Raw genomic sequence first — 114,288 nt, forward strand, 5'->3', positions numbered from 1 at the left:
CCACCTCGCCACGCCACCGGTGATCCCGCAGCCCACCCCCACCCAGCTCGATCTCCTCTATCTCCTCGGGGTGGATCCACGGCAGCTCCGGTGACGATCACAGACCTGCGGAAAACGGGGCTAGGCGTCGCCGAGCGTTGACCCGATCATGACGTGGTGATGGGACTCACCGGTCGATTGTGGAGGTATGGGGACGCATGAACTCGATGATTGTCTGCGGGTGGTGAACGAGGAGATCACCGCCCGGCTCGGCGCGGACGTCGATCGGGCGTGGCGGCTGAAGTTGCAGACCGCGCAGGAGGTCCTCGAAGACCTCATGAAAAACGGTTGAGTCTCCAGTAGGTGGAGGGTTGAGGCTGGATCCGTGAGCGAACGTACCGAGCTGTTCACCATTGGGCAGCTCGCTCGTAGCACCGGGCTGTCGGTGCGTACCATCCGGTTCTGGTCCGATCAAGGTGTGCTGCCCGAGACGCGGCGGTCGGCCGGGGGATACCGGCTGTACGACGTGGCCGCGGTGGCGCGGCTGGAGCTGGTGCGCACGCTTCGGGAGCTGGGGCTGGATCTGGGCACCGTGGTCCGAGTGGTGCGGCGGCAGGAGAGCGTGGCGGCGATCGCCGGCGCGCACGCCGACGCGCTGGACGCCGAGATCCGGGCCCTGCGGCTGAAGCGCGCGGTGCTGCGGTCGATCGCTCGACGAGGAAGCGACGCCGAGGAGATGAGACTGATGCACAAGATGGCCCGGTTGTCCGCGCGCGAGCGGCAGCACCTGATCGACGAATTCGTGGACCGCGCCTTCGCGGGGCTGGATCCGGCCGCGCCCGGGGCGCGGATCGCGGAGGCGATGCGCGCGATGCCGGCCGAATTGCCGGACGAGCCGACCGACGAGCAGGTGGACGCCTGGGTCGAGCTGGCCGAACTGGTCGGCGACGAGGGGTTCCAGCGGCGCGTGCGGGAGATGGCCGAGGCGGGCACGCGGCCGGGCGGGACCGCGCCGGCCGTCGACAGTGAGGCGGTCCTTGAGCACGCGGGGGCCGCGCTCGGCGCGGGGGTGGACCCGGCCTCGCCGCAGGCGCGGCAGGTGGTCGACCTGATCCTCGACCCCGGGCCGGCGGCCGCCGAGCGGCGGGCGCTGGCCGATCAGCTGGCGACCTTCACCGACGTGCGGGTGGAGCGGTACTGGCGGCTGATGGGCGTCCTCAACGGCCACCCGCCGTTCCCGCCGGCCGCGGCCGCGTACGAATGGCTGATCGCGGCCCTGCGGGCGGAACGCTGACCAATGCTCAGTGGAACTCCGGTGATCGGGTTCTGGTCCGCTTCAGCTCGTAGAAGCCGTCGGTGCCCGCCACCAGCAGGACGCCGTCCCAGAGGCGTCCGGCGGCCTCGCCGCGCGGGATGGGGGTGACGACCGGGCCGAAGAAGGCGATCAGCTCGCCGTCCGGGCCTGGGACGTGGATCACCGGAGTGCCGACCTCGTAGCCGACCGGTTCCATGCCGGTGTGGTGGCTGGCCCGCAGCTGCTCGTCGAAGGCGTCGCTGTCCGCGGCGTCGGCGAGATCCTCCGGGAGGCCGAGTTCGGCGAGCACGGCCGCGTACAGGTCGGGGCCGACGGGGATCTTGTCGTGGTGGATGCGGGTGCCGAAGGCGGTGTAGAGGTCGCGCAGGATGTCGCCGCCGTATTTCTGCTCGGCCGCGATGGCGATCCGGACCGGGCCCCAGGCGGTGGTCATGAACTCGCGGTAGCGCTCCGGGAGCTCGTCGCGGCCCTCGTTGAGGACCGCCAGGCTCATCACGTGGAACCGGATCCGCACGTCGCGGACCTGCTCGACCTCCAGCAGCCACCGGGAGGTGATCCACGCCCACGGGCAAACCGGGTCAAACCACATGTCCGCTGTCTTTTCTGGCATATTTCCTCCTGTTGGTGGTGAAATCGGGAGTGATGATCACTTTAATGGGGGTATTGGCTGAGTGTAAGGTCCAATATTGGGAGAAATGATTGGGCCAATGGAGGGGGCGGGCGTGGAGTTCGACGTCGGGCTCAACGGGCGCGGGGACCTGGCCGCGCGGATCTACCGCCAGTTGCTGGACGCGATCCTGGACGGGCGGCTGCGGCCGGGGGAGCGGCTGCCGCCCACCCGGGAGATGGCCACCCGGCTGGGCGTGTCCAGGAACACGGTGACCGTCGCGTACGACCGGCTCACCGCCGAGGGCTTCCTGGTCGGCAAGACCGGCGCGGGCACGTACGTCTGCCCGCGCCACCACATCCACCAGCGCCCCCGGGCCGCGCCCCCCGGCCGGGGCCTGCGGCCGCGGCCGCTGTGGGAGACGCTGGTGCGCGAGGCCGTACCCGTCTCCGCCGGGAAAATCCCCACCAGGTACGACTTCCGCTTCGGCATCCCCGATCCCGCCCTGTTCCCGCTGGAGACCTGGCGCCGGATGGTCGCCCGCGAACTGCGCCGGGCCAACGTCGGCGCCCCCGGATACGCCGACCCCGCCGGGCACCCGGGCCTGCGCGCCGCCATCGCCCGCTACGTGGGCGTCTCCCGGTCGGTACGCGCCGGCGCCGACGACGTCCTGATCACCCAGGGCGCCCAGCAGGCCTTGGACCTCATCGGCCGCGTCCTGATCGAGCCCGGCGACCTGGTCGCCATCGAGGAACCCGGCTACCGCGCCGCTCGCCTGCTCTTCCAGTCCCTCGGCGCCCGCGTCGCCGCCGTCCCCGTAGACGAGGAGGGCTTGGACGTCGCCGCCGTCCCCGACGGCGCCCGGCTGATCTACGTCACACCCTCCCACCAGTTCCCCCTCGGCACCCCCATGTCCGTCTCCCGCCGCGCCGCCCTCCTCACCTGGGCGGCCCGCCACGACGCCGTCATCGTCGAGGACGACTACGACAGCGAGTACCGCTTCGAGGGCCGCCCCCTGGAACCCCTGCAGAGCCTCGACGCCTGCGGCCGCGTCATCTACGTCGGCTCCTTCTCCAAGACCCTCCTCCCCACGCTCCGCCTCGGCTTCCTGATCGCCCCCGCCTCCCTCCAGCCCGCCCTCCGCACCGCCAGGCAACTCACCGACTGGCACGGCGACCCCACCACCCAGGGCGCCCTCGCCGCCTTCATCGACGAGGGCCTCCTCTCCCGCCACATTCGCAAAGCCACCCAGGAGTACGCCGCCCGCCGCGCCGCCATCATCGCCACCCTGCACACCCGCTTCCCCGGCGTCCTCACCCCGATCCCCTCAGCCGCCGGCCTCCACCTGTGCGCCCTCCCGGCCCCTGGCGCCACGGTGGACTTCGACACCGTCGTCTCCCGCGCCCGCGACTCCGGCCTGGCGATCAACAGCATCGCCCCCTTCTACGCCGGCCACCCCCAACCCGGCCTGATCCTCGGCTACGGCCTGATCCACCCCGACAACATCGACAAAGGCCTGGCCCTCCTCGCGGACAGTTTCCCCCCGTAACCCATCCCATTCCCGCTGGTACTAGCGGGCGGAAAGTGGCAGCCGGACGGCCGGCGGAAGCGGCATCGGGACGGGGTTTGCCCGGAATGATTGGATCATCAGCGCGGCGAGGCGGCGCGAGGCCGCCGCTTTCAGCTCGGGTGACTCGGCCCGGATGCCCTCGTTCGCCATCATCGCCAGGATGATGTCCTCCAGGACGAAATCCGGCCGCAGGTCGCCCGCCTCCTTCGCGCGCCGGATGAGCTGGAGCAGCAGGCGCAGCGTGCGGTCGCGGTCCGCGGTGAAGTAGTCGACCGCCGGGGGAAGCCGCGCGGTGAACGCGCGGGAGAAGCCCCGGTCGAGGGCGTGCACCGCCATGAGCTTTTCGATCACCAGGCGGAATCCGCGCCACGGGTCGGCCGCCGCCAGACCCTCCGCGACGATCGCCGAGCAGGTGGCCATCGGCTCGGCGAAGGCTTCGGTGAACAGTGCTTCCTTGGTCGGGAAGTGCCGGTAGACGGTCGCGGCGCCCACCTGCGCGCGCCGGGCGATCTCCCGGATCGGCACGTCGAGGCCCTCGGCGGCGAAGGCCGCGCGGGCGACCGCGAGGATGCGCGCGCGGTTGTCGCGGGCGTCCGAGCGCAGCTTTTGCGTCACTTCGGCCGTCACCACTCTCACTTTAGTCAACCGGACGGGGTGTTCCGTTACGGTGCGGCGCATGAGAGCAGTTCAATTCACTGAGTACGGCCCGCCCGGCGTGGTGCACGTCGCCGAGGTCGAGGAGCCACACGCCGGACCGGGGAAGATCCGCATCGCCGTACGGGCGTCCGGGTTCTCGGCGGGAGAGACGTACATCCGCTCCGGGACGCTGCGTGACGTGGTGCCCACGACGTTCCCGTACCGGACCGGGTTCGACGCCGCGGGCGTGGTGGACGAGGTCGGCGACGGCGTGACGGGCGTCGGCATCGGCGACGAGGTGTTCGGCATGACCACCACGGCCGCGCGCGGCGCCAACGCCGATTACGTGGTCCTGGCCGCCTGGGCGCCCAAACCGGCCGCGTGGAGCTGGGAGGAAGCCGGCGGCGCCGCCGGCAACGTCGAGACGGCCACCCGGGTCCTGGACCGGCTCGCGGTCGGCGCCGGGCACACCGTGCTGGTGCAGGGCGCGGCCGGCGGGGTGGGCACCATCGCCGTCCAGCTGGCGGTCGCCCGCGGCGCCACCGTCATCGGTACGGCCAGCGAGCACAACCACGACTTCCTGCGTTCCCTCGGCGCGGAGCCGGCGACGTACGGGCCGGGGCTCGTCGAACGGATCCGCGCGCTGGCACCGGCCGGAGTGGACGCGGTGTTCGACTGCGCCGGAGGGGCGCTGCCCGACCTCATCGCCATCGCCGGCGATCCGGCGCGCGTGGTGACAATCGCCGACTTCACCGCGGCGGCCCACGGCGTGCACATGTCGCACGGAGCACCGGCCGACGACACGGCCGCGGCCGTCGGAGCCGCCGCCGACCCGATGGCGCTGCACGGCCTCGGCATCGCGGTCGCGCTTGCCGAGCAGGGCCGGCTGCGGGTGCCGGTCGCGGCGGCGTTCCCGCTGGCCGAGGCCGCGGCCGCGCACGAGCTGAGCGAGAGCCGCCACGCCCGCGGAAAAATCGTGCTGGTGAGTTGATCGGGCGCCCGTGGCCGGTCGCGACGACCGGCCACGGCCCCGACGCCGTTCGACGGGCCGGGTCAGCCGAGCTTGAGCAGGAGTCCGGCGAGCTCGACCGGCATGGTGATCATGCAGTCGTGGCCGGTCGCCAATTCCCACACCTGTGCTGGGGTGCCGTTGGGCTGCATCGCGGGGACGGGTCGCCGGGCAATGCCCTCCGGCACGCCGACAACGCAGTGGATGTGCGTCCGCGGGATCGTGTTCACGGCGGGGTTGTCCAGCCGGACCGGTTGCTGGAGGCAGCGCACCGACTGATCCGACAGCATCGTGCGCAGCCAGGCGACGTCCGCCGGATCGGTGACTCCGAACAGACCCGAGGGCGCCGGCATCTCGGGTAGCGGCGGAACCCGCCAGTCGATGCCGGACTTCGCGGCGCGGTCGATCATGACCTGGGTCACGGGTTGGACATCGGCCGCGCTCTCGCCGTCCTCCGGGACCATCGCGTCGAGGTAGACCAAATGTGCGATCCGATCCGGGACCTGGTTGGCCGCGGACGAGATGACCAGCCCGGCGTAGCTGTGTCCCACGAGTACCACCTCGGTGAGGTCGTCCTCGGTGATCAGCCTGACGATGTCATCGACGTGCGTGTCAAGCCCTACCTCGCGGCTGAGCAGATGCGCCTTGTCGCCGTGGCCGGTCAGCGACGGCGCGACCACCCGATGTCCGGCCGACGCCAGCAACGGGACCACCCGCTCCCAGCACTGTCCGCTATGCCAGGCACCGTGTACCAGCAAATATGTTGACATGGTTCGCTCCTTGCTGTGCTTGTCCGCGTTGAGCCGCTGACCAGGCTGCCGTCCAGGTTTTGACCCGAGCCAGGGCCCCTGCGCTCCTGGGGGTGACGGGACCAGGCACGCGCGCGGTCGCGCGAAATACAGTGAAGAGATGAGCGGCGAACCGAACCTGCTGGGCGATTACGTGCGCGCCCGCCGTGAGCTCGTCACCCCTGAACAGGCCGGTATTCCCGCTTGGGGGGTACGGCGCGTGCCGGGCCTGCGCCGGGAAGAGGTCGCGATGCTCGCCGGCATCAGCGCCGACTACTACCTGCGCCTGGAACAGGGCCGCGACCGCAACCCCTCCGTGCAGGTCCTCGAGTCCCTCGCCCGCGTGCTGCAACTCGACGACGACGCGACGGCATACCTGCTCCGCCTTGGCGCCGACAAACCCCGGCGGCGCCGGCGCCGGCAGGAGACCGTCCCTCCGGGCGTCGCCAAGCTCGTCGCCACGCTCCCGCTACCCGCGTACGTCGAGGGCCGCTACTTCGACGTCCTCGCCGCCAACGCCCTGGCGACCGCTCTGTCACCGCGCCTCGCGGCGGGAGCCAACCGCCTGCGGGACGTGTTCCTCGACCCCGCCGAGCAGGCCCTCTACCCGGACTGGGAGAACGCCGCCATGGGCATGGTCGCCGGCTTCCGCGAGTCCGTCGGCACCGACACGGACGACCCCCGATTCATCGAGCTCGTCGGCGAGCTCTCCCTCGCCAGCTCCCGCTTCAGCCGGCTCTGGGCCCGCCACGACGTAGAGGCGTGCGAAGGCGCACCCAAGCACATCGACCACCCCCAGGTCGGCGGCCTGCAGCTGAACCGGGAGAGGCTGGGCATCGGCGGCACGGCGGGCCAGACGCTCGTCGTCTACCACCCGGACCCCGGCACCGACAGCGCCGACAAACTCGCACTCCTCGCCTCCGCCATAGGCACAACCGCCGGCGAACAGGCACGAGCGGATGCCTGAGCGGGCGGGTGCTGATCAGTAGAATGCGCGGGGTGACGACGGTTCCTGAGCGCATCATCGATGGCACGATCGCGGCTACCGGCGACCTGCCGCCGCTGCTGGATCGCCTGAAGAAAGCGTGGCTGGTCTCGTTCACCTCGCCGCACACCCGGGCCGCGTACGGCACCGACCTGGACCAGTGGTTCGCCTTCTGCGCCGCCCACGACCTCAACCCCCTCCAGGCGGCCCGCGTGCACGGGGACGCCTTCGCCCGCTGGCTCGACGCGGGGCCCGCCCCGACCGCCCCGCGCACCCTCGCCCGCAAACTCTCCGCGATCTCCAGCTGGTACGGCTACGCCACCGAGGAAGGCGTGCTCCCCGCCAACCCGTTCGCCAGAGTCCGCCGCCCCAAGGTCGAACGATTCCAATCAGAAACCGTCGGCCTCACCGAGGACGAGGCCCGCGCCATGGTCGCCGCCGCCGATGCCGTCCCGGGCCCGACCGGCCCGCGCACGGCCGCGTTCATCCGCCTCATGATCGAACTAGGGCCCCGCGTGTCGGAGGCCCTCGCCGCCACGATCGCCGACCTCGGCCACCAGCGCGGCCACCGCACCCTGCGCATCGTCGGCAAAGGCCAGAAAACCCGGGTGCGCAACCTGCCTCCCGCCACCGCGGCCGCCATCGACGCCTACCTGGAGTCCCGCGCCGCCGCCGCCGGGATCCCCGTCGCCCAGCTCACGGGTCCCCTGTTCGCGACCGCCTCCGGCCGGGCGCTCGACCGTACCGACGCCTACCGCCTGGTGATCCGGGTCGCCAAAGCCGCCGGTCTGGAGGCCAAGGTCACCCCGCACTCCCTCCGGCACACCTTCGCCACCGTGGCCAGCGACCGCGGCGCCTCGGTCAAGCAGCTCCAGCACGCGTTGGGCCACGCCAGCTCCGCCACCACCGACATCTACATCCACGCCCGCGACCAGCTGGAACGCGACCCCTCCCAGCTCGTCGCCGCCGTCATCGGCTGAAAGACAGGGGTCCACAACGGGGAGATTCCGGTGCGGGAGTGGACCTGTGCGTTGACAGGGAAACACGGTTGCATAGCGCGTGGGAGAACACCCGGCGCGGTGCTTAGGTGGACGGCCTGGGCATCGCGCCACACAACGCCCCCTGACCAGCGGACGATTGAACGAGGACCGCGCCCGCGTCCGTACGGAAATACAGGACAGATCGCCCCGATCGGCGGCGCTGGATCAGCCCGGCGTCCAGCAGGATCTTGAGGTGGCGGCCGACGGAGCCCAGCCCCTGGCCGGTCAGCGCGACCAGATGCGAGGTGCTCTTCGGCGTGTCCAGCAGCGTCAGGACGTGCGCCCGCCCCGCGCCGATCAGCCGCGCCAGGGCGTCCGGGGGCCGCGCCGGTTCGGGTTCGGCGAGCGGGCCCGAACACGGATAGACGACGCAGAACCGCCGCCCGCTGCCCCAGGACACCCACCCCCAGCGCGGCGTCACCGGAACGAACATCAGCCGGGCGTCCGTCACGTCTCGCGGCGGATAGTCGTGGGTGTTGATCTGCAGGCGGTTGTCGCCCAGCCAGCGCATGCCCGGACGCATGTCGTCCAGCGCCGCCGCCCACCCGCCCTGCCCGAGATGCCTGGTACGCGCGACGATATCGGCCTCAAGAATGCGCCGCCGCCTCGGCCAGTACGGCAGCACGGTCTCCGCCCACACCCATTCCAGCAGGTCGGCCGCGCGGTCGGCGAGATCGTCGCGCCGGAGCGCCGCCGGCAGGGGGCGGCGCAGGCACACCTCCAGGTCGGCGTGGACGACGTCGGGAGGCGTGCGCCGCACCCGGCCGATCTCGTCGAGGAAGGCGGGGTCGCCATCGCCCGGCGGGGTCGGGGTGAGGAAGTCGGCGATCCAGTTGCGTCCCTCGGCCGCCCGCAGCAGCAGCGCGGTGATCGGGTCGCCGGCCAGGCGGGCCTGGTAGGCGGGGGAGTGGGCGTCCAGCCACGCGCGGTCGCCCGGGTGCGTGGCCCTGCCCTTCTGCAGGGCGAACATGCACGAGGTGGTTTCGGCCGCCGCCGAGACCATGAACCGGCTACCCGCCATCGTGTCCGCGTTGACCTGCCACAACCCCATTGTTTCGCCTCCCCGCGAAACAATAACGCCCGCGCGCGGGCCCCCCGGAGACTTCCCGTCATGCGCACCTATGGGGATCTTTTCCGCGTCCCCGAATTCAAGGCCCTCTTCTCCGTCGTATCCCTGCAGATCGCCGCCTCCACCGTCAGCGGCCTGGCCCTCGGCGTGCTCGTCTACACCGCCACCAGTTCGCCGTTGCTGTCCGCCCTGAGCATGTTCGGCCCATCCTTCGCGCAGATGATCGGCGCGCTCGCCCTGCTGTCGGCGGCCGACCGCCTGCCGCCCCGCGCCGCCATGATCGCCCTCGCCCTCACCTTCGCCCTCGGCACGGCCGCCGTGGCCATCCCGGGCCTGCCCGTCTGGGCGATCTTCGCGATCATCTTCCTGCTCGGTCTGGCCGCCTCCATCGGCGGCGGCGTACGTTTCGGCCTCCTCAACGAGATCCTCCCCAAGGACGGCTACCTGCTCGGCCGCGCCACGATCAACATGTCCGTCGGCATCCAGCAGATCGTCGGATACGCCATCGGCGGCCTGCTCGTCACCTTCCTGGCCCCCGCCCTCACCCTCCTCACCGGCGCGTCCCTCTACCTGCTCGCCGCCGCCACCGCCCGCCTCGGCCTGACCGCCAGGCCGCCCCGCGCCACCGGCCGCCCCTCGATCCCCGAAACCTGGCGCACCAACCGAGTCCTCTGGTCGTCCGGATCGCACCGGTCCCTCTACCTCGCGTTGTGGGTCCCCAACGGCTTGATCGTCGGCTGCGAGTCCCTCTTCGTCGCCTTCGATCCCGCCCACGCGGGCGTGCTGTTCGCCTTCGCCGCCTTCGGCATGCTCCTCGGCGACATCGCCGCGGGCCGCTTCCTCCCACCTCACTGGCGCGTACGGCTAGGCGCCCCCCTCCGCCTCCTGCTCGCCATCCCCTACTTGATCTTCTTCCTGCACCCGTCCTTGCCCTTCGCCGTGGCCGCCGTCGCCCTCGCCTCCATCGGCTTCTCCGCCAGCCTGCTCCTCCAGGAACGCCTGCTGGCCCTCACCCCGGAGTCCATCTCCGGCCAGGCCCTCGGCCTGCAATCCTCCGGCCTGACCACCATGCAGGGCATCGGCGCCGCCCTGGCCGGGACGATCGCCCAGCTCACCACCCCGGCCACCGCGATGGGCGTCATGGCCTGCGCCTCCGTCATCGTCACCCTGCTCCTGGCCGCCGGCCTGCGCTCGGCCTACCGCGAGGTCGCGGTCACCCAACCCGGTTGAGCAGCTCACTCCGATTCCCGAACGCGTAGATCAGGAGATGCGGCATGCCGAATGTCCCCGGCTCCAGGCCGAGGGTCGGCCGCCAGGAGGGCTCGCGCACGATCGAGTGGCGGCTGCCCTCCATGGCCCGGTGGAACACCTCGGCGACGATCCGGCCGCCGACACCGGTGAGGCGCCCGCCGTTGATCTCCGCCTCCCGCAGGATGTAGAACCACAGCGGCGTGTTCGCGAGCAGCGCCTGCTGATCCTCTCCGGGGAGACCGGTGAGGTCGGCGCCGCCGGACCCGACCAGGATCTCCGCGTCGGTCAGCGCCTTCACGCCGAGGAGCGCGGCCGCCCGCTGGCCGCTCGCCAGATTGACCGTGGTCGCCCGCATGAGATTGCGGAAGGCGAGGTTGCGCTCCCGGGCGCTGACGCTCACGCCGGGGGTCGCGCCGAAGGTGGCCGGTGGGAGCCTGCGCAGGAAATCGACCACCAGCGTGTCGATGCGCTTGGCGAAGTTGAACTCGGTAGCGGAGCGGTGGAACGCGGCATCGGCGCCGGGCACCGTGGTCAGGTCGAACAGCCGGCAGTAGTCGGCGATCCAGTCCGAGGGAACCGAGACGTCGAAGGTCCGGTCGCCGCCCGTGCCGGAGAATTTGAAGAGCAGCTCCAGAGTCGCCTGGGCCCGATGTCTCGGAGTCGCCGGGTCGCTGTTGAAGACGCTGTTCCATTCGTACCGGTCGCGGACCATGCTGTGCCCGAAACGGAAAGCGGCCATGGAGAACTCGACCGGCATCGTGGGGGTGTCGCCGGGCTGGGCGGAGGTCTCGAAGAACCTCCGGCCGTAGGTGAAGACCTCGTCGACGATCGCGGGGTCGACGATCCTCGGCAGGTAGTCGTGCCGGATCAGCCATTGGTAGTGCTTCACCACCACTTCGCGCACCGTCTCGAAGAGCGTCACGCTGGGCGTGCCGGCCTCCGCGAGATCGGCCACCACTTTGTTGTGGAACCGGATGAAGGCCAGGTGGATCTGCGCCACCGCGAGGTTCTCGTCGTTGCGGTGGTCGGGGATGAGCGCGGTGCCCTGGCCCGCGACGGGAACCTCGCGCCGCGGCAGGTCGAAGCCATCCAGCGCGGGCATGTCGCCCCCGGCGATGTTCTTCCCCATGAGCAGCCGGACGCCGTCGGAGGCGTAGAGCCCGGCACTGTCCGGGTGCGCCGGGCCCAGCCCGTAGAGCGAGTCCAGGTCCAGCGCGGGCGAACGCCCCTGAAGGAGCTCGTCCACTGTGATCTTCGAGTTGAGAGACCCGGACGTGAGGTCCTTGGTGATTTCATGGTCGGTGTGCTGCCCCAGATAGGTGTAGCCCGCGGGGATGGCACTGTTGGGCTGGCTGTCGATCTCGGCCTGATCCTGTACGGTCATCGCGTCGGCCAGCCGCCCCAGCAGATCCTCGGACAGGGCGGGACCGGTTCCGTCCGCCCCGGAGAGATCGGGTGCCAGCAGGCGGGAGAAGCGGAACTGCCGTATCTCGTCTCTCGTCGAAGGGCGCACGCACGAGGGAGCTCCTCGCTTGCCGCGGTACACGCCCTCGTTCACCACGTAGTACTCGTCGCGTTGATGACGTTCCATTTCCCGGTTTCCCTACTTCCGTGAGGTGGAGCCGGAGAATTCATCGGAACCCGGCTCTTTCCGTGTCGAATCCGCTCGCACTAGACACAGAGCCGGGTGGTCCGCCATCTGATACACGCCCCGTGGCGACCGGGTTACGGCGTTACGGCGCGGTCGGCCCCGATGCAGACGAACGCGGCCGCCAGCGCACCGGCTTGGGCGTCCTCTCCCGCGATCTGCCGCTGGGTCTGCGCGAGCGCCGCCGCGACGGAATGCCCGGCGGCCAGCAGCTTGTGCAGAGCGATCATGAGGGTGGTGGTCTCGGCGTCGAGAACTGACAGGACCGGCGCCACGATCGCGCGCGTGCCGAGCGCGAGGAAGGTCGCGCTCAGCCCCAGCAGCTCATCCCCCGCGCGGACGACGAAACGCCCGCTGTCGCAGGCGGCCAGCACCAGCACCTGCGGCGGGCGGCGCAGGCGTTCCAGGTCGTAGATGGTCAGCGGGCCGTCCGCCAGGCGCAGGGAGGAGAACAAGGGGTTCGTCGCGTGCAGGCGGCCATGGGCCGCCAGATGGGCCAGCCCGGCGCCGTCCAGCGCGGCCAGCACCGCCTCCGTGCTCGCCGCCTCGCCCACCAGCGGCGGTACGGCGTGGATCGAGGCGACCGCCTCGACCTCGGCGCGGGCCCCCGGCAGGTCAGGTCCCGCGGCCGCGATCGTCGGCCCGTCCACCGGCCGCCCCCTGGTGCTGGCGTGCCACAGGGTCGCCGACGGCGACAGGGTGACCGTACGTCCGGCGCAGGAGGGCAGGATCGACCAGGGCATCGCCTGCAGCGGACCGCTCGGGATCAGCACCACGGGCCGGTCGCGGATCTCGGCCTCCAGCGGGCGCAGCAGGGCCGCGTCCAGCCGGGCGGCGGCGTGTTCCAGGAGCATCGCGGCGGCGGAGCGGCCGGCGGAGCTGGTGCGGTGCCGGGCCAGCCGCCGCAGCGCGAACGGCACCCGATCGATGGTCTCGCGGATCGGCGGCAAGGGCCCCAGCCGGTGCAGCCGGACCCGGCCGTCGGCCACGGTGACCGCGTACAGCAGGTCGTCGAGGTGAACGTACTCGACCAGCGCGGCGTCATCGAGGTCGGCCGACAGTTCGCCGGGCCGTACCGGACTGGCCCGCACCTGGGGAGATTCGCCGGCCTGCCGGCGGCTGTGGTCGCGGATCTCCCGTTCGAGCGCGAGCTGCCGCTTGGCCAGGCCACCAGGGCTTTGTCCGGCGGTACGTGCTTCACCGATCTCGGTGACGACGACCCTCAGCTGCGCCATGGCCTCGGCCAGGCCGGGATCATCCGGCGGCCGCGCGGGCCGCATGAGCAGGTGCCTGGCCCTGCCCTGCTCCGCCCAGGCCAGGACCTGGGCGGGGTCGCCGTCCTGCAGGGCCAGCCGGAGCCCGGCCTCCGCCACTTCCACCCGGAATCCGGAGGCGTGCGCGCGCAGGTCGGTGGCCCGCAGGGTCGCCCCGTGCTCGTCGTGCACGCGCAGCGCCGTGCGGATCGCGCTTCTGGCGCCACGCCGGTCGCCGCGGGCCAGCCGGAGCAGAGCCTCCGCGTGCCAGGCCCGGATCCGCAGCAGGGCCGGGCCGCGATGGCGCCGCCGGGCGGCCGGCTCCAGTTGCTCGCGGGCGCGCCCGGCCTGGCCCCGCTCCGCGGCGAGGCCGGCCGCCAGCATCCGCGCCTCCACGCCGGTGAGCGCCCAGCCCGAGCTTTCCAGCGCGTCCGCGCACCGCTCGATCTGCGCTACGGTCACGCCTTCGCCGCCGGTTCTGGCGATCGACGCCCGCACGGCCACGAAGCGGGCCATCGCCACCCAGTCCGGGCGGCGCTGCCGGGCGAAGTCGCGGGCCGCCCGGCGCGCCACCTCCGCCGAGGCGGCATGCTCGCCGCTCAGATAGGCCGTACGGGCCAGGACCAGGCGTGCCTCCGGCAGGCCGATGGCGCGCCGCCTGAGCTCGAACTCGGCGACCGCCTCCTGGGCGGCCTCGGCCGCCTCGGCGATCAGGCCGGCCGAGAGCAGCAGCTCGGCTCGGTCGACGAGAGTCCAGCACAGCTGGTGGGTGCCCAGGGCGCGGAACCGGCGCTCGGCGAAATCCAGCCGCAGCAGCGCGGTGGGGACATCCCCGCGCATCGCGCTGACCCAGCCACGATTCTGCTGCACGATGGCCATGGAGAGATCGAGGTTCAGCCGTTCGCAGTGCGCCTCGGCTTCGGCCAGATCCGTCTCCGCGGCCGCGAACTCGTGCCGGTAGCCATGGATGATCCCGCGGTTGGACAGCACCCGCTGCAGCCAGAGGCGGTCCCCGTCCCGCCGCAGGACCGGGACCGCGGTGCGGTAGCAGGCCAGCGCCTCCTCCGGCCGCTTGAGGAAGTTGAAGATCACGCCTCGCTGCGCCTCCGCGCGGGCCCGGCCGGATCCCCGCAGATCGCTCATCGCCCTGTCGATCTCCGTCATGGCCTGCTGGATGTGCCCGCGTACGCAGCAGACGAACGCCAGCCGTAACCGGGCCTCCGCCGCCAGCTCCGGCGCCCGCGCCCGAGCGGCCAGCTGAATCGCGGCTCTGAGGTGGCGGGTCGCGACGTCGAGGCTAGTGACGTGGAAGGCGGCGACGCCCATGGCCCGGGTCGCGACCGAGGCGAGCGCGAAGTCGCCGCCCGCCTTGGCCCGGCCGGCGACACCGGACGCCACGACCATCAGCCGCGCCGGATCATCCTCCGCCTGCCGCAGCATTTCGGCCGCCGTATCCAAAGCGCTGATGTCCATCCCAGCAGTTTGTCGCGGAGTCCCGCCGCTGTGATGTATCAGCCGGGCGACAAACACTCTCTATATCGGGAGACGCCGCACTCGCAAAGAAGGGACAGTCGCGTGGCAGCCGAGATATCCCGGATCGCACGTCGGGCGACCGAGTCGTTCCATGTCGATCAGATCGTGGTGGACCTGAAAGTGCAGGGTCTTGTGCGACAAGAGCTGCTCGGCCTGGGAATCACCCTCCCGGTCCAGGAACACAACGATGCGCTTGGGCTCACGAGGTTCGAACTGGACGGGCTTGACCAGGCCATGGCGAGCCTGCAGACCAGGGCGGACCTCAAAGAGAGAATGGAGAAGGCGGGGGGAAAGACGTACGCCGGAGTCGCGATCACTCCGCTGGACGAGCTGTTGTTCCACCTCCGCGAGGAATTCGCCGGAAAACATTTCGGCTGGTACCCGGCGATGGCGAAGAACCGGATGTGCGAAAGCATTGAGGCCGCGCCGTACCACGGTGGCAGCTTCGGCCACCCGAAAAGAGCTCCCGCGTTTAGACTGCCGCCTCAAACGCCGCAACGGGATCGCCGGATACGCATCGGCGTGTTCGATACCCGGCTGTTTCCCCACCCCGGCCTGGACGGTCGGTACGTCTCGGCACCGGATGTCCTCATCGAGCAAGAAGAGGGAAAGTTGCTGCCCTCGTTCGCCGGGCACTGCCTGCTGATCTGCTCGATCGCCGCCGAGCGGGCGCCGGAGGCGGAATTCGTCATCAAGCCGGTGCTCGACGAGCGAACCCTCCTCACCACGACGTGGGAGGTGGCCAAGGCCATGGTCGAGAGCTTGAAGGACGACCTCGACATCTTCGTCCTCGCCCTGGGCGGCACCTCGGCCGACGGGCAGGAACCCCTGGTGTTGCAGCGCGCCTGCGAACGTACCGCCGGCGTGGTGAAGGTGGCGGCTCTCGGCAACCACGCTGACCTGCCGGAATCAAGCCCGCGCAAGCCTCCCGCCGGGACACCCATGTGGCCGGCCGCCAGCTCCACCGTGATCGCGGTCGGCGCGGACGACGCCACTGGTGACGACGCCCCTGCTCACGAGGCCTTCTTCTCTCCCAGACTGGACCAGGCAGTCTGGGCCGATGTCATGGCGCCGGGAGTCGACAGACGTGGCCTGTTCCTGCCCGGCGACGTGCAACTGGTGACCGTGGACGACGCCCAGGGCCGGATGGTCGATGTGCCCAAGACCGAGAACTTCGGCGAAGGCGGCGAAGGCTACGCGACGTGGAGTGGAAGCTCTTTCGCCACCGCGTACGTGGCGGGCTACCTCGCGGGACAGGGCGGATCCGGGGGTTCCGCCGTCGCGGAGGAGGCGAACAAGCTGTTCTCCTCAGCGCGAGTGATATCCAGCCCGCAGGACGTCAGGGTGGTTCGACGATAACGAACTGACGGTGCCGAAAGGAGAGTCACGATGCCTGCCCACTCGCTGGTCGAAGCTCTCGTCGTCCGGGCCCGGGCCGGTGACCAGAACGCGTGGGACGAGCTGGTCAAGCGCTACTCGCCCATGGTGTGGTCGATCTGCCGGGGATACCTGGCCAGCCGCCAGGACATCGATGACGCGGCCCAGCGCGTGTGGATGCTCGCCGTCGAGCACCTGTCCAGGCTGCGCAAGGCGGATCGTTTCGGCTCGTGGCTCGCCACCACCACCAAACACGAATGCTTCCGCACTCTCAGGGCACGACGTGAACATCTGAACGTCGAGCTCCCCCCGGACATCACCATGTATCCCGATGACAAGTCCCTCAGCATCGACCAGGCGCTGGAAGCAGCGGAACGGGATGCGGCGTTACGCGCCGCCTTCGCACGGCTGTCCCCGGCGTGCCAGCGCATCATCTCGCTCCTCATCCAGGACGTCCCCTACACGGAGATCAGCGCGCGCCTCGGGATACCGATCGGGAGCATCGGCCCGACCCGAGCACGCTGCCTGGCCAAGTTGCGCGGCGATCCGGAGCTCGCCGCGCTGATGGATGCCGGGACACCGGCACCGGGCGGTGACCGACGTGGCTGAGCGATGGGACGACGACGAACTCCTCGGTCGCCTGGCCGCCGCGCTGAGAGCCGCCGACGCCGTCCCGCGTGACTTCGTCGAGGCCGCCAAGACCGCGTACGCCTGGCACGGCATCGACGCCGAACTCGCCGTTCTCGCCTACGACTCGGCCCAGCACGAGGAAGACCTCGCGCTGACCCGCGCCGACACCGCCCATCTCCATTTCCTCACCTTCCGGTCAGCCGAACTGACCATCGAGATCGAGGTCACGGAGCGGACGCTGGTCGGCCAGCTGGTGCCGCCACGGCCTGGGACGATCCGGATCTGGGCCGACTCCGGCTGGGGGCCCGAGATACCGGTGGACGAGGTGGGCGGGTTCACCATCACCAAACCGGTCGACCGATTCCGGCTGTGGTGCCGCTGCCCCGGCATCGCGGACGTGATAACGACCTGGGCGACGGTGTGACCTGATCGGACCGGTACCCGCGTGAGCCTTTCGCCCCGCCAGTGGCCTTCCATCGGGGTGTACGTGGGCCCGCCGGTCTGAGGCTTTCAGCCGGTCGGTACGGCCGTCCGGCCGGTCAGCATGATCGGCAACGCGGCCATGGCCGGGGCCAGGGCGAACAGGATGACGGCCAGGACCGGGTCGCCGTTGTTGTCGATCGCGGCGAAGGCCGCCGCCAGGGCGTACGCCACGACCGACGAGGCCAGCAGCGGCGGGGCGGCTTTCCAGCGAGTCCAGGTCGCCGCGAAGGCGAGCAGGAGCAGGAGCTGGGTGGCGAGCATGGCCAGCATGGAGCGGTAGGTGGCGTCGGGGGCGTCGTCGGTCAGGTTCTGGATGGACACCAGAAACCAGGGGGCGACTGTCACCAGTCCCAGCAAGGAACACCAACGACGAGGCATGGGCACCATCCAAGGCGGGGCGGATTCGCCACCATTGGGTGAGTATTACCTACCCAAGGCGGTAAATCGAGCGCCTGTCGGGACAGGGGTGGGAAAAATCCTATTTTGGGACTTTCCCAATGGCTCTCCGGCTAATGGTGGAAGCCGACTTGTGGGCGTTTGGGGGAGACGCCGGTCAGTTCCTTGATGCCGCGGCGGATGTCCTGCGCGAGCAGGGAGACGACGTCGCGGCTGATCCCGTGGCGGACGAGGACGCGTTGCACGACCGTTTCCTGGCGATCGGGGGGCAGCGGGTATGAGGGGACCTGCCAGCCTCTGATCCGTAGCTGGGTGGAAAGGTCGTAGAGGGAGAAGCCCGCGTCCTCGGTCGTGGTGTAGCAGACGGCGGGGAGGGCGCCGTCGCCGCCGTACAAAAGGGTGAAAGGGCCCATGCGCTCGATCCGTCCCGCGAGGTGGGCGGCGGTGTCCAGGCAGACGCGCTGGATCGCCGTGTAGCCTTCGCGGCCGAGGCGCAGGAAGTTGTAGTACTGGGCGACGATCTCCCCGGCGGGGCGGCTGAAGTTGAGGGCGAACGTCGGCATCTCGCCGCCCAGGTAGTCGACGCGGAAGACGAGTTGCTCCGGGAGCAGGTCGGCGGTGCGCCAGACCACCCAGCCGACGCCGAGCGGGGCGAGGCCGTACTTGTGGCCGGAGGAGTTGATCGAGGCCACGCGGGGGATGCGGAAGTCCCATTCCAGCTCGGGCTGGACGAAGGGCGCGATGAATCCGCCGCTGGCGGCGTCGACGTGGAGGGGGATGTCGAGGCCGGTGTCGGCCTGGATGGCGTCCAGTTCGGCGGCGAGGGCGGCGACCGGCTCGTAGTCGCAGGTGTAGGTGACGCCGAGAATGGCCACCACGCCGATGGTGTTCTCGTCGACGTGGTCGCGGAGCTGATTCGGCCGCAGGCCGGTCGCGCCGGGCTCCAGCGGGACCTGCCGGAGTTCGACGTCGAAATATCGGGCGAACTTCTCCCAGCAGACCTGGACCGGGCCGCACACCAGGTTGGGCCGCCCGGCGCCGCGCCAGCGCCATTTCAGGGCGAGCCCGGCCAGCATGGCGGCCTCGCTCGAGCCCGTCGTCGAGCAGCCGATCGTACGCGCGCCGCTCGGGCTGTTCCACAGGTTGGCCAGGATGTGCACGCACCGCGACTCGATCTCCGCGGTCTGCGGATACTCGTCCTTGTCGATCATGTTCTTGCCGAGGCAGTCGTCCATCAGGCGGTGGATTTCCGGTTCCGTCCAGGTCGTGCAGAAGGTGGCGAGATTCTGCGCGGAGTTGCCGTCGAGGGCGAGTTCATCCCGGATCAGGGCATAGACCGTGCGAGGGTCGCTGGGCTCTCGGGGAATGACGAATTTGGGCAAGGTTCGCCCGCCGAGATGTCCGGAATAGATGTCCTGGTACTCATTCTCGGCGAAATCGGTGGCGTGGAGCATCCTCAGGTCCTGCCCGTTTCGCCGGGCAGGACCGCTCGCATTAGCCGGGAAATATCCCTGTGCTGCCATATATTTGAAGCACAAGAATGTGTTAACTCTTTTGCAAGGCATTGTCATGTCGAAGGTGGCAATGTGGTCTCGGTCCTTGAGATGTCCCGGGCTGGGGATCTTGGCGAGCTCACCTCACGTATGCCAGGCTCCCGGTGTCTGCAAAATCTATTTGGGGGACCTGTGAGAGTTCTGGGCGGTCCATTGCGGGTGCCTGTCGTGCTGGCGTACGCGGCGTTCGTGCTGGTCGGGTTGAGCGCCGGCGCCAACGGGGTGGTGCTGGCGGCGCAGATCGGCGACTACGAGGTCGACAAGGCGACGATCGGGATCACCTTCTTCACCTTCTCGGCCGGGTTCATGCTCGCCGGGGCCACCTCGGGGGCGCTGATCCACCGGCTGGGGACGCGGTTCGCGCTGGCCGTGGGCGGGGGCGCGTTCCTGGCGGCGTCCCTCTACATGGCGATCCGGCCGTCTTTCGCGGGGCTCGTCGCGATTCAGGTGCTGGCGGGGTACGGCACGGGGTTGATGGAATCGGTGCTCAACGCGTATCTGACCAAGCTGCCGTCGGCCACGACGCTGCTCAACCATCTGCACGCGTTCTTCGGGGTGGGGGCGCTGCTGGGGCCGTTGCTGGCCGCCTGGCTGGTGGGATTCCTGCCGTGGACGGCGGTCGTGCTGGTGCTGGGGCTCATCACCGTGCCGCTGATCATCGGGTTCCTGGCCACGTACCCTCGCCGGGAAACCGCGGCCGGCGAGGAAGCCGGGACCGGCGAAGCGCGGCCACGATTGCTGCCCGCCGTGCTGCGCACCCCGGTCGTGCTGCTGGCGTCGGTGTTCCTGGCGGTGTACGTCGGGCTGGAGATCGGCGTCGGCAACTGGGGATTCACGTTCCTCATCGAGGAGCACGCGCAGCCGGAGCTGGCCGCCGGATACACCGTCAGCGGATACTGGCTCGGGCTGACGCTGGGCCGGTTCCTGATCAGCCCGATCGCGGTCAGGTTCGGGATCGGCGCCGGCGCGATGACCTTCGGCTGCCTGGCCGGGGTGGCCGTGTCCGCGCTGCTGATCTGGGTGGCGCCGGTGTTCGCCGTGGCCGGAGTCGGCTTCGTGCTGCTCGGGTTCTTCCTCGGGCCGATCTTCCCGACCGCCATGGCGGTGGTGCCCAACCTGACCTCGGACCGGCTGGTGCCCACCGCCATCGGCGTGATCAACGGCTTCTCGGTCGTCGGCGGCGCCGCGCTCCCGTGGCTGGCCGGGGCCGTCGCGCAGGGCGTCGGCGTGTGGACGCTGATGCCGTTCGCCGTCGTCCTCGCCCTGGTGCAGGTCGTGCTCTGGCGAATGATCGTCAGCCGCTGGCGCTGAGAAAATGGCTTGGGCGCGACCTGGGGCCGCCGGTACCTTCGGGGCATGCAAGCGGTAACTGAGCAGGAGATTCGTGGTTCGTTCGTCAACTGCTCCAAGGGTGAGGCCAAGCGCCTGGCCGTGCCGAGGGATCTTGCCGATCGGCCCTGGGAGGATCTGGACTTCCTGGGGTGGCTCGACCCCGCCGCGCCTGATCGCAGCTACCTCGTCACCGAATACGGGGACCAACTGATCGGCGTGGCGTTGCGGTTTCCCGGGCAGGCGCGGGCGTTCCTGCAGCGGTCCATGTGCTCGTTGTGCCAGACCACGCATCCCGGGAACGGGGTGTCGCTGATGACCGCCCGGAAGGCGGGTCTGGCCGGACGAGAGAACAATTCCGTTGGTTTGTATATGTGCACCGACATGGCCTGCTCGCTCTACGTGCGCGGAAAGAAGATCCCGGACGTGGGCGGGCGATTCGAGGAGTCGCTGACCGAGGCCGAGCTGATCGAGCGGACCCGGGGCCGGCTGACGGCGTTTCTGGGCAAGCTCTTCAGCTGATCGGGGCTCCGATCACGACGGTGGCGTCCAGGTCGTCGGAGCCGGTCACGCGGGGGAGCAGGCCGCCGCGGGCGACCGCTTCGGCGGTGCTGGCGGCCTGGCGGGCGCTGGTCTCGACCAGCAGGTGGCCGCCGGGGGCGAGCCATTGCGCGGCCTGGGCGGTCACCCGGCGGACGACGTCCAGGCCGTCCGCACCGCCGTCGAGGGCGATCATGGGCTCGTGCACGCGGGCTTCGGCGGGGAGCAGGCCGATCGCGCCGGTGGGGACATAAGGGGCACTGGCCACCAGGATGTCGACGCGTCCCCGCAAGTCCCGCGGGAGCGGGTCGTAGAGGTCGCCCTGGTAGACCGGGGTGTCGAGGTTGCGCCTTGCGCACCGTACCGCGATCGGGTCGATGTCGACCGCGTGCAGCTCGACCTGGCCGAGCGCGGCGACGAGGGCCGCGCCCACCGCGCCCGAGCCGCAGCACAGGTCCACGATCACGGCCCCGCCGCCGGCCAGGGCCAGCGCCTGCCCGACCAGGAATTCGGTACGGCGCCGCGGCACGAACACTCCGGGATCCACGGCGATCCGCAGACCACAGAATTCCGCCCAGCCGAGGACATGTTCCAGCGGGAGCCCCGCGACGCGCCGGTCGACCATACCCGCGAGATCATCCGGGGTTCTGGCGGTGGAGACGAGCAGTTCCGCCTCGTCCTCGGCGAACACGCAGCCTGCGGCGCGCAGCCGGATGACGATGGCGGGCAAGGTGAGAAGCGACATAGAAGCCTTCCGGGGATGCCGAAGGGCGCTCTCGATGTCACCTAGAAACGGCCACGAGAGGAGAGCACCCGGCCTGATCTGGCGGTAATGGGTCTCACCTCCTTCGTACGTAGGGCCAGACTACCTGACGCGCTGGCCTCGCGCGGGCTTCTGGCCTGCGCATCCGCTCGACCAGGACCACTCGCGCGACATTTTCCGCTCCGAGCGGCTCTGCCTCCGGGTGGTGATCGGGGTGTCTATTTCTAGTTGGAACAGCCGACGAGGAAGCGAGGAGCATGGAATGGACAGTCACCAGATCAAGCCCGGCATGATGAATCACGCCCTGATCATCCGGGGGCTTAACCTCAATCACGCCCTGATCATCCGCGGGCTGGCTGACTAGTTCCGAAACCCCTATGACCTGAGTGGTCCGCACACGTACCACATTCAGGATCTGAGTGGACCGGTCAAGCACCGGTCCACTCAGCTCGCCGCCTGGCGATCTCGCAAAAAGTGTTCTTCGACGCGGTGTGAGGGGAGTGGCGTTCGTGTCTGAGCCGACGCCGGACGAGATCGACCCAATCGAGTGTGCCCAGCTCCTGATCCTCGGCGGGCATTACCGGCAGGCCGAGGACGTGCTGCTCACGGCCAGGCGGGACGCGGTGGCCGACAGTGAGGAAGACGCCCGGTGCGCCAACGGGCTGGGCGTCGTCTACAAGTATCTGGGGCGGTATGACGACGCGCGCCGGGCGTACGAGCAGGCCCGGGCGGTGATCGAGCCGGCGGATCCGGCCGGGCCGATGATGGCCACGCTTCTGCACAATCTCGCCGGTCTGGCGCACAGCCGGGGGCAGTCGGCCGACGGCGAGGCGGACGCCCGGCGCGCGGTCGAGCTGCGAGTCGCCTTGGTCGGGGCCGACCACGAGGACGTCGCCGCCGACCTGGCCAATCTCGGCGTGCTGCTGGAGGCCCAGGGCAAGTTCGAGGAGGCGCGCGCCTGTTTCGAACGGGCGGTGGCGATCTTCGAGCGGGTGCGCGGGCGGGCGCATCCGGAGGTGGCGTTCAACCTGGGCAACCTGGCGGCCATCGCCGAGGCGCGCGGGCGTTACGAGGAGTCGCAGCTCCTGTACGACGAAGCGCTGGCCCTCCAGCGGGACCTGCTCGGATCAGGTCATCCCGAGACGATGCGGACGCTCAACAACCTGGCCTACCTGTATCGGGTGTCCGGGCGGCGTGCGGAGGCCGTCGCCGCCTACCGGACGGTCGTCGCGACGCTGGAACCGCAGGTGAGCGCCGATCATCCGGTCCTGCGCGCGGCGCGGGCGCAACTGGATCGGGAAGCCGTCTGATGACGCCGTTCCGGTTACGCTCCAGATTTCTGGTCCTGACCTCGTTGCATGGAGTACTAACCACGCGTGATGCTATGAAATGGCCCACGATGACGGGTATTTTTGCAGCAACCGAAATCTGGCCACGGCGCGATGCGCGCTGGTCGAGGCGGTTCCGGCCGTGGCGGCGGCGGTGGTGGGCCTGTGGGGGATCACCACCCCGTCGTTCTGGCGGGATGAATCGGTGGCACTTTAGGCCGAGATCGTGACGGTGATCGACGTGCCGTGCTGGGGGGAGAGGTCGCCGAAGGTGAGGGTGAGCTGCTGGCCGGGGGCGGCGCGGGTCACGAGAGGGTGGGATTGAAGGATCTTGGTGGTCGGGCGGTGCCAGGTCACGGTGAGTTCGGTGAGGTCGCGCCGGGGGTCCGACACGGACACGGTGGCGGTGCCGTCGGGGTTCTCTCTGGCGAGGACGGCGCAAGGGGCGGAGGCGGTCAGCGGGCCCGCGGTTCCTTCGTTCCAGAAGTTGGCGGCGGTGATCCCGAGGGAGGGGATCCGTACCGCTTGTTGCCGCGCCGTGTTCGCGAGGACGTCCACCCAGGCGGGGTCGGCGGCGCGGGCCTGCGTTTCTTCCGCACTCGCCCCCGGAAGAAGCGTGTAGAAATATCCCGCTGAGGTGGGATCCACTCCATGATCTAGCCAGAGTGTGGCATAGCTCCGGCTCACCAGCCCATGTGTGCGTTTCTCCTGGAGCGTACGAACTCCTCCCGGCACGACATATCCGCCATGCCCCTCCAAATACGCCCAGTTCTCGCCGCGAGTAAGCGACGTTTCCGTCCTGCGGTTATCCACGATGGTTTCGACGGGCACGCCGTCCTTGCCGGCAATCCCCGCCCCTAAGCAGACAATCGCATCATCAAGGAAGAACCACGACTTGAATGCCTCCATCGTGCTTTCCAGCCCATTCAAGTGCTGACCCACCGTCGCGTACAGACCGTCGGTCGCGCCCCCCACCCACCGCCCCGGCGGACAGGTATCCCCCCACCCGGCGCCCGCCCCATCCGGCAACCGCCGCGTGGAAACGGTCGTCCCCGGCAACCGGTACGGATCGACAGTCGGCCAGAACGAATCCGAATACTGATCCCCATGCCCGGCCGCCCACCAGTAGAGCATCCCCGACCCGGTGTGCCACCCCCGCAGGTTCTCCCCGTTCCCGTGCTCGTAATGCCCAACCCGATCCGACGCCATGCTGAGCCCCGCGCACCACCCCGGCCTGCGATGCACCGCCCGCGCGCTCATCGGCAACAGCCGATGTCCGACCGGCTCCTCCGCCGCGGGAATCGCGTCATCATCCAGAACCGCGGCAAGCCGCGCGTGAAATGCGAGATCATCCCGCTCCGCGGCCTCAAGCATGGGCTGGTGCGTGTTCCGCCGCGCCCACCCCTTGACCATGCCCTGCCACCGCGCCCGCACCCCCGGCCCCGCCGCCTCCCCCAGCAGCAGAATCGACCCCGCGATCTCCCGCCCCCGCTGATGATCCCCGTACGGCCTCCGGTTGATTCCCCGCCCCCGGACCAGATCCATGCAGAACCCGTCATGGATGAAGGGCGCGAACGACCGCTCCACCGCGTCGAAGACGCGCTCATCGGTGATCTCCCATGGGGACCCGCGCAACACGGCGAACATGGTGGCGATCCCGTTCAGCAACGTCGATCCGTACGCACCCTGGTAGGGAACAAACGTGTGCTGGATGAACGACCCATCCCGGTAGAAGCCATCACCCTCCTCCACCAGCGGAAAGACAGGCGACAACGCGGACACGGCCAGATCCGCCTTCTCCGGATCCGCCCGCAACATCGCCCGCAGCAACATCACCAAACACAGATCGACCCGATTGGCCCCCGTGCTGTTCCCGCGATAACTCCCCAGCCACCCCTCCGGGACAAAGTAATCCACCGCATCCCGAAGCCCCCCACTCTGCCGCTCACTCAAATACCCCCCGATCAGCACAGCCGCGTCGAGCAACCGCTTCGGCGCCCCAATCCGCCAATGCCACCAGTTCCCCACCGGCTCCGCCCCTACCGCGTACACCCGCCGCCGATAGTGATCGATCCCCGCCCCCACCGCCGCCCCCAACCCCGGATCCCCGGTCACCCCCGTCCCCGGCAGTACAAACGCCCGCGCCATCCCCAGCAACCGCTCCGGCGTCCCCACAAACGACGGAAACGGCAAATCCCCCCAAACCCCCAAATCTGACAACACCATCGCATCCCGAAACCGCCCCGCCTCCACCCCCAACTGCGCCAGCCTCGCCCGATACGGCTCCACCCCGGCATCGACCCAAGCCCCCGCGGTCACCTCCCGCCACCGCTGCCGCAACACCACAAACGACCTATCCGGTGTATGCGCGGGCTCGGCCGGAACCACCGCCCCCAGCACCCCCGCGGCGGCAACAACCCCACCCTGCAAGAACAACCGCCTGGAATACCCCTTCACGCCAGAATTATCGCCCTCGCCCCGAACCTTCCGGAACCAGAGACACATCTGGCGCCGCGTAGGAGCGAGACGCACTCGGCCGGGCGATCGAAGCGGCGATGTGCACATCCGCCGCCTCAAGCCGGAGGGACACGCAAACGATTGACCAGGGCCGTTGTCCGTCATCGATCTGGCTGACAAACAGCTCGACGACGGATTCGGTCACTGATGCTCCATAATGATCGATATGGCCTTACATATTTATCCCTTTATGGTGTGATTATGGCGCAGTGTTCCATATCTGTAATTTTGTCCTTCAGGGCAAGAAGAAGCTGCCAGCCGGACATAGCGATCTGGTGGGAGAATCTACGAAGATTTATGTGAATTGCGGATCAACAGGTACATAATGTGATCGTGGTAGGTGGCCTCGGAAGCTGACGAAAGGCATAGGGTCCACGGTGCTTCGCGATTTGGATCTGATCCAGCAGCGCATCGATCAGGTGACTCGCGATGGAGCGACCAGTCTGGACCTCTCCAACCTGGGCCTGCGTTCACTGCCGGAGAGCCTCGGCGACCTGAGCATCCTCACCAAGCTCGACTTGAGCGGCAACCAGTTCGTTGAACTGCCCGCCTGCATCGCCAACCTCACTGCCCTCACCGAGCTTGACCTCAGCAATAACCGGTTCTCTCAATTGCCGGATGGGATGGCCGGCCACCGCGACCTCGCCAAGCTGGATCTGAGCGACAACCGGCTGGCGGAGCCGCCCAGTTGGATCGCCGATCTTCCCGGTCTCACCGACCTTGATCTCGGCGACAATCGACTCGCGCGACTACCGGACTGGATGGCCAGGCTAACCAGCCTCAATGAGTTCGCCATCTACGGCAACCGTCTTGAGCAATTGCCGGACTGGATGGCGGATCTCACCAGCCTGACCAGCCTCGACCTGGACGACAACTGGCTCGACCAGTTACCGGATTGGATGGCGGGTTTCACTGGTCTGACCGCTCTCTACCTGGGCGGCAATCGATTCACCCAAGTGCCGGACTGGATAGCCGGCTTCACCGCATTGACCGAATTCAGCGTGCGCGGCAACCGGCTGACCGAGTTGCCGGACTGGATGGCCGGTCTCGATCAACTCACCAAGCTCAACATCGGTGAGAACCAACTACTCCGGCTACCCGAATGGATTGGGTCACTTACCCACCTCACTGCACTCGGTCTGCAGGATTGCCGCCTCTCTGAATTACCGGAGTGGATTGCCGGTCTCTCTGGCCTAATCGACCTTCGCCTCTGGAATAATCGACTTACCCGCCTACCACAATGGATGGCGAGGTTCACCGACCTGGCCGAACTTCATGTCGGATCTAACCGGATATCGGAGTTGCCCGACTGGATGGCCGGTCTCACGGGGCTCACGGAATTAGTCGTCTATGACAATGGGCTTACGCGCCTGCCGGAATGGATAGCGGACCTCACTAACCTGACCAGGCTCAACGTGAACAGCAACCGGCTGACAGAACTGCCGGAGCGGATGGCGGGGCTCACTGGCCTGACCAAGCTTCGCCTCAGAGACAATCGCCTGACGCGACTGCCGGATTGGATTGGTGGCTTCACCGATCTGATCGAGCTCGACATCGGGGATAATCAGTTTTCCGGATTGCCGGAATGGATTGGCTCACTGTCCAGCCTCACCGAACTCGGTCTTCAGGGTTGCCGCCTCACTGAGTTACCGGATTGGATTTCGAATATTACCGGTCTGGCCACACTCAATGTTGGAGATAACCGGCTGACGGCGTTGCCGGCATCGATGGCCAAGCTATCGAAGCTTTCTAAATTGCTCGTTCATAATAATCGGCTCACCACACTGCCGGAGTCGATGGCAGAGCTTACTGGCCTGACTGTATTCCATGTTGGTGGCAACCGGTTGACCGAGTTACCGGAGGCGATGGCCCGTCTTACCGGGCTAACAACATTAACCGTTTACGATAATCGACTCACGCGTCTCCCGGATTGGATTGGTGGCTTCACCGGCTTGGCCATGCTCAACATTGGCGGCAACCGGTTGACCGAATTGCCGGAGTGGATGGCGGGGCTAACCGGCTTGAGCAAGTTATATGCCTGGAGTGTTCAACTCAATCGGCTGCCGGAGTCGATGGTGAATCTCACGGGTCTGACCGAGCTCGGCCTTAGTTCGAACCAGCTTTCTGAGTTGCCGGAATGGATGGCGGGACTCACTGGTTTGACCACGCTCAACATTGGCGGCAACCGGTTGACCGAATTGCCCGAGTGGATAGCGAATCTCACGGCCCTGACTGAGCTCGGCCTTGATTCGAACCAGCTTTCTGAGTTGCCGGAATGGATGGCGGGACTCACTGGTTTGGCCGTGTTCAACGTGAGTGATAATCGACTCACGCGTCTCCCGGATTGGATTGGTGGCTTCACCGGTCTGACCATGCTCAACGTTGGCGGTAACAGGTTGACAGAATTGCCTGAATGGGTCGGCGGGCCACGCGATCTCGTCGCATTGGAGCTTGCCGACAATAAGCTCACTCAACTCCCAGAATGGGTCAGCCATCTCACCCAGCTCACCAAATTGAGCATTAGAAATAATCGATTTACGAAGTTGCAAGAATGGCCTAGTGGGCCGAAGGGTCTCGCTAATCTGGACCTAGGTGACAATCAGCTCACGGATTTGCCTGGCTGGATTGCGGGTCTCGGTGATCTGACGAGCCTTGATCTTGGCAATAATCAGTTGCGTGAGTTGCCGGGATGGATGGCCCAGCTGACCCATCTCACCGACCTCGACATTAGTAATAATCGAATATCTGAACTGCCCGAATGGATAACTGATCTAACTGACCTGACCTGTCTCAAAATCGGTGGCAATGTAGCTGGGCAGGCACCGGAATCGATAATCCAGCTTACTGGCTTGACTGAGCTTGACCTGAGTGACAGCCAGTTGACGGATTTGCCTGGTTGGATTGCGGGTTTCGGTGATCTGGCGAGCCTTGATCTTGGTAATAATCAGTTGCGTGAGTTGCCGGAATGGATGGGCCGGCTGACTAATCTCACCAATCTTGATCTTCGCGGAAATCAGTTGACGGATTTGCCTGACTGGTTCGCCGGCCTCACCGAACTCATCAGCCTGAGCCTCAGTCAGAATCAGCTCACAGAGATTCCTGATTGGATCAGTTCCTTTATTAATCTCAAACATCTCATGCTATCTGATTGTCGACTCGAAGCTCTCGTTTCAGGGATGTCAAACCTGACTGAACTCACATTCCTTGATCTAAGGGGAAATCAACTTACCACATTGCCCGACTGGATTGGCGAATTTACTGGACTCTATTATCTCTGGTTGAACAACAATCAGCTCACCGCACTTCCTGAAAGCATCGGTAGTCTCGCCTCGCTTACCGATCTCAACCTTGGCGGGAATTCGTTGACCGCATTGCCGGAGGGTATTGGGGATCTTGCCTCGCTCACTGATTTGAATCTGAAAAATAATCGGCTCACCCTGCTTCCCGAGCGAATTGGTGATCTGGATTCACTCACCGACCTCAGGCTCGGTGGTAATCAGCTGACTGTGCTACCGGAGAGCATGGGAAATCTCGCTTTACTTTCCAATCTCGACGTTAGTAACAATAAGCTCGCCATCATGCCCGACTGGATCGTGGGCTTGTCGATGCTAGAGCGGCTTTCGGCTCGCGGGAATCCATCCATCAGCCCTCCCCCCGAAATAACCTCAAGCGGAACAGATTCAGTTCTGGCCTTTCTTCGGGCGCGAAGAGAAGGTGCTTCCGAGCAATGGGCATCGAAGTTACTGATCGTCGGTGAAGGCGGCGTCGGAAAGACGTCTCTGATCAAGGCAATTGTCGGTGATCACCATGACCCGCAGGAGCCTACGACGCATGGGCTCCGGATAAGTCATGTCGCAATGGACCACCCTGGCCGCGACCATATTCACATGAGCCTGAGCGTCTGGGATTTCGGCGGGCAACAGATCTACCACGCGACTCACCAGTTCTTCCTGACCGACCGTTCTTTGTTCCTGCTGCTCTGGAACTCAAGACTCGGCTGGGAGCAGGGGAAGCTTCGTTACTGGCTGGATATCATCAAAGCGAGAGCACCCGAATCTCCCGTTCTTCTGATCGCCACCCATGCTGACGCTAACGAGAGACCGGTCGACCTGCCCTTGGCTACTTTGAAAGAAGAGTACCCCAGAATTGTCGGCAATCTCGTCGTCGACAATGCTACCCGTAGCGGGATAGCGGAGCTCCTGGCATGTGTGGCGGAACGGGCGTCCACTTTGCCGTTGATGGGGACGGAATGGCCGACCATGTGGCTGGCATGTGCCGATGGGTTGCGGGCGCTACCGGAAAAGCACATAACACCCAAGCGTATGTGGGATGTCATGGACGCGGCCGGAGTGACAGACCAGAACCAACAGAAATACATGGCCACCGCAATGCATCAGCTGGGCGATATTCTCTACTATCACGATGATCCGGAACTTGCTCAGACGGTGATTCTTAGGCCAGAATGGGTAAATGACTACATCAGCAAGGTCTTGGACAGCAATGAAGTGGCCAGCCGATATGGTCTGCTCACTCGCGCGCATGTCGATGGGCTTTGGTCGGATCTCGATCGCGGACTACGTGACCACTTTCTTGGCATGATGGACAAATATGACCTGTCCTATCGAATCGAGGAGACGAATAACGAAGAGATCAGTTTGGTGGTGGACTTGCTTCCGTGGGATCCGCCGGCGTACCAGGACCTGTGGAATGAACCCCTGACGTGGGCCGGCACGAAAGAAATCAAAGTCCTTTATCGCTTGAACACCATGCCGCCGGGGATCCCGACCTGGTTCATCGCGCGCTCGCATCGGTTCACGATGAACCAGCACTGGAGAGCGGGGGTTCTGCTCCAGCACACTGATGCCAAGCATCGGGCCCTGGTGCAGGCCGATCACCATCGCAACCTCATACATCTGTCGGTCAGGGGCCCCGCGCCCGCGGCCTTCTTCTCGATTCTCGACGACGGGCTGAACAGAACATTTCTGCGCTTCCCCGGGCTTGAGATCAATCGACAGGTTCCATGCGCTTGTCGTATGAGCCACGACTTGCCCTGCACCGAATTGTTCGACTACGACGACTTGCAGAATCGACTGCTGCGGAATCCGCCACGCCACGAGATCGAATGCCGCAAATCTGGTGAGATTCAGGATGTGCCATTGCTGCTCCTGGGGCTTGCCCCGTCGGAACGGGACGCGGCGCGGATCGGCCTTGAACGACTGACCAAAATGCTCACTGACCTGAGTGCGAAGCATGATGGACAAGCCGAGTATACGCAGCGCATGTTCCTCCGGCTGCAAAGGATTGTCCAGGCGCAGCAGGAGGTGTTGTGCCCGAGCGTCTTCTCGCTGACGCCGGTTCGCGAGAATCGAGTAGCAGGCGCCGCATACGAGTTGCGGCTCTACTGCGAAGAGCCCGGAGCGTGGCATCGCCTTCCGGATGATGCCGGGCGCTACCACGTCTCTGTGCCGCCCGAGTGGTTGCGCATGATGAGTCCTTATCTGAAATACCTGGTATGGGTTCTCAAACATTCGGCTCCTCTTGTCGGGCCGATGCTGGGCATGAGCATGGATCAGATGGATCAGCAGACCAAAGCCGAAGCGGATATGATGAAAGAACTCGTGGCTCAAATTCCTGATTCCAGCCCGCACAAGAATCCGCAAGATGGCTCTGACATGGGCGGCTCGGTTCCGGAATCGCATGCCACCGTAGAGGCGGATTTCCGCGAACTGCGGGCGTTGCTTCTCAAGCATGATCCCGACCAGGTGTGGGGAGGTCTGTCTCGCACCAGTACACCCGAGGGCCTCACGTTGTACCTTTGCCGCGAGCACAGCCTTATATACCAGAGGCCCTGATCAAAGGCCTTCTCGCGTGCGTTTCGGTGGCGGCATCGGCTGTGCGCGGTCCTTCGTGATCGTGGATCAGAGTGATCTTGATACGGCCAAGGAAGGCTGCCGCTGATGGCAGCGGTTGGCGAACCGATCGGGCGGGATCGACGTCTTAACGGTGTGAAGCGCTCTCTGGTGGCCGGGTTCACGTTGACGGTGGTCGCATTGTGTTCCGTGGCGGCGTCGGTGTTGGAATCGTCGACCACGCGGTCGGCGTGTCCGCAGGAGTACGGCGGGGGTGGGGCCGGGGGCTGGGTTCCGGCGGCGGCGGATATCGACGGAGTCGATGATGTGCTGGTGCCGGGTCAGCCGGTCTCCGCGACGATCTGCGCTTACCCGGGAACCAATACGAGAATGGGCCGAGAACGGCTGGCCGGATCCCGGGTCGTGACGGACGACGTGCTGGCGATGGCCCGGGACTTGTCATATCTCCCCACTACAGGGGATAGCTGGGACTGCACGCAAATGGGCGGCAGGATGATCAACTATCTCATCCGGTTTGACTATCCCGGTGGCGAGGCCCTATGGGTGGGCAGCGCTGAGGAAGTCAATTCCTGCGTGGCGACGACCAATGGCACCGTGAGTTCGCGATCGTACGTCGGAAAGGCCATCACCGCCGCGCATCGCACGGGGAATTGGAAGATTGAACCGCCGGAGCATCCTTGCCTGGGGGAAGGCGGGCGTCGAGGCCAAGATCAGTCGATGGTTCCCGAAGCGCCGGTCTCGGTGCTGATATGCAGGAACGCCCCGCGCCACAAAAGACACGCTCGCGCGCAGTATGGCCCGCAGGAGGCCCGCTCGCTGGCGGCGGCCTTGAATTCCGTGGATCACTGGTCAACCGGTGGCTCCTGTCACGGAGGCTCAGGCGACTCGTTCCGCCTCATGTTCGGCTACTCGGAAGGCCCGCGCGCGAGCGTCTACATCACGGAACGATGCGACCCGCCGGTCTCCAGCCCCGAACTCCAGGCAAACCTCGACGACTCCGTCCGTGACCTGCTGGTAGGGCTCGCGCCGACGAACTAGGAGGTGTTCCCCGCACGAGAGCGGACGGCATTCTCATCCTCGCGATGGGGATCAGTCTGGGCTGATGATGCGGAAGTTGGGGATTTCCGCGCCGGACACGACGGTTGCGTTCTCGGGAATCGTGACCCTGCAGAAGAAAATGCCGGTCAGACAGCTCCCGCACCAGAATTGGGGAACGCCCTTCTCCAGGTCCCCGGTGCTTTGGACGAACGCCAGGCGTAGTTCCCGGGCGCCGCAGTCGGGGCACTCCGCGATGTTCGTGGACGGTGGATCCTCGTATGACCGGTCGTATTCGGCGAGCCAGTCCGCGTACGCCATCAGAATTCGGTCCGGATGCGGTTCAGGGTGGTTCGCAGGGCTTCGAAGCCGTCGTCGCCGAGGAGGGTGGCGAGGCGGTGTTCGACGGCGTCGATGGCGGAGTAGCCGATCAGGAGGGCCTTGCCGCCGAGTTCGGTGAAGACGATGAGTTTGGCGCGGCGGTCGGCGGGGTCGGGGATGCGGCGCAGGCAGCCCATCTCCTCGAGCTGGTCGACGAGTTCGCCCATCGCCTGCGGGGTCATCTGCGCCTTCTCGGCGAGTCTGCTCAGCCGGATGCCCTCGTGTTCCATGTGGAAGAACACCGCCGAGTGGGCGGGGCGTAGGCGGTTGTCGAACCTCTTGCCGGCTTCGAAGACGACATCGGAGAGGCGGAGGTAGGCCTCGTACAGCTGGGCGACGACGTGCGGCGGATGGGTCTCGGCCAAAAGGGCTTCTCCAATTGCTAAGGAAGCATTATATTCAGGATACCTTACTAAGGAGCGAGTGATGGACCAGCGGGAGATCTGGGCGGCCATCGAGGCCGAGCGGCACAGCCTAGCCGACATGCTCGACGCGCTACCGAAAGGTGGCGACTGGGATCGGCCGTCGCTGTGCGAGGGATGGCGGATCCGGGACGTGGCCGCGCACCTCGCGGTCGCCACCCAGGCCGGCAACGCGGCGGTGCTGATCGAATTCATCAGGGCGCGCGGCAGTTTCAACAGGATGATCCGCGATTCCGCCATCCGGTACGCCGAACGGCCGATCGCCGGAATCATCGAGGAGATCCGCGAGTCGGCGTACTCGCGCCGCCTGGCGCCCACCACGAAACCGCTCGACCCGCTCTTCGACGCCCTGGTGCACGGCCAGGACATCGCCGTGCCCCTGAGCATCGAACGCCCCATGCCGCTTGAGCCGGCACGCGCCGCCGCAACCCACATCTGGGAGCGGGGCTTCCCCTTCTACCCGCAGCGCAAGTTCCGGGGGCTACGACTGGTCGCCACCGACGTCGATTGGACGGTCGGCGATGGAGTAGTGGTGGAGGGCCCCATCCAGGCCCTGCTGTTGCTGATCAGCGGCCGTCCCGCCGCGCTGCCGAGCCTGACCGGGATGGGTACGGCCATGCTCGGCTCGCGGCTGGGGTGAGCACGGCTCCGCCTAGTCCGCGTGCGAGCGGCCGTTGACGCGGACCTGGGCGGTGTGGGAGAGAAGCTGGTCGAGTTTGGCGTTCATGGCCGCCAGGTCCTCTTTGAGGGCTTCGATGTCCCGCTGGGCCCGGGTTTCCGCGGGGGAGGGCTCGGCGTCGTTCATGGCGTTGACCACGACGGCGATGAACAGGTTCAGGGCCACGAACGTGGAGATCAGGATGTAGGCGATGAAGAAGATCCACGCCCATGGCTTCTGCTCCATCACCTCCTGGGCGACATTTCCCCAGTCGTCGCCTGTCATGATCTGGAACAGGGTGAACAGGGAGCGGGGGAGTGCGTCGAATCGTTCGGGGACGATGTCGCCGAACAGCTTGGTGGCGATCACCGCCGCGATGTAGATCATGAGCACGAGCAGGCCGATGATGGAGGCCATGCCGGGCACCGCGGTCAGCAGCGCTCCGACCACACGCCGCATGCTCGGCACCGCCGAGACCAGGCGAAGGGCCCGCAGGATGCGCAGCGCCCGCAGCACCGAGGCGGGGCCTGACGCGGGAATCAGCGCGAGACCCACGATGATCGCGTCGAACCAGTTCCACGGATCGGACCAGAAGGCCCGTCCGTACGCGTAGAGGCGGGCGCCCAGTTCGGCGATGAAGACGCCCAGCGCGATCCGGTCGATGGCGTGCAGCACGCCCCCGGCCCGATCCATCAGATAGGTGCTGGTCTCGCACCCGATGGTGATCGCGTTGATCACGATGACGGCGATGATGGCCCGCTGCGCGAGCCGGTGTTCCAGGACCTGACGAACCCGCTGCCTAGTCGGCACGCAACCGCTCCCCGGGGGTGAAGGGACACCAATCTCTTGATCATCTTACGCGTTGTCCATCCGGCAGTGTGGACCATGACGATGACCAGCGCCATCTCACTTTAAGTGGATGTTTCCGTACTCAAAGTGAAACACTGTGAGAATGCCCGCGACGGCCGTGGCGCACCCGAGGATGACCGACCAGCCGACCCCAACGGAGTAGTGGTCAAGATGGCCCGCGCTCCACAGGTAGATGGGCGTCATGGCCGCGAAGTAGGTGACGGCCGTGGTGGCCGCGCCGATCGCCCAGACGCGGAACGGAATTCCGGCCCGCATGCCGGTTACGATCATGCTGGCCAGTCCGGCGGGCACCATGCCCAGGCTCAGGAGCAGAAAGAACACGTGGGACAGCAGGTCCGTCCGCGAACCCGAGAACAGCCAGATCCCCACCCACGTCAGCAACGAGGCCGCGCCGAAGTCGAGCCGCCGCGCCCCGCAGACGAGCGCTGCCATCCCCGCCGCCAGGGCCGCCAGAAGCGCCGTCGTCGAAACGGAGTCGTCGTATTTTCCCGGCACGGGCAGGGACACCGCCGCCGCGGCGTCGAAGCCGTGCTCCGTCCAGCTCAGCCGGTGCCAGGCGCCGGAGACGTCCCGCAGGGCGATCCCGTCCGCGCCGTTGGCGACGACCACCACGTGCCCGTCCGGACGCTGCTGGACCGCGATCGCCATGGACTCGGCCGCCTCGGCGTCCTCGGGGGAGTCGGGTGCGTAGGCGCGTCCCAGCCGGTCCTGGTCGCTGGGGGAGATCTCCCACGAGGTCACCCACCGGCCGTTCGTGGACTCCTCGACCTTGAGCCTGCCGGGCACGATCCGGTAGCAGCGGTCCGCGACGCAGGCCGACGTCTGGGGGTTGAGCGTCAGCGGTGTGGACTGGCCGTACCACGTTCTCCCGCCGTCGCCGGAGACGTAGCCCGCCTTGGGATACGCGTCGGACGAGCTGTAGCCGCGGATCGCGACCACGATCTTGTCGCCCGTCACCTCGACCGCATAGGCGCTGTACGGCCGGTAGCGCTCCGACTGGCTGGTCGCCGACACGGCCAGCACGGTGACGGGAATCACGACCACCGCCCTGGCCAGCCGCTCCGCCCCCGGGTCGGGATGGTTCCAGATCCACCAGGCGGCGTACAGGGCGGGCAGGGCGAACAGGTCGGTCGGATCGGCCAGGACCAGGGAGGGACCCCACGCGAGAGTCCACGCCTGGGAGGCGAGGTACGCGCCCATGGCGGTGGTCTTGACCAGCGTGAACGCCGCGCCGGTAACCAGAATGGACAACCACGGGCGGCGGATGAGCAGGTTGAGCAGCGCCGGAGCGGCGATCAACCCCACGAGGTCGCTGAGCTTCCCGGTCACCACGCCGGGCCACAGGCCCTTGAAAAGGTGATCGTTGAGCAGCAGGACCACTACGGCGGCGACGGTCAGCGGGTGACCGATCCAGGCCAGGGCCGATTTCCTCATGCCTGGATCGATGCGGCCGGGTTACGCGGAGTTCGCGCCGATCCGCATTCGTGATCAACCCGCTGCCGGGCGTACATCTGACCGCGCGTGCCCACTGATCGTTAACTGCCTCGACATTCCCGGGACAGGTGGCCTCGCTAGCGTGCCCGCGAGTTCTCCAGAAAAGGGATGTGTCATGGTGAAAAGCAGGTTGCTGGCCGGTGCGCTGGCTGTTCTCGCGGGAGGGGCGCTGGTGTCGGTTCTGGTGCCCGGCAACGCCACCGCGGACCGTTTCGGAGCCGAGCGGCACGGTGACGACAAGCCGCTCATCATCGGGCATCGCGGCGCTCCCGCTTTCCGGCCCGAGCACACGCTGCTGTCCTACGAGGCGGCCGCGAAGATGGGGGCCGACTACATCGAACCCGATCTGGTCTCCACGAAGGACCACATCCTGGTGGCCCGGCACGAGAACGAGATTTCCGGCACCACGGACGTGGAGAGCCATCCCGAGTTCGCGGCCCGCCGAGTCACCAAGACGATCGACGGCCTGCAGATCACCGGCTGGTTCACCGAGGACTTCACCCTGGCCGAGCTGCGCACCCTCAGGGCCGAGGAGCGCATCCCCGACCTGCGGCCGGACAACACCGCCTACAACGGGCTCGCGCAGATCCCGACCTTCGACGAGGTCATCCAGCTGGCCAAGCGGTACGGCGTGGGCGTCTACCCCGAGACCAAGCACCCCACGTACTTCGACTCGATCGGCCTGTCCCTGGAGGAGCCGCTGCTGGAGGTGCTCAACCGGCACGGCTGGCGGGACAAGCGCTCGCCGGTGTTCATCCAGTCCTTCGAGACCACCAACCTGAAGGAGCTGCGCGCCAAGACGCGGCTGCCCATCGTGCAGCTCATCAACGGCTCGGGCGCGCCCTACGACCTGGTGGCCGCCGGCGACCCGCGCACCTACGACAACCTGATCACCCCCGACGGCCTGCGCGACATCGCCAAGTACGCCGACGGCATCGGCCCCGCGACGACCAGGATCATCCCCGTCGACGCCACCGGCAAGCTGGGCCAGCCGACCAGCCTCATCCGCGACGCCCACCGCAAGGGCCTGAAGGTCCACCCGTTCACGATCCGCGACGAGAACTCGCAGCTCCCGCTGGACTACCGGCTCGGCAACCCGGCCAGCCCGGCGTTCCCGCGCGCGACCGGCGACGTGATGGGCTGGGTCGAGCGCCTCTTCGAGCTGGGCGTCGACGGCGTCTTCGCCGACGACCCGGGCCTCGCCCGCGCCACCCGCGACCGCCTCTTCGACCGGTCCTGAACGACGGCCGCCCGGGCGGAGGAGCTCCCCGCCCGGGCAGCTCATGCCGCCAGGAAGAAACGGGCGAGCACGGGCGCGAGGACCGCCGGGTCGGGCACGTGCCCTGGCACGTCGACGGTCGCGCGTTCGGCGCCTGGGACACACGCGGCCACCGCGTCGGCGGCCTCGACGAAGAACGGGGGCGCGTGCGCGCCGGTGGTCACCAGGACCGGCCGCGTGATGGCGGCCAGCCGCACGGCCGGTGGAGGGCCGTCGCCCAGGCAGGCGGCGTCGTAGCCGAGGGTGTGGGCCAGCTCCAGCAGGCCGGGCCACAGCGGTGAGGCCGCGGCCCCCGCGATGTCCTGCTCGGAGGAACCGGCCAGGCGCATGAACATCCGGAGCGCCTCATCGCGCCGGCCCTCGGCGAGCACGGCGGTCAGCCGCGTCACGTACTCCCGCCAGGCGGGGACCCCGTCCCCGATGATGTACGGAACCTCGTACAGCGCGATCGCGCCGATCGGCAGCCCGGCCGCCGCGGCATCGAGGGCGAGCGCGCCCCCGGACGACGCGCCGAACAGGTGCGCGGGACCACCGGCCGCCGCGATCAACGCGGCCAGATCCTCGATCTCACGCTCCGGCGCGTACGGCAGGGTGTCGCCGCTGCCGCCACGGCCACGGCGGCTGTAGTTGACGACGGTGAACTGACCGGCCAGCGCGGCGGCGAGCGGAGCGTTCTCCGCCCCGTCGTCCAGCCCGCCGCCCACCAGGATCACGACCGGCCCGCCGCCCACCGTGTCGTACGCGATCGAGGTCCCGTCCCGCGAAACCACTCGTCCCGTCATGTTTCCACCCTAGGGCGATGACGATCTTCTAGCGTGGGGCTGTGAATGAGTAGGAGGGTACTCATGTGCCGTACGAGCGGGAGATCGATCCTCTAGGGGACTCCTAGGAGGACGAAATGGCACGAAAAAGAAGCTTGGGTGTGCTGGCGGCCGCGGGCATCCTCATTCTCGGCGGCGGGGCCGCATATGCGGCGGTTCCGGCCGAGGAGTTCCACGGCTGCGTCGGCAAGCTGACCGGAAGCCTGCGGGTGATCGACCCTGCCAAGAACCAGCGCTGCCTCGCTTTAGAGACCCCGATCACCTGGAACCAGACCGGCCCGGCGGGTGTCCCGGGCGCGACAGGACCCGCGGGTCCCGCTGGGCCGCCCGGTCCGGCGGGCGACCCGGGTCCCGCCGGGCCGCAGGGTCCCGCCGGGATGGCGGGCGTGCCCATCGTCCGGAAGGGCGAGACCGTGCGGATCCCCCCGAGCGACGTGGGCAACACCGGAGACGTGGTCGCCCGCTGCGAACCCGGCGAGGTCGCGACCGGTGGGGGTTTCAACGGAGTCGTCGCCACGGAATGGGTCTTCAACATGTCGTCGCCCGCCATCGCCCACGAGGGCGGCCAGCGCGTCGCGTCCGACGGGGAACAGGCCGACGCGTGGTGGATCACCGCGAGACCGCTGGGAGACACCTCGTCCGAGATGCACGCCTACGTCATCTGCGTGAAGGTCAACTGAGTTCGGACGACCCCCGCTCCGGAGGGTAGCGGCTCACGAGTTCGGAGCCGATACGCGCCAGTTCGGCCTGGACGGAGCGGGGTTCGAGCACCTCGATCAGCGCGCCCCAGCCTGCCAGGTGGCGGGCGATGTCCAGCGGCGTCGGCGCGCCAAGGCGGACCTGGGCACGGCCATGGTCGAGCTCGCCGGTGGGGTGGCAGTGGCGGCCGAACTGGTTTCGCAGGACCCGCACGAACCTGGGCTCGATGAGGACGGTCGCCCAGGTGCGCGAACGGCGCTGCTCGACCTCGCCGACGACCTGTTGCCATGCGGTGGCGAGGGTGAAGTCGTCCGGGCGTTCGGCGGCTTCGCCGGTGAGTTCGGCCCCGATGACGCGGTCGACCCGGAAGGTCCGCTGACCCCGTGCTGTTCCGGCGAGCAGGTACCAGATGTCGTCCTTGTCGATCAGCCCCCAGGGGTCGATCAGCCGTTCGGTCTGCTGGCGGGCGTTGTTGGTATAAGTCAGGCGTACTTTCCGGCGGCGGATCACCGCGGTCTGGAGCAGGTCGACCATCTCGGGACGGCGGCGATCACGCCCGCCCCAGCGGGCGGGGTCGATCATCGTGGCGCCGGCGGCTGCTTCCGCGTCGGCCCTGAAGGTTTGCGGCAGCGCCCGGACGAGCTTGCGCAGCGCCGCCTTGGCCTCGGACGAGACGGCCGCGGCCGGTCCGACGAGGAGGAACAGCGCCTGCGCCTCAGCCGCCGACAAGCCGGTCAAGTCGGTACGGGCGCCGCCGACGAGTGACCAGCCACCGCCGCGTCCAGGCTGCGGATACACCGGGATGCCCGCCGCCGACAGCGCCTCCAGATCGCGGCGCGCGGTGGCGACGGACACCTCAAGCTCGTCGGCCAGCTCGGCGGCGGTAACCCGGCCACGGGTTTGCATGAGCAGGAGGACGGTCACGAGGCGGTCGGCGCGCATGACCCCACTTTCCCAAACAAAGTGCTCAATTGGTGAGCACTTTGGGCCGGAGGATGAGTGCTGTCACCGACCGAAAGAAAGGACCGCACCGATGTTGCGAGGACTCACCACCGTCACCTTCTACGCCGACGACCTCACGGCCGCCCACGCCTGGTACGCCGAGGTGCTCGGCATCGAACCGTACTTCGTCCGGCCGATCGAGGGCCCGCCCGCGTACATCGAGTTCCGCGTCGGCGACTACCAGCACGAACTCGGCATCGTCGACAGCCGGTTCGCCCCGCACCGCCGGTCGGGCGAAGCCGGGGGAGCGATGATCTACTGGCACGTGGACGACGTCCAGGCCGCCTTCGACCGGCTGCTGTCCCTGGGCGCGACGGCGCACGAGAAGACGATCGAACGCGGTCCCGGATTCGTCACCGCATCCGTGGTCGACCCATTCGGGAACATCCTCGGCGTGATGCACAACCAGCACTACCTGGAGATCCTCAGTCGGGAAGGGCGCCCCAGGGGATGATCACGGGCTGGGCTGGGATGTCGCCCTTCAGGAGGCGTTCCAGCAGGTCGGCCAGCTGGAGAGGGGTGACGCGGTCGGTGATGGCGCGCAGTTCGGCGAGGCTCCACCAGCGGAAGGAGTCGAACATCGTGCTCTCGAACTCTTCCATCCCGGACAGGTCCACGTCGAATTCGGGCACCCGCAGGAAGAAGAAGGAGTCCTCGGCGTGGTACAGGGTGCCGTCGTTGGCCACCCAATGGCCCGACGTGAAGGCCACGACCGGGCCCATCGCTTCGGGAGCGACGCGGTAACCGGTCTCCTCGCGTAACTCCCGGACGGCGGCCACGGCCAGATCCTCACCCGGATGGGCGCCGCCACCAGGTGTGAACCAGGCGTAATCCGGATTCTTCGTCGGTCCCAACGCGCGGAACAGCAGAATCCGATCGTTTCCATCCACGATCAGGATGCGGGCGGTTGGACGAGGGATCGCGTCAGCCACGAGGGCGAGGATATCGGGCCGCCCGCATGCCGGCACCCAGCGGATCGGGGGCTCTTCCCGCCGGGCGAGCTCGGCCGCGCTTCCCCGTCTGGCGGGATTCGACTCCTGACAGCACATCGATGTTCTCCCGGCGTTCTTCTCGGCGCGGCAAGATCGGGCGGCTGAATCACCGAGAGCAAGGAAGCACCATGCGCCCTCTGTCCCCGCCGTCGCTCGCCGGCCTGGCCCTGTCGCTGGTCGCGACGCTGGCCCCGGTAGCGACCGCGTCACCCGCCCAGGCCGACGGGGTGCCGACCGTCACCGCCAAGTTCGAGACCCCCGCGCTGTTCGACGACGGCGACGGCGGCAACGCCAACGGTGACGACCCGGCGATCTGGGTGCACCCGGCCAAGCCCGGCAAGAGCCTGGTCGTCGCCACCGCCAAGGAGGGCGGCCTCTACGTCTACGACCTGAAGGGCGCGCAGGTACAGCACATCGCCGCGCCGGCCGCCCCGGGCGAGGACGACGAGCCCGGCCGGTTCAACAACGTCGACCTGGTGTACGGCTTCGGCGGCCGCGACCTCGCCGTGGTCACCGACCGCGGCCGCGACCAGCTCAGGATCTACGCCGTCGACTCCGCCGCGCCCAACGCGCCGCTCACCGACGTGACCGACCCGAACGCGCCCTTCGTCTTCAACGACGACCAGGAGCAGGTGAACGAGGCCAAGACCGTCTACGGCCTGGCCACCTGGCAGGACAAGACCGGCGTGTACGCGCTGGTCAGCCGCCGCCACCAGACCAGCATCGGCCTGCTCCGGCTCACGCCCGCCCCCGGCGGCAAGGTCGGCTACCAGCTGATCCGCACCCTCACCCTGCCCTCCTCCTTCCGGCTTCCCGACGGCACCACCTGGACCCCCTGCCTGGAGCCCGGCGAACTGGCCCAGGTCGAGGGCATGGTCGTCGACGGCGGCCGGGACGTCCTCTACGCCGCCCAGGAGGACGTCGGCATCTGGCGCATGCCCGCCGACCTGTCCGGCCAGCCGGTCCTGTTCGACAAGGTCCGCGAGTACGGCGTGCCCGGCGTCTACGACCCCGAGACCGAGGAATGCGACCCGGGCCTGGACCGCGGCTTCGGCGGAAACCACCTCTCGGCCGACGCCGAAGGCCTCACGATCTACTACCGGAACGGCGGGGCGGGCTACCTGCTGGCGTCCAGCCAGGGCGACGACACCTTCGCCGTGTACCGGCGTGAGGGCGGCAACGCGTACATCGGGCAGTTCCAGGTCGGGCTGCGGCGGGTCGACGGCGCGCAGACCAGCGACGGCGCGATGGCCATGAACGTGCCGCTCGGCGACACGTTCGGCAATGGCCTGTTCGTCACGCACGACGGGATCAACACGCCCGAGGCGAAGGACGCCGACGGCGAGGTCCGCGAGAACACCAACTTCAAGTTCGTGAAGTGGGAGGACATCGCGCGCAAGGTCGGTCTGCGGGTGGAGACCCGCGGCTGGGATCCCCGTAGGCAGTAGAGCACTCCGCCCGGGCCGTCGCTCGCCGGCCCGGGCACGCGCTCAGGCTTTGCGTGCCACGCCGCCCCAGCACGCCACCTCGGGCGCCGTACCCCACGGGTTGGGCTCCGGACGCCACGCCGTCACCGGCACGACCCCCGGCTCCAGGAGTTCCAGGCCGTCGAAGAAGCGCGAGATCTTTTCGGGGCTGCGTGGTGTGTAGGGGATCGCGCCGCTGCCGCGGTTGTAGCCGCCCAGGGCCTGGACGTAGGCCGGATCGGTGTCGGTGCCGTCGTACAGGGCCAGGTAGCTGCCCGGGGGCAGGGCGGCGAGCAGGCGGTTCACGACGGTGCGCGCCTCGTCGTAGTCGGCGACCAGTCCCATGATGCCCATCAGCATGAGCGCCGTCGGCTGGCTGAAGTCCAGCGTCTCCGCCGCCTTGCCGAGGATGAAGTCCGGGTCGCGCACATCCGCCTGGATGTAGTCGGTGGCGCCCTCCGGCGCGCTGGTGAGCAGCGCCGCGGCGTGCACCAGCACGAGCGGGTCGTTGTCCACGTAGACGATCCGGGATTCCGGCGCGTTCCGCTGGGCGACCTCATGGGTGTTGTCGACCGTCGGCAGCCCCGTGCCGATATCCAGGAACTGCCGGATGCCCGCGTCCGCGGCCAGGTACTGGACGACGCGCACCAGCATGTACCGCGACTGGCGGGCGATGTCGACCATGCCGGGAAACACCTGCCGGATCCGGTCCCCCGCCTGGCGGTCGACCGGATAGTTGTCCTTCCCGCCCAGCATGTAGTTCCAGACCCGGGCCGAATGCGGCACCGTGGAGTCGATCTTCACCGCATCCGGTTCGCGGGGTTTGTCATCAGCCACGGAAATCTCCTACGTCGCCCGAAGTCAGCTGTGATCATATCGCTCCAAACCATGTCGAAATCGGCAGATCGGCTGCGACGTCTCCGGCAAAGAACAAAAGGAGAAGCAGATGCCGGAACTCAACTTCTGGGCGATCGCCGTCTCGGTGGCGGCCGGGTTCGTGATCAGCTCGATCTGGTACGCCCTGGTCCCGTCCCAGTCCACGGCCCCGCCGCCCCAGCCGTGGAAAATCCTCTTCGAACCGGTACGGACCCTGGTCCTCGCCCTGGTCCTCGCCGGCCTCTCAGCGAAGATCGGAATCGATTCCTGGAGCGGCGGCCTGCTGCTCGGTTTGGTCATCTGGACCGGATTCCCGCTCGTGCTGCTATCCGGGTCGGTGCTCTGGGAGGCCGTGCCCTGGCGGCCGGCGGCGGCCCACGCCGGTGACTGGCTGATAAAGCTCCTGGTCATCTGTGTGATCGTCGGCGTCTGGCACTGACCCGATCAGGTGGAGGGCCAGCAGCGTGCGCAGCTCGTGCAGGCGGTGGACGACATGTAATCTGGCCGCGAACCGGGTGTCGGGCATCGCCTTCCAGCACAATCTCCAACGCCACTACGACCTCCGCAAACGTGTCTACGGTCAGGTGAGAGAGGAGTTCGGGGTGGCGGCTCAGGCCGCCCAGCATGTGATCAAGAAGGTCGCCGACGCGTACACGACCTTGCGGGCCAACATCCGCGCCGGGAACCTCGGCGAGGCGGGCTCGAAACGGCGGTTGAAAGCCGAGAGCAAGCCGATCGGTTTCCGTCCGGAGGCGGCGCAGCCGTTCGACGACCGGTGCCTGTCGTGGCGGATCGACGCCCGGACCGTCTCGGTATGGACCCTGGCGGGGCGGTTGCGCGGGATCGCGTTCACCGGCTCGCCGCAACAGATGGCGATGCTGGCCAAACATCGCAAGGACGAAACCGATCTGGTGCGCCGGGACGGTTCCTGGTTCTGGAGGACCTCCAGGGCATCCGCGAGCGGGTACGGCTTCGCAAGCCCCAGCGGGTCACCCTGCACACCTGGAGCTTCCACCAGCTAGGCCGCTTCATCGGCAGGCACTGCACCCTCCTCGACGACCGCCCCGCGAAATCTAGAAGGGAACCCGCAAAAGAGCATTCTTGTCTTTTCGGCCGCCATCCGGATTTCGGATCCGCATGCAACCTCGAAACGCTCGCGAGCATCAGAGAGGGGACAGAGGGGGCGTACCCGAATGACCGGTGCTTCCGTGCCTGACGCCGAGTTCACCGACTATGTGTCGAACAAGGCGTTGTGGCTGAGGAAGGTCGCTTACCTGCTCTGCGGGGACTGGCATCACGCGGACGATCTGGTGCAGACGACGATCACCAGGCTCTACGTCAACTGGCCTCGTGTCCGTGCGGCCGCGAACATGGATGGATATGTCCGGACGGTCCTGGTCAACGTGTATCTGGCCGAGCGGCGGTCACCGTGGGGCAGATGGGTGCCCCTGTTCGACGGTGGCGAGGAGACGCCCGGCGCCGAGGACGATCTGGACAGCGGGCTCGACCTGCGCACGGCACTGGCGGCGCTGCCGCCGCGGCAGCGCGCCACCCTGGTGCTCCGCTACTACTGCGATCTGACGGTCCAGGAGACCGCCCGGACGCTCGGATGCTCGCAGGGCAACGTCAAAAGCCAGACCGCCCGCGGGATCGACCGCCTTCGCCGCCTGCTGAACGGATACGCCGATCCATTCCCCGAGGAGGGCCGGCCATGACGACGAACGATAACGGGCTGGGTGCCGAGTTGCGCAAGCTGGCGCGGTCGCCCGCGCCGCCGATGCGGGTGGACATCGCCCGGGCGCGGGAGGTGGGACGGCGGCGGTTGTGGCGGCGCAGGATCGGAGGGCTGCTCGGCGTGCTTGTGGTGTCCGGGACGCTGGCGGTCGGGTGGACGGTGGTGTCCGGCGGCGGGCCGGAACAGGTGACCGTCGCGACCGTATCCGAGGGCACCGACCCGCTGGTGGCGTATGCCTTGTTCGGGTGGTTGCCGGATACGGTGGCCGGAGTCAGCTACCTGGTGGGGGCACACGGTGACCAGGTCATGGCAGGCGGCCTCGGCGACTTCCCCGTGCGAATCTACCTCAGCATGTACGCCCCTGACGACGAACCGCCCGTCGAGAGCGGGCGTACGGCCCTGCCCGCCCAGCCGGTGAACGGCCGGCGCGCGTACTGGATCACTGAGAACCCGGCCGACCCGGTCAACGGGGGCGACGCCTACCTGCGCTGGCAGGTCCCGGATGGGCGGTGGGCCGAACTGCACGCGTACTACATGCCGGAAGCCGATCCACGGACCACCCTGCTGCGTATCGCGGCTGATGTGACCGTGGGGACGAGACCGGTGCCGCTGCCGCTTCACGTCAGTAGCGTGCCGGGCGACTTCGAGATCACCGAGGTGCACTTCTGGCGGCCGGCACCGCAGGGCGGCAGTGCCTGGGAGCTGATGATCATCTACGTCTCGGCGGACGGCGGACGGGTCACCCTCGTAGTCAGCCCCGAAGGCACCCGGACGGTGTCATCGCGCGGATCCTGTATGGCTGAGACCGGGCTGGAGCTGTGCGTCACAGTCGAGGGGAAGATGCCGGAGTCGCTCGCGGCGATCGGCGGTCCCGAGGTGTTGTTGCGGCGCGCCACCCTGCTGGGCATGGACGAGCGCGAGTGGACCACACGGGTGATCGGCTGAGTCAGGACTGCGGGCGGCGGCGGAGGAGCAGCCAGGTGGCGGCGCCCAGGGGGAGCAGGGCGAGTAGCCACCAGGGTGATGGTCCGGTCGTTTCGCGGGTGGGGGCGGCCGCTGGGCTGGGGGAGATCGTGGTGGTTTTCGGCGGTGTGGACGGGGTGCCCAGCGCGGAGATGAGCTCGCTTGCCGGGCGGGTGTCCATTCCCGGGCCGATGTTCGCCGGGACCAATGTGGCGTCCGGTGCGCCGAGGATTGGCCGGTTTCCTGCGCATAGATGTGTGTAAAGCGGCACATTTTCGATGGGCGGGACCCAATCGGTTGAGCCTGAGATCGCGAATACCAGGTACTGCTTGCCGACTTCGAAATCCGCCCCGCAGGTGGCCGACTGCGGGTGGGACCTGACCTGGAGCCGCTCTGTGGCCTCGCCCTTGTAGACCGCCCCGACGGAGAAGGTGAAGGTCACGGGCTGGTTGTCGAACGGATCCCCGGTGGACGTCCGCGTGCTGACCACGCCACGGAACACCGAGTCGGCTGAGTTCATCAGTTCCGTTGGGGGAGGGGCGGCGCACGAGCAGGCGAAAGCCGTACCAGGCGCGACGACGAGCACTCCCGTGAGCAGGGCGAACACGATCGCCAGGCGTCTCAGCATGCCCTTGAAACGAATCTCCGGGCGCCGCGGTTCAGGCGGCCCCCGAAAGTCGACGGTGCCGGTAAAGTGGTGGGCAACAGCGACGACGGAGCCGAGTAGCGCTTCGATCACCGGAGTTGGAGAGAGCCGCCGGCAGCTGCGAAGGCGGACTCCGGCCGGGGTGTGAAGACCCTCCTGAGCTGCGAGGAAGAACGGCCCGTCGGCCTAGTAGAGCCTCGCCGAATCGCCCACGTCACGGGTTTGGTCGAGGCCGCGCCGCGCGAGTCGGCGGTGTGGCGAAGGTGTGGTGGCACCGCGAGGATCCCGCTCGCCCACGCCTCTCAGGGGACGCGTTGCGAACCAGAGGAGGCCACACCATGCAACGCATCCTGTCCAGCCAGCTGTCCGCGCACACGGGCGAGTCCGTGCACGTCGCGGGCTGGATTCATCGTCGCCGGCTGTTGAAGTCGGTCGCCTTCCTGATCCTGCGCGACGCCGCGGGGCTGGCCCAGATCGTCGTGTCGGAGGAATCCGTACGCGCCCAGCTGGAGGCCCTGCCGGAGGAGACGGCGGTCGCCGTCACCGGCACGGTCACCGTCCAGCCGTCCGCGCCGGGCGGCGTCGAGATCACCGCGCCGGTGCTCGAGCCGCTGACCGACCCCGCCGAGCCGGTCCCGTTCGACCTCTACCGGCCCGACCTGCGCGCGAGCCTGCCCACGGTGCTCGACCACGCGCCGGTCGCGCTGCGCCACCCGAAGCTCGCCGCCGTGCACCGGATCGGCGCGGCCGCGGTCGGCGGTTTCCGCGCGGCGCTGGAGGCGATGTCCTTCGTCGAGATCCACACCCCGAAGATCGTGGGTACGGCGACCGAGAGCGGCGCCAACGTCTTCAAGCTCGACTACTTCGGCCGTCCGGCGTACCTGGCGCAGTCCCCCCAGCTGTACAAGCAGATCATGGTGGGCGTCTTCGAGCGGGTCTACGAGGTCGGTCCCGTCTTCCGGGCCGAGCCGAGCGACACCGCGCGCCACCTCGCGTCCTACACCTCCCTCGACGCCGAGATGGGGTTCATCGAGGACCACCGCGGCGTCATCGCCGCCTGCCACGCGACGGTCGCGGGCATGCTGGCCGGCATCCAGGCGAAGGCCGGGCCTTCGCTGGAGCTTCTGGATGTGGCCATGCCCGCGCTGACGGAGAAACCCGTGGTGGTGCACTTCGCCGACGCACTCGAAATGATCAGCAGGGCGACCGGCGAGGACGTGACCGCCGAGCCCGACCTCGCCCCGGCCCACGAGCGGTGGATCGGCGAATGGGCGTTGCGCGAGCACGGCTCGGACTTCGTGTTCGTCGAGGGCTACCCGACCGCGCACCGCGCCTTCTACACCCACCCGGACCCGGCGCGCCCCGGCTACTCCCGCGCCATCGACCTGATCTTCCGCGGCCTCGAACTGGTCAGCGGCGGCCAGCGCCTGCACCGCCACGCCGACTACGTGCGCACCCTGACCGAACGCGGCGAAACCGACCTGTCCCCATACGCCGGATACCTCGACGCGATGCGGTACGGCATGCCCCCGCACGGCGGCTTCGCCTTCGGCCTGGAACGCTTCCTGGCCCGCCTCCTCGACGTGCCGAACATACGCCAGGTCACCCTCTTCCCCCGCGACCTGCACCGGCTCGCTCCGTGATGTCCTATCTGGGCACCTGATCCGCCGCGCCGACCCGTTCGGCCAGGAAGTCCTCCCAGGTCCGGTGGCCCGCGGCCGGGCCGGAGGCCAGGATGGCGCCGGCCCGGACCGCGCGGGCTGCCTGGCCGGGCAGCGGGAGCGGCACGATGGGGCGGCGCCGGTGCGTGGCCCGCAGGTAGCCGCGGAGCAGGTCGGCCATGGGGTATACGCGCGGTCCGCCCAGGTCCGGCACCAGGCCGGCCGGCTTGCCGAGGGCGAGTTCGGTGAGCCTGGCCGCCACCTCGGCGGTGTCGACCGGCTGGAACCGGAAACCGGCCGGGGACGGGATCACGGGCAGCTTCGCCAGCTGCCGCGCCACCATCAGGATCAGGTCGTGGAACTGGGTGGCGCGCAGCGTCGTGAACGGCAGGCCGGAGTCGACCACGACCCGTTCGGCGGCCAGCTTGGAGCCGAAGTAGCCGAACATGGCGCGGTCGGTCCGCCCGGCCATCGGGACGCGGTCCGCGCCGACGACCGAGATGTAGAGCAGGTGTTCCGTCCCCGCGCGGGTCGCGGCTCGTACCAGATTGCGGGCCTTGGTCTCGTCGCCCTTGGAGCTGCCCGCGCAGTGCACGATGGTCGCGGACCCGGCCACCGCGGCTTCGATCCCCTCGCCGGTGGCCAGGTCGCCGGTGACGAACTCGATGCCGTCGGCGGTTTCGTGGTGGCCGCGGCTGAGCACGCGTACGTCGTGGCCGGTGTCCCGCAGCCGCGCGACGACCAGCCTCCCGAGCGTGCCGGTGCCGCCGGTGACCAGAATTGGTGCAGTCATAGCTCGACCTCATGTTTTGTCCGATGTCGGGTAACTGCTGATATGACACGCCGCGGCGGGAGAATGTGACCGATGGAGGAACTGGCCAAGCGGTTTGAGGAGCATCGGCCCCGGCTGCGGGCGCTGGCCTACCGGATGCTCGGGTCGCTCAGCGAGGCCGACGACGCCGTCCAGGAGGCCTGGCTGCGGCTCAGCCGGGCCGGGGCGGGCGACGTGGCGAACCTGGGCGGATGGCTGACGACGGTGACCGGCCGGGTGTGCCTGAACCTGCTGCGCGCCCGCGACACGCGCCGCGAGCAGCCGCTGGGCGTGCGCATGCCCGACCCGGTCGTGAGCCGCGTGGACGGAACCGACCCCGAGCACGCGGCGCTGGTGGCCGACGCGGTCGGGCTGGCGTTGCTGGTGGTCCTGGACACCCTGGCTCCCGCCGAGCGGCTGGCGTTCGTGCTGCACGACATGTTCACCGTGCCGTTCGCCGAGATCGCCGGCATCGTGGGGTGCTCCCCGGCGGCGGCGCGGCAGCTCGCCAGCCGCGGGCGCCGCCGGGTGCGGCGGGACGCGCCGGCGCCGGACGCCGATCTCGCCCGCCAGCGGGAAGCGGTCGACGCGTTCTTCGCCGCCTCCCGCGGCGGCGACTTCGCCGCGCTGGTCGCGGTGCTCGACCCGGACGTCGTGCTGCGCTCCGACGGCGGCCTCGCGCGACCGGCCGTGTCGGTGGTCATCCACGGCGGTCCGGACGTGGCCGGACAAGCGGTCACCTTCGGGCGGCTCGGCCCAGCCGTGCGGCCGGTGCTCGTCAACGCGGCCGCCGGCGTCATCGTGGTGCCGCGCGAGCGGCCGGTCTCGGTCATGGGCTTCGCCGTCAGGAACGGCCGGATCGCCGCCATCGACGTGCTCGCCGACCCCGCCCGCCTCCAGCGGCTCGACCCGGCCCTCTGGGCCGACTGAATCCCAAATCAGGCGGAGAAGGCCTCGCGGGCGAAGGTGGTGAAATCGCGGGCCGGGCGGCCCAGGAGGTCCTGGACGGTGGTCGTGGGGCGGGCGTTGCGGCCGTCGAGGATCTTGGTGAAGAGGGCGGTGAGCAGGACGGCCTCTTCCTTGGGCATGCCGTAGCCGATCAGCGTGGCGGAGTATTCCTCGGGGGAGACCGGGATGTAGCGGACCTCGCGGCCGGCGGCCTGGGAGATCTCGGCGGCGACGTCGGCGATGCTGAGCGGGCGAGGCCCGGTCAGGTCGTAGGCGCGCCCGTGGTGGCCGTCCTCGGTGAGGACCTTGACGACCACGTCGGCGATGTCCTCGGCGTCCAGGAACGGTTCGACCTGGTCACCGGCCGGCAGGGCGATCACGCCGGCCTGGACGGGCTCGGCCAGCGCGCCCTCGCTGAAGTTCTGGTTGAACCAGCTGCCCCGCACGACCGTCCATTCGGCCCCCGACTCGATCACGCCCTGCTCGGAGACGACGGCCTCCTCCTCGCCGCGCCCGGAGAGCAGCACCAGGCGGCGTACTCCTTCGGCGACGGCGGCATCGGCGACGCCGCGGATGGCCTCGGCGGCGCCGGGGAAAGCCAGATCGGGGTGGTAGGTGATGTAAAGGGCGTCGCTGCCACGCACCGCCGGGGCCCAGGTGGCGGGGGTGGCCCAGTCGAAGGGCACCGGGCTGGTCCTGGAGACGGAGCGGACGGGGATGGCGCGGGCGGTGAGTCGCTGGATCACTCTGCGGCCGGTCTTGCCGTTGCCGCCGATCACGGTGAGGTTTCTCATGCCTTCATTGAAGTGCTCAAAGCATGAGACAGAGAATGGTCAAAGCGCTCAGGCTCATGTTTAATCGTCTCCATGGATGCGCTTCATGGTCTGCTCGATGGTCCACGGGCTCGCGAGGCCTTCGTGCTGCGGGCGGTGATGCGGCCGCCGTGGGCGGTGCGGGTGCAGGACGAGGCCCCGCTGGCGCTGGTCGCCATCGTCCGCGGCGACGCGTGGGTGCTGCGCGACGGTTCCCGGCCCGTACGGCTCAGCGCGGGCGATGTCGTCATCACCCGGGGGCCGGAGCCGTACACGTTCGCCGACGATCCGGCCACGGAACCCCAGGTCGTGGTGCACCCCGGCAACCGCTGCGAGACCCCGGACGGCGCCGATCTCTCGCAGGCGATGGGGCTGGGCGTGCGGAGCTGGGGAAACGCCGTGGACGGCCCGTTCATGATGCTGATCGGCAGCTACGAGCCGCGTTCGGAGGTGAGCGGCCGGTTGCTGCGGGCGCTGCCGTCCATGCTGGTCGCCTCCGACGGCGACACCGCCCTGGTGCGCCTGCTGGAACGGGAGATCGTCAAGGACGGCCCCGGCCAGGAGGCGGTCCTCGACCGCCTGCTCGACCTGCTGCTCATCACGACCCTGCGCGGCTGGTTCGCCCGCTCCGACGCGCCCCTGTGGTTCCAGGCGATGAGCGATCCGGTGGTGGGCCGGGCCCTGCGCCTGCTGCACGCCGAACCGGCCCGCCCGTGGACGGTGGCCTCCCTGGCCGCCGCGGTGGGCGTCTCCCGCGCCGCGCTGGCCCGGTCGTTCACGCCGCTGGTGGGGCAGTCGCCCATGGCGTACCTGGCGGAATGGCGGTTGACCCTCGCCGCCGACCTGCTCAGGGAGGGTGAGGCCACGGTCGGCGCGGTGGCCGCGAAGGTCGGGTACGGCAGCGCGTTCGCGCTGAGCACCGCCTTCAAACGAGTCCGCGGAGTCAGCCCCCAGGAGCACCGGGTTCTCGCCCGTTGATTGTCGATGTCCCCGCAGTCCCGACCATTGCTTGAGGACTCGGGGGAACATTCCTGGCAGTCCCTTTGTTGTCGCTTTGTTGCGTTATGTCCGAATCTTGAGTTGGGGAGATGGCTCTCAGGCATCCTCCTGGGAAGACGAATACGATGCCCGACCTGCAATCGATCCGCACTCGGACGACCCTGGCCGCGATCATGCTGAGCCTGCTCGTCTTGACGCTGCTAGGAGTCACCACCTCCGTGGCGATCCGCAGCACCAGCGAGAATTATGTGCTTGACCGGGCTGAGGAAGTGGCCGGCCAATGGGCGGCGCTGGCGCGCGTCAGCCCGCTGCCCGACCCGATCCCGGCCTCGGGCAAGGTCGATCTCATTCAGGCGGTGGACGCGGACGGGCGGATTCTGGCCGCCAGCCCGGCGGCACGGGAGCGGCCCGCGCTGCCCCACGTACGGCCCTCGGCGGACGACCGCGTCGAGCGGCTCCGCGACGGGAGTGTGGCCCTGGTGGCGATCCGCACCACCCCGGAACCGGACGCCTCGGTCGTGTTCGCGGGCCTGGAACTGCCTGCCTACCTGCGCGGGTACCTTCTGGAGTACACCCTCGGCGCGGCCGGGCTCCTCCTGGTGGGCCTGATCGGCTGGACCTCCTGGACCAGGATGGGGCAGACGCTGCGACCGGTCGCGGCGGTCCGGACCCAGCTCGCGCGGATCACCGTCAGCGACCTGAGCCTGCGGGTTCCGGTGCCGGACGGCAACGACGAGATCGCGATGCTCGTCCGCACCGCCAACCAGACCCTGGACCGGCTGGACGAGGCGGTCACCCAGCAGCGGCGCTTCGCCTCCACGACCGCGCACGAGCTGCGCAATCCGATCGCCGCCCTGCGCGCCGAGCTGGAGGACACCCTGGCGCATCCCGACGAGGTGGACCAGCTCGGCACCGTGCGTTCGGCGCTGTCGGTGACCGACCGCCTGGAGGCCATCGTCGGCGACCTGCTGGTCCTGGCCCACCTGCAGGCCGACGACCCGGCCCCCCGCGACCGGCTCGACCTGGGCGCCTTGGTGACCCAGGAGGCGACCCACACCGAGGGCATGCCGGTCACCGTCCGGGCCGAACCCGGCGTCTGGGTCTGCGGGTCGCGGATCCAGCTCATCCGGGTGCTCGGCAACCTCGTCGCCAACGCCCGCCGCCACGCCGAGACCGGCGTCGAGGTGTTCGTGAGTTCGGCCGGCGACCAGGCCGTCGTGGCGGTGTGCGACGACGGCGCCGGGATCGCCCCCGCCGACCGCGACCGCGTCTTCGAGCGGTTCGTCCGCCTGGCCGACGGCCGCCGCCGCGACTCCAGCGGCAGCGGCCTCGGCCTGGCCATCTCCCGCGACATCGCCCACGGCCACGGCGGAACACTGGAAATCGAGGACTCCCCACGCGGCGCCCGATTCGTCCTGCGCCTCCCGCATTCAGACCGCCAGCCGGCCGACTCCGGAGCCCCGGGTGGAGCCTCGGCGCGTTCGGGCGCCTGAGTGATCAGACGGTGGCGATGACGGCGTAGCGCTCGTCGTCGATGCGTGTCGGCCCGGGGCGGGCTGGGCGAAGATCTGACAAAGGGTTCGGCAGGGCGGCCGGTGGGCGGGTTGGGGTGTCAGGGCCTCGGGTAGGCGTGCCGTCATGGAGATCACCCTGCAGGTGAACGGCGCACGGCGGTCGATTGACGTGGACCCGCGTGTCTCGTTGCTCGACCTGCTGCGCGAGCGGCTGGGGCTGACCGGCTCGAAGAAGGGCTGCGATCACGGCCAGTGCGGCGCCTGCACGGTGCTGATCGACGGGCGGCGGGTCCTGGCCTGTCTGGCCTTGGCGGTCGCTCAGGACGGCGCGGAGATCACTACCGTCGAAGGGCTGGCCAGCGGTGAGCGGTTGCATCCGCTGCAGGCGGCCTTCATCGAGCATGACGCCTTCCAGTGTGGGTACTGCACGCCGGGCCAGCTCTGCTCGGCCGTCGGGATGCTGGCCGAGGGCGGGCCGAGCGCCGTCACCGAGGAGCTCGCGGGGGAGCCGGAGCTGACGGCCGAGGAGATCCGGGAGCGGATGAGCGGCAACCTGTGCCGGTGCGGCGCCTATCCGAACATCGTGACCGCGATAGCGGAGGTGGGCGCGTGAAGGCGTTCGAGTACGCCAGGGCCGCCGACCCGGCCGACGCGGTGGCGAGATTCCGGCCGGGCGCGATGTATCTCGGCGGCGGCACGAACCTGGTGGACCTCATGCGGCTCGGCGTCGTAGAGCCGGGCGCGCTGGTGGACGTGAGCCGGTTGCCGCTCGGGGGTGTCGAGCCGGACGGTGACGGGCTGCGGATCGGCGCGGCCGTGCGCAACAGCGAACTGGCGGCGCATCCGCTGGTGCGCGAGCGCTATCCGGTGCTGGCGCGGGCGGTGCTGGCGGGGGCGTCCGGGCAGGTGCGCAACATGGCGACCGTCGCCGGCAACCTGCTGCAGCGCACGCGCTGCCCGTACTTCCAGGATGTCTCGAAGCCGTGCAACAAGAGGCGGCCGGGATCCGGCTGCCCGGCGATCGGCGGCGACCACGCCAACCTCGCCGTGCTCGGCCACTCCCGCGCGTGCGTGGCCACGCACCCGTCCGACATGGCCGTGGCCCTGGCCGCGCTGGACGCCCGCGTGCACATCACCGGGCCCGGCGGCGACCGGGTCCTGGCGATGCCGGGGCTGCACCGGCTGCCGCCCCGGTCGCCGGCGGCTCCATGGGCACCGATTCCTGGGGCACGGCCGTCACCATGGCCTGCCAGGACCTGCTACGCGACGGCAAGCAGGGCTTCGCCGACACCACCGAGATCGTCAACGCCGACGCAGAACTGGCCAGGCACGCCTTCGGGGCGCAGTTCGCCGAGGTGCGCGTGGACGCCGACACAGGCGAGGTGCGGGTGTCCCGGCTGCTCGGCGTGTTCGCCGCCGGGCGCATCGTGGACGCGACGCTGGCCAGATCCCAGTTCGTCGGCGGCATGATCATGGGGATCGGCATGGCGCTGATGGAGCAGAGCGTCGTCGACCTGGAGTTCGGCGGCTTCACCAACCACGACCTGGCCCAGTACCACCTGCCGGTCAACGCCGACATCGAGCGGATCGAGGCCGTCTGGATCGACGAGGCCGACGGCGAGCTGAACCCGATGGGCACCAAGGGCATCGGCGAGATCGGCATCGTCGGCACCGCCGCCGCGGTCGCCAACGCCGTCTACCACGCGACCGGCCGGCGCGTCCGCGACCTGCCCATCACCCCGGCGAAGCTGCTCTAATATCACGATATGGTAACGGCCGCTGCGTGGCGGCGGCCTCCGTCCTGACCTGCGCGCACACGCATCCGCACCCGCCTGGCCGCCGGCCTCATCTCCGGCGGCGTGGCCGGTCGTGGAACGTCACGGAACTCCATGGAACGCCGTACATCACGGAACCGAAGAGATGCTTCGGCCGGGGGCGTTGGAGGACGGTCACGTGCGTGCTGATGGGGGAGGAGCCGACTCGCGGCTCCTGGTGGATATCGCCAGGTCCGTGCTGGCCAGGGAGACGACCGAGGCGTGGCAGGTCGAGCCGGGCGACTTCTGGTGCATGCTGACCCCGCCGGCGGAGATCCGGCTGGAGCAGGGCTGGAAGCTGCACGTGTCGGCCACCCAGCTGTCGGCCCCGATCGTGCTCGCCCGCGCCGCCGAGGTCCTGGTCAGGGACGGCTGCATGTTCAAGTTCGCCCGGGGCCTGGACCAGCTCGCCGACCTGATCTCCAGCAACATCGACCGGGGCAGCGGCGGCAAGTTCATCACCGCCTACCCCGCCGGCGACGAGCAGTTCCGCCGCCTGGCGGCCGAGCTGGACCGGGTGACCGACGGACTGCCGGGACCGGTGATCCTGTCCGACCGGCGGCTGCGGCCCGGCAGCCTCGTGCACTACCGCTTCGGCGTCTTCAACGCCAAGCCGGTGCTCACCAACGACGGCACGTACGAGTCGGTGATCGTCGGCCCGGACGGCGAGCGGCGCAAGGACGAGCGGCAGGCCTGGTACAGCCCGCCGCCGTGGGCCGAGTCGCCGCTGCCGGAACCCGAGCCTGCGCCCGGCCCGCCGTCGGCGGTCATGATCGGCGACCGTTTCGTGGTGCGCGAGGCCATCAGGCACTCCTACCGGGGCGGCGTCTACCGGGCCGTCGACCAGACCACCGGCGCCGAGGTCATCCTCAAGCAGGCCCGGCCGCACGTGATGGGCCTGCTGACCGGAACCGACGCGCGGGACACGCTCCGCCACGAGGCGGACATGCTCGACCGGCTCGCCCCGCTGGGCGCCACGCCCGCCAAGGTGGCCCTGCTGACCTACCAGGACAACATGTTCCTGGCCCAGGAGCTCGTGCCGGGCGTCACGCTGCGCGGCTGGACGTCGGAGCGGGTGGGGGTGTGGCAGGGTGCGGGCGCGCCGCTGGAGGAGGCCCTGGACCTGGCCGCCCAGCTCGTGGAGATCATGGCGGGGGTGCACGCGCAGGGCCTGGTGCTGCGGGACTTCAACCCGAACAACCTGATGGTCACGCCGAAGGGCACGCTGCGCCTGATCGACCTGGAGCTCGCGGTTCCCGACGGGTCGCTGGTGGTCAAGGCGTACACGCCGGGGTTCGGCGCGCCGGAGCAGGAGGCCGCGCCCCGGCTCGGCCGCTCGCCCTCGCAGCGGTCGGACCTGTACGGCCTGGGCGCGACGCTCATCCATCTGATCACCGCGGTGGACCCGCTGCTCCCCGCCGACCAGCCCGCCGCCCGGCCCCAGCAGGACCGGGTCGCCGAGCTCGTCGGCCTGCTCGGCGCGGACATGCCGGCCCTGCGGCGGCTCGCCCCGCTGGTGCTGGGCCTGATGAAGGACGACCCCGACGAGCGGTGGAGCCTGGACCAGGCCCGCGACTTCCTGGCCGCGCCGCCCGCCCACTCCGGCGAGCCCACGCCGATGGTCGCGCCGGACCGGCTCATCACCGACGGGCTCGACCACATCCTGGGGACGATGGCCCTGGACTCCCACCGGCTCTGGCCCGCCGGGGACTTCGGCTCGAAGGCCGACCCGTGCAACGTGCAGCACGGCGCGGGCGGGGTCCTGCAGGTGCTCACCCAGAGCGCGCGCACCCTCGGCGGCGACCGGCTCCGCGACGGCGTCGCGGCCGTGGCCGGCTGGGTGCGGCAGCGGCTCTTCGACACCCCCATCGTGCTGCCGGGACTGTATTTCGGCCGCTCCGGCACGGCCTGGGCGCTGCACGAGGCCGCGCGTTTCCTCGGCGACGACGAGATGGCCGCCCAGGCGGCCGAGATGGCCAGGCGGGTCCCGGTCGAGTGGCCCAACCACGACGTCTGCCACGGCGCCTCCGGCGCGGGCATGCTCCAGGCGCACCTGTGGCTCGCCACCGGCGAACCCGAATGGCGGGACCGGTTCCTCACGGCCGCCGACAGCGTCCTGCACTCCGCGCGGGAGCGGGCCGACGGCCACACCGTCTGGCCGATCCCGGAGACGTTCGACTCCGACCTGGCCGGGCTCGTGCACTACGGCTTCGCCCACGGCGTGGCCGGCGCGGGCACGTTCCTGCTGTACGCCTCGCTGGCCACCGGCCGCGCCGACTACCGGGCGGCGGCCCTGCGCGCGGCCGAGACCCTGATCGCCGAGGCGGACGTCGAAGGCGGGGCCGCCTGGTGGCGCACCGGCGAGGAGAGCGGCGACGCCAGGACCCGGATGCGGCACTGGTGCAGCGGCTCCTCCGGCGTCGGCACGTTCCTGATCCGCCTGTGGGCGGTGACCGGGGAGCAGCGGTTCCTGGACCTGGCCGAGGCGGCCGGGGAAGCGGTGCGCCAGGGCGCCTGGCACAGCGGCATGAGCGCCTGCCACGGGCTGGCCGGTGACGGCGACTACCTGCTCGACCTGGCCGACTTCACCGGCCAGGAGCGTTACCGCGACTGGGCCGCCGGTCTCGCGACCGCCATGTACGCCAGGAACACCCTGCGCGACGGCCTCCTGGTGGTTCCGGACGAATCCGGCACCGAGATCACCCCCGGCTACAACACCGGCCTGGGCGGCGCGGTGGCGTTCCTGCTCCGGCTCCGCCACGGCGGGCCCCGGTGGTGGATGCTCGACGAGCTGCTGACCCGCACGCCGGTGGGAGCGCCCTGATGGCCGCCACCGCGCGCATCAGCTTCGCCTTCGCCGGGGACGCGAGCCACGCCGCCTGCCTGACCGGCGGGGACGACGGCCGGCTGAACGTGGAGTCGTGGCGCTTCACCCCGTCGGGGGCCGAGCGCCGGGTGCTCCCCACCAGCCAGGGCGAGAGCACCTGGACCCAGCTGCTCTGCCGCCCGGACGGCGGGGTCGTCCTGACCCGGCCGGGTCCGGGGTTCCACCGGCTGGTGCTGGCGACCCCGTCCGGCGAGCGGCCGCTGGCCACCATCCCCAGCCCGGCGGTACGGCTGGTCGCCAGTCCCGGCGAGCAGGAGCTGGCGCTGGCCTTCGCCCGCACCGGCGACGGAGACACGGCGATCTGGCGGGTGCTGGACGGGGACCTGGAGAAGGTGGCCGAGCTCCCCGGCGTCGTGACCGGCGGGCACCGGCTCGGCGCTCACCTGCTCGGCCTCACCCACCACCACGGGGACGCGCCCACGCCGATCGAGCTGGACCTCCGCTCCGGATCATTCCAGCCCATCGCCGGAACCTCCCCGGGCCAGCACCTGCTGCTCAGCGGGCGGCGCCTGCTCCTGGTGGGAACCGTGGACGGCCGATTACGGCTCGGCCACGCGCTCCCCGGCGAGCCGCCGGCGTTCCCCGGCGTCCTGGACACGATCGAGGGCCTGGTCGCGCCGATGGCCGTCTCGATCGAGGACTTCGCGCTCCGGGTGGATCGCGGCACCCGCTCGCACCTGGTCGTCTACACCCCCGGCGAGGAGCGGATCCGCCCCGTCGCCACGCCGCCCGGCATCATCCACAACGTCAGCGCCTGGGGCCCGGGCGGCCTGCGCTTCCCGTTCTCCGCGCCGGCCCAGCCCGGCGGGATCGCCACCGTCGACCCCGCGACCGGCTCCTGGGAGCTGGCCGCCGACGGCGAGGGCGACTGGGCCGACGCCGAGGTCCACGAGTTCGCCGGGCCAGCGGGCCCGATCGAGGCGGTCGTGTACGGCGACTGGCGGCGCGCCCGGCACCTGGTGATCTCCCTGCACGGCGGCCCGGAAGCGGCGGCCCAGCTGAACTTCGACCCGTTCCCGCAACGGCTGGCCGCGGCCGGGATCGCCGTCGTCGCCCCCAACTACCGGGGCAGCACCGGCTACGGCCAGGAGCACCAGCAGGCGCTGCAGGGCGCGTGGGGCGGGCCCGACCTCGACGACATCCGGCATCTCGGGCGTCTGCTGGCCGCCGAGGGCCGCACGCTGATGCTGCACGGCACCAGCTACGGCGCCTTCCTGGGCCTGCTGGCCGCCGCGGCCGACCCCTGGCTGTGGTCCCGCTGCGTCGCGGTCGCGCCGTTCGTGTCGGGGCCGAGCCTCTACCAGGAGGGTTCGCCCGCCGTACAGGCGCTGATCGAGCGGCTCGGCGGGCGCGAGGTCATCGACGACGCGCTCGGCCCCCGCGACCTGACCCTGCTCGCGCCTCGCATCACCGCCCGGCTGATGGTCGTCCACGGCCGGAACGACGAGGTGATCCCGGTCGGCCAGTCCCGGCTGCTGCGGGACTGCCTGCTGCGGGCGGGCCGCGAACTCGACTACGTGGAACCGCCGACCGGCGGCCACGATCCGACCTACGGCGAACAGGGACCCGAGCTGATCGACCGGCTCGTGCGGTTTCTCCTGGCGCCGTGAACTCCGCGCGGGCGACCCGCCCGCGGCGGCCGTACGGCAAAACGAAAGGAGGTGAAATTCGACATGGAATTCGACATCCGCGCTCTGGAACTCATGCCGGCCGAGGCCGAAGGGCTGCGTCCGTGCAGCACTCTTATTTCGTGCTTGTGGACCTGTTTCCCGAAGGTCAGCTGCACGAGCACGTGCACCAAGACCGTCTGGACCGAATAGAACGAGAATTCGGGGCTCGTTCTCTTCGAAAATTGAATGTGAAAGGGGGGTAAAAATATGTCTGTCGACATCGGTGCGCTTGAGCTTCTCCCGGTCGAGGCCGTGGAGCTCAGGATGTGCGGTTGGCTGATCACGTGTGGCATCACCTGCGGGGATGCGACGTGTGAAGTCACCTGCGACATCACCCGCCAGGTGCCATAGGGATCGATCTCGGCGCGGGGCGGGCCACCGGGCCCGCCCCGTGTCATCGCGATGACAGGGGAGTCCTCAATGACCGTTGACGTCAACGCGCTGGAACTCCTTCCGGCGGAGCAAAAAGGGCTGCGCAGGTGCGAGCTCAGCTGCGGCCTGGTTTCGTGCGTCCTCAAGACGTGCGTGGCCGCCACCAAAATAGAGGTTTAACGAGAATCCGTGGAGTGGACCCGCGCGGTCCACTCCATATTCACTGATCGAGAGGCCGGAATGTCCAGCGACAATGGTGTGCTCCGCTCCCGGGAGGTGGACACACCCGCCCGCCTGCTGCTCTTCTCGGTGCGGCGTGCGCCGGGGTGGACCGCCGCGCTGGTGCTGTCCAGCGTGGCGGGCACCGCGACGGTCCTGCTCCTGCCCGCCGCGCTGGCCGCGGCGGTCGACGCCGCCCTGGCCGGTTCCGGGCTCGCCCCCGCGCTGGTCTGGCTGGGCGTCCTGCTCGGTACGGCGCTGCTGACCGAGATGCTGGACACCTGGGCGAGCACCGCGGGGGCGACCGCCGTGGAGCTGTCGCTGCGCCGGGGACTGGTCCAGCGCGTGCTCAGGGCGGGCGTGCCCAGCCAGCGCAGGTTTCCCGCGGGCGACCTGAGCAGCCGGCTGGTGTCCGGGACCTCCGAGGCGTCCGGGCTGGTGGCGACCGTGCTCTCGATCGCCGACGCGGTGGTGGCCGCCGTCGGCGGCCTGGTGGCGCTGGTGCTGATCGACTGGACGCTGGCGCTGTCCTTCGTCGTGTCCGTGCCGGTGGCGGCCGTGATCATCCGGCGGTTCATGTCGGAGGCGACCGAGCTGCTGACGCGCTACCAGGAACTGCAGGGGTCGCTGTCGGCGCGGCTGGTGGAGGCGATGTCCGGCGCCCGGACGATCCGGGCGAGCGGGACGCTGGACCGCGAAGTGGAGCGGGTGCTGGAGCCGCTGCCCGAGCTGAGCGCGGCCGGTCTGGCGACCTGGGACGCCCAGCGGCGCACGGTGTGGAAGGTGATGCTGCTGGCTCCGCTCGTGGAGGTCACCGTGCTGGCCGTCGCCGGGGTGGGGGTGGCCGACGGGCGGATCACCGCCGGTTCCTGGATCGCGGTGGCCGGATATGTCGGGATCGCTTTGGGTTTGCTCAACGTGGTGGACACGTTGATGGGCTTCGCGCACGTACGCGCGGGAACGGCCCGGCTGGCGGAGGTGCTGGTTCTGCCGGACGGCCCGGGGGGAACCCTGCCGCTTCCGGACGGCCCCGGCGCGCTCGCCTTCCGCGGGGTGACCGTGCGCGCCGACGAGGACGTCGTGCTGGACGGGCTCGACCTGGACATTCCCGCGGGGCTCGCCGTCGCCATCGTCGGCAGGTCGGGAGCCGGGAAGTCCACGCTCGCGGCCCTCGCCGGCGGCCTCATCGCCCCCGACCAGGGCCAGGTCCTGCTGGACGGCGCGCCGGTCGCCGACCTGCGGCCCGACCAGCTGCGCCGCGCGGTCGCCTACGCCTTCGAGCGGCCCGCGCTGCTCGGCGAGACCGTGCACGACACGATCGCCTACGGCAGCGGGGACATCAGCCGCGAACTGGTCGAACTGGCGGCGGTCCTGGCCTCGGCCGATGGTTTCATCCGGCGGCTGCCCCAGGGGTACGACACCCCGCTGGACCAGGCGCCGCTGTCCGGTGGTGAAGTCCAGCGGCTCGGCCTGGCCAGGGCCGTGACCGGGGAACGCCGCGTGCTGATCCTCGACGACGCCACCTCCAGCCTGGACACCGCCACCGAAGCCGAGGTGAGCGCGACGCTGGCCGGGCTGCTCGCGGGCCGTACCAGAATCCTGGTCGCCCACCGCGCCGGCACCGCCGCGCGCGCCGACCTGGTCGTCTGGATCGAGCAGGGGCGGGTGCGGGCCGTCGGCCCGCACGACCGCCTCAACCAGGACCCGGACTACCGCGCGCTGTTCGCCACGACGGACGATCTGACCAGGGAACCGGCATGAAGACCGTGAGCAAGGCCGGGTGGCGGCTGCTCACCCGCGAGCTGGCCCAGCGGCGGCGGGCGCTGGCCTTCCTGGGCGCCTGGTCGGTGCTGGAGTCGCTGCCCGCGCTGTTCTCCGGCCTGGCCGTGGCCGCCGCGCTGGACCAGGGTTTCCTGGCCGGGCGCCCGGGGATCGGCCTGGCCTGGCTGGGCGCGCTCGGGCTGGCGATGGTGCTGCAGTCGCTGGCGACCCGCAACACCTTCCCGTGGCTGGCCCGCATCGTCGAGCCGATCCGCGACGCGCTCGTCCGCACCGTGGTCGAGGCGGCGTTACGCCGGGCCGTGGACGGCGAGGAGGGCGCCGACGGTTCCGTGGTGTCCCGCCTGGGGCGGCAGGCCGAAACCGTGCGCAACCTGGTCGCCGCGCTGCTGCGCACGCTCCGGCCGACGCTCGCGTCGATGGTCCTGGCCCTGGTGGGGCTCTTCGCCCTCGCGCCGATCGTGGCGGCCATCGTCACGCCGCTGGTCCTGCTGAGCCTCGGGCTGTTCGCCTGGCTGACCCGCGCGCTGGCCGCCCGCCAGCGGGAGATGATCCTCGCGGGCGAGCGGGTGACCCGGGTGGCCACCGACATCTTCGACGGCCTGCGCGACGTGGTGGCGGGCGGCGCCGTCGACACCGCCCGCGAGACGGCCGACCGAGCCCTGCGCACGGAGGCCCGCGCCCGCCTGGTCCTGGCCAGGACCTCCTCCCTGCGCACCCTGATCATGGCGCTGGGCGGGGGCGTGCCGGTGCTCCTGATCCTGCTGCTCTCGCCCTGGCTGCTGCGGCCCGGCCGGATGACCCCCGGCGAGCTCGTCGGCGCCACCACCTACCTGGTCAGCACCCTGGATCCCGCGCTGCGCTCCCTCACCGGGACCATCGCGTCCTGGGGCCGCCAGCTGGGTGTGCTCCTCCACCGGATCGCCGAAACGAGCGCGCCCTCCGACGTCACCGCGCCCCGCCGTGACATTCGCCCCGTCTCCTACGACCTGACCGTGACGGGCCTGACCTTCGCGTACGGCCCGAAGGCGGACCCGGTGATCGACGACCTGACCCTGCGCATCCCCGCCGGGCGCCACCTGGCCGTCGTCGGCCCCAGCGGAACCGGCAAATCCACCCTCGCCATGCTGCTCGCCGGCCTCGCGACCCCGCAGTCCGGGGAGGTACGGCTCGGCGGCGTGCCCGTCACGCACGTGCGCGTCGCCGAGATCGCCCTGATCCCGCAGGAGGCGTACGTCTTCTCCGGCTCCCTGCACGAGAACCTCACCTACCTGAGCCCGGACACCACGCGGCCCGAGCTCGACCGGGCCGTGGCCGCGCTCGGCATGGGGGAGCTGGTGAGACGCCTCGGCGGCTATTCGGCCCGGCTCGGCGTCGGCGGGCCGGCCCTGTCCGCCGGGGAACGCCAGCACATCTCGCTCGCCCGCGTCTACCTCTCGCCCGCCAAGGTGATCGTCCTGGACGAGGCGACCTGCCACCTTGACGCCGCCGCCGAAGCCCGGGCGGAGGAGGCCTTCGCCGCCACCGGCCGCACCCTGATCGTGATCGCGCACCGGATCAGCTCGGCCCGCCGCGCCGACCGCGTCCTGCTGCTGGACGGCACGTCCGCCCAGCTGGGCTCGCACGACAACCTCCTGATCAGGTCGGCCCGCTACACCGACCTGGTCGGGAACTGGGACCACCAGACCACACCCGTCTACCCGCACGTCTGGTGGTTCCCGATCGTCCCGTCGATCAGCCCGCGCGGCGCGTCCAGGTGACTTAGGCCGGGAGGTGCTCCTGGGCCCACCGGGAGATCTGGTCGAGGGCGGGCATGAGGGCCAGGCCGCTCATGGTCAGCGCGTACGACACCGTGACCGGGGGTCCCTCGTCCACGGTGCGGGTGATGAGACCCGCCTCGGCCAGTTCGGACAGGCGGTCGGAGAGCACCGAGTCGCTCACGCCGGCGATCGCGCGGGAGAGCTCCCGGAATCCGGCGGGGCCGCTGCGCAGGCTGCCGAGCACGATGCCGCTCCACCGCTTCCCGAGCAGGGTGAACGCACGCGTCAGGGCGGCATCGCCACGAACACACTCGCTGACCGCGGTGCTCGAAGGCAGCTTGGGCATGGGTCCATACTAGCCCACCCTCGGAGTCGCTAGCTTTTTGCTAGTTGCTAGTATCCTCATCGCCACATCTCAATTGCGAGTGAGGATGGATAGATGATCGACAACTCTGAGACCCGCCCGAGCGTCGTTGTGCTCGGTGGTGGATATGCCGGGTTCAAGCTCGCCAAGGCGCTGGACGACATCGCCGACGTGACGCTCGTCGACCCCTCCGACACGTTCATGCACAACGCCGCGTCCTGGCGCACCCTGGTCGAGCCGGACTGGCTGGACCGGATCTTCCTGCCCCTGGACCGGCTGCTGAAGCACGGGCGCTTCGTCCGCGACCAGGCCGTGGCCGTGGACGGGCGGCAGGTCACGCTCGCCTCGGGCGCGCGGCTCGAACCCGACTACCTGGTCCTGGCGACCGGCTCGTCCTACCCGTTCCCGGCCAAGAGCGACGTGCCGGACGCGGAGCGGACCCGGGCCAAGATCAGGGACGCGCACGAGGCCCTGCGCGGCGCCGAGCGTGTGCTCGTGGTCGGCGCGGGACCCGCCGGTCTCGAACTCGCCGGCGAGATCAAGGCGTTCTTCCCCGCCAAGCACGTCACCATCGCCGACGTCGCCCCCGACGTCATGCCGGGCCCGTTCGAGCAGGAGCTCCGCGACGAGCTGCGCGCCCAGCTCGACCAGCTGGGCATCGAGCTCAAGCTCGGCAGCCCGCTGAACGAGCTGCCGGCCGCGGCGCCCGCCACCCCCGCCTCGATCGCGATCACCACCCAGGCGGGCGACGAGCTCACCGCCGACATCTGGTTCCGCTGCTTCGGCGTCGTCCCGCGGACCGGCTACCTGACCGGCGCGCTGGCCGGGGCGCGGAACAGGCGCGGCTACGTCCGCGTCGACAAGTTCCTGCGGGCCGGCGGCCTGGACCGCGTGTACGCCATCGGCGACATCGCCGACGCCGACCGCGACACCGTGGGCTCGGCCAACGCGCAGGCCGACCTGGTGGCGGGCAACATCCGCAGCGAGATCACCGGAGCTGGGGAGCAGGCCGCCTACCAGCAGGTGCCGCCCATGGTCATCGTGCCGCTGGGCCCCGAGGGCGGCGCCGGTCAGCTCCCCGGCCAGGGCGTCTTCGGCGCCGAGACGGCCGCCGGCATCAAGGGCAGGGAGCTGTTCGTGGACGTGTACGCCGGGATGTTCGACGCCTGACCCTCGTTGAGGCGCGTCAGCACGGCGCGGAACCTGCCGACCAGTGCCTTCTCGGTGGTCTCTTGGGAGGTCGACCGGTGCGCGGCGGCCCAGTCGTCGCCGGTGGGGAACAGCGCCAGCCGCATGCCGCCCGCGTTCGCCTCCCGGACGACGTCGGCCAGCGCGCGCTGGTCGGCGTCGGCGCTCACCATCACCAGCGCCGTGATCTCGCCTCGCGCCACCGACGAGTAGATGCCGCTGAGCAGCGCGGAGAGGGTTCGCGAGATCGTTCCCGGCCCGTCGTGGGGGCCGAAGATGGTCACCGGCGGCAGTACGACGAGCGGGAAGTTGCGGGACAGCTCCGCGGCGATCGCGCACGCCATCGGGGTGTCACTGGCCTCCGCCTGGTGGCCGTCCTGACCGGCCCGGCCCACGGGTAAGACCGCGACGGTGGCGGTCCCGGCAGGCGCGTCGTATCGCGAGACGAGGCGATTCACGAGGGTTACGACCTCCCGGGTGGGGTTTGTGGTGTGGCGAGCCGGGCTCGCCACACCACCTCGTTCAGCGGGGTCCGGGGATCGCGGCGATCGTGGTCGCGTATGAATGTCGCCGCGCCCGGGTGAAGCAGGAAGGTCTTCCGTTGCTCATTTTGAAGACATGTCACGAAATGTGTCAATGATATTCAGAAATATTTCGTCCCAATTAACCGCTTAAGTCGGCACTGGCCAGTATTAACGTGGCCAAACTCCGCCGAAAGATTTCTGTTCATCAAGTTGACCCACGATCGGGACTCGTACCCCTGATCGCGGCGAGGTCGCTCGGCTTCGTGACATGCCCGCTGTTCGCCGACGCCGAAACGGCGATGTTCGGCGGGGATCCACCGATATACGTACGTCATGGAGACGAGCACCGCACCGGAAGATCCCCTCGTCACCCTGCTGCGCCAGGGGTCACCTGGTTCCTCGGCTCGCTGGCCGGGGTGTTCAAGGGCGAGCCGTTCACGGCGCGGGTGCGATACACGCGCACCTGGATCCACACCGGCGAGCACGGCTGGCGGCTGGTCGCCGCGCACGTCAGCTCCGGGTGATCGGCGGGCCGAGCAGGGTGTCGGCCATGGTCTCGGCCAGCCAGGCCTCCCATCGGTCGACGCTCCAGCCGCGCCGCCGTACCAGCCGGTTGACCAGGTCGGGCGCGGTGAACGTCCACAGGATGTCGGCGGCCTCCTCGGGCGAGAGCCCGGGCTTGAGCCCGAACTTGTCCGCGATGTGGCGGGCGACGCCGGCGGTTCCGATGGCCCGTTCCTGTTCCATGGTGTCCACGACGCGGCGCACCTCGCGGTCGCCGGCGGCGCCCTCGGAGATCAGGATCGGCAGCAGCGATCCCACCCGGTCGTAGATCTCGCGGCCCATCCGGGCGTACAGGGCCAGGCAGGTCCGCCCGTCCGGCGCCGATCGCATGGCCTGCGCCGTGGGCCGGTCGATCATCGGCAGCGGGTCGGTGTCGCCGGCCAGCATCATGTCGTAGACGGCCTTCAGCACCGCCGCCTTGCCGCCGACGGTGTTGTAGACCGTCTGCACGCTCACGGCGGCCCGGGCGGCGATCGCGTCCACGGTCGTGCCCGTGTAGCCGCGGCGCAGGAACAGCGCCCGCGCCGCCTCCAGGACCCGCTGGCGGGTGGCGCGGCTCTGCTCCGCGCGCACGGCGCTGGAATAGGGTCCCCGGCCACCCACCGATCCGCTCACGCTGTCAGGATGCCATCGATCGCGGGCGGCGCGGGCGGGGTCAGCGCGCCGACCTGCCAGAGCACGCTGAGCTCGTCGCGCACGCCCCAGTGCTCGACCAGCAGCCCGTCCCGCTCCCGATAGAGGTGCATGGTGGGCATGGCGTACGGCTTGCCGGTGGCCGGGAAGCCGAGATGGTCGGTGTTGTGCACCCCGTGCGCGGTGGCGCGGATCGCCACCATGTCGTCCTTGGCGACGATCTCGTGCACCTCGTAGCGGATCTTCAGCGTGTCGTGCAGCCAGCGCAGCGTGGCGCCGTACGCGGCCCGGCCCCTCGGCACCCACGGCGGCGCGCCGTGGTCGGCGAAGTCCTCGCTGACGAGCGCGTCCAGCCGCGCGATCTCCCCGGTGTGCAGCACATCGAGCACGTCCCAGGCGAGCTTCTCTACGGTGATCATGGTGGTTCCCCATCCGGTGAATGAATTCGGTAGAACCACGTTCCAGCGATCCAGTCGCGGACGGCAAGGAAATTGGAACGATCGGCAGCGCCGTTCCAGCCAACAACCGGGGCTTCTGCTCAGCGGGGACGCCCGCTGCTGCCCGCTTCGGCGACCGCCCGGAAATCCGCCAGCTGCCGGCTGTCGGTGCGGCGTATGGCGGTGCGGATCAATGGGCCGAGCAGTGACCAGGGGAACCCCCTGACCTCGACGTCCGCGGTCAGGCGGGCACGTGTGCGGTCTCCAGCCGCCTCCAGCAGGTACGAATACCGTGCCGTCACGTTGCCCTGTTCGGAGGTGAGCGTCAGGGAGCGGCCGGGCTCCAGAGCGGATATGCCGCTCTCTCGGGTTTTGCCGCGAGCTCGGAAGACGAGGGTGGCGCCCACCTCCGTACCCGGGTCGGCGTGCATGGATTCCACGCCCTTCATCCAACGCGGAGCGCGCTCCCAGTCGGTGAGCTCGCGCCACACCTCGGCGATGGGACGATCGATGACGGTGCTGACCTCGAATGCGCGCTTCATGCGGCCAGCATTCTCGCGCGGGCGGCGCCCCCACTTGTACGGAATTCACATCTCAGGCACGAAACCCGGCTCATGCTGAGCGAACACGGCACGCTGGGCGGCCACGTAACCGGACGGGGTGACACCCGTGTGACGCTTGAAGTCCCGGATGAAATGGCTCTGGTCGAACCATCCCCAGGCCGTGGCGAGGTCGGCCCAGTTCAGTTCGGCGTGGATGTCGATGCTTTCGAGCAGCCTGCGAAGGCGCAGAATCCGGCTGAGCGCACGCGGCGTGAGGCCGACCGTCCGCACGAATTCGCGGTCCAGATGCGCATGGGTGACCCCCAGCTCGTGGGCCAGCTCCGAAATCCGCCGCAGGGGATTCTCCTCCAGCGCGGCCACCGCGGCGGCGCACCGCTGCCACCCGTTCTCCGCCGGCCCCAGCCCGAGAACCAGCGTCTCCTCGGTCATGTCCAGGCACGCGAAGGGGTCACTCTCCCCGAGCAGCGCCGCGCGCAGCGATCCCGCGGCGGCCCAGTTCTCCATCAGGTCGACCACCCGCCCCCGCAGCGGGGCAGGCCCCACGCCGAAGAGCGCCCGGCAGCCGACCGCCGAGGAGACGATCCCCACCGCCAGGGTCTCCGCCGTCGGCGCGTTGATCACCGGACCGACATGGGGTCCCGCCAGCCAGCCACGCTCGGCGAGAAAAGGCACGCCCGCCCCGTTCCGCGGCACCTGCAGGATGGCCGGACCCAGCACGAGCACCGCCACGGTGGAGCCCGTCGGAGCGATGCGTTCCCGCGAGTACGTGATCCGCCCGCGAGCGAACCAGATCGACTCGGCGAACGGTTCGAGCGGCGGACCGGGTTTCCTTATCTCGAACTCGAACTCCACGACGACTCCCGTACCGATAAGCGACCACCGTGACGGCCGGGGCCCCGTCATATTCAACCGGCTCGCAGGGGATCGTGTGGCGGCGGCCGACGTGACGTTGTCTGGCGGCGCGAGTCGGCCGGCGGCAGGCGTACGACACGACTTATCTCGAACTCGAACTCCACGACGTGAAACGTTCGGCGAACGCGGCTCGGTTGACAGAGTCGGGTGAACGGTCCCAGACCGCGAACACCACCCGTTCGAACACGGTTGAGAATGCGCCGCCCGCGGTGAGATGGGTGTGGAATGCGTCGGCGACCTGGCGCGGATCGTTGCGGAACACCCCGCAGCCCCAGGCGCCGAGGACCAGTTGGCGCGCGCGCCGTGGTGGGCGGCCACGGCCAGTACGCGTTCCGCGCGCTGGTAGAGCGCGCGCTGGATCGCATTCTTCGCGCCCGGGTCACGGCGCAGCGCTTCTCCGGCGTTGGGAGCGGGAGAGGTCAGAAATGAGATGCGATACGGATCGGCCAGCAATCGGCCGTTGTCGTCGCGGTGCACCGGAACGTCGGGAGACCAGATGACGCGGTGGCTGTAGAGCAGGTCAGGGGAGGCCCGGTGGGCGGCGTAGTAGTCGGGCGCCTGGAGGAGGCAGGGATACAACAGAGCGTTGCGGCAGAGATCCTCTTCTTGAGCCTTGGCGCCGCCGAGGTAGCCGCCTCCGGGGTTGCGGGCCGAGGCGAAGTTCAAAACGGCGATCCGTTCGGCCCCGGCAAGGTGGAGCCGTCGTGCGGCTTGAAGGCTGCTTTCGGCGGTCACCTCGAAAGACGTCCGGTGACCGGTCACCGGGTGGGGCGGGTCGATGCGCTCGTCCGGCGGGTGGCTCACCGTGCCGGAGATCGCCGCCTCCAGCGCCGGGCCCACGACGACGACGGCGCCATCGTCGGCCGTGTACTCGCCCTCGGCGATGATCTGCGCGTTGACACCCGCGATTCCCCGCAGTCTTCCACTCACGCAACCGCATGGTAGGCCGTGATCGTCTCACCGGCCGAATGGTTTTTGATCAGCCGGGCCAGGCGGTGACCGACAGGAAGCGGATCGGTAGTCCGATCAGGCGTTGGGGGCCGTGGGGCCGGCGCCGTCGAACTGGAGGCAGTCGTCCTCAGGACGTGGCCGGTCGATCCGGCCAAGCGGACCCCGCAGGAGTGGGATGCCGTGCGTGAGGCGGTGCCTGGCGGCCGGTACCTGCCGTCCAGTGCGATCAAGTCCCGCACCCGCTAGGGCGAGTCGCCCAATCGGCTCTGGTCAGCTCTCCGAGCGAGGTCGCCATAGGAGACTCGTCCACTGTCGGTCACCAGCGATGAACCGAAGTGAACAACCGCGCTGTTGCCGCCGAATGGCCTCCTGGTGCCTGACGTCAGCGAAGATGACAGTGGCCGACGCTGCGACCTGCTTACTGTCAGATAGCTGTGCGTGACCACGCGCCGGTCTGGTCACCGAAGTGTTTCTCGGTTCACCCTGGTCCATTTGGTTCGGCGCGCGCGATCCTCGCTTAGGAGACGCGACAGATTTGATGGCGACATGTTCAGAGCTTCTGCGGCGCGTCCTTGTGCCCCAACCCGCCGCTCCACCGCTAGGCCTGCTATCTACGACGAGGCGCTCGTGACCGCCCCCTCCAGCCGAGTGCGGGATAGGTGAGCGTCATCCGTGGATGGCCCTGGTAGGGCCGGGTGAGCGCGACAAGCCGGTCGGTCCCGGTGAGCACCGGGTCGGCGGGGACCAGGGAGGCGGTGTGACCGTCCGGGCCGAGGCCGAGATGGACGAGATCGAATCGGGCCGGCAACAGCTCGGCGTATCGTCGTGCGGCGGCTTCCAGGTCGGCGTCGGTCACCGGCATGGGTACGACCTCGGCGCCCACCGCGCCGAGGTTTTCTCGCAGATGGGTCAGGTTTCGATCCGGATCGCCATCGGGTGCGACGCGCTCGTCGGCCTGGAAGATGGTTATGTTCGGCCAGGGCAGGTCGCGGGTGACGAGCGCGGCGAACATCTGCCATGGCGTGTGGCCGCCGCTGACTGCGAAGGTGAAACGCCATGGTCGACGACCGCAGTGGCGGCGAGATTCGCGACCTCGTCGGCGGCGCGAGCGGCCACGGCGTCCGGACCGTCGAGGATCTGCAGGTCGTGGCGCATTCAGGCGCGGTCCTTCTTCTCCGCGTGGCCACCGAATTCGGCTCGCATCGCCGACAGCGCCGCGTCGGAGAAGCGGCCGAGCCCACGCGAGCAGAACCGCTCGAACAGCGCCGCGCCGATCACGGGCGCGGGCACGCTCTCCTCAATCGCGGCGATCAGCGTCCAGCGCCCTTCGCCGGAGTCCGAGACACGCCCGCGGAAATCCGCAAGCTCCGGAGATTGGGCCAGCGCGTCGGCCAGCAGATCGACCAGCCACGAAGCCACCACCGACCCGCGGCGCCACACCTCCGCCACCTCGGCGACGTCGATGTCATACCGGTAGGCATCGGAATCGTGAAGCGGTGCGGTCTCGGCGTCGACGGTCTGTTCCTTCGCCCCCGCGTCCGCGTGCCTGATGATGGACAGGCCCTCGGCGATCGCGGCCATCATCCCGTACTCGACACCGTTGTGGACCATCTTCACGAAGTGCCCGGCTCCGTTCGGGCCGCAATGCAGGTAGCCGTGCGGGGCGGTGCCGTCGCGGGTCCGTCCCGGCGTCGGCTCCGCGGTTCCGGTGCCGGGAGCGATGGTCGCGAAGATTGGGTCGAGTCGCTCGACGGGCTCGTTCTCGCCGCCGATCATCAGACAGTAGCCGCGTTCCAGCCCCCACACCCCGCCGGAGGTACCGCAGTCGATGTAGTTGAGCTGCTTGGCGGCGAGTTGGTGGGCCCGGGTGATGTCGTCGCGGTAGTAGGAGTTGCCGCCGTCGATCACTGTGTCGCCTGCGTCGAGTACTTCGACGAGCTGGTCGAGCGTGGATTGCACGATCCCGGCGGGAAGCATCAGCCACACGGCCCGGGGCCGCTCCAGCTTGCCCGCGAGATCGCGGAGCGACGTGGCGCCGGTCGCGCCCTCGGCCTGCAGAGCAGTGACCGCGTCTTCGTTGACGTCGTAGACGACGCAGTCGTGCCCGTGGCGGATCAGCCGGCGGACGAGGTTGGCACCCATCCGGCCCAGGCCGACCATGCCCAGTCGCAGGGGTCTGTTCGTTGCCATGATTCCCCCAAGTGGTTGTCTCTAGGTCTGCTTCAACCTCCGGTAGCGGCGGATCAGCGCGTTCGTCGACGAGTCGTGGGCGAGCCGCGGTTCGGTTTCGTCGGTGAGTTCGGGGATGATCTGGACGGCGAGCTGCTTGCCCAGCTCGACACCCCACTGGTCGAAGGAGTCGATGCCCCAGATCGTCCCCTGGGTGAACACGCTGTGCTCGTACAGCGCGACCAGCGCGCCGAGGATCCGCGGGGTGAGGCTGTCGGCGAGGAGCACGTTGGTCGGCCGGTTGCCCGGCATCACGCGGTGCGGTACGACCTCCGGTGGTGTGCCCTCGGCCCGTACCTCCTCCTCCGTCCTGCCGAACGCCAGTGCTTGGGCTTGGGCGAAGACGTTCGAGCTCAGGATGTCGTGATGGTCACCGAGTGGATTGAGGGACTTGGCGAAACCGATCAAGTCGACCGGGATGAGCCGCGTGCCCTGGTGGATGAGCTGGTAGAAGCTGTGCTGACCGTTGGTGCCGGGCTCGCCCCAGTACACCGGGCCGGTGTCGTAGCCGACCGGCACGCCGTCGACGGTGACGCGCTTGCCGTTCGACTCCATCGTGAGCTGCTGCAGATAGGCCGGAAAGCGTTTGAGGTACTGCTCGTACGGCATGACCCCGATGCTTTGGGCGCCGAAGAAGTTCACGTACCACACCGCCAGCAGGCCCATCAGAACCGAAAGGTTCTCGCTCAGCGGAGCGGTGCGGAAGTGCTCGTCCATCTCGTGGAAGCCGGCCAGCATGTCGGCGAACCGCTCCGGGCCGATCGCGATCATGGTCGACAGGCCGATGGCGGAGTCCATGGAGTAGCGCCCACCGACCCAGTCCCAGAACCCGAACATGTTGGCGGTGTCGATGCCGAACTCCCGAACCCGTTCCGCGTTGGTCGACACGGCGACGAAATGCTTGGCCACGGCCTCGGCCGAGCCGAGCTGTCCGACCACCCAGTCGCGGGCGGAGCGAGCGTTGGTGAGGGTCTCCAGGGTGCCGAACGTCTTGGACGAGACGATGAACAGCGTTTCGGCCGCCGACAGGTCACCAGTCGCCTCGACGAGATCGGTCGAATCGACGTTGGACACGAACCGGAACCTCATGTCGCGCCTGCTGTAGTGCCGCAGCGCCTCATACGCCATCACCGGCCCGAGATCGGAACCGCCGATGCCGACATTGACGATGTTCCTGATCGGCTCGCCCGTGTGCCCCTGCCACTCACCGGATCGGATCCGGCGCGCGAAGTCCGCCATCCGCTTCAGCACGTCATGGGCCTGGGCGACCACGTCAACGCCGTCAACCATGAGCGAGCCGGTCGTCGGCATGCGCAGGGCGACGTGCAGCGCGGGCCGGTGCTCGGAGGTGTTGATCGGCTTGCCGGAGAACATCATGTCCCGGCGCTGCTCCACCCCGGACTCGCGCGCCAGCCGGACCAGCAGCCGCAACGTCTCGTCGGTGATCCGGTTCTTGGAATAGTCCAGGTAGAGCCCGGCGGCCTGCGCACACATGCGCTCACCGCGCCCGGGGTCGTCCGCGAACAGCTCACGCAGATGGCGCCCCTCGATCTGCGCGTGATGCCGCTGGAGCGCCTGCCAAGCCGGGCGGTCACGGAGCGGGACGGTGGACATCGGCGTGGTTCTCCTCTCGGTCGGTCAGACGAGCGAGGCGCTTTGGGCGGAAACACAGGTCATGAGATCGTTCCAGGCCGTCACGAACGTCTTCGCGCCGTCGCGTTGCAGCTTGTTCGCCAGGGCGGCGATATCGACGCCGACGTCGGCGAAGCGGGCGAGGACCTCGTCGGCGTCACCGCCGTCGGCGGGCATCGGACCGCCGACCTCACCGTGGTCGTAGAAGGCTTCCAGCGTGGCGTCGGGCATCGTGTTGATCGTGAACGGCGCGGCCAGCCCGTGCACGTACAGCGTGTCGGACGCGGCCGGGTCCTTGGTCCGTGTGCTCGCCCACAGCAACCGTTGCACCCGCGCCCCGGCGTTCTCCAGCCGCTGCATCCGGTCGGAGTCCATGAGCTGCCGGTACGCTCGGTAGGTGTCGAGCCCGACGGCGAGCCCGAGCCGATCCTTGAGCCGTTCGGGCGCCGTGTCGGCGACTGCCTTGTCCCACCGGGACATGAACACCGACGCCACCGAGCCTACGGCAGGGTCCAGTCCCTGGTCGATCCGGCGCTGCACGCCGGTGAGGTAGGCGTCCGCGGCGGTCCGGTAGTGGTCGGCGGAGAACAGCAACGTCACGTTGACTGGAATACCGCAGCCCACGCACTCGGTGACCGCCCGCAGACCTTCGGCGGTGCCGGGGATCTTGATGAACAGGTTGCGCCGCGCGGCTCGCCGGTGCAACGCTTTCGCGGCTTCGATCGTGGCAGCGGTGTCGTAGGCCAGCAGCGGCGACACCTCGAGCGATACCCACCCGTCGACGCCGTCGGTGCGTTCGTGGATGGGCAGGAACGCATCGGCGGCCCGCTGGAGGTCCTCGATGGCCAGTTCGAAGAACAGGCCCTCACCAGAGAGACCCGCGCCGGCCTTGGCGCGGATGGCGTCGTCGTATGCGCCGGACTCGATCGCCGCATCGAAGATCGACGGGTTCGAGGTGAGCCCGGTCACCGCGTAGTCGTCGATGTAGCGGCGGATCTGCCCGGCCTCCAGCATGCTGCGGGTAATGTTGTCCAGCCACAGACTCTGGCCGAGCTCACGCAGGGCTTGCGTCGCCTTCACCGCGGGCCTCCTTCCGTCTCCTCACCAGCTCGCGGGCCGTCTGGGACACCTTCTCCGGGGTGAAGCCGAACCTGGAGAGGAGCTGCTTGAGCGGCGCGGACGCACCGAAGGTGTGCATGCCGACGATGGCGCCGCCGGGACCCACGTACCGGTCCCAGCCCAGCGTCGATGCCTGCTCGATGCCCACCCGGGCGGTCACCTCTGGTGGCAGCACCTGGTCGCGGTACTCAGGCGGCTGCCGGTCGAACAGCTCCCAGCACGGCATGCTCACCACCCGCGCGCCGATGCCTTCGGTGGCCAGCTCCTCCCGTACGGCGACCGCCAGCGCCACCTCCGAGCCGGTGGCGAGCAGGATGACATCGATCCGCCCGTCCGGGGCGTCCGCGAGCACGTACGCACCCTTCGCGACCCCTTCGGCGCCGCTCAGCCGTGACCGGTCGAATGTGGGAAGCGGCTGCCGGGACAGAACGAGCGCGGCCGGCTCCCGGCGCAGCCCGACGACGATGCGCCACGTCTCGACGACCTCGCCCGCGTCGGCGGGCCGGAAGACCAGCAGCCCGGGCATGGCACGTAGCGAGGCGAGCTGCTCGACCGGCTGATGCGTGGGACCATCCTGGCCGACGCCGATGGAGTCGTGGGTGAAGATGTGCACGACCGGCAGCTCCATCAGCGCGGACAGCCGGATCGCGCCCCGGGCGTAGTCGGAGAAGATCAAGAACCCCGACCAGTACGGGCGGAGCTTGGTCAGCGCCATGCCGTTGGCGACCGCCGCCGCGGCGTGCTCGCGGACCCCAAAGTGGAAGTTGCGGCCGCTGCGATCATCGGATTGGAAGTCCCCGGCGAAGGTGAGGCGGGTCTTGGTCGAGGGCGTCAGATCCGCCGAACCGCCCAGCAGCCACGGCACGGCCTCCGCCACCGCGTTCAGCACCTGCCCGGACGACGCACGGGTCGCCAGCCCCTTCGGGTCGGGCGGGAACGACGGCAGCGCGTCCTGCCAGCCGTCTGGCAACTCCCGGCGCTGCATGCGCTCGATCTCCTCGGCCAGCGCCGGGTAGAGGTTCGCGTACTCCTTGAGACGCCCCTCCCAGACGGCGCGGGCCTGCGCTCCCCGCCGCCCCACCCCCTCGGCGAACCAGTCGTACGCCCCATCGGGGATGAAGAACTCGGCGTCCGGCGGCATGCCGAGGAAACGCTTGGTCGCCCTGACCGCGTCGGCGCCCAACGGCTCGCCGTGCACCCGCGGTGAGCCCTCAAGCGGTGAGCCGTAGCCGATGTGGCTGTGGACGACGATCAGCGTCGGGCGCTCGTGCTCGGCCTTGAACGAGTGCAGCGCACGGGCCACCTGGTCGACGTCGTTCGCGTCCGAGATGGTCGCGACGTTCCAGCCGTATGCGATGAAGCGCGCCGCGACGTCCTCGGTGAAGGTGATGCCGGTATGGCCTTCGATGGTCACCCGGTTGGAGTCGTAGATCCAGCACAGGTTGGACAACCGCTGGTGCCCGGCGAGGGAGGCGGCCTCGCCGGAGATCCCCTCCATCATGCAGCCGTCGCCCGCCAGCGCGTAGACATCGAAATCGAACAGCGAGAAGCCATTCCGGTTGTACCGCGCCGCAAGCCACTGACCGGCCATCGCCATGCCCACCGACATCGCCACACCCTGGCCGAGCGGTCCGGTCGTCGCCTCCACCCCGCTCGTCCAGCGGTACTCCGGATGGCCCGGAGCATGGGAGTCGAGCCGGCGGAACGTCCGCAGGTCCTCAAGGGTGACCGCGGGCCGGCCGAGCACCTCGTAGTCGGAGTTCACGGCGCGAACACCGGTCAGGTGCAGCAACGACCACAACAGCGCCGAAGCGTGCCCCTCCGACAGCACGAACCGGTCCCGGTTCGGCCAGATCGGATCGGACGGATCGAACCGCAAGAACCGCTGCCACAGCGTGTAGGCCACCGGCGCGATATCCATCGGCGTACCCGGATGCCCCGACTCGGCCCGCTGGATCGCATCCAAACACAGGCCGCGGATCGTGTTAATGAACAAAGCGTCCATAACTCCCCCTATTAACCAGGCTACCAGCAGCAACAGTCGAGGCCGGCGGCGGCCGTCGTGGCGAGCCGGTCGTCGTCCGGCCTGGGTACGTCCGTGATGTGGGCGCTGTCCGCCTTCCCGGGATATACGGCGATCGCCTTCATCTTCGGTGATCCCTCCGTGAGCGATGGTGACGGGCGCCCGGTCGCCACCGGCCGATGCCACGAGGGATGGGCGACAGTGCCGCGGAGCGGGTGCGGACGGGCCGCCGGATGCGGTCGTCGGGTGAGGTGTAGGCGCAGTTCAGGAAGCGGCATGGGTAGGCCTGGTCGTGTATGAGCTTCGCGCAGGCCACGGTCCCCCACAGGCGCCGGTGCAGCAGCGCCGCGGTGAGCGCGCCGAGTGTCGGTGCCACGAGGTATACCCACAGTCCCGTCCAGGTGGCGCCGACCAGCGCGAGGCCGATGCTGCGGGCGGGGTTCAGGCTGGTGCCGGACACCGGCGCCTCGGTGAACACCAGTACGGCCACGAGCGATGACGCGGCGGCCGCGGTGTACGGCATCAGGCGCGGGCGGTCGACGAAGGTGAGGATCAGCGTGAGGAGCAGGAACGTCATCACGGCCTCGGCGATCAGCGCGGTGGCCGCGCCGCCGAGCCTGGGTACAGTCGCGCCGACCCGCACGCTGGCCGCCGCACCGTCCCACACCAGAAGCGCTGCCAGCGCGCCGGTGATCGCGCCCGCCACCTGCGCTGCGGCGTACTTCAGCGCCGAACCGGACGTCATCTTGCCCAGCACCCAGAACCCCGTCGTGACCGAGGGGTTCAGATGGCCGCCGCTGATCCGGCCAAGCGGCGAGTAGATGATCCCCGCCGCCACGGTAGAGGTCAGGACGCCCGTCAGGAGCCTCCGCAGGTCCTCGTTCGGCACCGTAGCGACGAGCGGCGAGCCGGGGGCGAAGCCTGCGACGATCGCGCTGACGACGAGCAGTAGCAGGAGCGCCGTGCCGGCGAACTCGGCGGTGACCTCACGCCATCCGACCATTGCCGTTCCCACGGCCGGCCCGCGCGGTCCGTTCGGCCTCGTCGATGGCCCAGGCGGCGTTGATGAGCCCGATGTGGCTGAACGCCTGCGGGAAGTTGCCGAGCAGCTCGCCGCTCCTGGGGTGGACCTCCTCCGACAGCAGGCCCACGTCGTTGGTGTACGCGGCGGCTCGCTCGAATGCCTCCCTGGCCCGGCCGACCTGCCCGGACATGGCGAGCGCCTGCGCCAGCCAGAACGAGCACAGCAGGAAGGTGCCCTCCTCGCCGGCGAGGCCGTCGATGCCGTCTGCGGTGCGGTAGCGGTAGACCAGGCCCTGGTCGTCGGTGAGCCGGTCCGCGACGGCGTCGATCGTGGAAAGCACTCGCAGGTCACCCGCGGGAAGGAAGCCGACGATCGGCACCATGAGGGCGCTGGCGTCCAGCTCGTCGGAGCCGAAGGCCTGCGTGAACGCCCCCACTCGGTCGTTCCAGCCCTCGCGCAGCAGGGTTTCGCGGATCTCGGCGCGGGTCCGCCGCCAGGACTCGACGCGCTCCTGCGCCCGTAGGAGGCCGGCGAGGGCGATGCCGCGGTCCAGCGCCACCCAGCACATGAGCTTGGAGTACAGGAAGTGCCGCGGCTCCCCGCGTATCTCCCAGATACCCTGGTCCTTTTCCATCCAGCGCTCGGCCGCGGTGTCGGCGCAGACGAGGAGGAAGCGCCGGACGTCGTCGTCGATGTCGCCGATCTGCCGTTCAAGGCGCACGGCCGCATCGAGCAGCTCGCCGTACACGTCGATCTGCCGCTGGTTCCACGCGTCGTTTCCGACGCGTACCGGTCGGCTGCCGCGCCAGCCGCGCAGGTGCGGCAGGGTGCGCTCGCTCAGGTCGCGCTCGCCGCGGACGCCGAACATGATCTGCAGAGCGCGGTCCTTGCCCAGCGACGGGGCGGCGGTGGTGAGGAAGGCGAAGAAGTCGCTCGCCTCGTCGGGGCAGGCCGCGACCCACAGGGCGCCCATGGTCAGTGACGCGTCCCGTACCCACGTGTACCGGTAGTCCCAGTTGCGCTCGCCGCCGGCCCATTCGGGCAGCGATGTCGTGGCGGCCGCGACGATCGCGCCGCTGGGCTGGAAGGACAGCGCCTGCAGCACCCGCCCGCTGTGGTGCACCAGATCGCGCCACGGCCCGTCGTAGGCCTGGTGGAGGCTGGACCACGACTGCCAGGCGACGATCGTGTCGTCCAGCCGGGCCGCCAGTTCCGCCTGGTCCCACACCCGCGCGGGAGTCTCCTGCAGCGTCGAGCGGTGCATCCCGAAGTGCCGTGTCTCGCCCTCTCGCACCGTGAACACGCCGTATCCGGTGCAGTCGCCGATGCCGAGGGGGACCGGCGTGGTCAGCACGAGCCACTCGGCGCCGCCGCGGGCGGTCACGCCGCCGTCGACGACGGACAGGATCGGGCAGATCAGGCCGTACTCCGGCCGGGGCCGGTACTCGATCTCCATCGGCACCTGGCCGCCGACGCCGGACACCCGTCGGGCGAGCAGGTGCGGCGCACCGACGCCGAGCCGGTGGCCGCCGTCGTCCGGGCCGGTGAGCAGGGCGTCGGTGAGGACGACCGTGCCGCTCCCGGTGCGGAAGGTGGTCTCCAGCACCATCGTCTGCGGTAGGTAACGGCGCGTCGTCTCATACGGGACGGCCGGGCGGATCGCCCAGTGCCCGGCCTCGTCGTCCAGCAGACGGGCGAAGACGGACGGCCCGTCGAACCGGGGGAAGCACAGCCACTCGGCCGATCCGTCTCTGCCGATCAGGCCGGCGGAATGGCGATCGGACACCAACGCGAGATCGGCGATGGGTGCGGTGCTCATCAATGCTGCCTACCCGGAGAAGACGACGATGTTACGCACGGGCCGGGAAAATCGCGGTAAAGGCATGAAAATGGAGTGCTCCGCCCGCCCGACGCGCAGATTACACGTTCCTCAAGCGGCACATAACGGGCGCATCACCCTCCCGTACGCGGCACGTCTATTACAGTCGCTGACTCCGCTGCGAACTCGCCATGCCGGGAAGGAAGGCGCTCGTCCATCACTCGAGCAAACGCCGGGCGAGCGACTCTCCGCAAGAGCATTACGAGCACGCGGTCGGAGAGGTTCAAGCGCTCACCTCAACGTTCCGCACCGGCAATTTCGACTCCTTGAACAGCGCGATACGGTGACGATCGTCACCGGCCACGCCGCATTCACCGACCCGCACACCGTCGGCGTCACAGCGGGCGGCGACAGTCTCACGGTCACCGCCGAAACAATTCTGATCAACACAGGCGCTGAGCCCATCATCCCGGACATCCCCGGCTTGCGCGCGAGCAAGCGCACGCTGACCAGCACGGATCTGATCCAGACGTCCCAGCCGCCGTGACGGCGCGCCAGGCGGCGGCGCAGCTGCAGTCCGAAGCGGACTGACGTGTCAGGAGAAGTGCGTGTCCGGCCGCGGGATCTCGGCGCCGTCGACGAAGAGGTCGACCTTCTCGTTGTAGAAGCAGACCAGGCCCTGATCGGGTCGAGCGCCGCGGTCGGGAAGTCGTAGGTCCAGGCCAGGTCCTGGTGGAGGATGTCGTTCACGCGCACCGACCAGTAGCCGCTCGTGCGGCCCTTGCACGGGCACGCGGTGACCGTGCTCGTGGGCACCAGCCGCGTGAAGTCGACGTCGGTGCGGTTGAAGTAGTAGCGCGTCGGCAGGCCGGGTTCGAACAGCAGCACCGGCGACGACGACTCGGCGAGCGTGTGGCCTTCGAGGGCGACGCGCACGTGCCGGGTCGAGCGCAGGGCGTCGACCCGCGTGTACGGGTTGCGCGGGTGGACGAAGATCTGCTCGTCCTCCTCGAACCACGCGTCGAGGGCACCGTCGCCCCGCCAGCCACGGCGCGGACCCGCCGCGGGACGGGCTCGACGTGGCCGATCCCGGCGATCGCCTCGGGGTAGTCACGCACGGGGGCTCTCCTCGCTCACGTTTTTCCCGGATACGCGCCGGCGCGCGGACCCGGGGTTCGCGCGCCGGAGATATCAGGCCGTCGCCCGCTTCGGGAGCTTCCACCCGGGGCGGGGGAAGTGGCAGGTGTGGCCGTGGGGGTACTTCTGCAGGTACTCCTGGTCCTCGGGCTCGGCGTCCCAGAAGTCGCCCGCCGGGGTGACCTCGGTGACGACCTTGCCGGGCCACAGGCCCGAGGCGTCGACGTCGGCGATCGTGTACTCGCCGTACTCCTCCTGCTCCAGGTCGTCGAGGTGGATGAACCGCAACGACGCGGAGTTGATGCAGTAGCGCAGTCCACCCTCGTCGAGAGGACCGTCGTCGAAGACGTGGCCGAGGTGGCTGTCCCCGTGCAGCGAGCGGACCTCCGCCCGGATCATCCCGTGGCTGAAGTCCTCGCGCTCGACGACGTTCGTCTTGGCGATCGGCTTCGTGAAGCTCGGCCAGCCGGAGTGGCTGTCGTACTTGTCGACCGACGCGAACAGCGGCTCGCCGGACGCGGAGATGGTGCGCCTGGGTTACAAGGACACGACGATGGTCTGGTACCGGGGCTGCTGGCGTCGCCTGCAGAAGTACTTCGCTGCCCGCGGTGCGGAAGAGTTCTCGCTGGAGGTGGCCATGGCGTGGGTGGAGGAAGCCTGCGGCTTCTTCGCGAAGGAGCAGGCCGGCCATCGTCACCAGCGACCTGCCTGAATGGACCAGGACCCCGGCCTCCTGGACTGGCTCGCCAGCCTTCGATCCGTCACCCGGAAATTATGCGCAGCGCTCGCTAGCCGGTTCTGCCCCCAGCCAGGCACGACAGGCCAGCACTGCGCATAACCCGGCACTGCGCATAGGGATCAGCGGTCTCACCCCCTAACCCCACCGTCCGCCCGAATCGCGGGTCAGCACCGCTACGACGAGTTCTGATGCGGTACAGGGGTGGCGCGGGCCCGTAGGACGGACCCAGCCATGAGGGACGGTCATACCGCCCGGCGGCGGAGATGGTGCGGTTGGAGTCCCTGCCCGAGCGACGCCCGCTGTCGCGGGCGGGACGGGACGCGGCCGTGTCGGGGTCGCCGCCCGGGCCAGGGCCGAGCGCGGTGGACCGGTACCCGGTCAGGCCCTGAGCTACCGGCGCTCGGCGGCTTGCAGGGCGTCCGCGGCCGTCAGCAAGGAGGCTCCGAGGAGCACGACGTCCTTCACCAGAAACTGCCCCGTGAGGGACAGCTTCGGTTCCCCGCGTGTCTCTTGCCACGCCTCGGGCGTCGTAGCCAGGAAGCTGAGGGTGGTGGCGAACATGCCGACGGCGGCGAGGCTGCCGATGGCTGACGCTCTCGGCGCAATCGGTTTTGCTCCGATCAACGAGCCCAGAACGATTTCAGTGACGCCGAGCAACCTAGCGACCTTCTTCTCTCCCAATCTGGCGATAAGCCACGAGAGCGGGGGGCTTGAGGTTACGAGGGGACGAATATTTTCTACCTCGTAGTCTTCAAATTTTATTCGCCCGATCTCCAGAAGGTTTATCACAAGTCCATACCGAACGGTCGAAATCCCCATGCAATGCACTATTTTGCCGATGCGGTGCATTTCCATGAAATCCTCGCCTAACGTGTCGGTTATATCGCCCAGTGTAGGACTCGAACCATCAACCAACGCTAAGCATGAGGTCATGCTTCACCACTGGTGTCGAGGCCACCGCCGATCACCGCTACGCGGTCGGCGACGACCACGCGGCCGGGCCTCGTCCGCGGCGCCTCCCGCTACGCCACCTCTCCTCGGCTTCGTCGCCGAACGGCGCTCGGCGCGGATTCGGTGACGGCGTCGCTACGAGCCAACGGGGACAGCCAGCCGACCACCCGGCAGAAGATCAAATACATCAAGCGCACCATCACGGCCATCAAGGAGGCCTCCTGCCGGTTGTCCCTGGTGGCCACCGAGGTCAAGACCGGCAACGAGGTGGTGCTGTCCCGCGGACCCGTGGTCGAGGCCGTGCTGGCCAGCGTCGCGGTGCCCGGCGTGTTTCCGCCAGCGCGAATCGGACGGCAGCACCTCATCAAGGAGGCGGTGCCAGCAGCACCCCGATCTCGACCGCCGTACAGGCGGGCGCGACAACGGTGTACGTCCTACATGCCGGATATGCGTGTGCGCTGCCGGCCCCGCCGCGTTCCGCGCTGGGCATGCCCTCACGGTGATCCTGCAACAGCGCCTGCTCGCCAACGTCACCGCGCTCGCGAAGTCGGTGTGCCTGCATGTCGCGCCGCCGCTGTGCCCGCTGGGGGTGTCGACCTGCTGACCGGGCTGGTCGACAAGGGCTACCTGGTCGGCCTGATCACCGGCAACCTGGAGAGCGCCGCGCACATCAAGCTGCACCGCGCCAACCTGAACCGGTTCTTCTCCTTCGGCGGCTACGGCTCAGACTCCAACGACCGCGCCGAGGTAACCCGCATCGCGCTGCGCCGGGCCTCCCTGGTCTACGGCGAGGAGCTGGACCTGGACTGCTGCCTGGTCATCGGCGACACCCCTCACGACGTGGCGGGCGCGCATGCGGCCGGGGTCGCCTGCGTCGGGGTGGCCAGCCACAACTTCAATTCCGCCCAGCTCGCCGAGGCCAAGGCCGACTGGGTCATCGAGTCCCTCGAAAACGGCCTGCCCAAGGAGGCCCTGGAATGAGCGTCCTGGCAGGAGAGCACCTGTGCCCCTACGCCTGCCGGGGACCGGCCGGCGCTGCTGGGCCTGGCCGGGCGGCGCGCTGCTGGGCCTGGGAGATGGCCCAGGCGGCGTTGATCAGGCCGATATGGCTGAACGCCTGCGGGAAGTTACCGATCATCTCGCCACTGGCACGTCGACCTCCTCGGACAGCAGGCCCACGTCGTTGATCGCTGCCACGGCCCGCTCGAAGGTCGCGGCGGCCCGGTCAACCTCCCCGGCCAGCGCCTGCGCCTGTGCCAGCCAGAACGTGCACAGCAGGAAGGTGCCTTCCTCGCCCGCCAGGCCGTCGTGGGCGAGGTAGCGGTAGACCATGCCTCGCTGGTCGGTCAGGCGGGCGGCGGTCGCGTCGATGGTCGCTTTCATGCGCGGGTCGTCCCCGGGGAGGAAGCCGGTGATGGCCAGCATCAGGCTGGACGCGTCAAGGCTGTCACTGCCGAAGGCCTGCGTGAAGGCGCCGACCTTGCTCACTCCACCCGCCAGTTCCGCTCGCCGCCGGCCGTCTCCGGCAGCGAGGTTGTCGGCGCGGCGACCATCGCCCCGGTCGGCGCGAACGTGAGCGCCCGCAGCACCCGGCAAAGTGAAGCACCAGGTCCCGCCAGGGACCCTCAAGCGGAGGCGCGGGCGACGGTGGGGATCCAGCGGCCATCTTCGGTGAGCCGGTCGGCGCTGGAGGGCCCCCAGGAGCCGCGTTCGTAACGCTCCGGCGAAGACTTGGCGTCGAGGATGGGATCGACGATGCGCCATTGCTCTTCCACGGTGTCCTGGCGGGCGAAGTGGCGCGGGTCGCCGGAGAGCGCATCGGTGAAGATGCGTTCGTACGCGCTCTCCACCTGACCCAGCTCGCCGCCGAAGCTGACCGACACCGGCACCTCGCGAACCGCGTCGATCTGCCCGGGCGCCTTGGCGAGCAGTTCGAACGTCACTCCGGGATCGGGTTCCAGGCAGAAACGCACGACGTTGGGTCGCGGACGTTCGGCGTTGCCGGAGGCGAACAGCATGCGGGGTGGGCGGCGGAGCCGTACCGCGATCTCGGTGGTGGTGGCCGCGAGGGCCTTGCCGCTTCTGATCAGGAACGGTACGTCGGTCCAGCGCCAGTTGTCGATCCACAGCCGCACCGCTGCGTAGGTCTCGGTGGTCGACGTGGCGGCGACGCCTGGGGTGTCGAGATAGCCGGCGTACTGGCCGCGCACCAGGTCCTCCGGATCGATTGCGCGGATCGCACACATCAGCCGCCGCTTTTCGTCGCGTTCGCTTTCTGGACTGTGGTCGGACGGAGGGTCCATGGTCAGGTACGCCAGGACCTGCAGCAGATGGTTCTGCAGGACGTCGCGGACGGCGCCCACCGCGTCGTAGAACGCGCCCCGGTCGACGACGTCGAACGCCTCGGCCATCGTGATCTGCACGGAGGTGACATGATCGCGGTTCCAGATCGGCTCCAGCAGGCTGTTGGCGAAGCGGAACGCCACCAGGTTCTGCACCGTCTCCTTGCCGAGGAAATGATCAACCCGCAGCAGCCGCTCCTCCGGGAAGTGCCGGTGCAGCGCGGTGTTGAGCTGCCGCGCGGAGGCAAAGTCGTGGCCGAACGGTTTCTCCACCGCCAGCCGCCCGCGGGCGTTCAGCCCCGCGGCGGCCAGCCGTTCGGCCATCGGCCCGAACAGCGCGGGGGGCACGGCCAGGTAGTGGACCGCGAACGCGTCGTCGGGGATGTGGCGCGCGATCTGCGAATACAGGCCTGGTTCGGTCACGTCGCCGGTCAACGGAACGAGCCTGTCGACGAACGCGCCGAACACCTCCTCATCGACTCGGCCGCAGGAGGCGGCGACGCTGTCGCGCACGTGCTCGCGCAGCGCGGCCGCCTCCTGTGGCCCGCGATCCACGCCGATGACCGGAACGTCGAGTACGCCGCGGGCGGTGAGCCGATACAGCGCTGGAATGATCATCTTTTTGGCGAGGTCCCCGGTGATGCCGTACAGCACCAGGACCTGCCCTCGCGGAATATTCATGATTCCCCCAACCGAGGCACTAGGCGTGCCCCGACGCCTGACGAGCGGCGCGACTGGGTATATACGGTGCAGAGCTACGTACTCGGTCAGGCGGCCCAGCCATACGCATACCCACGAGCCATCAGATGAACCCGCCCGTCCGGGATCACCACGGGACATCGGATCGTACGGCCGATTGGCGCAGGGCGGGCCACCACCGGCGTCGCCAGGGGGGCTGCTGTGCACGAAGAACACAAGACACATCGCGTGGTCGTGGTCGGCTCGGGATTCGGCGGGCTGTTCGCGGTGCAGGAGCTTGGCCGGGCGCCAGTCGAGGTGACCATGATCTCGCGCACCGCGTATCACCTGTTTCAGCCGCTGCTGTATCAGGTGGCCACGGGGATTCTGTCAGAGGGATCGATCGCGCCGGCAACACGCAAGGTGCTGCGACGGCAGCACAACGTCCGCGTGCTGACCGGCGACGTCACACGGATCGACCTCGCTGCCCGCACCGTCACGTCCACCGCGCCAGGAAAGGCCACGGTCACGCCCTATGACAGCCTGATCGTAGCCGCGGGATCCGGCCACTCGTACTTCGGCCGTGACGACTTCGCCGAACACGCCCCCGGCATGAAGACGATCGATGACGCGCTCACGCTGCGCGGACGCCTGTTCGGCGCGTTCGAGCTCGCGGAGCTGGAAACCGACCCGGCGGTGATCGAACGGTGGCAGACCTTCGTGGTAATCGGCGGTGGCCCGACCGGAGTGGAGATCGCCGGACAGATCGCGGAGCTGACCCGTCGTACTCTGCCGGGGGAGTTCCGCACCGTCGATCCGGCCCGCAGCCGTATCATTCTCTTCGAAGCGGGCCCGGAAGTGCTGCCCGGCTTCGGCGAGCGCCTGTCCGACAAGGCCGCGCGCGAGCTTCGGCGCGTGGGCGTGCAGCTACGGACGGGCACCAAAGTCGTCGGCGTGGACGAGACGGGCGTGGACGTCGTCGCCGCGGACGGCACGCGGTCCCGCATCGAGGCCATGTCCAAGGTCTGGGCTGCCGGAGTGGCCGCCTCACCGCTCGGCGCCCAGTTGGCCGCCCAATGCGGTGCGGAACTCGACCACGCGGGCAGGATCGCCGTCGAGCCCGACTGCAGCCTGCCCGGTCATCCCGAGGTATTCGTCGTCGGGGACATGATGTCCCTGGCCGGTCTGCCCGGGGTGGCTCAGGTCGCGATGCAAAGCGGGCGGCACGCGGCCGCCGAGATTCTGCGGAGGCTGCGCGGCGCGCCGACCCGGCGCCCGTTCCGTTACCGAGACAGGGGCAACATGGCCATCGTCGCCCGATTCAGCGCCGTGGCCAGCGTCGGCCGGCTCCGGCTTGCCGGCTTCCCGGCCTGGCTGGTGTGGCTGCTGGTCCACCTCATCTACCTCGTCGGTTTCCGTAGCAGGCTCACCGCACTGCTGGATTGGGCGGTCGCCTTCGGCGGCGGCCGATCCGAGCGAACCGTCACTCTCTCCGCCATACGCGGCCTCGCCCCCGAAACCCCACCACACTCGACCTCAGATCACCGTTCGGCGCATCCGACCGACGGCCGATCGAGATGACGGGATTGCTCCCTTCCTGCTCAGTCCTCCAGCTCGATGGTCGTTGCGCGGGCACGCGGAGCCGCGCGAGCGCGAGAAGAGCGCACGACAGTTGCTGGTCAGCCTGGCCAGGCACACGCCGCTGCTGCCGGGCGCGGACGTGCTGGCCTACCTGGACATCGATTCGATGCAGCGGCGCACCTACGGCCATGCCAAGCAGGGCTCGGGCTTCGGCCACACCAAGATTCAGGGCAAGAGTGTGCTGGTGCGCGGGCTGAACGTGCTGGCTGCCACGCTGTCCACACCGTTGGCCGCTCCGGTGGTGTGCGGCGCCCGGCTGCGCGGCGGCAGCGCCAACTCCGCTCGCGGTGCGGCATCGCTGCTGCGAGAATCGATTCCGGTGGCCCGCGCGAGCGGAGCGACGGGCACCCTGCTGATGCGGGGCGACAGCGCCTTCTATGCCGCCGAGGTGGTGGCCGCCTGCCGCGACCATGACGCCCGCTTCTCGCTCACCGCCAAACTGGACCCCAAGGTCAAAGCGGCGATCGCCGCCATCAGCGAGGATGCCTGGACGCCGATCAAGTATCCGCGCGCCGTCTTCGATGAGCAGGCCGGCGGCTGGGTCTCCGACGCCGAGGTCGCCGAGACCTGCTACACCGCTTTCACCAGCAAGAAGGGCAAGGCGATCCGTTCGGCCCCGGCAAGGTGGAGCCGTCGTGCGGCTTGAAGGCTGCTTTCGGCGGTCACCTCGAAAGACGTCCGGTGACCGGTCACCGGGTGGGGCGGGTCGATGCGCTCGTCCGGCGGGTGGCTCACCGTGCCGGAGATCGCCGCCTCCAGCGCCGGGCCCACGACGACGACGGCGCCATCGTCGGCCGTGTACTCGCCCTCGGCGATGATCTGCGCGTTGACACCCGCGATTCCCCGCAATCTTCCCCTCACGCAACCGCATGGCAGGCCGTGATCGTCTCACCGGCCGAATGGGTTACCGCGCCGCCAGTTTCCGGACCAACGTTTGGATGGTGTCGCCGCTGGTCGCTAGGGTGTCCGGCGGGAGCTGGTGGAGGTGACACCGTGACAGCGCGACCACCGGCACCGCCGCAGGTCATGAGCCGCTGGCTGACCTTCCTGTTCGCCGTGGCCGCGGGCGCCGCGGTCGGCAACCTGTACTGGGCGCAGCCGCTGCTCGACTTCATCGCGGATGATCTGGGCGCCTCCACCGCGATCGCGGGCTGGCTGGTCACCGCGAGCCAGCTCGGATACGCGGCCGGGATCCTGCTGCTCGTGCCGCTTGGCGACGTGCTCAACCGGCGCAAGCTCATCCCGATCATGATGCTGTGTTCCGCGGCCGCGCTTGTCCTGTGTGCCGTGGCGCCGTCTTTCGGCGTTCTTCTGCTCGCGATCACGGTCCTGGGGGTGACGACCGTCTCCGGGCAGATCCTCACCCCGCTGGCTGGGGATCTCGCCGATGAGGCTCATCGTGGCCGCGTGGTCGGGACCGTCGTGTCGGGCATTCTCACCGGCATCCTGGTCTCCCGTACGATCAGCGGACTCGTCGCCGGCACCGCCGGGTGGCGCACGATCTTCGTCCTCGCCGCGGCCGTCGCCGTACTTCTCTCGCTTCTGCTCTACCGGGCGATTCCGCCGCTGGCGCCAAAGACACGCGTGGCCTATCCCGCGCTGATCGCCTCCGTCGCGGCGGTCGTCCTGCGGGAACGGAGCGTGCGCTGGACGCTGGTTCTCGCCGCCACCGGGTTCGCCGCCTTCACCATGTTCTGGACGGCGCTGACGTTCCTGCTCAGCGGGCCGCCGTTCCACTATCCGGTGTCCGTGATCGGGCTGTTCGGGCTGGCCGGGCTCGCCGGCGCCCTCGCCGCTCAACGCGCCGGGCGCCTGCACGACCGAGGCTGGTCGCTTCCGGCCACCGGCGCGACATGGGTGCTCACCCTTATCGCCTTCGTCGTCGCGGCGTTCGCCGGTCGCTCCGTCGTCCTCGTTCTCGTCGTGGTCGTCGTCCTCGACGCCGCCCTGCAGGCGCACGGCATCCTCAGCCAGACCCGGGTCTTCGCCGTCTCGGGCGAGGCTCGCAGCAGGCTCAACACCGCCTACGTCACCTGCAACTTCATCGGCGGCGCCAGCGGCTCCGCCGCCGCGGCCGTCCTCTGGTCCGCCGGTGGGTGGACGGCCGTCGCGATCGCGGGCGTGGTGCTCAGCTGCGTCGCGCTCACCGTGTGGGCAGTCGGGCGTCGAGGCCCGCTCGTCGTGGGCAGGAGCGCCACCATCGACCAGGCCGGCCCCACTCCAGCGACGGAGACCACAAGCCGCGCTTAAGTCAGCCGGGCCAGGCGGTGACCGACAGGAAGCGGATCGGTAGTTCGAGCAGGCGTTGGGGGCCGTGAGGGCCGGCGCCGTCGAACTGGAGGCAGTCGCCAGGGGTGAGGGTGTAGCTGGAGCTTCCGTGGCCGTAGACCATCACGCCTTCCAGCATGTAGAGGCATTCGGTGCCGGGGTGCTGGAAGAGGGGGAAGACCTCGCTGGATTCGCTGAGGGTGACCAGGACGGGTTCCAGGCGGCGGTGGACGCCGCGCAGGGCGCCGAGCAGTTGGTAGCGGTGGCCGATCCGGGTGCCGCGGCGGACGATCTCGGCGCCGTGGCCGGCGGGGGTGAAGACCGCCTCGCTTTCCACGTCGACGCCGCGGAACAGGGCGGTGACCGGGATCTCCAGGCCCTCGGCCAGGCGGGCCAGGGTGGTCAGGCTGCACGAGGTCTGGGCGTTCTCGATCTTGGAGAGCATGGCTTTGGAGAGGCCGGTCCGGCGGGCGAGGACGGTCGCGGAGAGGCCGGCGGCCTGGCGGTACTCCTTGGTGCGCTGGGCGATGATCTCTTCCAGGGTGCCGCTCACCGCATCTCACCCGCGCCCGCGTACGGGTGCGCGCTGGTCAGCGGGCGCCCCTCGGCGAAGCGGCTGAGCCGGAAGTCGGGCAGCGCGGCGCCGGTGATCATCTCGGCGGCCATCCGGCCGACGGCGGGGGAGATCTTGAATCCGTGGCCGCTGAACCCGGCCGCGACGAAGAGCCCGTCCGGGCCGGCCGGGCCGATGATCGGGTTGAAGTCGGGGGTGACGTCGTAGCAGCCCGCGTACGAGGTGACGAACGACACGTCCGGCAGGCCGGGGAAGCGGCTGCCGAAGCGGCTGGCCACGCGTTCCAGGTGGGGGCCGTCGGCTCGGTTGAGGTAACGGTCGGGGTCGGCCGGTTCCGGGTCGGTCAGGTCGCTGTTGCCGATCAGGAGGCGGCCGTCGGGCTCGGTGCGTACATATTGCAGGCTCACCAGGTCGGAGAAGACCGGCACATCCCCCAAAGCCCGGCCGGGGTCGGCGATCACGATGGGCTCGCGGATGGCGCGGACCGGCAGGTCCACCCCGGCGGGGGAGACCAGGGCGGTGGACCAGGCGCCGGCGGCGACCACCACGGTGCCGGCGCCGACCCGGCGGCCGTCGGCCAGCCGCACCCCGATGACCCGGTCGCCGCCGGTGACCAGGGCGGCCACCGGGGTGTGCTGCAGGATGCGGGCGCCGCCGCGCCTGGCCGCCTCGGCGAAGTGCTGGCAGGTCCGGTACGCGTCGCCGTGACCGCCGCGCGGCTCGTACGCGAAGGCGGCGAAGTCCTTGGTCTCCAGCCCCGGCCACATCGCGTGCACGTCGTCGTGGCCGATCAGCGACACCTCGACGCCGAGGATGGCCTGGGCGGCGACGTTGGCGCGCAGCGCGGCCTCGTTCTCGGGGCCGACCCCGACCACGTAGCCGGTGCGGCGGAACCCGAGCCCGGGCGTGTCCTCGAAGAAGCGCACGCCCTCCCAGGCCATCGCGGCCAGCAGCGGCACCCCGTAGTGGCAGCGCACGATGCCGCTGGACTTGCCGGTGCCGCCGGACCCGAGCGTGCGGCGTTCCAGCACGAGCACGTCGCGGACGCCGCGCCTGGTCAGGGCGGCGGCGATGGACATGCCCTCCAGGCCGCCGCCGACGATGACCACCTCGTGCGCGCTCACCGGCCCGGGATCCATTCGGTTCCGGCCAGCGGCACCCGGGCCATCGCCGCCGCCTCGACGGTGAGCGCGACCAGGTCCTCCGGCTCCAGGTGGTGCACGTCGGCCTTGCCGCAGGCGCGGGCGAGCATGGTGGTCTCCATCGTGATCGCCCGCAGGTAATTGGCCACCCGCTCGGCGCCGCGTACCGGATCGAGCCTGGCCTGCAGGCCGGGGGACTGGGTGGCGATCCCGACCGGGCAGCCGCCGGTGTGGCAGGCGACGCAGTTCCCGGCCGTGGTGCCGAGATCGGCGTAGGAGGCGGGGCCGATGTCGTGCACGGTGTCGTTGCAGCCGAGGGCGACCAGGGCGGCCATGCCGATGGAGACCGCGTCCGCGCCGAGGGCGAGCGCCTTGGCCACGTCGGCGCCGCTCCGGATGCCGCCGGAGACGATCAGCGCGACGTCGGGGAAGTCGGCCAGCGCGTCGGCGGCCAGCCGGACCGCGGCGAGGGTGGGGATGCCGGTGTGCTCGATGAAGACGTCCTGGGTGGCGCCGGTGCCGCCCTGCATGCCGTCCACCACGACCACGTCCGCGCCCGCTGTGGCGGCCAGGCGGACGTCGTGGTAGACGCGGGTGGCGCCGATCTTGACGAAGACCGGGACCCGCCAGTCCGTCGCCTCGCGCAGTTCCTCGATCTTGATGCGCAGGTCGTCCGGACCGGTCCAGTCGGGGTGGCGGCAGGCCGAGCGCTGGTCGATGCCCTCCGGCAGGGTGCGCATCGCGGCCACCCGGGGGCCCAGCTTCTGGCCCATCAGCATGCCGCCGCCGCCTGGTTTGGCGCCCTGGCCGAGCACCACCTCGATCGCGTCCGCCGCCCGCAGGTCGTCGGGGTTGAACCCGTAGCGGGACGGCAGGCACTGGTAGACCAGCGTCTTGGAGCTCATCCGCTCCTCCGGCGTCATGCCGCCGTCGCCGGTCGTGGTCGCGGTGCCGACCTCGCTCGCGGCCCGGCCGAGCGCTTCCTTGGCCGGGGCCGACAGCGCGCCGAACGACATGCCGGCGATGGTGATCGGGATCTCCAGCACGACCGGATCGCGCGCGTTCGCGGCCCCCAGGACCGTCCGCGTCGCGCAGTGCTCCCGGTAGCCCTCCAGGGGGTAGCGGGACGCGCTCGCGGTGAGGAACGTCAGGTCGTCGAAGGTCGGTACGGCCCTGCGCGCGCCCCCACCGCGGATCGGATACCGGCCGAGCCTGGCTCGTTCCCGGATCTCGTCGAAGCTCATTAGGTTTCCCAGCGGGAGATCGGGCGGAGACACAGGCGGACGATCGGTTCGCTGCTCATGGAGTTCCCCAGTGGTAGAGCTGTCTGGCGGAGGCCACCCGGGTGACGTTCTCCGGGTCGATGTGGTCGAATCCATGCTGTTTGGCCAGGCGGGCGACCAGTTCGACATCCGATTCGGCGAGTTCCTCGACCCGGGCGTCGGCGCCGAGGTCCTTGATCCTCCCGGCCACGTAGATGACCGCCTCGTAGAGCGAGTCGCCCAGGCCGCGCCCGGCGTCGCCGCCGACCAGGATCGTCCCCGCCTGGGCCATGAAGCCGCAATGGTCGCCGACGTTCCCGGCGACCAGCACGGTCGCCCCCTTCAGGGAGATGCCCGCGCGAAGCGAGGCGTCGCCGTGCACGACGATCGTGCCGCCGTGGGCGCTGGCGGCCAGGCTCTGCGAGGCGTCGCCGTCCACCCGGATCAGGCCGGACATCAGGTTCTCCCCGGCGCCCCACCCGGTCGTGCCGTGGACCAGCACGGTGGCGTTCTTGCTGAGACCGCCGACGTAGTAGCCCGCCGTGCCGTCGATCTCGACGGTGATCTCCTCGGTCAGTCCGACCGCCAGGTTGTGCCGTCCGGCCGGGTTGGTGAGGCGGGCCGTGGCACCCGGGGGGAGGGCGCGGAGGGTGGCGTTCGCGGTCCGGACGGTCGTCGTGTTCAGGTCGATGTCCACAGGTAGACCTCCTCCGGCTCGGGTTCGTACACGCGGGCGGCCTCGATGCCGGGGAGCACGGCGAGCGCGCGGTACTCCGAGGCCATCGCCACCCAGCCGGGGGTCTCGGCGATGATCGCGGGCTTGCAGGCGATGACGTCCCGGACCACGGCGAAGGCGTCCGGCGTCTGCACGCCCAGGGTGTAGAAGCCGTCGAAGCGCTCGCAGAGCAGGCGCAGCGCCTTCTCCAGGTCGTCGCCGCTGTCCAGCCGGTACGCGAGGAACCGGGCAGCCACCTCGGAATCGTTGTCGCTGTCGAAGGCGACGCCCCGGGCGAGGAGCTCGCGGCGGATCGTGGCGTGGTTGGCGAAGGAGCCGTTGTGGACCAGGCTGAGGCCGTCGCCGACCACGAACGGGTGGCAGTGCGCGGCGGTGATCGCCGACTCGGTGGCCATCCGGGTGTGCGCCACCGCCTGTGTGCCGGACATTTCATGCAATCGCCACTCGGCGGCCAGCACCGCCGGATGCCCAACCCCCTTAAGCACCGTTATTTCCGGATAAATCGTGATTCCGGCGGAGTCGGGGCCGCGTTCTGCGACCTGGGCCATCATGGCGGCCATCAGGGCGCCCAGCCGGGGCCGCAGGCCGGGGTCGCGGAGCTGGAGGGCGGTGATGCCGCACATCAGAACGCCGTCAGGTAGGTGTCGATCTCCCACGGGGTCACCGTGTTGTGCCAGGAGAAGAACTCCTCCCGCTTGCGCCCCGCGTAGTACGCCGCCACCTCCGCGCCGAGCACCTCGCGCACCACCGCGTCCCGCTCCAGCGCCTCCACCGCGTGCAGCAACGTCACCGGCAACTCGGCCGCCGAATCCGCGAACCGCCCGGGCCCGCTGGGATCCCCCGGATCCAGATCCCGCTCGATCCCATCGAGCCCGGCCGCCAGCACCGCCGCGATCGCCAGGTACGGATTGGCGGACCCGTCACCCCCGCGCAACTCCACCCGGTCACCCTCCGGCACCCGCAGCAGGTGGGTCCGGTCGTTGCCGCCGTAACTGGCCCGCTTGGGCGACCAGGTGGCCCCCGAACTGGTCGTCGCCGCGCCGCGCCGCTTGTAGGAGTTGACCGTCGGCGCGATCACCCCGTGCAACCCGGCCGCGTGGTCGAGCACTCCGGCCACGAAGGCGTACGCCAGCTTGGAGAGCCCCAGCCCGCGTGGATCGTCCTCGCCGGGGAAGAGCGGGGTCTCGCCGTCCCAGAGCGACAGGTGCAGGTGCAGGCCACTGCCGGTGCGGTCGGTGAACGGTTTGGGCATGAAGGTGGCGATCATGTCCCGGCGTTCGGCCAGCATGTGCAGCACATACCTGAGGGTGATCACGCGGTCGGCGGTGGTGAGCGCGTCGGCGAACCGGAAGTTCTGCTCGAACTGCCCGTTGGCGTCCTCGTGGTCGTTGGCGTAGTTACCCCAGCCGAGGGAGTTCATCGCGCTGGAGACGGTGGTCAGATGCTCGTACATGCGGGTGACCCCGCGCGCGTCGTAACACGGCTGCGCGGCCCCATCCCGCTCATCCGCCACCACCACGTTCCCCGAAATATCCCGCTTTAACAGGAAATATTCGACTTCAGCGCCGACAAACGGGGTGTACGGCATCCGCGCCAGCAACCGCCGCAGGATCACCCGCGGCGCGTACGGCCATGGCTCCCCGTTCACATGCGGATCGCAGTGCACCAGCGCCAGCCCCTCCCGCAGGAACGGCAACGGCGTATACGACCCCACATCCGGAATCGCCATGATGTCCGGATCGTACGGCTGCTGCCCCAGCGCGCCCGCCGCGTACCCCGCGAAGCCGACCCCGTCCGCCTCCAGGTCGTCCACCGCCTCCACCGGCACCAGCTTGGCGCACGGCTTCCCGGTCAGATCGACGAACGTGGCCAGGATGAACCGCACACCATCGGCTCTGGTCAGCTCTGCGAGCGAGGTCGCCATCGGAGGCTCCGTCCACTGTCGGTCACCAGCGTTGAACCGAAGTGAACAACCGCGCTGTTGCCGCCGAATGGCCTCCTGGTTTCGACCCTGTTTCCCCGGACATTGACATATCAAATGAACGCTTTTTTAATTTGTCCATGGGCCGGATCGCGGGCGTCACCGCCGCCGAGACGCGCGAGCGGCTGCTGCGCGCGGCCGCCGAGGTGTTCGCCGAGCGCGGCTACGACGGCACCCGGGTGGCCGACATCGCCGCGGCCGCGGGAGTCAGCAACGGCGCGCTGTACGCGCACTTCGGGTCCAAAGCCGAGCTGCTGGTGGCCGCGCTGCGCGCGCACGGGCGGCGGCTGCTGGCCGGCCTGTTCGCCGCCGACCCGGATCGCTCGATCACGGATCTGCTCCTCGCCATCGGCCGCTGGCTGCCCCGCCGCCGCGACCCCAGCCGCTTCCTCATCGTGGAGGCGCTGGTCGCGGCCCGCCGGGACGCGGACGTCGCCGGGCCGACCCGCGCCTACGTCGGCGAGCGCGCCGACTGGCTCGCCGAGCTCGTCCGCCTCGGCCAGGCCGGGGACGAGCTCGATCCCGCCCTGTCGCCGGGCGCGCTCGCGCACTTCTGCCTGCTGCTCGCGATGGGCAGCGCGCTGATCACGCCTGATTTGCACGCGGTGGACGACGAGGAGTGGACCGCCTTGCTCACCCGGCTCGCCACCGCGCTCGCCCCCGCCGCACCGAAGGGACCACCGCGGTGAAAGTGAAGATCGACTCCGAGCGTTGCCAGGGGCACGGCCGCTGCTACGACCTCGCCCCCGACCTGTTCGGCGCGGACGACGAGGGATACGGGCAGGTCATCGGCGACGGCACGGTGCCGCGGGAGCAGGAGCGCGCCACCGGCCTGGCGGCGTCCAACTGTCCGGAACGCGCGATCGAGATCCTGCAGGAGGCCTGACATGACCGTCGACGACAGATTTGGCCGGGACTTCCAGGAGATGCGGGCAGAGCGGCCCATCGGCACCCGCAACGAGATCGTCACCGGCCCGGTCTCGGACTGGGCGACCGACTTCTCCCACACCGAGTCCGAGTGGGCGGCCGACCCGTACCGCATCCAGGACGAGCTGCGGCAGCGCTGCCCGATCGCGCACACCGAGCGCTTCGGCGGCGGGTGGCTGCCGACCCGCTACGAGGACGTCGCGGCCATCGCGTACGACACCGACCGCTTCTCGTCCCGGGCGATCATCATGGGCAACTTCCGGCCGCCGCCCGAGCTGGCCCCGATCGGCGGCTCGCCGCCGATCTCCTCCGACCCGCCGTTCCACCACCACGCGCGCAAGCTCCTGCTCCCGGCGTTCACCAAGAACGCGGTGGCCAGGCGGGAGGCCGCGACCAGGGCGTTCTGCCACGCCCTCATCGACGCGCTGGAGGGGGAGGACGTCGTCGACGCCGCCCGCGACTACGCGCAGCACATCCCGATGCGGGTCATCGCCGACATGCTCGGCTTCCCGCCCGAGGACGGGCCACGCTTCCGCGCCTTCATCGAGGGGGTGCTCGAAGGCGTCAACCTCCCGCCGGAGGAACGCCTCGGCCGGATGGACAACCTGTTCGACTACCTGCTCGCGCAGATTCACGACCACGTCGACAATCCGCGCGACGACCTCACCACCTACCTGATCAACGTCGAGTTCGGCGGGCACAAGCTCGAATCGTCCCACGTGGCGGGAACGATGGCGCTGCTGCTCATCGCCGGCATCGACACCACGTGGAGCGCGATCGGCGCCTCGCTGTGGCACCTGGCCAAGACCCCGGCCGACCGCGAGCGCCTGGTCGCCGACCCTGGCCTGCTGCCGACCGCGATGGAGGAACTCCTCCGGGCGTACGCCCCGGTCACGATGGCCCGGCTGGTCAAGGAGGACATGAGCTGGAACGGCGTGGACATGAAGGCCGACGACTGGATCCTGCTGTCGTTCCCTGCGGCCAACCGGGACCCCGCCCAGTTCGACCGGGCGGACGAGGTCGTCATCGACCGCGAGGTCAACCGGCACGCCGCGTTCGGCCTGGGCATCCACCGCTGCGTGGGCTCGCACCTGGCGCGCATGGAGCTGCGGGTCGCCCTGGAGGTCTGGCTGGAGCGGATCCCCGACTTCGGCCTCGCCGACCCGGCCTCGGTGACCTGGGCCACGGGCCAGGTCCGCGGCCCGCGCACGCTCCCGCTCCGGATCGGCTGACTCAGGTCAGCCCAGGAACGTCGCGGTCGTCGCCACGAACCGGCCCTCTCCGGACACGTGATAGGCGAGGACGGTTCCATCAGGTGCGGAGAAGGCGGGCATGGCGGCGATCCTTCCAGCGCCGTTCCGGCGACGGCAACCGAATATGGTCAGCGCTGGATGGACTTGGTCTCCAGGAACTCCTCGACGCCGTAGCGGCCGAATTCGCGGCCGTTGCCGGACTGCTTGTAGCCGCCGAACGGGGCGAGCGGGTTCCATGGGGCGCCGTTGATGTCGACCTGGCCCGTGCGCAGCCGCCGGGCGATCGCGAGCTCCTCGCCGCCGAACACGCCGCCGGTGAGTCCGTACGTCGTGTTGTTGGCGATCTCGACGGCCTGGTCGTCGCCGGCGTACGGGATGATCGTCAGGACGGGACCGAAGATCTCCTCCTGGGCGATCACGGCGTCCGGGGCGACATTGGCGAAGATCGTGGGCCGTGCGTACGCGCCCTCGGGCAGCCCGTCGGGCCTGCCGGGCCCGCCGAACGCGAGGGTGGCGCCGTCGGCGATGCCCCGCTCGATGTAGCCGTCGACCCGGCGGCGCTGCGCCTCCGACGCCATGGGCCCGATGCGGGTGGCCTCGTCGGCCGGGTCGCCGACGGTGTACTCGGCGGCGGCCGCCACGACCAGTTCGACGATCTCGTCGTGCCGCGACGCGGGCACGAGCATCCGCGGCCAGGCGCCGCACACCTGGCCGCCGTTGGTGAAGGCCATGGCCACCCCGAGCTGTACGGCCTGGGCGAGGTCGGCGTCGTCGAGGATCACGTTGGCGGACTTGCCGCCGAGTTCCAGCGCGACCCGCTTGACCGTTTCCGCCGCGATGGCCGAGATCCGCCTGCCCACCCGGGTGGAGCCGGTGAACGACACCATGTCGATGCCGGAGTGCGCCGCGATCGCCTCGCCGACGACCGGCCCCGTCCCATGGACGACGTTGAACACGCCTGCGGGCAGCCCCGCCTCGGCGGCGACCTCGGCCAGGATCCCCGCCGTCAGGGGCGCGATCTCCGACGGCTTGAGGACCATGGTGTTGCCCGCCAGCAGGGCGGGCGCCAGCTTCGAGACGATCTGCTGCAGGGGGAAGTTCCACGGCGTGATGGCGCCGACGACGCCGATCGGCTCGCGTACGACCAGCGAGTTGCCGATCTGCTCGGTCCAGGGGAAGCCGGCGGCGAGCGCCGCGACGGAGGCGGCCACCTCGACCGGGAAGACGGCCTGCGCGTGGCGGGAGAGGGTGATCGGCGCGCCCATCTCGGCGGTGATCGTGGTGGCGATCTCCTCGGCCCGGTTCCGCAGTCCCTCGGAGATGCGGCGGACGACCGCGGCGCGTTCCTCGACGCCGGTCGCGGTCCAGTGGGGGAGGGCGGCCGTCGCGGCGGCGACGGCCCGGTCGACGTCGGCGGCGGTGCCCGACGGCACCCGGGCGACGGTCTCGCCGGTCGCCGGGTTCAGCACGTCGATCGTGTCAGCGGATCCGGCGACGGCGTCACCGCCGATCCAATGGGTGTTCAGCGTTGGTGTGCTCATGGGACCGATCGTGGCAATGCCCGTACGGCCGGATCCATGTCCTCCTGATCCGTGGATCGCGCGACCCGCTGTGACCTGGATCACGGGATCGGCAGTGCCTGGATCCGGCCGGGCCGTCGGGGTGACGATGGACCTGGCCAGGGGATTTATTGTGAATGACTACCGTGAGAGGGGGACGGACATCGTGGACCGGGCTCGGCTCGCCGACTTCCTCCGGACCCGCCGGGAGGCGCTGCAACCCGAGGACGTGGGGCTGCCGCGCGGCAGGCGGCGGCGGACGAGCGGGTTGCGCCGCGAGGAGGTCGCCGTGCTGTCCGACATGTCGATCGACTACTACAGCAGGCTGGAACAGGTGCGCGGACCGCACCCGTCGGAGCAGATGCTCGCCTCGCTCGCCCGCGGTCTGCGCCTCTCCCTCGAGGAACGCGACCACCTGTTCCACCTCGCCGGCTACGCCACCCCGCGACGGGCCTTGCGCACGGACCACATCAACCCCGGGATGATGCGCGTCTTCGACGGGCTCGAAGACGCCGCCGCCCAGATCGTGACCTACCTGGGGGAGACGCTGAAGCAGACCCGGCTGTCGGTGGCGCTGATCGGCGACGAGGGCGCGCACACCGGGCTGGCGCGCAGCTTCCATTACCGGTGGTTCACCGACCCGGCCACGCGGCTGGTCTATCCCGGGGACGACCACCCGGCGCACACCAGGCTGATCGCGGCGAATCTGCATCGTGTGTACACCCGTGACGGCAAGGACTCGCGCGCGGCGGCGATCGTGGAGGCCCTGCTCGCCAAGAGCCCCGAATTCGCCCGGATCTGGGGCGAGCACCCGGTCACGGGCCCGTACTGCCCGCCCAAACGCGTCCAGCACCCGCAACTCGGACTGCTCGAACTGCACTGCCAGACCCTGGTCGACCCCGACCAGTCCCAGCTGCTGGTGGTCTGCACCGCCACACCGGGCAGCGAGAGCCACGAGAAACTCCAGCTGCTGTCCGTCGTCGGCTGACCCCCTCAGGCTCCGGCGTGGAGGTAGGCGCGGCCACCCGGCCGAGCCGGCCCTCGACCTCCGCGAGGAGACGATCGCGCTCGGTCACGAGGCCGCCAGGCCGCTCGTCCGCAGAGTCAGCATGTCGTTGAATCGCCGCCGAAGAAGAGGATGTTTCATCGTGGAGCCGAGGAAACTCACACCTTACTCTACTTTGTAAAGGCGCTCGCTTTGAGGTGAAAATCTACCGACAACTACAAAACCCGCAATCAGCGGGTCACCCTGAATCGCAGGTGGGTGGCGTTCGGAGTCTCGATCACCTGCGTGCGCTCGAGCGAGAACTGATCGCCGAGATGCTCGAACAGCCGGGTGCCGCTGCCGAGCAGGACCGGGATCAGATGGACCTGGATCTCGTCCAGCAGCCCGGCGGCAAGGCACTGCTGAGCGGCGCCGGCGCCGTGCACGCCGACCACCTTGCCCCCCGCCGCCGCCTTTGCCTGCTCCACCGCACTGTGGATGCCGTCGGTGACGAATGTGAAGACCGAAGGCGCGCGGACAGTCTCCGGAGCTGGCGGTTTGTGGGTGAGCACGAAACACGGCGCCGGACCGGCTGGGCCGCCGTCACCCCACCCTCCGTCGCCCTCGGCCAGGTCGTAGGACAGCCGGCCCATCAGGATCGAGCCCATACCCGCGCCCATCCCGGCCAGCAGTTCGGCGTCGCGCGGGTCCGGTTCGTGCAGCCACCGGTGCAGGGACTCACCACCGTCGCCCAGTTGCCGCTCGCGGGTGACGTTCGGCCCGGTGACGAACCCGTCCAGCGACATCGAGATTCCCGAAATGACCTTGCTCATGGCATCTCCTTCGACCGCGTATGAGGCTGTCCAGCTTGGTGGACCGCGGTGGCAGAGTTGTGTCAGTCCGGTGAAACCAGGGAAGGGGTGCGCGTGCTGACCGTCGAGCTGCTCGGGCCGCTGCGCGGGGCTGCCGCTGGCGCTGGCGATCGTCGCCGCCCGCGCCGCGATCCATCCCGCGCACCCGCTCGGCGCGCTCACCGGTGAGCTCCGGGACGTTCTCGGCGCGCTGGACTGTGCCGTCGACGTGCGGGCGATCTTCTCGTGGTCGTACGAGAGGCTCGGCGACGAGGCGGCGCGGTTGTTCCGGCTGGTCGCCGGGTTGCATCCCGAGCCTGGCAGCACGGCCGCCGCCGCCAGCCTGGCGGGCGTGCCGGTCTCGCGGGTACGGGCGCCGCTGGCCGAGCTGATCCGCGCCAACCTGCTCACCGAACACGCCCCAGGCCGCCCGTGCGCCTACGCCGCCGAACTCTGCGAGGTTCGCGACGCGGACCGGGACGCCGCGCGGCACCGCGTCGTGGACCACTATGTCCATACCGCGTGCGCCGCCGCGCCGCACTTCCATGGGCACATCGGGACGTTCGCCCTCGACGCGCCCCGTCCGGGTGTCGCTGTGCTCGACTTCGCCGGATCCGAGGAGGCGATGGCCTGGTTCACGGCCGAGCAACCTGGCCGCCGCGCTCGCCGACCTGGGCCGCTTCGACGACGCCCATCGCAATCTCGACGCCGCCTTGGCACGATCACGGGACGACCCTGCCGGTCAGGCGTGGACGCACTACTACCGGGACCTCGTCTACGGCCTCCAGGGCCGGGAGGCGGACGCGCTGGACGCCGCCCGCCGCGCGCACGACCTGTTCGACCAGCTGGACGATCAGCTGGGCCAGGCCATCGCGCTCACCGACCTCGGCTGGTACCACGGCCGCCTGGGAGATCACCGCCAGGCTCTCGACCTGTGCGAGCGGGCCCTAATCCTGCACCGGAAGCTCGGCAACCGCCCCTATGAGGCCCATACGTGGTCATGCCTCGCCGACACCCACCTTCAGCTGGGCGACCCCGCGGGAGCCGTCCCCCGCTACCGCCAGGCCCTCGATCTGTTCCGGGAGTTCGGCGACCCGTACGCCGAGGCCAGCACCCTCGCCCACCTCGGCGCCTGCCACATCGGGGGCGCGGGTTTTCGCCGCCGTGATGAACGCCGCCTGCGTTTTCCGGCGCGGATACCTGATCAGGCTTTCTCGTACGGGCGGGACACGGGCATCGCCGGGGTGGTGCGCGGTTCGGGCTGGCGCAGCACGAGGGACGCGACGATGAGCGCGGCCACGAGCAGGGCGGCGGCGATGGTGAAGGCCAGGCGGTAACCGCCGGTCAGCGCGGCCGCCTCGCTCGCCCCGCCGGTCAGCAGCCCCGCGCTGCGCGAGGCCGCCAGAGTGGAGAGCACCGCGACCCCGGCGGCCATGCCGATCTGCTGGGTGGTGTTGAACAGCCCGGAGGCCAGGCCCGCGTCGTCGGCCTTGGCGCCGGACATGCCCAGCGTGGTCAGCGCCGGGAGCACCAGGCCGCCGCCCGCGATGAGCAGCATCACCGGGAGCAGGTCGGTGACATAGGCGGCGTTCACCGGGACGCGGGTGAGCCAGCCCATCGCCCCGAGCAGGAGGACCAGCCCCGCCAGCAGGACGGCGCGCGCGCCGAAGCGCGTGTTGAGCCGGGCGGAGACGAACAGGGACACGCCGCCGATGGCCGCCGCCGCGGGAAGCATCGCCAGGCCGGTGTCGAGCGCGCCGTAGCCGAGGACCTTCTGCATGTAGAGCGCGACGATGATCTGGAAGGCGAACATGGCCGACAGCGTCAGGATCTGGGCCAGGTTGGCTCCCCAGACGTTGCGCGGGCGGAGGATCCGCAGGGGCATCAGCGGGGTCGTGGCGGTCGCCTGCCTGGCGATGAACGCGGCCAGCAGGGCGAGCGCGAGGGCGCCGAGTCCGAGGGTGTGCGCCGCGAGCCAGCCGTACTGCTCGATCTTGACCACGGTGTAGATGCCCAGCATCAGCCCGCTGGTGACCAGCACCGCGCCGGTGACATCGGCCCCGGCGGCGAGTCCGATCCCGCGCTCGCTCGGCAGCGCTTTGATCGCCAGCGCGATGGTGGCCAGCCCGATGGGCAGGTTGATGAAGAAGATCCAGTGCCAGTTGAGCGCGTCGGTGAGGACCCCGCCCAGCACCTGGCCGATCGAGGCTCCGGCGGCGCCGGTGGAACTGAAGACGCCGATCGCCATCGCGCGCTCCCGGGTCTCGGTGAACAGCGTCACCAGGATGCCCAGCACGACCGCGGAGGCCATCGCGCTGCCGACGCCCTGCAGGAACCGGGCGGCGATCAGCATGCCCGGCCCCGTGGCCGCCCCGGCCAGCACCGACGCCGCCGTGAAGACCGCGTTCCCCGCCAGGAACATGGCCTTGCGGCCGATGAGATCGCCCAGCCGGCCGGCCAGCAGCAACAGCCCGCCGAACGCGATCAGGTACGCGTTGACGGTCCAGCTGATCCCCGCCGGCGAAAAGCCCAGATCCCGCTGGATGGCCGGCAGCGCCACGGTAACGATGCTGCCGTCCACCACCGTCATCAGCATCGTGGCGGACAACACGGCGAGCGCCGGCCACCGTGATCGGTTCAGTCGAGGGGAAGGTGGCGCCATAGCCGTCTCCTGTTCAAGAGGGAACAGAAGAGACCGTAGCAGATGGTTTCGTAACAGACGATCCCTTGCGGATCTATTTCGTCCGCTGGCGCGCCCTCCGTGCCGCCTGCGGCGCCTCGGCAGGTGTGGCCAGATACCCAGTCACCAGGCGACTCATGGCCCGCAAGAGCACCTCACCCTCACCCTCCGGCAGCGCCTCCAGCACCGCCCGATGCACCCCGTCGACGATCTCCTGGCTCCGCCTCGCCACCTCGGCCCCCTTCTCGGTGACCGCCACGATCCGGGCACGCCGATCAACACTGGACGGCCGCCGCTCGGCGAGCCCCGCCTCCTCCAAGGCGTCAACGGTGACCACCATCGTGGTCTTGTCCATATCCCCCAGCTCGGCAAGCTGGATCTGCGTGCGCTCCTCCTCCAGAGCGTGAACCAGCACGCAGTGCATCCGCGCCGTCAACCCGATCTCGGCAAGCGCCGCCGCCATCCGCGTCCTCAGCACATGACTGGTGTGGTCCAGCAAGAACGACAGATCCGGCTCGGTACGAGCGGGCGCCATAGCGATCATGCGCTTATCATACCAACTAGTCCCGTTCTAGATTATCTGCAAGCGGGAGTAATACCAGTGCAGGTCGCAGATCTGCCAGCCCGGCTCATCGGCACTGATCCGGGCAGGCTCGGAAGCGTGGTGGGGTCATCGCCGGATGGTCGCCATCCCGGTCGGCAGCCCGGTCAGCTCGGAGCAGCGTTCCCAGAGCCATGCCGCCAGACGGGGGTCCATCGCCTGCGGCGAGGGCGGCACCTCGGCGCCGTCCTCGAGGTAGCGTCCGGTTCCGGTCGAGGCGGCCAGAAAGAGGGCGGTGGCCGCGGCTTCCGCGGGCGAGTCCTCCTCGGCGATGCGCGCGGAGCGCTCAGCCTGCGGCACCTGCCGCCACTGCATGAGCAGGTCGGTGGCCACCGCTCCGGGGCAGAAGCTGTTGACCTGGATCGGTGGTGCCCGCCAGCCGCCGGGCGAGTTCCAGGGTGAAGCTGACGTTGGCGAGCTTGGTCCGGTCGTAGGCGGTGCGCATGTCGTACCCGTCGAGGGAGTCGAGGTCCTCCAGGTTCCCGGTCGCGTCGCGGTGGCGGGCAGCGGCCACGTTGACGATCGAGCCTCGCCCGGAGTCGAGCATGCCCTCCAACAGGAGCCGGGTGAGCAAAAAAAATAGGCGAGGTGATTGACCGCGAACACCAGTTCCCGGCCGTCCTCGGTCGTCTGGCGGTGCGGCGAGAGGACTGCGGCATTGTTGACGAGATGTCCGGCGGTCCAAGCTCCAGGTACCGCTCGGCGAGGATCCGAATCGAGCGCTGATCGGACAAGTCCGCGATCAGGTGGTCCACGACGCCGCTCTCACCGCCGCGCTGGACGTGCGCCACCGCTTCGGCGGCACGGCCAGGGTCACGGCAGACGAGCGTCACGTCGGCTCCGGCTCGCGCGAACGCCACACAGATGGCCAGACCCAGCCCACGATTGCCCCCGGTGACCAGGCAACGCCGCCCGGCCAGACTCATTCCGGAGGACGAAGCACCGGGCGAGGTTTCCGCGAAGATGTCCACTGTGCTGCTTCCTTTCCTTCCGCCCACCGCGGACAGTGACGGTGGGCGGCCGTGGCAGTCTGGGGTGATCTCATCTGGGGAAAGCCCGCATGGGGAGCAGGTGGATGAGTTTGTCCACGAGGGAGTGCCTCACACCAGGACAACAGGCTGTTCGGGAACACCCGTCGCCAGGATCTCGGTGATCAGGTGGGCGAGGCCGAGCGGGTAGACCGTCTCATGCGTGCGGCGAAGTTCGTCCACACCCCACCATCGGTGCGCCACGATGCCGTCCGGCTGGTCGGCGCGCTCAGGGTCCAGGTCAGCGGCGGTGAGGTAGGCAAGGTAGGTGAGGTAGGCAAGGTAGTAGCGTTCGACCTGGAGTACGTCGATGCCGCCGACCTTGTGCTGCTTGCTGCGTTCGGCAATCTGTCCGGTGAACTGGACGGCATCCCCGCCCACGCCGAGCTCCTCGCGCAGTTCACGGCGGAGCGCGGTCAGATGGTCTTCCTCTGCGTCGAGGGAGCCGCCAGGGGTGGCCCAGAATCCGCTGTCCTCGTCATAGCGCAGCAGCAGCACGCTGCCCGCGTCGTCGAGAGCGACCACACGGGCAGCTTCACGAAGCGGTGGGAGGGCCGCGTCGGCCAGGTCGGGGTGAGCGATTGTCCTGGTGGCCGCCCGGGTGAGTAGCTCCGCGCGCAGCTCGTCCGGACTGGCTGGCAGTTCGGCTACCTCAGTCGCCGCAGGCTGGTCGACGGCCAGCAGCCACCGGGTGTTTCTCGGTAGCGTTCGATACGGCGGTGCGGTCGGATCAACCAAGGAGAGGGTCGGCGTGAGGCATCTGACGATTCGGGTGGCGTGGCACGACACCGGATGGGACGCACGCGTCTGCGCCGCGCCGTCGCGAAACCCGTACTGCGTCGCGCTGCAGCGCGTGCGGGAGAAGCGCAACGACCGCCGCGAGGATGCCCTCGCTGGCCGGGCCCTGTCGGAGCTGCCCGACGACCGGGACCATCCGCCGTGCGTGGAGGAAAACACCCCGTTCATGAACGCCGCGCCGTGGACCCGGACCTTTCGCCATCCCTACGCCACCAGCCCGGACACGAACAGCACCCACGGGCACCTGGCCCCCAGCCGGGTCCTGGTCCAGCCGTACACGACCTTCGCCGTACCGTACTGGTGGATGCTGCGCGGCAACCAGCAGGCCATCGAGGAGCGGATGGCCGATCCGCTCGCCTCGGACATCGACCCCCCGTTCGACAACTCCAAGTGGGTCTTCTCCGCCACCCGACAACAGCAACTGCTCACCCACGTCTTCGACCAGTTACGCCCCCACTCGTCGCTGGTGCTGTTCTACACCAAAAGCGGCCACCCACTCGATGAACGGCACCGCCGCCTGCTGGTCGGCGTCGGCACCATCACGGCCCTCGACACCCAGCAGCACTACCACCAGAGCAGGCCCGGCCCTCAGCAGCCGATGTGGGACCGCCGGATCGGCCACTCGATCCGGCCCGGTGGCGTCGATGGCTTCCTCCTGCCCTACCAGGACTATTTGCGGCCAGCCGGCACACCAGCCGAAGACGCCCGCCGGGTCGCACTCGCCGAAGACATCGCGGTCGGCATCGACGAGGCCCACACCCGCGCCTTCTCCTACGGTTCCGAACTGGCCGGTCCCGACGTCGCCCTGTCCCTGTTGTCCGCCACTCTCGAAGCGGTCCGCCTGATCAGAGCCCACGGCATCGCCGGCGGCCCGTGGCAGGCCCGCGAAGACTGGCTTAATGCCCGTATCGCCGAGCAGTGGAAGGCCCGCGGCTCCTACCCCGGACTCGGCGCCGCCCTGGAAGGTATAGGTCTGCGGCTCGGTACAGCCCTCGTCCGCGAACTACTCACCACTGGCGCGATCCGGCCCGACGAGAACCCCTGGCCGCTCATCAGCGCATTGCTAGAAGGCCGCCAGCCGCCGCCCCGCATCGTCTACGCCAACGACCTGGCCAACCTCGGCGCACTGTGGTCCGCACTGCCACAACCACGCCGCGACCTGCTGCACATGCTGTCGCGCCTGGACATCACCACCGAGGCTGCCACCCGCTGGCTGCACCCGGACCGCCGCGCCGCGTCCACCCGCGCGACGGTCTCCGACGTACAGATCCTGGCCAACCCGTACCGACTCGCTGAGCTCGACCTCGGCTCGGGCGGCTCTGGGGAACGATACGTCGGGCCGATCACCGTCGGCACCGTCGACCGCGGCCTGCTCGGCCCGCTGCCCACCCCGGTGTCGGCACCGGTCCAGCCGCCGTTGACCGGCGCCATGGATCCCCGACGGATCCGCGCCGCCGTCGTCGACGTGCTGCGCCACGCCGCCGCCGACGGCGATACCCTGCTGGCCGAGGGCGAAGCCGCCGAACGCGTCGCCCACCTCGACCTCACCACCCCGCTGATCCTGCCGCCCTACGCCCTGGACTCCCTACCGGGCCTGGGCGACGAGGTCATCCGGGACACGCTGCCCGACCCCGACGGCGTCGCCGTGTCCACCCTGCAACTACTCGAACGCCGCGCCATCGCCGACCGGCTCAGCAAGCTGATCCTGGCCCGCTCCGCCAAGGCCATAGCCTCCCTCGGAGAAGACTGGCAGGCGCTGCTCATCTCCGCGATCGGCTCCGACGTCGTCGACCTCGCCGACGAGCGGCACCAAGCGGCCCTCGCCGAACAGGCCACCGCGCTGGAGACCATCACCACCCGCCGACTGTCGGTCCTGGTCGGCTCGGCTGGTACCGGCAAGACCAGCGTCCTAGGCGGCCTGCTGCGCAGCGCAAAACTCCTCGCCGAGGGCATCCTGCTGCTCGCACCGACTGGCAAGGCCCGCGTTCGGCTGTCACAGGCCGCCGCAGGTGAGGCGATGACCGTCTCGCAGTTTCTGTACCGGCAGGGCCGTTACGACGGCGACCGACAACGTCCCCTCACCGATGGAGTCACCCAAAAGGCTAGGGAACGCGGCCTCTACACCGGTAAACGCACCGTCGTGATCGACGAATGCTCGATGCTCACCGAAGACGACCTCGTGGCGGTCCTCAACGCGCTCAACCTCGGCTTCGTGCAGCGCCTCATCCTGGTCGGCGACCCCAACCAGCTTCCCCCGATCGGCGCGGGCCGACCCTTCGCCGACCTCGTCGCGCTGCTCGACCGCGCCGGGGGAACACCGGCCGCACGCCCGCAGGCGGCAACCGCCGGGGCGCTGGCGCGGCTGTCGGTGCAGCTGCGGGCGGCGGGCGGGTCGCAGGCGCTCGCGCTGGCAGCCTGGTTCACCGACGACAGCCAACCGGTCGACGCCGACCGCATCCTTGCCAAACTCGACGGCCAACCTGCGCTGCTTCCCGCAGAACTCTCCGTCGCCGAGGCACCACAGCTGGCAAACGATGCGATCGCAGGCTCCGATGCCGAAGAGCACGGCCAGCGGCTGGCCACCGTCCTGCCCGGCGGCCAACGCGAATTCGGTGACCTGGAAGTGGTGTTCTGGCGAACCCCCGAGGAACTGCGGGCGGCGCTGCTCGCCCAGATGGCCAAACACGTGGGTGCCGACGGCGTCGCAGGATTCAACACCGCGCTGCACATCAGCGGCAATCTCGTGCCCTTCACCGACCATACTGGTGCCGAACGGTTCCAGATTCTGTCCCCGGTACGGATGCAGCCACACGGCGTACACGAACTCAACCGCCTGGTCCAGGTCACCTTCCGCGCCGCCGAACTCAACGAGGGGCGCTGGTTCGGCGCCGCGCTCGGCGCCGAGGAAATCGTCAAGCGGGACAAGGTCATCTGCGTGACCAACAACTGGATCAAAGGGTGGGACCACGTCGCCGGTGCCAAAGCCGGCGACTACCTGGCCAATGGCGAGGTCGGGCTGGTGGCATCGGTCAAGAACAAGCCCGGCGGCAAACAATGGAGCGTCGCCTTCGCCAGACGGGAAGGCAAGCACTACTACTTCTCCTCCGAAGACGTGCCCAGAGACGGCGGAGGCGCGCTGGAACTGGCCTACGCGCTCACCGTCCACAAGAGCCAGGGCAGTGAGTTCGATACCGTCTTCGTCGTCGTGCCCGAAGCCAGCCGCCTGCTGTCTCGAGAACTCGCCTACACCGCATTGACCCGTGCCCGCCGCCAGCTCATTCTGCTGATCCAGGGCGACGACCCCGGTGTCTTGCTCAACCTCACCAGCTCCGCTCGCTCAGAGACCGCCCGCCGCAACACCAACCTGTTCACCACTGTCGCGGTCCGCCGGCCAGGTGAAACCCAACCCTTTGCCGAGCACCTGCGACACCGGGCCGCCGACGGCACCATGGTCCGGTCCAAGAGCGAAGTGGTCATCCTGAACCGGATCGTGGAGCGTTTCGGCCCGGGCGTCTGCCACTACGAGCAGCGGCTGCCCGGCCCGGTGACCGGCGGACGCCTGTTGCCCGACTTCACCTGGGTCAGCGACGCCGGTGACACCATCATCCTCGAACACCTCGGACGCCTAGACCGTCCCGACTACCGCGCGGGCTGGGAATGGAAACGCGCCTGGTACAAGGCAAACGGCTTCATCGAAGGCACCTCCTTGTTCACCACCGACGAGCAAGGTGGCCTGTCCACCGCGGCAATCGACGCGGTGCTGGACGAAATCCAGAAGAACCTCGAACTGTGAACCGGGTCCGACCGGCGTCACGCCCCCTCGGTCAGGACCACCTCAGACCACGCGGATGCCCGACGGTGACTCCGTGGCGGCCTGCCGTGTTCACCGCTGATCGCACCCCACGCATTACAACACTGCGGCTGCCGGGTGCCGCTCAATTTCCTCTGAGAGCTCCTTCGGCCGGATCCCCCGCCCCGGCCCGGCACATGAAGTGCAGCGTCGGCCATCACCCCCAGGACGTGGTCGGTGACGGGCTGTTGGCGCCCCCGGCTCAAGGCATCTGTCCTGGGGGAGGCAGGCGCTACCGCCGGGTGTCGGTGCAGTCGGCGATGATAGACGGATGGCGGATGACCTTACGGGGCTGGGTGCGCGTGGTTTTGAGTGGATATGCCAGCCCTGACCTCGTGTGTGCTGGGGCCGGGGATCCAGGACTTCAACGCCTCCAAATTCCAACTCGTTGGGGCCTTCCCTGAAGTCCTACGCTGGGACATGGGTCAGGCAGTGGCGATTCTGACCGCGCTCAGCTGCCGTGGGCGCACGAACCCGCCTGTGCATCAGGTAGTCCTGGCTGGCACAGCGGCGGAGATGATCCTTTCCGATGGGTGATTCGGGCACCAGGTGCTAAGAAGGCTTCGCTTTGCTGCCATCTGGATTATCGTCCGATTCGATGGTCGGAGCCTCGCCCTCCTGCGGCGAGACTTCGGCCAGGGCGCCTGGCTCAGATACCCTTGCCACCGAGAGAGTCGGTCTGACATCGGGTATGAGTTCGCGACCTTGGTGCGCCTCGTCGACGGCGGCCTTCAGATCGGCGGTCGTCAGTGCTGCGTCTGTGACTCCGGCGTCAAGCCGTTCCAAGACTCTGAGGCATGCCCGGAAGACCGCGCTGGAAAGATCACCGCCGCTCAGCCCATCGCTGAGTACGGCAAGATGGCCATAGTCAATCCCACTACGTCCGGGAACTCTTTTCGGCGTGTGCATCTCAAGAATCGCCAGGCGGCTGGCGGTGTCCGGCAATGGAAATGGCACGTGGTCAAGTATCCGGCGACGGAACGCGGAATCATAGTTCGACGCAAGATTGGTAGCAAACAGCACAATGCCGTCGAACTGTTGTAGTTCCATCAGCATGACGGCGCGGGTGGAGTTCACAGCCGTGTCGTAGGACTGCCCGACATCCTCGATCCGGCGGCCGAGGAACGAGTCTGCCTCGTCGAAAAACAGGACTGCGTCCGACTCGCGGGCGGCGTCGAAAACCTCCCGAATGTGTTTGGATGTGTCCCCGACATACTTGGATTCCAGTCCGGCGTAGTCCACTTCAACGAGCGGCTTATCCAGTTCGTGCGCGACGGCGCGGGCCGCCAGTGACTTACCCGTGCCCGAAGGGCCGATGAAGTTCAAGGAGACACCGATACGACCATCGAATCCCGGTATATCGTCAAAGCCCCATCCTGTGAGCAGGCTGCGATGCTTCAGGACCAGCAGGTTGCGATGCAGGCGCGTCCTGAGCTCCACTGGGAGAACCAGGTCGGACAGGCCGGCTCTTGGTTTGAGGAGAGAATAGAGTTGAGTCGGATGCTCAGTGGAACTGGAGTTATCGGGGCTTGGTGTACTTAAATGCACATGCAAGTGTGAAACCTGGAGGGGGAGGCGCACCGGCGTCTCTAGAAGCGCGGTAAGGAGTTTTTCTCCCTTAACGCGATTGCTGTACCCGGAGACGGAGATCTTAAGGATCTGGGAAGCCTCTTCGGTGAACTTACTGTCGCCATCGATGTATCGCAGATCCGATAGTGACAACAGCGCCTTTATCTGCCGTGGCGATGGGGCGAGCAGTACTGCCGATGACTTGGGCGAATCGTCCTCGACATAGGCCAGTGTTCGCCGGACATGATCTGTGAGAATCGTTGAGATGCCAACCGGGAACAACGACACGAATTCGGCTATTTCGTCGTCGGGTGATATCATTGTGGCGCCTCCACGGTCAGGATCTGATCGCTCAGTAGGCTCTCGTTGATCGCACGCTGTTCCTCGTATGACGTATTGAGACTTCTCTCAGCAAATGCGGGCGTCTGGCTCAATATTGATTGAATCCTGTCCGGTGTGACCATTTCAAGCTTTGGGTATTTCCGTTTCGCCGTTTCGCCGACGGCGTTGGCATCCCAGATTTTGACCTGGTTCTTTGTCACGCGAATCAGGACCTGGCGGACGGTGATCCCGAACAGAGGGATATCTAAGATCATTCGCAGGACACGGCTGAGGAGATTGGCGAGCCTCTCGGCAACCCAATTTCGAATTTCGATCAAATTGTCCAGAACGGATTCGACAGCGTCGAGAACCATGTCGACAAGTTCATCGACGGTGTCCTCCAGCCATTCGGCAAAGTCGGAGAGCAGGCTCATGCGCCACCATCCGTCTCGGGGAAGAGAAATGCGGTGCGTCGCGTCATTGCCGTGCCACCTTCCAGGCCCGAGCCTCTGCCGCACCGCTCTGGGGCCATGACTTCAATTCATCCGCTTGCCAGCGATCCGGCTCCAACAGGACCTGTCCGGAGATCAAACCCTGCCCGCCGGGAGGATGGTAGATGATGATAAAAGCTGGTTCGCCGAGAACTCGGCCCTGGGTCAGATAAACGTCTCCAGGCCCCTTCCTCAGTGCAGACTCGATCTCCTCGGTCAAACCCCTTGGCAGGGCGTCCGTGCCGATTTTCAATTCCAAGGAAACCTCTTCGATGAAAGCAGAGAGAAACGTCTCTTGAAACTCGAAGAGCTGTGTGAATTTGGTCCGGATCCGGTCGATCCTGCCGAGGCTCGCTTCCACGGGGACTGTCATTTCTCTGTCCAGCAGGTAAACCCATGCGCGTGTTTCACTTGCGTCCATGATGTTCTCGAATGAAAGAACTGGCTTACCCCGCTGTCGGACGTCGAACTCGCAGGTGCACACGGGGCTAGTTTCGCTTGGTCCGAGAACAACACGCACGCGTTCGCCGGGTGCGCATCCGGCTATTATCACCTTCACCTTTTGGGGTCGGAGATCTCTACCGTTGCGGTAACGCCTTGCGGAGCTCGTGCTGGTTTGGCCATCGCTCTTTCCTTTAGGTTCTGAACAGGTATCGGCGCAGGTTATTCTGGCAGGTCACAGCATCGGTTCAATGGGGTCCGATCCCTCGCCCGGCGGAGTGCTGCCTTTACGTCTGTAGAAGTGTGTGAACAGCCGGAGGACCATGGGGGTCTCCAATGTGGCCAGCAATTTGGGGTGCCTCAGCAGAAACTCGCAGACATACATCCAGGCGTGGCCGACCGCAGTGGCCAACGTCAGGGCCGCCCCTGCCGCCACCGCCCCAACGATGATGTTCAGTACCGGGACGAATCTGGCCACCTGCTTCCCGCTCTGCTTGACCGTGGCTTTCCCAACTTCCTTGGCCAGTTGTTCCCCGGCCTCCTTGACGGCCTCTTTGGCAGCCCTTTTGGCGGCTTCGTTCACGAGTTTTTCCCCAGCCATGGTGGCTATTTGTTCGCCGACAACCCTTGCCCCCTGCTGAGTCGCACCGACTCCGAGGACGGTTGCGCCAGCGATCGTTACGATGTGCCCCTTTTGGATCGGCAGGGCGTAGCACACGCTAATCTTGACGAGCATCACGGCTATGGCGGTTGTCACCGCAACGACGTCCGTCGCCGGGATCGGGGCCGCGGCGGTAAGCCCAGCGCCGGCCGAGATGTAGCGAAAGTTCTTGATTATTCGCTTGGCCTCGGAGCGCTGCAAGGAGAAATCCAGGCGTTGACCCGCCTTGATCGCCTTGGCCGCTGCGGGCGCTATTTCGAGCGTGGCTTGGAGTAATTCGAAGAGACCGTGCTGGGGGATCTCCGGCCCACCCAACTGCTTAGTCGGCAGTGAATTGACCATGAGGATCCGTCCGTCGGCACTCAGCGGCAACTTGCGACTTTCGATGTGCTCCGCGAGTTTCAGAGCCCTCTCGTCAATCTGGTCTCCAAGCCGGTGTACGTGCGTGAGCACAAGGATGACCGGGAGATCGAGTTTGTGCATGGCCTCGATCACACTCATGTGAGTGTCCAGGAACCGGCTCGTGAGAGTGTTGACCACGAACCAGGCCGCATGAATACGATCTTCCTGCGGGCCGATGCGGGACGCAGTGATGACCTTGTTAAGATCTGAGATTATATCGTCTAAATTATCGCGACCGACTTCGAATCCCCGGTTGTCGTAGATCGTGATGATGTCGTCTTCGTTACGCTGACAACGTCTGATGTACGGAGTGACCGCGTTACCGATTCCTGTCTCGCCGAGGTTCATTCCGAAGAAGGAATTGATCAGAGTCGTCTTCCCTGC

The 114,288-nt window shown here is 68.9% G+C and carries 108 protein-coding genes and 5 pseudogenes (1 of these 113 only partly in view); 52 read left to right on the plus strand and 61 right to left on the minus strand.

What is annotated here, in order from left to right:
* Positions 1-187 precede the first annotated feature (187 nt).
* Together ABGB08_RS29710 and ABGB08_RS29715 are read left to right on the plus strand one after the other, a co-directional pair.
* A complete protein-coding gene (locus ABGB08_RS29710; RefSeq protein WP_347596480.1) occupies positions 188-331 on the plus strand; it encodes a hypothetical protein in 144 nt (47 codons plus the stop codon).
* Positions 332-364: 33 nt separating this feature from the next.
* Positions 365-1,273, plus strand: coding sequence for a MerR family transcriptional regulator (locus ABGB08_RS29715; protein ID WP_347596483.1), 909 nt, complete (start codon positions 365-367; stop codon positions 1,271-1,273).
* Between the two features lie 7 nt (positions 1,274-1,280).
* Here ABGB08_RS29715 and ABGB08_RS29720 read toward each other — a convergent pair whose 3' ends face one another.
* On the minus strand, positions 1,281-1,904 hold the full coding sequence (locus ABGB08_RS29720) for a DsbA family protein (RefSeq protein ID WP_347596486.1): 624 nt from the start codon (positions 1,902-1,904) through the stop codon (positions 1,281-1,283).
* Positions 1,905-2,016: 112 nt separating this feature from the next.
* Here ABGB08_RS29720 and ABGB08_RS29725 point away from each other — a divergent pair, with 112 nt between their 5' ends.
* Complete coding sequence (locus tag ABGB08_RS29725; RefSeq protein WP_347596489.1) at positions 2,017-3,450, plus strand: PLP-dependent aminotransferase family protein; 1,434 nt, start codon at positions 2,017-2,019, stop codon at positions 3,448-3,450.
* A 21-nt stretch (positions 3,451-3,471) separates the two neighbouring features.
* Here ABGB08_RS29725 and ABGB08_RS29730 read toward each other — a convergent pair whose 3' ends face one another.
* Positions 3,472-4,098, minus strand: a complete 627-nt coding sequence (locus ABGB08_RS29730) for a helix-turn-helix domain-containing protein (protein ID WP_347596492.1) — start codon at positions 4,096-4,098, stop codon at positions 3,472-3,474.
* A gap of 49 nt (positions 4,099-4,147) precedes the next feature.
* Between ABGB08_RS29730 and ABGB08_RS29735 the strand changes: the two genes are divergently transcribed.
* Positions 4,148-5,098 carry an NADP-dependent oxidoreductase gene (locus ABGB08_RS29735; RefSeq protein ID WP_347596495.1) on the plus strand — a complete coding sequence of 317 codons (951 nt, stop codon included), beginning with the start codon at positions 4,148-4,150 and terminating at the stop codon, positions 5,096-5,098.
* Between the two features lie 62 nt (positions 5,099-5,160).
* Here ABGB08_RS29735 and ABGB08_RS29740 read toward each other — a convergent pair whose 3' ends face one another.
* Complete coding sequence (locus ABGB08_RS29740; RefSeq protein ID WP_347596498.1) at positions 5,161-5,886, minus strand: alpha/beta fold hydrolase; 726 nt, start codon at positions 5,884-5,886, stop codon at positions 5,161-5,163.
* Between the two features lie 139 nt (positions 5,887-6,025).
* On the opposite strand from ABGB08_RS29740, the gene ABGB08_RS29745 reads away from it, so the two are divergent.
* Positions 6,026-6,871 (plus strand): helix-turn-helix transcriptional regulator, encoded by an 846-nt coding sequence (locus ABGB08_RS29745; protein WP_347596501.1) that lies wholly within the window; start codon positions 6,026-6,028, stop codon positions 6,869-6,871.
* Between the two features lie 32 nt (positions 6,872-6,903).
* On the plus strand, positions 6,904-7,869 hold the full coding sequence (locus tag ABGB08_RS29750) for a tyrosine-type recombinase/integrase (RefSeq protein WP_347596504.1): 966 nt from the start codon (positions 6,904-6,906) through the stop codon (positions 7,867-7,869).
* A gap of 103 nt (positions 7,870-7,972) precedes the next feature.
* Here ABGB08_RS29750 and ABGB08_RS29755 read toward each other — a convergent pair whose 3' ends face one another.
* Positions 7,973-8,980, minus strand: a complete 1,008-nt coding sequence (locus ABGB08_RS29755; RefSeq protein ID WP_347596507.1) for a helix-turn-helix domain-containing protein — start codon at positions 8,978-8,980, stop codon at positions 7,973-7,975.
* Between the two features lie 60 nt (positions 8,981-9,040).
* Here ABGB08_RS29755 and ABGB08_RS29760 point away from each other — a divergent pair, with 60 nt between their 5' ends.
* On the plus strand, positions 9,041-10,228 hold the full coding sequence (locus ABGB08_RS29760; RefSeq protein WP_347596510.1) for an MFS transporter: 1,188 nt from the start codon (positions 9,041-9,043) through the stop codon (positions 10,226-10,228).
* On the opposite strand, the gene ABGB08_RS29765 is transcribed toward ABGB08_RS29760, so the two are convergent.
* Together ABGB08_RS29765 and ABGB08_RS29770 are read right to left on the minus strand one after the other, a co-directional pair.
* Positions 10,212-11,840, minus strand: coding sequence for a heme peroxidase family protein (locus ABGB08_RS29765; RefSeq protein WP_347596513.1), 1,629 nt, complete (start codon positions 11,838-11,840; stop codon positions 10,212-10,214). The two genes, ABGB08_RS29760 and ABGB08_RS29765, sit on opposite strands and share 17 nt — an antisense overlap.
* Before the next feature lie 134 nt (positions 11,841-11,974).
* On the minus strand, positions 11,975-14,623 hold the full coding sequence (locus tag ABGB08_RS29770) for a CHAT domain-containing protein (RefSeq protein ID WP_347596516.1): 2,649 nt from the start codon (positions 14,621-14,623) through the stop codon (positions 11,975-11,977).
* A 102-nt stretch (positions 14,624-14,725) separates the two neighbouring features.
* On the opposite strand from ABGB08_RS29770, the gene ABGB08_RS29775 reads away from it, so the two are divergent.
* From ABGB08_RS29775 to ABGB08_RS29785, 3 genes are read left to right on the plus strand one after another with little or no spacing between them, the layout of a single operon-like run.
* Entirely contained in the window at positions 14,726-16,042 is a 1,317-nt protein-coding gene (locus ABGB08_RS29775; RefSeq protein ID WP_347596519.1) for a S8 family serine peptidase, read from the plus strand.
* 30 nt (positions 16,043-16,072) lie between these two features.
* On the plus strand, positions 16,073-16,669 hold the full coding sequence (locus ABGB08_RS29780; RefSeq protein ID WP_347596522.1) for a sigma-70 family RNA polymerase sigma factor: 597 nt from the start codon (positions 16,073-16,075) through the stop codon (positions 16,667-16,669).
* Positions 16,662-17,114, plus strand: a complete 453-nt coding sequence (locus ABGB08_RS29785) for a hypothetical protein (RefSeq protein ID WP_347596525.1) — start codon at positions 16,662-16,664, stop codon at positions 17,112-17,114. Before ABGB08_RS29780 ends, ABGB08_RS29785 begins: the two co-directional genes overlap by 8 nt.
* 86 nt (positions 17,115-17,200) lie before the next feature.
* Here ABGB08_RS29785 and ABGB08_RS29790 read toward each other — a convergent pair whose 3' ends face one another.
* Entirely contained in the window at positions 17,201-17,518 is a 318-nt protein-coding gene (locus ABGB08_RS29790; RefSeq protein ID WP_347596527.1) for a hypothetical protein, read from the minus strand.
* A gap of 164 nt (positions 17,519-17,682) precedes the next feature.
* On the minus strand, positions 17,683-19,023 hold the full coding sequence (locus ABGB08_RS29795; protein WP_347596530.1) for a glutamate decarboxylase: 1,341 nt from the start codon (positions 19,021-19,023) through the stop codon (positions 17,683-17,685).
* 258 nt (positions 19,024-19,281) lie between these two features.
* Between ABGB08_RS29795 and ABGB08_RS29800 the strand changes: the two genes are divergently transcribed.
* Together ABGB08_RS29800 and ABGB08_RS29805 are read left to right on the plus strand one after the other, a co-directional pair.
* A complete protein-coding gene (locus tag ABGB08_RS29800) occupies positions 19,282-20,433 on the plus strand; it encodes an MFS transporter (protein ID WP_347596533.1) in 1,152 nt (383 codons plus the stop codon).
* Between the two features lie 45 nt (positions 20,434-20,478).
* Complete coding sequence (locus ABGB08_RS29805; protein WP_347596536.1) at positions 20,479-20,973, plus strand: FBP domain-containing protein; 495 nt, start codon at positions 20,479-20,481, stop codon at positions 20,971-20,973.
* On the opposite strand, the gene ABGB08_RS29810 is transcribed toward ABGB08_RS29805, so the two are convergent.
* Positions 20,966-21,736: a putative protein N(5)-glutamine methyltransferase gene (locus ABGB08_RS29810; RefSeq protein WP_347596539.1), complete on the minus strand. Its 771-nt coding sequence runs from the start codon at positions 21,734-21,736 to the stop codon at positions 20,966-20,968. The genes ABGB08_RS29805 and ABGB08_RS29810 overlap by 8 nt on opposite strands.
* 527 nt (positions 21,737-22,263) lie before the next feature.
* Between ABGB08_RS29810 and ABGB08_RS29815 the strand changes: the two genes are divergently transcribed.
* Together ABGB08_RS29815 and ABGB08_RS29820 are read left to right on the plus strand one after the other, a co-directional pair.
* Positions 22,264-23,064 carry a tetratricopeptide repeat protein gene (locus ABGB08_RS29815; protein ID WP_347596542.1) on the plus strand — a complete coding sequence of 267 codons (801 nt, stop codon included), beginning with the start codon at positions 22,264-22,266 and terminating at the stop codon, positions 23,062-23,064.
* Positions 23,065-23,143: 79 nt separating this feature from the next.
* A complete protein-coding gene (locus tag ABGB08_RS29820) occupies positions 23,144-23,299 on the plus strand; it encodes a hypothetical protein (protein WP_347596545.1) in 156 nt (51 codons plus the stop codon).
* Here ABGB08_RS29820 and ABGB08_RS29825 read toward each other — a convergent pair.
* Complete coding sequence (locus ABGB08_RS29825) at positions 23,296-25,539, minus strand: polysaccharide lyase 8 family protein (RefSeq protein ID WP_347596548.1); 2,244 nt, start codon at positions 25,537-25,539, stop codon at positions 23,296-23,298. The two genes, ABGB08_RS29820 and ABGB08_RS29825, sit on opposite strands and share 4 nt — an antisense overlap.
* Positions 25,540-25,976: 437 nt before the next feature.
* Here ABGB08_RS29825 and ABGB08_RS29830 point away from each other — a divergent pair, with 437 nt between their 5' ends.
* Positions 25,977-31,451: a leucine-rich repeat domain-containing protein gene (locus ABGB08_RS29830; RefSeq protein ID WP_347596551.1), complete on the plus strand. Its 5,475-nt coding sequence runs from the start codon at positions 25,977-25,979 to the stop codon at positions 31,449-31,451.
* A gap of 105 nt (positions 31,452-31,556) precedes the next feature.
* Positions 31,557-32,507 (plus strand): hypothetical protein, encoded by a 951-nt coding sequence (locus ABGB08_RS29835; RefSeq protein WP_347596554.1) that lies wholly within the window; start codon positions 31,557-31,559, stop codon positions 32,505-32,507.
* Between the two features lie 51 nt (positions 32,508-32,558).
* Here the strand turns inward: ABGB08_RS29835 and ABGB08_RS29840 are convergent, their stop codons facing one another.
* On the minus strand, positions 32,559-32,825 hold the full coding sequence (locus tag ABGB08_RS29840; RefSeq protein ID WP_347596557.1) for a hypothetical protein: 267 nt from the start codon (positions 32,823-32,825) through the stop codon (positions 32,559-32,561).
* Positions 32,825-33,250, minus strand: coding sequence for a MarR family transcriptional regulator (locus ABGB08_RS29845; protein ID WP_347596560.1), 426 nt, complete (start codon positions 33,248-33,250; stop codon positions 32,825-32,827). The genes ABGB08_RS29840 and ABGB08_RS29845 overlap by 1 nt, the downstream gene beginning before the upstream one ends.
* 61 nt (positions 33,251-33,311) lie before the next feature.
* Between ABGB08_RS29845 and ABGB08_RS29850 the strand changes: the two genes are divergently transcribed.
* Complete coding sequence (locus tag ABGB08_RS29850) at positions 33,312-33,947, plus strand: maleylpyruvate isomerase family mycothiol-dependent enzyme (protein WP_347596563.1); 636 nt, start codon at positions 33,312-33,314, stop codon at positions 33,945-33,947.
* 12 nt (positions 33,948-33,959) lie between these two features.
* On the opposite strand, the gene ABGB08_RS29855 is transcribed toward ABGB08_RS29850, so the two are convergent.
* Both ABGB08_RS29855 and ABGB08_RS29860 read right to left on the minus strand, forming a co-directional pair.
* Positions 33,960-34,775: an ion transporter gene (locus tag ABGB08_RS29855; protein WP_347596566.1), complete on the minus strand. Its 816-nt coding sequence runs from the start codon at positions 34,773-34,775 to the stop codon at positions 33,960-33,962.
* A gap of 96 nt (positions 34,776-34,871) precedes the next feature.
* The gene (locus ABGB08_RS29860) at positions 34,872-36,269 is read right to left on the minus strand and encodes a hypothetical protein (RefSeq protein WP_347596569.1); all 1,398 of its coding nucleotides are present in this window, start codon (positions 36,267-36,269) and stop codon (positions 34,872-34,874) included.
* A 175-nt stretch (positions 36,270-36,444) separates the two neighbouring features.
* Here ABGB08_RS29860 and ABGB08_RS29865 point away from each other — a divergent pair, with 175 nt between their 5' ends.
* Entirely contained in the window at positions 36,445-37,569 is a 1,125-nt protein-coding gene (locus tag ABGB08_RS29865) for a glycerophosphodiester phosphodiesterase (protein ID WP_347596572.1), read from the plus strand.
* Positions 37,570-37,610: 41 nt separating this feature from the next.
* Here ABGB08_RS29865 and ABGB08_RS29870 read toward each other — a convergent pair whose 3' ends face one another.
* On the minus strand, positions 37,611-38,390 hold the full coding sequence (locus ABGB08_RS29870; protein WP_347596575.1) for an alpha/beta fold hydrolase: 780 nt from the start codon (positions 38,388-38,390) through the stop codon (positions 37,611-37,613).
* 116 nt (positions 38,391-38,506) lie between these two features.
* Here ABGB08_RS29870 and ABGB08_RS29875 point away from each other — a divergent pair, with 116 nt between their 5' ends.
* Positions 38,507-39,109, plus strand: coding sequence for a hypothetical protein (locus ABGB08_RS29875; RefSeq protein ID WP_347596578.1), 603 nt, complete (start codon positions 38,507-38,509; stop codon positions 39,107-39,109).
* Here ABGB08_RS29875 and ABGB08_RS29880 read toward each other — a convergent pair.
* Complete coding sequence (locus ABGB08_RS29880; protein WP_347596581.1) at positions 39,102-40,070, minus strand: WYL domain-containing protein; 969 nt, start codon at positions 40,068-40,070, stop codon at positions 39,102-39,104. The genes ABGB08_RS29875 and ABGB08_RS29880 overlap by 8 nt on opposite strands.
* A gap of 91 nt (positions 40,071-40,161) precedes the next feature.
* Here ABGB08_RS29880 and ABGB08_RS29885 point away from each other — a divergent pair, with 91 nt between their 5' ends.
* Complete coding sequence (locus ABGB08_RS29885) at positions 40,162-40,584, plus strand: VOC family protein (RefSeq protein WP_347596584.1); 423 nt, start codon at positions 40,162-40,164, stop codon at positions 40,582-40,584.
* On the opposite strand, the gene ABGB08_RS29890 is transcribed toward ABGB08_RS29885, so the two are convergent.
* Positions 40,556-41,062: an NUDIX domain-containing protein gene (locus ABGB08_RS29890; RefSeq protein ID WP_347596587.1), complete on the minus strand. Its 507-nt coding sequence runs from the start codon at positions 41,060-41,062 to the stop codon at positions 40,556-40,558. The two genes, ABGB08_RS29885 and ABGB08_RS29890, sit on opposite strands and share 29 nt — an antisense overlap.
* Positions 41,063-41,250: 188 nt before the next feature.
* On the opposite strand from ABGB08_RS29890, the gene ABGB08_RS29895 reads away from it, so the two are divergent.
* Positions 41,251-42,570: a phytase gene (locus tag ABGB08_RS29895; protein ID WP_347596590.1), complete on the plus strand. Its 1,320-nt coding sequence runs from the start codon at positions 41,251-41,253 to the stop codon at positions 42,568-42,570.
* Between the two features lie 42 nt (positions 42,571-42,612).
* Here ABGB08_RS29895 and ABGB08_RS29900 read toward each other — a convergent pair whose 3' ends face one another.
* Positions 42,613-43,425 (minus strand): SAM-dependent methyltransferase, encoded by an 813-nt coding sequence (locus ABGB08_RS29900; protein ID WP_347596593.1) that lies wholly within the window; start codon positions 43,423-43,425, stop codon positions 42,613-42,615.
* A 109-nt stretch (positions 43,426-43,534) separates the two neighbouring features.
* Between ABGB08_RS29900 and ABGB08_RS29905 the strand changes: the two genes are divergently transcribed.
* The 4 genes from ABGB08_RS29905 to ABGB08_RS29920 all read left to right on the plus strand — a co-directional run bounded on the left by ABGB08_RS29905 (position 43,535) and on the right by ABGB08_RS29920 (position 46,144).
* The gene (locus tag ABGB08_RS29905; protein WP_347596596.1) at positions 43,535-43,903 is read left to right on the plus strand and encodes a DUF1761 domain-containing protein; all 369 of its coding nucleotides are present in this window, start codon (positions 43,535-43,537) and stop codon (positions 43,901-43,903) included.
* Positions 43,904-43,928: 25 nt separating this feature from the next.
* On the plus strand, positions 43,929-44,486 hold the full coding sequence (locus ABGB08_RS29910) for a hypothetical protein (protein ID WP_347596599.1): 558 nt from the start codon (positions 43,929-43,931) through the stop codon (positions 44,484-44,486).
* A 186-nt stretch (positions 44,487-44,672) separates the two neighbouring features.
* Positions 44,673-45,179: a SigE family RNA polymerase sigma factor gene (locus ABGB08_RS29915; RefSeq protein WP_347596602.1), complete on the plus strand. Its 507-nt coding sequence runs from the start codon at positions 44,673-44,675 to the stop codon at positions 45,177-45,179.
* Complete coding sequence (locus ABGB08_RS29920; RefSeq protein WP_347596605.1) at positions 45,176-46,144, plus strand: hypothetical protein; 969 nt, start codon at positions 45,176-45,178, stop codon at positions 46,142-46,144. Before ABGB08_RS29915 ends, ABGB08_RS29920 begins: the two co-directional genes overlap by 4 nt.
* Position 46,145: 1 nt before the next feature.
* Here ABGB08_RS29920 and ABGB08_RS29925 read toward each other — a convergent pair whose 3' ends face one another.
* Complete coding sequence (locus tag ABGB08_RS29925; RefSeq protein ID WP_347596608.1) at positions 46,146-46,790, minus strand: hypothetical protein; 645 nt, start codon at positions 46,788-46,790, stop codon at positions 46,146-46,148.
* A gap of 356 nt (positions 46,791-47,146) precedes the next feature.
* Here ABGB08_RS29925 and aspS point away from each other — a divergent pair, with 356 nt between their 5' ends.
* Complete coding sequence (gene aspS, locus ABGB08_RS29930) at positions 47,147-48,451, plus strand: aspartate--tRNA(Asn) ligase (protein WP_347596611.1); 1,305 nt, start codon at positions 47,147-47,149, stop codon at positions 48,449-48,451.
* Positions 48,452-48,455: 4 nt separating this feature from the next.
* Here the strand turns inward: aspS and ABGB08_RS29935 are convergent, their stop codons facing one another.
* On the minus strand, positions 48,456-49,262 hold the full coding sequence (locus ABGB08_RS29935) for an NAD(P)H-binding protein (protein ID WP_347596614.1): 807 nt from the start codon (positions 49,260-49,262) through the stop codon (positions 48,456-48,458).
* Positions 49,263-49,334: 72 nt separating this feature from the next.
* On the opposite strand from ABGB08_RS29935, the gene ABGB08_RS29940 reads away from it, so the two are divergent.
* Positions 49,335-50,210 (plus strand): sigma-70 family RNA polymerase sigma factor, encoded by an 876-nt coding sequence (locus ABGB08_RS29940; protein WP_347596617.1) that lies wholly within the window; start codon positions 49,335-49,337, stop codon positions 50,208-50,210.
* An 8-nt stretch (positions 50,211-50,218) separates the two neighbouring features.
* Here ABGB08_RS29940 and ABGB08_RS29945 read toward each other — a convergent pair whose 3' ends face one another.
* Positions 50,219-51,022 carry an NAD(P)H-binding protein gene (locus ABGB08_RS29945; protein WP_347596620.1) on the minus strand — a complete coding sequence of 268 codons (804 nt, stop codon included), beginning with the start codon at positions 51,020-51,022 and terminating at the stop codon, positions 50,219-50,221.
* Positions 51,023-51,094: 72 nt separating this feature from the next.
* Here ABGB08_RS29945 and ABGB08_RS29950 point away from each other — a divergent pair, with 72 nt between their 5' ends.
* From ABGB08_RS29950 to ABGB08_RS30000, 11 genes and pseudogenes are all read left to right on the plus strand, one after another.
* Positions 51,095-52,018: an AraC family transcriptional regulator gene (locus ABGB08_RS29950; RefSeq protein WP_347596623.1), complete on the plus strand. Its 924-nt coding sequence runs from the start codon at positions 51,095-51,097 to the stop codon at positions 52,016-52,018.
* Between the two features lie 146 nt (positions 52,019-52,164).
* On the plus strand, positions 52,165-53,532 hold the full coding sequence (locus ABGB08_RS29955) for a HAMP domain-containing sensor histidine kinase (RefSeq protein ID WP_347596626.1): 1,368 nt from the start codon (positions 52,165-52,167) through the stop codon (positions 53,530-53,532).
* A 145-nt stretch (positions 53,533-53,677) separates the two neighbouring features.
* A complete protein-coding gene (locus ABGB08_RS29960; RefSeq protein ID WP_347596629.1) occupies positions 53,678-54,166 on the plus strand; it encodes a 2Fe-2S iron-sulfur cluster-binding protein in 489 nt (162 codons plus the stop codon).
* Positions 54,163-54,741 (plus strand): annotated as a pseudogene (locus ABGB08_RS29965) (FAD binding domain-containing protein); the annotation flags it as partial. The gene ABGB08_RS29960 and the pseudogene ABGB08_RS29965, both read left to right, overlap by 4 nt.
* Before the next feature lie 20 nt (positions 54,742-54,761).
* Positions 54,762-55,310 (plus strand): molybdopterin cofactor-binding domain-containing protein, encoded by a 549-nt coding sequence (locus ABGB08_RS29970; protein WP_347596632.1) that lies wholly within the window; start codon positions 54,762-54,764, stop codon positions 55,308-55,310.
* Between the two features lie 196 nt (positions 55,311-55,506).
* Complete coding sequence (lanL, locus tag ABGB08_RS29975) at positions 55,507-58,191, plus strand: class IV lanthionine synthetase LanL (protein WP_347596635.1); 2,685 nt, start codon at positions 55,507-55,509, stop codon at positions 58,189-58,191.
* Positions 58,191-59,864 carry a prolyl oligopeptidase family serine peptidase gene (locus ABGB08_RS29980; protein WP_347596638.1) on the plus strand — a complete coding sequence of 558 codons (1,674 nt, stop codon included), beginning with the start codon at positions 58,191-58,193 and terminating at the stop codon, positions 59,862-59,864. Before lanL ends, ABGB08_RS29980 begins: the two co-directional genes overlap by 1 nt.
* Positions 59,865-59,915: 51 nt before the next feature.
* Complete coding sequence (locus ABGB08_RS29985; RefSeq protein WP_344448479.1) at positions 59,916-60,074, plus strand: hypothetical protein; 159 nt, start codon at positions 59,916-59,918, stop codon at positions 60,072-60,074.
* Positions 60,075-60,344: 270 nt separating this feature from the next.
* Complete coding sequence (locus ABGB08_RS29990; protein WP_347596642.1) at positions 60,345-60,476, plus strand: ALQxL family class IV lanthipeptide; 132 nt, start codon at positions 60,345-60,347, stop codon at positions 60,474-60,476.
* A 60-nt stretch (positions 60,477-60,536) separates the two neighbouring features.
* Positions 60,537-62,276 carry an ABC transporter ATP-binding protein gene (locus tag ABGB08_RS29995; RefSeq protein ID WP_347596645.1) on the plus strand — a complete coding sequence of 580 codons (1,740 nt, stop codon included), beginning with the start codon at positions 60,537-60,539 and terminating at the stop codon, positions 62,274-62,276.
* Complete coding sequence (locus tag ABGB08_RS30000) at positions 62,273-64,054, plus strand: ABC transporter ATP-binding protein (RefSeq protein ID WP_347596648.1); 1,782 nt, start codon at positions 62,273-62,275, stop codon at positions 64,052-64,054. Before ABGB08_RS29995 ends, ABGB08_RS30000 begins: the two co-directional genes overlap by 4 nt.
* 1 nt (position 64,055) lies before the next feature.
* Here the strand turns inward: ABGB08_RS30000 and ABGB08_RS30005 are convergent, their stop codons facing one another.
* Positions 64,056-64,400, minus strand: coding sequence for a helix-turn-helix domain-containing protein (locus ABGB08_RS30005; RefSeq protein WP_155358324.1), 345 nt, complete (start codon positions 64,398-64,400; stop codon positions 64,056-64,058).
* Between the two features lie 93 nt (positions 64,401-64,493).
* Between ABGB08_RS30005 and ABGB08_RS30010 the strand changes: the two genes are divergently transcribed.
* Entirely contained in the window at positions 64,494-65,588 is a 1,095-nt protein-coding gene (locus ABGB08_RS30010) for an FAD-dependent oxidoreductase (RefSeq protein WP_347596651.1), read from the plus strand.
* Here the strand turns inward: ABGB08_RS30010 and ABGB08_RS30015 are convergent.
* A complete protein-coding gene (locus ABGB08_RS30015) occupies positions 65,489-66,064 on the minus strand; it encodes a creatininase family protein (RefSeq protein ID WP_347596653.1) in 576 nt (191 codons plus the stop codon). The genes ABGB08_RS30010 and ABGB08_RS30015 overlap by 100 nt on opposite strands.
* A 329-nt stretch (positions 66,065-66,393) precedes the next feature.
* Between ABGB08_RS30015 and ABGB08_RS30020 the strand changes: the two genes are divergently transcribed.
* On the plus strand, positions 66,394-66,654 hold the full coding sequence (locus tag ABGB08_RS30020; protein WP_347596655.1) for a hypothetical protein: 261 nt from the start codon (positions 66,394-66,396) through the stop codon (positions 66,652-66,654).
* On the opposite strand, the gene ABGB08_RS30025 is transcribed toward ABGB08_RS30020, so the two are convergent.
* The 14 genes and pseudogenes from ABGB08_RS30025 to ABGB08_RS30090 all read right to left on the minus strand — a co-directional run bounded on the left by ABGB08_RS30025 (position 66,641) and on the right by ABGB08_RS30090 (position 80,972).
* Positions 66,641-67,309, minus strand: a complete 669-nt coding sequence (locus ABGB08_RS30025; RefSeq protein WP_347596657.1) for a helix-turn-helix domain-containing protein — start codon at positions 67,307-67,309, stop codon at positions 66,641-66,643. The two genes, ABGB08_RS30020 and ABGB08_RS30025, sit on opposite strands and share 14 nt — an antisense overlap.
* Positions 67,306-67,746: an ester cyclase gene (locus tag ABGB08_RS30030; RefSeq protein ID WP_347596659.1), complete on the minus strand. Its 441-nt coding sequence runs from the start codon at positions 67,744-67,746 to the stop codon at positions 67,306-67,308. The genes ABGB08_RS30025 and ABGB08_RS30030 overlap by 4 nt, the downstream gene beginning before the upstream one ends.
* Positions 67,747-67,865: 119 nt before the next feature.
* Positions 67,866-68,306 carry an SRPBCC family protein gene (locus ABGB08_RS30035; protein ID WP_347596661.1) on the minus strand — a complete coding sequence of 147 codons (441 nt, stop codon included), beginning with the start codon at positions 68,304-68,306 and terminating at the stop codon, positions 67,866-67,868.
* A 45-nt stretch (positions 68,307-68,351) separates the two neighbouring features.
* Positions 68,352-69,230, minus strand: a complete 879-nt coding sequence (locus ABGB08_RS30040; protein WP_347596775.1) for an AraC family transcriptional regulator — start codon at positions 69,228-69,230, stop codon at positions 68,352-68,354.
* A gap of 91 nt (positions 69,231-69,321) precedes the next feature.
* A complete protein-coding gene (locus ABGB08_RS30045; protein WP_347596778.1) occupies positions 69,322-69,501 on the minus strand; it encodes a hypothetical protein in 180 nt (59 codons plus the stop codon).
* 89 nt (positions 69,502-69,590) lie between these two features.
* Positions 69,591-70,169: pseudogene (locus tag ABGB08_RS30050) on the minus strand (TIGR02452 family protein); the annotation flags it as partial.
* Positions 70,170-70,797: 628 nt separating this feature from the next.
* The gene (locus tag ABGB08_RS30055) at positions 70,798-71,439 is read right to left on the minus strand and encodes a 6-phosphogluconolactonase (RefSeq protein WP_347596781.1); all 642 of its coding nucleotides are present in this window, start codon (positions 71,437-71,439) and stop codon (positions 70,798-70,800) included.
* The gene (gnd, locus tag ABGB08_RS30060; RefSeq protein WP_347596663.1) at positions 71,346-72,380 is read right to left on the minus strand and encodes a phosphogluconate dehydrogenase (NAD(+)-dependent, decarboxylating); all 1,035 of its coding nucleotides are present in this window, start codon (positions 72,378-72,380) and stop codon (positions 71,346-71,348) included. The genes ABGB08_RS30055 and gnd overlap by 94 nt, the downstream gene beginning before the upstream one ends.
* Before the next feature lie 21 nt (positions 72,381-72,401).
* Positions 72,402-74,033, minus strand: coding sequence for a glucose-6-phosphate isomerase (gene pgi, locus ABGB08_RS30065; RefSeq protein ID WP_347596665.1), 1,632 nt, complete (start codon positions 74,031-74,033; stop codon positions 72,402-72,404).
* 24 nt (positions 74,034-74,057) lie between these two features.
* Complete coding sequence (gene tal / locus ABGB08_RS30070; RefSeq protein ID WP_347596667.1) at positions 74,058-75,131, minus strand: transaldolase; 1,074 nt, start codon at positions 75,129-75,131, stop codon at positions 74,058-74,060.
* Positions 75,106-77,175, minus strand: a complete 2,070-nt coding sequence (gene tkt, locus ABGB08_RS30075; protein WP_347596669.1) for a transketolase — start codon at positions 77,173-77,175, stop codon at positions 75,106-75,108. Before tkt ends, tal begins: the two co-directional genes overlap by 26 nt.
* A gap of 139 nt (positions 77,176-77,314) precedes the next feature.
* Complete coding sequence (locus tag ABGB08_RS30080; RefSeq protein WP_347596671.1) at positions 77,315-78,196, minus strand: aquaporin; 882 nt, start codon at positions 78,194-78,196, stop codon at positions 77,315-77,317.
* Entirely contained in the window at positions 78,180-80,036 is a 1,857-nt protein-coding gene (locus tag ABGB08_RS30085; RefSeq protein WP_347596674.1) for a glycoside hydrolase family 15 protein, read from the minus strand. Before ABGB08_RS30085 ends, ABGB08_RS30080 begins: the two co-directional genes overlap by 17 nt.
* Positions 80,037-80,327: 291 nt before the next feature.
* Entirely contained in the window at positions 80,328-80,972 is a 645-nt protein-coding gene (locus ABGB08_RS30090) for a DUF427 domain-containing protein (RefSeq protein ID WP_347596677.1), read from the minus strand.
* On the opposite strand from ABGB08_RS30090, the gene ABGB08_RS30095 reads away from it, so the two are divergent.
* Entirely contained in the window at positions 80,973-81,146 is a 174-nt protein-coding gene (locus tag ABGB08_RS30095) for a hypothetical protein (RefSeq protein ID WP_347596680.1), read from the plus strand.
* 81 nt (positions 81,147-81,227) lie between these two features.
* Here ABGB08_RS30095 and msrB read toward each other — a convergent pair.
* A pseudogene (msrB, locus tag ABGB08_RS30100) lies at positions 81,228-81,689 on the minus strand (peptide-methionine (R)-S-oxide reductase MsrB); the annotation flags it as partial.
* Between msrB and ABGB08_RS30105 the strand changes: the two are divergent.
* On the plus strand, positions 81,610-81,885 hold the full coding sequence (locus ABGB08_RS30105) for a hypothetical protein (RefSeq protein WP_347596683.1): 276 nt from the start codon (positions 81,610-81,612) through the stop codon (positions 81,883-81,885). The pseudogene msrB and the gene ABGB08_RS30105 overlap by 80 nt on opposite strands.
* A gap of 417 nt (positions 81,886-82,302) precedes the next feature.
* Here ABGB08_RS30105 and ABGB08_RS30110 read toward each other — a convergent pair whose 3' ends face one another.
* Positions 82,303-82,731, minus strand: a complete 429-nt coding sequence (locus ABGB08_RS30110) for a DUF417 family protein (protein ID WP_347596686.1) — start codon at positions 82,729-82,731, stop codon at positions 82,303-82,305.
* Between the two features lie 708 nt (positions 82,732-83,439).
* Between ABGB08_RS30110 and ABGB08_RS30115 the strand changes: the two genes are divergently transcribed.
* A complete protein-coding gene (locus tag ABGB08_RS30115) occupies positions 83,440-83,844 on the plus strand; it encodes an HAD hydrolase-like protein (RefSeq protein WP_347596689.1) in 405 nt (134 codons plus the stop codon).
* Between the two features lie 28 nt (positions 83,845-83,872).
* Here the strand turns inward: ABGB08_RS30115 and ABGB08_RS30120 are convergent, their stop codons facing one another.
* The 3 genes from ABGB08_RS30120 to zwf all read right to left on the minus strand — a co-directional run bounded on the left by ABGB08_RS30120 (position 83,873) and on the right by zwf (position 85,886).
* Positions 83,873-84,001, minus strand: a complete 129-nt coding sequence (locus ABGB08_RS30120; RefSeq protein WP_347596692.1) for a hypothetical protein — start codon at positions 83,999-84,001, stop codon at positions 83,873-83,875.
* A complete protein-coding gene (locus ABGB08_RS30125; RefSeq protein WP_347596695.1) occupies positions 83,998-84,351 on the minus strand; it encodes a glycoside hydrolase family 15 protein in 354 nt (117 codons plus the stop codon). Before ABGB08_RS30125 ends, ABGB08_RS30120 begins: the two co-directional genes overlap by 4 nt.
* 137 nt (positions 84,352-84,488) lie before the next feature.
* Positions 84,489-85,886 carry a glucose-6-phosphate dehydrogenase gene (gene zwf / locus ABGB08_RS30130; protein ID WP_347596698.1) on the minus strand — a complete coding sequence of 466 codons (1,398 nt, stop codon included), beginning with the start codon at positions 85,884-85,886 and terminating at the stop codon, positions 84,489-84,491.
* Between the two features lie 246 nt (positions 85,887-86,132).
* Here zwf and ABGB08_RS30135 point away from each other — a divergent pair, with 246 nt between their 5' ends.
* Both ABGB08_RS30135 and ABGB08_RS30140 read left to right on the plus strand, forming a co-directional pair.
* Positions 86,133-87,464, plus strand: a complete 1,332-nt coding sequence (locus tag ABGB08_RS30135; RefSeq protein WP_347596701.1) for an NAD(P)/FAD-dependent oxidoreductase — start codon at positions 86,133-86,135, stop codon at positions 87,462-87,464.
* Positions 87,465-87,555: 91 nt separating this feature from the next.
* Positions 87,556-88,170, plus strand: coding sequence for a transposase (locus ABGB08_RS30140; RefSeq protein WP_347596704.1), 615 nt, complete (start codon positions 87,556-87,558; stop codon positions 88,168-88,170).
* Here the strand turns inward: ABGB08_RS30140 and ABGB08_RS30145 are convergent.
* The gene (locus ABGB08_RS30145; RefSeq protein WP_347596707.1) at positions 88,095-88,385 is read right to left on the minus strand and encodes a poly(ADP-ribose) glycohydrolase domain-containing protein; all 291 of its coding nucleotides are present in this window, start codon (positions 88,383-88,385) and stop codon (positions 88,095-88,097) included. The two genes, ABGB08_RS30140 and ABGB08_RS30145, sit on opposite strands and share 76 nt — an antisense overlap.
* 132 nt (positions 88,386-88,517) lie before the next feature.
* Between ABGB08_RS30145 and ABGB08_RS30150 the strand changes: the two genes are divergently transcribed.
* Positions 88,518-89,774 (plus strand): MFS transporter, encoded by a 1,257-nt coding sequence (locus ABGB08_RS30150; protein WP_347596710.1) that lies wholly within the window; start codon positions 88,518-88,520, stop codon positions 89,772-89,774.
* A 1-nt stretch (position 89,775) separates the two neighbouring features.
* On the opposite strand, the gene ABGB08_RS30155 is transcribed toward ABGB08_RS30150, so the two are convergent.
* From ABGB08_RS30155 to glnT, 6 genes are read right to left on the minus strand one after another with little or no spacing between them, the layout of a single operon-like run.
* Positions 89,776-90,345 (minus strand): XRE family transcriptional regulator, encoded by a 570-nt coding sequence (locus ABGB08_RS30155; RefSeq protein WP_347596713.1) that lies wholly within the window; start codon positions 90,343-90,345, stop codon positions 89,776-89,778.
* A complete protein-coding gene (locus tag ABGB08_RS30160; RefSeq protein ID WP_347596716.1) occupies positions 90,342-91,490 on the minus strand; it encodes an FAD-dependent oxidoreductase in 1,149 nt (382 codons plus the stop codon). Before ABGB08_RS30160 ends, ABGB08_RS30155 begins: the two co-directional genes overlap by 4 nt.
* Positions 91,487-92,752, minus strand: coding sequence for an FMN-binding glutamate synthase family protein (locus tag ABGB08_RS30165; RefSeq protein ID WP_347596719.1), 1,266 nt, complete (start codon positions 92,750-92,752; stop codon positions 91,487-91,489). The genes ABGB08_RS30160 and ABGB08_RS30165 overlap by 4 nt, the downstream gene beginning before the upstream one ends.
* A 55-nt stretch (positions 92,753-92,807) precedes the next feature.
* Positions 92,808-93,467 (minus strand): hypothetical protein, encoded by a 660-nt coding sequence (locus ABGB08_RS30170; RefSeq protein ID WP_347596722.1) that lies wholly within the window; start codon positions 93,465-93,467, stop codon positions 92,808-92,810.
* On the minus strand, positions 93,452-94,162 hold the full coding sequence (locus ABGB08_RS30175) for a hypothetical protein (protein ID WP_347596725.1): 711 nt from the start codon (positions 94,160-94,162) through the stop codon (positions 93,452-93,454). The genes ABGB08_RS30170 and ABGB08_RS30175 overlap by 16 nt, the downstream gene beginning before the upstream one ends.
* Complete coding sequence (glnT, locus tag ABGB08_RS30180; protein ID WP_347596728.1) at positions 94,129-95,430, minus strand: type III glutamate--ammonia ligase; 1,302 nt, start codon at positions 95,428-95,430, stop codon at positions 94,129-94,131. Before glnT ends, ABGB08_RS30175 begins: the two co-directional genes overlap by 34 nt.
* A 137-nt stretch (positions 95,431-95,567) precedes the next feature.
* Here glnT and ABGB08_RS30185 point away from each other — a divergent pair, with 137 nt between their 5' ends.
* The 3 genes from ABGB08_RS30185 to ABGB08_RS30195 are packed head-to-tail and all read left to right on the plus strand — an operon-like array spanning position 95,568 to position 97,646.
* The gene (locus ABGB08_RS30185; RefSeq protein ID WP_347596732.1) at positions 95,568-96,176 is read left to right on the plus strand and encodes a helix-turn-helix domain-containing protein; all 609 of its coding nucleotides are present in this window, start codon (positions 95,568-95,570) and stop codon (positions 96,174-96,176) included.
* Entirely contained in the window at positions 96,173-96,373 is a 201-nt protein-coding gene (locus ABGB08_RS30190) for a ferredoxin (protein WP_347596735.1), read from the plus strand. The genes ABGB08_RS30185 and ABGB08_RS30190 overlap by 4 nt, the downstream gene beginning before the upstream one ends.
* Before the next feature lies 1 nt (position 96,374).
* On the plus strand, positions 96,375-97,646 hold the full coding sequence (locus ABGB08_RS30195; RefSeq protein WP_347596738.1) for a cytochrome P450: 1,272 nt from the start codon (positions 96,375-96,377) through the stop codon (positions 97,644-97,646).
* A 149-nt stretch (positions 97,647-97,795) separates the two neighbouring features.
* Here the strand turns inward: ABGB08_RS30195 and ABGB08_RS30200 are convergent, their stop codons facing one another.
* Complete coding sequence (locus ABGB08_RS30200; protein ID WP_347596741.1) at positions 97,796-99,208, minus strand: aldehyde dehydrogenase family protein; 1,413 nt, start codon at positions 99,206-99,208, stop codon at positions 97,796-97,798.
* A 151-nt stretch (positions 99,209-99,359) separates the two neighbouring features.
* On the opposite strand from ABGB08_RS30200, the gene ABGB08_RS30205 reads away from it, so the two are divergent.
* Entirely contained in the window at positions 99,360-100,214 is an 855-nt protein-coding gene (locus ABGB08_RS30205; RefSeq protein WP_347596744.1) for a helix-turn-helix transcriptional regulator, read from the plus strand.
* Positions 100,215-100,462: 248 nt separating this feature from the next.
* Here the strand turns inward: ABGB08_RS30205 and ABGB08_RS30210 are convergent, their stop codons facing one another.
* Entirely contained in the window at positions 100,463-101,473 is a 1,011-nt protein-coding gene (locus ABGB08_RS30210; RefSeq protein WP_347596747.1) for a dihydrofolate reductase family protein, read from the minus strand.
* 134 nt (positions 101,474-101,607) lie between these two features.
* On the opposite strand from ABGB08_RS30210, the pseudogene ABGB08_RS30215 reads away from it, so the two are divergent.
* Positions 101,608-102,135: pseudogene (locus ABGB08_RS30215) on the plus strand (tetratricopeptide repeat protein); the annotation flags it as partial.
* Between the two features lie 131 nt (positions 102,136-102,266).
* Here the strand turns inward: ABGB08_RS30215 and ABGB08_RS30220 are convergent.
* The 6 genes and pseudogenes from ABGB08_RS30220 to ABGB08_RS30245 all read right to left on the minus strand — a co-directional run bounded on the left by ABGB08_RS30220 (position 102,267) and on the right by ABGB08_RS30245 (position 106,109).
* A complete protein-coding gene (locus ABGB08_RS30220) occupies positions 102,267-103,724 on the minus strand; it encodes an MFS transporter (RefSeq protein ID WP_347596749.1) in 1,458 nt (485 codons plus the stop codon).
* A gap of 73 nt (positions 103,725-103,797) precedes the next feature.
* Entirely contained in the window at positions 103,798-104,286 is a 489-nt protein-coding gene (locus tag ABGB08_RS30225; protein ID WP_347596751.1) for a MarR family winged helix-turn-helix transcriptional regulator, read from the minus strand.
* Positions 104,287-104,412: 126 nt separating this feature from the next.
* Entirely contained in the window at positions 104,413-104,643 is a 231-nt protein-coding gene (locus tag ABGB08_RS30230; RefSeq protein WP_347596784.1) for a hypothetical protein, read from the minus strand.
* Positions 104,630-104,917 carry a hypothetical protein gene (locus tag ABGB08_RS30235; protein WP_347596787.1) on the minus strand — a complete coding sequence of 96 codons (288 nt, stop codon included), beginning with the start codon at positions 104,915-104,917 and terminating at the stop codon, positions 104,630-104,632. Before ABGB08_RS30235 ends, ABGB08_RS30230 begins: the two co-directional genes overlap by 14 nt.
* 133 nt (positions 104,918-105,050) lie before the next feature.
* Positions 105,051-105,269: pseudogene (locus ABGB08_RS30240) on the minus strand (SDR family NAD(P)-dependent oxidoreductase); the annotation flags it as partial.
* Positions 105,270-105,443: 174 nt separating this feature from the next.
* Positions 105,444-106,109, minus strand: a complete 666-nt coding sequence (locus ABGB08_RS30245) for an NUDIX domain-containing protein (protein WP_347596754.1) — start codon at positions 106,107-106,109, stop codon at positions 105,444-105,446.
* Between the two features lie 13 nt (positions 106,110-106,122).
* Between ABGB08_RS30245 and ABGB08_RS30250 the strand changes: the two genes are divergently transcribed.
* Entirely contained in the window at positions 106,123-109,962 is a 3,840-nt protein-coding gene (locus ABGB08_RS30250; protein WP_347596757.1) for an ATP-dependent RecD-like DNA helicase, read from the plus strand.
* A 609-nt stretch (positions 109,963-110,571) separates the two neighbouring features.
* Here the strand turns inward: ABGB08_RS30250 and ABGB08_RS30255 are convergent.
* The 4 genes from ABGB08_RS30255 to ABGB08_RS30270 all read right to left on the minus strand — a co-directional run.
* Entirely contained in the window at positions 110,572-111,909 is a 1,338-nt protein-coding gene (locus ABGB08_RS30255) for an ATP-binding protein (RefSeq protein ID WP_347596760.1), read from the minus strand.
* The gene (locus tag ABGB08_RS30260; RefSeq protein WP_347596763.1) at positions 111,906-112,343 is read right to left on the minus strand and encodes a hypothetical protein; all 438 of its coding nucleotides are present in this window, start codon (positions 112,341-112,343) and stop codon (positions 111,906-111,908) included. Before ABGB08_RS30260 ends, ABGB08_RS30255 begins: the two co-directional genes overlap by 4 nt.
* A gap of 43 nt (positions 112,344-112,386) precedes the next feature.
* Entirely contained in the window at positions 112,387-112,821 is a 435-nt protein-coding gene (locus ABGB08_RS30265) for a hypothetical protein (protein ID WP_347596766.1), read from the minus strand.
* A gap of 255 nt (positions 112,822-113,076) precedes the next feature.
* Positions 113,077-114,288: the 3' portion of a DUF697 domain-containing protein gene (locus ABGB08_RS30270; RefSeq protein ID WP_347596769.1), read on the minus strand. The gene runs 111 nt beyond the window's last position; 1,212 of the gene's 1,323 nt are visible here — the last part of the coding sequence; its start codon lies beyond the right edge, outside the window; it ends in the stop codon at positions 113,077-113,079.

Source organism: Acrocarpospora sp. B8E8 (assembly GCF_039871605.1).
Taxonomy (GTDB): Bacteria; Actinomycetota; Actinomycetes; order Streptosporangiales; family Streptosporangiaceae; genus Acrocarpospora; species Acrocarpospora macrocephala.

Coding starts and splice junctions, on each gene's coding strand:
- ABGB08_RS30255 (WP_347596760.1), bottom strand. CDS start 111,909: ATGATATCACCCGACGACGAAATAGCCGAATTCGTGTCGTTGTTCCCG.
- ABGB08_RS29760 (WP_347596510.1), top strand. CDS start 9,041: ATGCGCACCTATGGGGATCTTTTCCGCGTCCCCGAATTCAAGGCCCTC.
- ABGB08_RS29835 (WP_347596554.1), top strand. CDS start 31,557: ATGGCAGCGGTTGGCGAACCGATCGGGCGGGATCGACGTCTTAACGGT.
- ABGB08_RS29880 (WP_347596581.1), bottom strand. CDS start 40,070: ATGCGCGCCGACCGCCTCGTGACCGTCCTCCTGCTCATGCAAACCCGT.
- ABGB08_RS30110 (WP_347596686.1), bottom strand. CDS start 82,731: ATGGGGATTTCGACCGTTCGGTATGGACTTGTGATAAACCTTCTGGAG.
- ABGB08_RS30225 (WP_347596751.1), bottom strand. CDS start 104,286: ATGATCGCTATGGCGCCCGCTCGTACCGAGCCGGATCTGTCGTTCTTG.
- ABGB08_RS29905 (WP_347596596.1), top strand. CDS start 43,535: ATGCCGGAACTCAACTTCTGGGCGATCGCCGTCTCGGTGGCGGCCGGG.
- ABGB08_RS29770 (WP_347596516.1), bottom strand. CDS start 14,623: ATGGACATCAGCGCTTTGGATACGGCGGCCGAAATGCTGCGGCAGGCG.
- gnd (WP_347596663.1), bottom strand. CDS start 72,380: ATGGCAACGAACAGACCCCTGCGACTGGGCATGGTCGGCCTGGGCCGG.
- ABGB08_RS29840 (WP_347596557.1), bottom strand. CDS start 32,825: ATGGCGTACGCGGACTGGCTCGCCGAATACGACCGGTCATACGAGGAT.
- ABGB08_RS29935 (WP_347596614.1), bottom strand. CDS start 49,262: ATGACTGCACCAATTCTGGTCACCGGCGGCACCGGCACGCTCGGGAGG.
- ABGB08_RS30260 (WP_347596763.1), bottom strand. CDS start 112,343: ATGAGCCTGCTCTCCGACTTTGCCGAATGGCTGGAGGACACCGTCGAT.
- ABGB08_RS29850 (WP_347596563.1), top strand. CDS start 33,312: ATGGACCAGCGGGAGATCTGGGCGGCCATCGAGGCCGAGCGGCACAGC.
- ABGB08_RS30010 (WP_347596651.1), top strand. CDS start 64,494: ATGATCGACAACTCTGAGACCCGCCCGAGCGTCGTTGTGCTCGGTGGT.
- ABGB08_RS30005 (WP_155358324.1), bottom strand. CDS start 64,400: ATGCCCAAGCTGCCTTCGAGCACCGCGGTCAGCGAGTGTGTTCGTGGC.
- ABGB08_RS30085 (WP_347596674.1), bottom strand. CDS start 80,036: ATGAGCACCGCACCCATCGCCGATCTCGCGTTGGTGTCCGATCGCCAT.
- ABGB08_RS29805 (WP_347596536.1), top strand. CDS start 20,479: ATGCAAGCGGTAACTGAGCAGGAGATTCGTGGTTCGTTCGTCAACTGC.
- ABGB08_RS29990 (WP_347596642.1), top strand. CDS start 60,345: ATGACCGTTGACGTCAACGCGCTGGAACTCCTTCCGGCGGAGCAAAAA.
- ABGB08_RS29810 (WP_347596539.1), bottom strand. CDS start 21,736: ATGTCGCTTCTCACCTTGCCCGCCATCGTCATCCGGCTGCGCGCCGCA.
- ABGB08_RS30080 (WP_347596671.1), bottom strand. CDS start 78,196: ATGGTCGGATGGCGTGAGGTCACCGCCGAGTTCGCCGGCACGGCGCTC.
- ABGB08_RS29860 (WP_347596569.1), bottom strand. CDS start 36,269: ATGAGGAAATCGGCCCTGGCCTGGATCGGTCACCCGCTGACCGTCGCC.
- ABGB08_RS29925 (WP_347596608.1), bottom strand. CDS start 46,790: ATGCTGAGACGCCTGGCGATCGTGTTCGCCCTGCTCACGGGAGTGCTC.
- ABGB08_RS29895 (WP_347596590.1), top strand. CDS start 41,251: ATGCGCCCTCTGTCCCCGCCGTCGCTCGCCGGCCTGGCCCTGTCGCTG.
- ABGB08_RS29720 (WP_347596486.1), bottom strand. CDS start 1,904: ATGCCAGAAAAGACAGCGGACATGTGGTTTGACCCGGTTTGCCCGTGG.
- ABGB08_RS29940 (WP_347596617.1), top strand. CDS start 49,335: ATGGAGGAACTGGCCAAGCGGTTTGAGGAGCATCGGCCCCGGCTGCGG.
- tkt (WP_347596669.1), bottom strand. CDS start 77,175: ATGGACGCTTTGTTCATTAACACGATCCGCGGCCTGTGTTTGGATGCG.
- ABGB08_RS30265 (WP_347596766.1), bottom strand. CDS start 112,821: ATGGACGCAAGTGAAACACGCGCATGGGTTTACCTGCTGGACAGAGAA.
- ABGB08_RS29865 (WP_347596572.1), top strand. CDS start 36,445: ATGGTGAAAAGCAGGTTGCTGGCCGGTGCGCTGGCTGTTCTCGCGGGA.
- ABGB08_RS30120 (WP_347596692.1), bottom strand. CDS start 84,001: ATGATCGGTAACTTCCCGCAGGCGTTCAGCCATATCGGCCTGATCAAC.
- ABGB08_RS29970 (WP_347596632.1), top strand. CDS start 54,762: ATGGGCACCGATTCCTGGGGCACGGCCGTCACCATGGCCTGCCAGGAC.
- ABGB08_RS29870 (WP_347596575.1), bottom strand. CDS start 38,390: ATGACGGGACGAGTGGTTTCGCGGGACGGGACCTCGATCGCGTACGAC.
- ABGB08_RS29780 (WP_347596522.1), top strand. CDS start 16,073: ATGCCTGCCCACTCGCTGGTCGAAGCTCTCGTCGTCCGGGCCCGGGCC.
- ABGB08_RS29950 (WP_347596623.1), top strand. CDS start 51,095: ATGGATGCGCTTCATGGTCTGCTCGATGGTCCACGGGCTCGCGAGGCC.
- ABGB08_RS29735 (WP_347596495.1), top strand. CDS start 4,148: ATGAGAGCAGTTCAATTCACTGAGTACGGCCCGCCCGGCGTGGTGCAC.
- ABGB08_RS29995 (WP_347596645.1), top strand. CDS start 60,537: ATGTCCAGCGACAATGGTGTGCTCCGCTCCCGGGAGGTGGACACACCC.
- ABGB08_RS30000 (WP_347596648.1), top strand. CDS start 62,273: ATGAAGACCGTGAGCAAGGCCGGGTGGCGGCTGCTCACCCGCGAGCTG.
- ABGB08_RS30040 (WP_347596775.1), bottom strand. CDS start 69,230: ATGACGGGGCCCCGGCCGTCACGGTGGTCGCTTATCGGTACGGGAGTC.
- ABGB08_RS30165 (WP_347596719.1), bottom strand. CDS start 92,752: ATGAGCTTCGACGAGATCCGGGAACGAGCCAGGCTCGGCCGGTATCCG.
- ABGB08_RS29945 (WP_347596620.1), bottom strand. CDS start 51,022: ATGAGAAACCTCACCGTGATCGGCGGCAACGGCAAGACCGGCCGCAGA.
- ABGB08_RS29980 (WP_347596638.1), top strand. CDS start 58,191: ATGGCCGCCACCGCGCGCATCAGCTTCGCCTTCGCCGGGGACGCGAGC.
- ABGB08_RS30185 (WP_347596732.1), top strand. CDS start 95,568: ATGGGCCGGATCGCGGGCGTCACCGCCGCCGAGACGCGCGAGCGGCTG.
- pgi (WP_347596665.1), bottom strand. CDS start 74,033: ATGTCCACCGTCCCGCTCCGTGACCGCCCGGCTTGGCAGGCGCTCCAG.
- glnT (WP_347596728.1), bottom strand. CDS start 95,430: ATGGCGACCTCGCTCGCAGAGCTGACCAGAGCCGATGGTGTGCGGTTC.
- ABGB08_RS29875 (WP_347596578.1), top strand. CDS start 38,507: ATGGCACGAAAAAGAAGCTTGGGTGTGCTGGCGGCCGCGGGCATCCTC.
- ABGB08_RS29955 (WP_347596626.1), top strand. CDS start 52,165: ATGCCCGACCTGCAATCGATCCGCACTCGGACGACCCTGGCCGCGATC.
- ABGB08_RS29740 (WP_347596498.1), bottom strand. CDS start 5,886: ATGTCAACATATTTGCTGGTACACGGTGCCTGGCATAGCGGACAGTGC.
- ABGB08_RS29710 (WP_347596480.1), top strand. CDS start 188: ATGGGGACGCATGAACTCGATGATTGTCTGCGGGTGGTGAACGAGGAG.
- ABGB08_RS29755 (WP_347596507.1), bottom strand. CDS start 8,980: ATGGGGTTGTGGCAGGTCAACGCGGACACGATGGCGGGTAGCCGGTTC.
- ABGB08_RS30030 (WP_347596659.1), bottom strand. CDS start 67,746: ATGATCACCGTAGAGAAGCTCGCCTGGGACGTGCTCGATGTGCTGCAC.
- zwf (WP_347596698.1), bottom strand. CDS start 85,886: ATGAATATTCCGCGAGGGCAGGTCCTGGTGCTGTACGGCATCACCGGG.
- ABGB08_RS30195 (WP_347596738.1), top strand. CDS start 96,375: ATGACCGTCGACGACAGATTTGGCCGGGACTTCCAGGAGATGCGGGCA.
- ABGB08_RS29960 (WP_347596629.1), top strand. CDS start 53,678: ATGGAGATCACCCTGCAGGTGAACGGCGCACGGCGGTCGATTGACGTG.
- ABGB08_RS30200 (WP_347596741.1), bottom strand. CDS start 99,208: ATGAGCACACCAACGCTGAACACCCATTGGATCGGCGGTGACGCCGTC.
- ABGB08_RS30220 (WP_347596749.1), bottom strand. CDS start 103,724: ATGGCGCCACCTTCCCCTCGACTGAACCGATCACGGTGGCCGGCGCTC.
- ABGB08_RS30035 (WP_347596661.1), bottom strand. CDS start 68,306: ATGAAGCGCGCATTCGAGGTCAGCACCGTCATCGATCGTCCCATCGCC.
- ABGB08_RS29920 (WP_347596605.1), top strand. CDS start 45,176: ATGACGACGAACGATAACGGGCTGGGTGCCGAGTTGCGCAAGCTGGCG.
- ABGB08_RS29795 (WP_347596530.1), bottom strand. CDS start 19,023: ATGCTCCACGCCACCGATTTCGCCGAGAATGAGTACCAGGACATCTAT.
- aspS (WP_347596611.1), top strand. CDS start 47,147: ATGCAACGCATCCTGTCCAGCCAGCTGTCCGCGCACACGGGCGAGTCC.
- ABGB08_RS29820 (WP_347596545.1), top strand. CDS start 23,144: ATGGCCCACGATGACGGGTATTTTTGCAGCAACCGAAATCTGGCCACG.
- ABGB08_RS29765 (WP_347596513.1), bottom strand. CDS start 11,840: ATGGAACGTCATCAACGCGACGAGTACTACGTGGTGAACGAGGGCGTG.
- ABGB08_RS29885 (WP_347596584.1), top strand. CDS start 40,162: ATGTTGCGAGGACTCACCACCGTCACCTTCTACGCCGACGACCTCACG.
- ABGB08_RS29745 (WP_347596501.1), top strand. CDS start 6,026: ATGAGCGGCGAACCGAACCTGCTGGGCGATTACGTGCGCGCCCGCCGT.